Origin of the sequence: Hydrotalea sp. (assembly GCA_030054115.1) — a bacterium.
Classification (GTDB): domain Bacteria; phylum Pseudomonadota; class Alphaproteobacteria; order JASGCL01; family JASGCL01; genus JASGCL01.
Genome location: JASGCL010000001.1, coordinates 1 through 115343, shown reverse-complemented (window position 1 = coordinate 115343; position 115343 = coordinate 1). Strand labels below are relative to the sequence as shown.

Here is a 115343-nt window from a genome sequence, read left to right as displayed (position 1 = left end):
GGCATTGGGCGGCATTTTGTTGGACGATGGGGTGCAGGCCAATATAACCGCCTTGCCCTTTATTGGGCCGGTGGTGGGTTTTTTGATTAACCTGCTTCCCAATAGCCATCAATTTCCAATTTTGGTCGCCGGCATGATAACCGCCAGCGTGGCCATGCTTGGTATTTGGATTTTGCCGCCGAACGCGCGGTTAAGCAAATTAAATGTCGACGATGTTTACATCACCCCGGGGAAAGAAGACATGCCGCCGCGCAAAAAATTTCATCAGAAAATTTTGGCGGTTTTTTTCTCCCCGCTGTGGCGCGATGGCGTGATTGGGCGTTACCTGGCGCTGGCGTTTTTGGGCCAGGTGGCTTTTTCAACCTTGGAATCGGTTTTCACCATTTGGGGGCAAGCGAATTTTAATTACACGGCGAAGGATATTAGCTACATCTTCGCCACCATCGGCGTTGTAACGATAATCGTGCAGGGTGGGCTTATCCGGCCGGTGGTTAAAAAATTTGGCGAGCGGCGGGTGATGCAAATCGGCTTGGTGATGTTGGCCTTTGCCTTCATGTCGTTGAATTTTTTTCCACGGCAAAATTTGGTGCGGGTGATAGTCTCGATTATGGCGGTTGGCATGAGTTTTTATCAACCGGCCTTAACCGGCTCGCTCAGCCAAAACACGCCGGCCGATAAACAGGGGGAGGTGTTGGGCATGGCGCAATCGTTGCAAAGTTTGGCGCGCGGCCTGTCGGCGATTTTTTTGGGCGGGCTGTTTGGCGTGCTTGGCAATAATGTTTTTTTACCGCCGGCGATGTTATTTATTATCGCCTTCTTCCTGCTGACCAGCATTCCAAAACCCACGGCGGTGGCGGGCACCCAAGCTTAAAAACAATTGTCTAATTGATAAGGCCAAGGCTATTGGCCAGGCCGACGCCAAATATCATTTTTGTATTCACCGCGTTGGCGTAATCGATATATTGTTCGATTAGCCTGCTCCGCACGTCGATAACTTGGCTCAGGGTGTTTTGCCCCAAGGCCAGGGAGCGCGAAGCGTTTTGGTAAATTTTTTCATATTGTTGGAGGTTATTGTATCTATCCTTCACAATTTGATTATAGCTTTGGTAATTTTGCCAACGATTTTGCAAATCTTGAATCAAGATATTTTTTGTATCGGCCAGGTTATATTGCGCGCGTTTTAATTCGGCCATGACGCGCGTTTGGTCAAGCAGGCTGGTGCCGCCGCTGGCCAGCACCATGCTCATGTTGAGCGTGGCATATTGTTGTTGGGTCATGTCATTGTTGGCAAGGCTACTGCTGGTGCCGCCTTGAAGCGTCAGCTGGGGAAAAAATCCAGCGCGCGAGCTATCAACGCCGGCCTGGGCGCGGATGATGGCTTGGCCGGATTCTTTAAGCGCCGGCGCATTGGCGAGCAATAGATTTTTTGCATCATCGAGCGTTGCCGGTAATTTTTTTAAAAATTCGTTCCCCGAATCAACCGTCAGGCCGGCGATATCAGTGCGGCCAATCAGGCTGGCCAATTTTTGTTTTTGCGCAATATAATTGGCACTGGCGTTGAGCAATTCGATGTTGGCGTTATTTAATCGGGTGCGCACCGCTCGCAATTCGGTGATGGTCATGGCCTCGCGGTCGAAACGCGTCTTTGCCTCGGCCAATTGTTTTTCGAGCAGGCTTTTGTTTTCTGATTTCAAGCGATAGACCTGCTCGCTGAACAGCAGGCCAAAATAGCTCTGGGCTACGTCGTCAAACAGGATGGTTTTTTTTTGTTCAAAATCTATCTTGGCCGACATCAATTGGCTGGCGGCCAATTTTTCCGATGATTCCTGCCTGCCAAAGGTTGCAATCGGCGCGCTGATGCTCAGGCTATTATTCACCTGTTGCCCGCCGTAAGATTGCGACGCGCCATTAACCTTCGCCTCCAACGGGCCATAACTTGTGCTGAAGGAAACCTGCGGCAGGCGGGCGGCGCGGGTGGTGTTGAGGCTGGCCTCGCTGGCCTTAACGCTTTCAAGGGCGGCCTTGATTCGCGGGTCGTAATTATAGGCGGCGACGAAGGCATCGCGCAGGCCGAAACCTTGGCTGGTTGGCTGGCTGGTGGCTTGATTGCTTGAATCAACCGCCGCATTACCCTGCGCATGGGAATGGCTCGGCAATAAAAATGTCGGCAGGGTAACAAACCAGGATAAGGCCACGGCCGTCAGGCAATGATTGCGCCACCCACGGTGGTTATCGCGTCGGCGATGGGCGAGGGGGATTTTTTTCATCATGACCAATGTCCCAATAAGGCTAGAAGGGTTAGACTGCCAATCAATTGGTTTTCATGCAATTGATGATATTGAATTAAGTTGGCAAAAAATTCTTGGCGTTTTTGTAACAAGGCAGAAAGCGGCGCGATACCGCGGTTGTATAATTTATCGATACCGGCGACCGACAGTTCCAATTCATGTAAAGAGCGCACCATGAAGGGTAGGGATTTTTTGTTGGCTTGGTAATTTTGCCACAGGTTGAGCAATTGATTGACCGTGGTTTGTAATTGTTCGGCGGCGAGGTAAGATTGCGCCGTGGCCTTATGATTGCTGGCCGACAATTGAAAAATACTTTGCATGATGTTTTGTTGGTAATTGAGGGTGATGGTCGCCGATTGGTTGTTGATGGTCGCGCTGGGGGTGACGCCGTTGCGGCTGACCGAGCCGGGCACGGTCAGCTGTTCGACCTTGGCACTCCAACTGGCTATCGGCATTAAATTGGCGACCGCCTGCTCCTTTTGCTTTTGCCGCAGGGTCAGGCTTTCAACCGCCGTCCCCAGGTCGGGGTTATTGGCCAGGGTGGTATTTTTGATATCGTCAAAATTATTTGGAATTAATTTATCATATTGGTCAAGGTCGGCCAGCGACAGGCGGGGTAACAATTGCTTGTAATCCATGTCCTGCGCCGTGAGGCGTAATAATTTTTGGCAGGATGTTGCAACCTGTTGCTGTTGCAATAACAAATCATTTGCGGCGTTGCGGTAATTGATGGCCGCCAGGTTAAGGTCGGTGTTGGTTGCGGCATTGACGTCATATTTTCTTTTCACATTGTTGTATATCGATTGCAAACTGGAGCGGTAAAATTGTTTGGTTTTGGCGATTTCCCCGGCGGTGGCGCAACCAATATAATTGTTGGCGACGTCGGTGGTGATTTGATAGGCGATTTTTTTCTGTTGCCATTGCGCCAGGCGATATTGGCTGTCGCTGATTCCTTCGTTGGCCTGTTGCCGGCCAAAGGTTAATAAATTTTGACTGGCGGTCAGGTTGGCCTCGCTCAGGGTGCCGCTAATGGTTACCGTGCCGGCGGTCGAGCCAACTTGAATCCGTTGGTTGCCAAATGGGCCACTCAGAGTATAATAATTCGGAATCTGTTGGAATTTTTTTTGGGTATAGTTGCCGATATAACCGCTGGTGGTAAGTTGCGGCAGGGCCGACATTTTTGTTATCTGCGCGCTGGCGGCTTGCGCGGTTAATGCTTCGTTGGCGGCAGCCAGCCGTGGGTCGTTGGCCAGGGCATCCCTCAAGGCCGTGACAAAATCATAGGTTGCCGTTGTGGCTGGAGTGGCTGTCTGGGCTTGGCCCGATGAATCCTGCGCCCGCAAATCCTGCGGTGCCAGGGCAATCGCCGTTAAGATAAAAAAATGCCAGATGGCTTTTTGCGAATAGCCGAATGGGCGGTGTGAAGGTTGTCTCATGATTTTATTTTTGATTTTATTTTTCGATGAATGCTTCATCCCACAGGCCGCTAAATGGCTTCAGAAAATAGGCCATCGGTGTTCTTTTTTTACCCTCAATCATCACGGTGACCGGCATGCCTGGGTCAAGTTTGTTATCGTCCAATTTTTTTAATTCCTCGGGGGTGACGCTGATGGTCGCGCTGTAAAAACTACTGGGGTTGACCTTGTTGGCTTGGATGCTGGTGGTTGGGGCGGCGTTGGGGTTTTGAATTACGTCGGCCGAAATCAGATTGAGCGTGCCATAAATTGTTGGCAAGACGCGCGATTTTAACGATGGAAAACTAACCCGCACCTTTTGCCCTTCGACCAACCCGGGTCGGTCGGTCGCATTCACCATGGCGTGGATAACCAATTTGTCATCAATCGGCACAATTTCCATCAGCGCGCCACCCGGGGGGACAACCTGGCCAGCACCAGTGATGGCGAGGCGAAGAATTTTTCCGTCGACCGGCGAGCGAATCTCAATTCGGCTAACAACATCCGCCAAATTATCCCTTTGCGCTTTTAGGTCGTTCATTTCTTTTTGTGCCTCGGCCAATTCGCGAGAGATTTTCTCCAACGAATCAATTTTGATTTGCGACAAGGACAATTGGGTAGAGGCTATGTCTGACCCCAAGCGATTGATGTCGCTGTTGGTTTCTTCGTAATCGCGTTGCCGTGCAATCACCGTGGCATGGTCGACCAAGCGATCCCGCTCCAGCGATTGTAAATTGATGAGTTCTTTTTTGATGCCGCCCAAATAAGATTGCTTGGCGCGTTGTTGGCTGATTAAGCCGGCTAATCGTTCTTGGTAAATTTTTACTTGGTTAGCATATTGTTCGCGATAGGCCTTAAAAATTTCCTGTTGCGCGGTCAAGGTGCTTTGTAATTGCTTGTTGGTTTTGGCGGACTGCAACAATTCATTGGGGAAAACCAATGTCGGTTGATTGCTGTAGGTTGCGGTCAAGCGCGTGACCTGCGCCAGGGCAGATTCATAACGGCCGGTTACAATATCAAAATTGGCGCGGCTTTGCGTGCCTTCCATCTCCACCAACACATCGTTGGTTTTTACCGTGTCGCCTTCCTTGACCAATATATTTTTAACGATGCCGCCCTCCAAATGTTGGATAACTTTTCGTTGCCCCTCAACCACGATAGTGCCCTGCGCCATCACGCCCTCGTGCAATGGTGAAAAAAACGCCCAAATAAAAAATATCAACAGGCCAACGACAATGGTAACCGAACCCAAAACAATATCGCGGTCGCGCCCCGCCGGCTTGGGGCGAACCATATTGGGGTCAAACATTGGTGCTTGCACGGGGGACATTCCTCCATCTTCTCTCATTATTGCGCCGCCATTTCTACCGGTAATTTTTTTATAAAAAATAACAACCAAGGTAAATAATAGTGGCTTCGATTGCCAATTTAATGCAATTTTTACGCCATTTTGGCGCGGGGGTGGCATATTGGCGCGCCGCCATCACCATGCCATCATCATGACAATGCCATTTTAGGCCAGTGGGGTAGACCCCTGAAGCCCACCATTATTTTATGAGAGAATCTCTATTGCTTTTTTAATTGCTCGGCGGTTTGCAAATCATTGTCGCCGTTTTGCCCGACCGATTTTTTTGCCAAGCCACGCAATTGATAGGCCAGGGCAAAATTTTTATTAAGGTTGATGGCCTTGTTAAAATCATCAATCGCCAACAGGGCTTGATTGTTTTTGATAAGCAACTTGCCGCGCTCAATATAGCTGTCAGCATTTTTTTGGTCGAGCGAAATGGCACGATTGAAATCATTCATCGCATCGTCATTTTTGTTGAGCGCGACATTGCTCAGGCCGCGATAAAAATACACCGTGGCGGGACGCAGGCCCTGCAAATTACCAAGGTTCAGGGCGCGGTTGTAATCGGCCATGGCCAAGTCATTTTTGTCGCTGTTGAGGTAAAGGTTGCCACGGTTGGCGTAGGAGTCGGCTTGGTTCGGGTCGATGCTGATGGCCTTGTTATAATCTTGCATCGCATTTTCATAATCGCCCGAGGCCTGGTGGGCGTTGCCGCGATTCAGGTAATAAACCGCATTCGGTTTTTCACCAATCGCCTGGGTGTAATTGCTAATTGCTGGGCCGTAACTTTTTAGATTGAAATAGGCATTGCCGCGATTGTTATAAAACATCGCCATGTCTTTTTTACCTATCCAATTTTTTTGGAGCATAAAATTGTAATCGTCCAACGTGAATTGAAAACGCCCCAAACGATAATTACAACCGGCGCGTCCCCAATAGGCAAGGCGCAGGTCGCTAGCCTTCGCGCTTGATTGAATGATGTCGTTATATTTTTTTATAAGGTCAACACAAGTCGGTTTGACCTGCGCCGCATTAACGTTATTTCCATTATTGATAACGGGTGGCGTTGTGGTGGAATCGGCGGGCAACAGGGGTGTGCCAAGTTGCGCCACGCGCTTGGTGGGTTGGTTGCTGTTGGCCGTGATGTCAAATTGGTTAGCCTGTGCCTGGTGCGTTATGGCGAGCATCGCCAATAATAATGCTATGGGCGCGATGGCTGTTGTATCTATCGCGCGAGATGTTTTTTTTGTGATTCCCCCATCTGTTTCTGTAGATATTGCCAGCTGGTTGTTTTTAAGGTTTGCAATCATTATTTGAATTCTACAGAATTATTATCTTGCCTGCAATCAAATTATTTTGGCCGGCTTACTACGCCGCCGGGTGTCGGGGCGATGACGCCGGTGGTGGTCCGCAGGGTCAGGGGCAGGCCGCGCAATACCCGCGCCGCCAAAAAGCCGAAACCATAGGCCTCCAAATTGTCGGCGATGATTTTATCGGTTACGGCGTCGAGGCTTTTTAGCGCGGTGTTTTTTTTAAGGCCGGCCTGTAAATAATTCATAATAGTTTGGTTGTGCCGCCCGCCGCCGGCCACCAATATTATTTTTGGCGCGGCGGGCAAGTTATCAACCGCATGAATAATGGCGCGCGCCGTAAAAAAACTTAAGGTCGCCAAATCGTTGTTGATTGCATTATTGGCTGGTTTGCTGGGGATATCGCGCCACACCATTTTTGCAAAATAATCGCGGTCGAGCGATTTTGGCATGGCACGGTTAAAAAAACCATCTGCCATCCAGCGCGCCACCAAGGCTTCATCGGCCTTACCCTGCGATGCCATTGCGCCATCTTTATCCCTTTCTTTTTTCATATATTTTTTTGCGTAATCGTCAATCAGCGCGTTGCCTGGGCCGACGTCGGCGGCCCATAAATTATTTTGGAAATTATCATGGCCGAGATCGCCGGCGGAAATATCATCTTGCGCAACCAGCGTGATATTGGCCACCCCGCCGATATTTAAAAAAACCACCGGCCGGGGCAGGTTAAAAAAATCCGCCACCGCCTGGTGCATCAACGGCATCAACGGCGCGCCCTGGCCGCCCATCATCACATCGCGCTGGCGAAATTGCCATACCACCGGGGTGTTAAATGTTTCGGCCAAGGCCTTGCCATCACCCAATTGACATGTCATTTTTTTTTGCGGCGCGTGGTAAATGGTTTGGCCATGAAAACCAATCGCGTCTATAGCCTGCGGTGATAACCGATGGTCGGCCAAGAACTGGTCGATGGCGACGCGATGCAGGTTGGTGATAACCGCCGCCGGTTCAGAAAAAATCGGGTCGATGTCATCGCGCCCGAACCATGATTTTATGTTGTCGCGAACATTTGCATCATAGGCAAAAAAACCTTGCGCGCCGAACTTTATAATTTTTTCACCATCGGTGGTAATAATGCCAAGGTCGATACCATCGGCGGATGTCCCCGTCATTGAACCTAAGATATTATAAATAGCCACGATAGCGATAATTTATCCTTGCTGTGTTTTTTTAGCTTTTTATTTTTTGGTTGCTCGGGTCGTATAGGGCATCGATTTGCGCCGTAATACCATGTTCTTGGTCGCCAATCACGACGGCCAATTTTTGTTGCTTCAACCAGTCATCGCTAACGCCGTCTTTATTGGTAACATAACCCATGCCGATGGATTTATTCAGCCGGTAACCCCACGCGCCCGATGTCACCATCCCCACCATCTGGTCGGGCTTGCCCTGCATCACGATGGCTTCCTCGTGATAACAAAGTGGTGCCTTTGGCGTGGCATCATTAAAATAAAATTGCACCAATCGACGTGACGGCGCGCCAAGTTTTTCGGCTTTCTCCATCGCGGTGGCGGTGGCGGCCTTGCCGATGAAATCTTTTTTGTTCATGCGGGCGGTGAAGGCCAAACCAGATTCCACCAAATTATCATGCCACGCCATGTCGTGACCATAGTGGCGATAGGCTTTTTCTAACCGACAACTATTCAAACAATGATAACCCGCCATGCCAAGCCCGACATCCTTTCCCGCCGCCAAAATTTTTTCTATCACATACTCGCCCATCTCGCTCGAGACATAAATTTCGTAACCCAGCTCACCAACATAGGTCAGGCGCGATACCCGCACCGGCGCGTAGCCAATTTCAAATTCGCGCGACGTGCCAAATGGGAAATGCTGGTTATCAAGGTTTTCTAATTTTTCGCCGGTGACCAGCGATAATAATTTTCGCGATTCCGGCCCCATGATGCCGAGCATCGCCATGCCGGCCGAAATATCAATAACCTCGACCCCCGAAAATTGTGATTGGTATTTTTGCAGGCGCGTCAAATCGCGCACGCCCGATGCCGAACCGGTAACCACCATGAATTGGTTTTCGCCAAGCCGCGTGATGGTCAGGTCGGCCTCCACCCCGCCGTGGTCGTTCAGCCATTGCGTATAAACCACCTTGCCAATTTTTACATCGATGTTGTTGCATGACAAATGGTTTAGCAACGGCAACGCGCCCGTGCCCATTACCATGAATTTGTGGAACGAACATTGGTCATAGAGGGCAACGCGGTCGCGGGTGGTGATACCCTCCATCATGGCGCGGTCGTGCCAATTTTGCAAAAACCAAGAATAGTGGTAGCCATCGACCAGCTTGCCATTGTTGTCGGGGCCTTTAAAAAACCCGGGGCGTTCCCAGCCGCCGGCCTCGCTCATCACCGCGCCCTGCGCCAACATGGCATGGTGGAACGGCGACCGCCGCACGCCGCGACCGGTTTCAAATTGGCGATAAGGGTAATGCAACGCATAAAGCAACCCCAAGGTCTCGGTGGTGCGGTCCTTCAAAAATTCTTTGCTGTTGGTGTAAAATTGCAAACGGCTGGGTTCGTTCCCCGAAAGATCCTCCGACGGGTAACCGTTCTTCACCCACTCGGCGATCATTTTCCCCGCGCCAGGCGCGGTTTGAATACCGGTCGAATTAAAACCAGTCGCGACAAAAAAATTATCGATAGCCGGCGCGCGACCAATGTGAAATTTCACATCGGGTGTAAAACTTTCGGGGCCGTTGAAGAATAAATTGATGCCGGCCTTTTCCAGCATGGGGAAGCGGTTCAGGGCCATGTTAAAAACCTGCTCGAAATGGTCGAAATCCTCGGGCAAGGTATCGAATTCAAAATCCTCGGGGATACCATCCAGCCCCCAGGTTTTCGCCCCGGGCTCAAACGCGCCGAGCAATATCTTGCCAGCATCTTCCTTGTAATAGGCAAATTCGTCTGGCACGCGGATGACCGGCATGTCGCGTGGGCAATCGGCCATTGGTTCGGTGACGATGTAAAAATGCTCGGCGGCCTGCAATGGCAAGGACACCCCGACCGATTTGGCAATGTCGCGCGACCACATGCCGCCGCATAAAATAATATTATCGCAATCGATGGTGCCGGCCTCGGTTTCGACCCCCAGCACTTTCCGCCCGGCGGTGATAATTTTTGTTACCTTGCAATTTTCCTTCACCACCGCGCCCTTTTGCCGTGCCGCCTTGACCATCGCCTGGGTCAGGTCGATGGGGTTGACCTGACCATCGCCATGGGTATAGGTCGCGCCGACCACGCCGTCGATATTTAAATAGGGGTAACGTTCCCTCAACCCCTCGGGCGGCAAGACCTCAATCTTCACGCCATGGTAACGGCTGATGTCCTTCAGCCGCTTAAATTCATGGAAACGCTCGTCATTGAGCGCGACCGATATCGACCCGGGTTGTTTGAAACCAATATCGGTGCCGGCGTTTTTGCTTAAATCTTTCATAAATTCAACCCCGTAGCAGGCAATACGCGCCAGGGCATGGGTCAGGCGCATTTGCCCAACCAAACCGGCGGCGTGCCACGTGGTGCCGGAGGTTAATTTTTTCCGTTCGAGCAAAACCGCCGACAGGCCCATCTGGGCCAAATGCCACAGGGTCGCCGCCCCCACCGCGCCGCCGCCCAACACCACTACGTCATATTTTTCGTTTGCCATGTTTCTTTCCATGCTTTTTATTTTTTTATTTGTCTAGCTTTATTTATCTAGCTTAAAATCGCCACAGGTTGTATCATAATCCGCGGCCATGGTATCACAAATTTTTTTCGCGGTATAGAAGTTATTGCGGACGCCACCCGGTGGGGTTTTAAACATTATCATAAGATTGTCGTTGCTGGGTGCCGCGATGTAATAACGGCGACCTTGATAAGTAAAGCTATCGCTATTATTTTTATTGCTATTACCGACGTCAACCGCCGGCGTGCCGCGCACCAGCACAAAATAATTCATTCCGCTTTGCAGGGTGATGTCGGCCGACCGCAGAAGGGCCAGGTTGCTGGCACGGGCTTGGCTGGTGTAACCATTGCCCAAAAAATAAACATGATACATATTGGCCGAAAGTTTTTGCGAAGCAAACCCGCCAAATAACCCGCTGTTTGGGCGATAACCGCTACAGCCGATTAACAACAAGGTGGCCAACATGGCGGTCAAGACGCCGGCCAACCGGCGGGTCAGCGTTGGTATGGGTTGCGTGGAAATAGGGCGGGGGAACATCTTGGCCATTTGCCGAGAACCTAGAGTTTTTTTCTAATTTTGGCAAGATTGTTTGTTTTTTGCTTATTTTGGCCTGGTTTTTGTAAAGGTTAAGGCTTGGCGTGCTTTATCTTGACTTTTCGCCACGTAGGTTATAGGTAGCATAAGGCGCGTTTTATTTATTTTTATTTTTTTCAGTTTATGTCTATTTTTTCCAATTTATTTTCGAGCGATAACGAACGGGTAATAAAGAAATTTCACCCCTTGATAACGCGCATCAATGGGCTGGAGGGGGCGATGGAAAAATTGTCGGCGCGCGATTGCCGAAATAAAATCGAAACCTGGAAAAAACAAGTCGCCGCCAGCAAAGATATCAAGGCGACATTGGATAAATTATTGCCCGAGGTTTTTGCCCTAACGCGCGAGGCCGCCAAACGCACTCTGGCCCTGCGCCATTTTGACGTGCAATTGATGGGCGGTATCGTCTTGCATCAGGGGGCGATTTGCGAAATGAAAACCGGTGAGGGTAAAACATTGGTCGCAACCCTGGCGGCGGTGCTTAATTCCCTGGCCGGGCGCGGCGTGCATGTGGTAACGGTTAATGATTATTTGGCGAAGCGCGACGCCAATTGGATGGGTAAGGTTTATGAATTTTTGGGGTTATCGGTTGGCGCGATTGTGCCCGGGCTGGAGGATGACGCGCGGAAACTTGCCTACGCCGCCGACATTACCTATGGCACCAACAACGAATTTGGTTTTGATTACCTGCGCGACAATTTAAAATTATCGCTTGATACGCTGGTGCAACGCGGGCATTTTTTTGCCGTGGTTGACGAGGTCGATTCGATTTTAATCGACGAGGCACGCACGCCGCTGATTATTTCTGGCCCGACCAACGAAACATCTGACCTTTATTACGCGATAGACGCGTTGATGCCGCTGTTGAAAAAGGGCGATTTTGAATTGAGCGAAAAAGAACGCACCATTAACCTGACCGACGCTGGCCACCAACGATTGGAAGAATTGATAAAACAAAAAACCAAGCTAATGCCCGAAGGCGGGCTGTTTGATTTTGAAAACCTGCGGCTGTTGCATCACGCCGACCAGGCACTGCGCGCCCATTATTTATTCAAGCGCGACAAGGATTATATTGTCAAGGACGGCCAAGTGATTATCATCGATGAATTTACCGGCCGCATGATGATTGGCCGGCGGTATTCAGACGGCTTGCACCAGGCGTTGGAGGCCAAGGAAAAGGTCGCGGTCGAACCCGAAAACCAAACCATTGCATCGACCACGTTCCAGAATTATTTCCGGCTTTATGAAAAATTATCGGGCATGACCGGCACCGCCATGACCGAATCGGCTGAGTTTGACGAAATTTATAAATTACAAGTCATCGCCATTCCGACCAATCAAAACATGGTGCGGAAAGATTACGACGATGAAATTTATCGCACCGCCGAGGAACGCGACGAGGCCGTGGTGAAGGAAATTCTGGCGGCGCAAAAAAATGGCCAACCGGTGTTGGTCGGCACGGTGTCGATTGAAAAGTCGGAAGAATTTGCCGCCCTGCTGAAGAAAAAAAATATTGATTTCCAAGTTTTGAACGCCCGCCACCATGAGAGCGAGGCAACGATTATCGCCGATGCCGGCCGGATTGGCGCGGTAACAATCGCCACCAACATGGCGGGGCGCGGCACCGACATTCAACTTGGTGGCAATTTTGAACTTCATGCAAAAATGCTCGGGGCCGAAATAAACGACACCAGTGTGTTGAAAAGGGAGCTAGCCAAATTGGAAAAAGAAATAAAAGAAAACAAGGAAAAGGTTTTAAAGGCCGGCGGGTTATATATCATCGGCACCGAACGCCACGAAAGTCGCCGTATCGACAACCAATTGCGCGGTCGCGCCGGGCGGCAGGGCGACCCGGGGGCGTCTAAATTTTTTATATCATTGCAAGATGATTTGATGCGGATTTTTGGTTCGGAAAAAATTGATTCGATGTTGAAAACCTTGGGGTTGCAACGGGGTGAGGCGATTATCCACCCGTGGATTTCCAAGGCGTTGGAAAAGGCGCAGAAAAAGGTCGAGGAGCGCAATTTTGAAATTAGAAAACATTTGTTAAAATACGACGATGTGATGAACGACCAGCGCAAAATTATTTTCAATTTGCGCAAACAGGTGATGCGCGAGCAAAACGCCGCCGAGGTTGCCGCCGGATTTGTCGCGCCGTTGTTAAGCGGTGCGCTGGAGCGATTCATGCCGGCCAAGGCGTTGCCGGAACAATGGCAATTGCCGGCCCTGGCCGAATTTTGTAAAAAAACATTCGACGTCGATTTGCCGGTCGCCAAGTGGCAGGAAGAAAACACATTAAACGAAAAAAACATCACCGCCTTGGTCGAAAAAACCACAAGCGAAAAATGGAAAAGTTTGCAAAAAAAACTGGGCAAGGAAGATTGGCAACAACTCACGGTCGGTTTGTTCCTGCAGGTGTTGGACCATTTGTGGAAAGAGCATTTGCGCCATCTGGATCATTTGCGGAGTGGTATCGGCCTGCGTGCCTATGGCCAGCGCGACCCGCTGAATGAATATAAGCAGGAGGCCTTCGCCATGTTTGAACAATTATTGGCGATGATTCAAGAAACCGTGGTCGGGATGATGAGCCACCTGCAGGTTGAAAAAAAATCGGCCGATGGTGAGGGCAATAGCGAAAACCTAGCGGCAATGGGCGAGGCCGGGCTTGCGGCGCGCAACATTGCCGGCGAGATGGCTGGGGCGAATGGCGGCGGCATTACCCCACCGCCGTCGCGCAACAGCCCATGCCCATGCGGGTCGGGTAAAAAATACAAACATTGCCACGGGGCGATTGTTTAAATTTTGCAAAATTGATGGATGGTTTCGACGATGAGCAACGACAAAATAATCGACAAAAAAACCGTGGAGCATATCGCGCGGTTGAGCAAAATAAAATTGACCGACGCGGAGAAGGAACGACTCATCCCCGAATTAAACAATATTTTATCGCTGGTGAGTAAATTGAAAGACATACCGGATAGCGTAGAACCATTGATGTCGGTGTTGGAGGTGGCCTTAAGCAACTTGCCCGAAGCGCAAGAAGCGATATTGCCCATGATGCCCGATGAGGTTGGCGAAAAAAACAACGCCGTCGATTTGTTAAAAATAGCGCGTAATGCCAAAGAAATGGGCGAGGGCGGTTTTTTTGTCGTGCCAAAGGTTGTCGGCGGCGTCGGCGATAATGGCGAGTAATAGTCGAAAAAATAACAACAGAGATAACATCATGGATAAAAAACAAATTCTATCGTTGGACATGGTTGGGGCAGTAACGGCCTTGCGCAACATGGAAATCAGCGCGGTGGAATTGACGCAAACTTACCTTGATGAAATTGCGGCGCGGAATGATACCCTCAATGCCTACATCACCGTTACCCCCGACCGCGCATTGGCCGATGCAAAGCAGGCCGATAAAGATATTGCTGATAAGAATTTTAAAGACTTAACCGGCATACCGCTGGGGATAAAAGATTTGTTTTGCACCAAGGGGATTTACACCACCGCCGCGTCGAAAATGCTGGCTGATTTTGTGCCGCCGTATGAATCAACCGTGACGCAAAAATTGTGGGACGCCGGCGCGGTGTGTTTGGGCAAAACCAACATGGACGAATTTGCCATGGGGTCAACCACCAGCACCGGTTATCACCGCGAAAAAAAACGCGTCGTGCCGACGATAAACCCGTGGAGTCCGAATTTATGGACTAAGAATTTTAATATGGAACGCGACCCCCTGACCGCTGGTGGGTCGTCGGGCGGGTCGGCGGCGGCGGTGGCGGGGTTGATGGCACTTGGCGCAACCGGCAGTGACACCGGCGGGTCGATTCGCCAACCCTGCGCCTTCACCGGTTTGGTCGGGGTGAAGCCGACCTATGGCCGGTGTTCGCGTTACGGCATGGTGGCATTTGCCAGCTCGCTGGACCAGGCGGGGGTGATGACGCGGTCGGTGCGCGACGCGGCATTGATGCTGGGGGTAATCGCCGGCCATGACCAGCGCGATTCGACCAGCGCGAATTTACCCGTGCCAAAAAAACAATGGCTCGACGCGGTGGAGAAGGGCAAGAATGAGGGGTTGAAGGGGTTGCGGGTAGGTTATTTAGGTGGGGCAAATTCAGAGATATTTAATTTATTAACCAAGAAGTATGAAAAAATAAAATGTTTAGATATTGCTAACGAATATTTGCAGGTTAAAGAAAAATTTAATAATGGCATATCAACCTATTATATCATTGCGCCGGCCGAGGCGGCATCCAACCTCGCCCGTTACGATGGGGTGCGGTATGGTTTGCGCAGTGATGGCAAGAACCTAAATGATATGTATGAAAACACGCGGCGCGATGGGTTTGGCAATGAAGTAAAACGCAGGATTCTTATCGGCAATTATGTGCTCTCGGCTGGCTATTACGACGCCTATTTCAAAAAGGCGCAACAGATAAGACGCATGATGTGCGAAGAATTTTTTAAATTATTTAGAGATTATGATGTTATTCTCTTACCTACAACAAATACTTATGGTGCCTTTGCCTTGAATACAAAATTTAGTGACCCGACCGAAATATACAAACAAGATTTTTTAACTATACCAGCATCCTTGGCGGGAGTGCCCGCAGGTGTATTGCCATTACCACCAAGAAGAGAAGGCGTGTTGCCAGCAGGGTTACAAGTCATCTGCAAACATTACGACGAAGCAACCATGTTCCGCGTCATGGGCGCGCTGGAGCAAGCATTTAATATCCCCACCACCGACAACCTCCTAAAAAGAAACAACATAACATGACGCAACAACAATTTATTTTGAAGGGCAAAACCGGCGATTGGGAATTGGTCGTCGGGTTGGAGGTTCACGCCCAAGTGATTTCAAATTCAAAATTATTTTCGCGCGCCAGCACCGATTTCGGCGGCGCACCAAACAGCCACGTGGCATTGTTCGACGCCGCGCTCCCCGGGCAATTGCCGGTCATCAACCGCGAATGCGTGCGCCAGGCGGTGCGCACCGGCCTGGCATTAGGGGCAAAAATAAACCCAGTTTCGGTCTTTGCCCGCAAAAATTATTTCTACGCCGACCTGCCCCAAGGGTATCAAATTTCGCAATTTGATAAACCGGTGGTGGGGGAGGGGGCCATCACCATCGACCTGGAAAATGGCACGCAAAAAACCATCGGCATCGAACGATTGCATTTGGAACAAGACGCCGGCAAATCGATTCACGATCTATCGCCGACAGAATCCTATATCGACCTTAATCGGTCGGGTGTCGCCCTGATGGAAATTGTTTCAAAACCCGACATGACCTCGCCCGAGGAAGCCGGTTTGTATGTCACCAAATTGCGCGCCCTCCTTCGCCATATTGGCACGTGCGATGGCAATATGCAGGAGGGTAGCCTGCGCGCCGACGTTAATGTCTCGGTAAGAAAAGTCGGCGACAAAAATTTGGGGATTCGCGCCGAATTAAAAAATATCAATTCGATAAAATTCGTGCGCGATGCAATAGTGGTCGAGGCGAAACGGCAAATCGCGCTCCTTGAACGGGGTGAAAAAATGGTGCAGGAAACGCGGCTTTATGATGCCGACAAAAACGAAACCCGCCCGATGCGGGATAAGGAAGATGCCGCCGATTACCGCTACTTCCCCGACCCCGACCTTTTGCCCTTGGTGCTAAGCGATGAATTCATCGCCGAATGCGAGGATTCGATTCCTATCCTGCCCGACGAACAAAAAAAACAATGGGAAGCAGATTACGGCCTCAGCGGTTACGACGCCAGCCAATTGTTGGCCGAACGCGACATCGCCGATTATTTTGAAACCGCGGTGGCGGCGTTGAAAGAAAAATCAGCCGCCAAAATTCTCGCCAATTGGATATTGGGCGATTTGTTCGCCAACCTGAACAAACATAATTTAACCATAGGCGACAGCCCGATTATCGCCAGCAACCTGGCCGGGTTGGTTAATGAATTGCAGGCCGGTAGCATCTCCGGCAAAATGGCGAAGGATGTTTTTGCCGACATGTGGGGGCATGATGGTGGGGGCAAAACCGCCGCCGATATTATCAAGGAAAAAGGCCTGGCGCAGGTTTCAGACAAGGGGGCGATTGAAAAACTCGCCGCCGATGTCATGGCGCAAAACCCGACCCAAGTCGCCGATTACAAATCGGGCAATGAAAAGGTTTTTGGCTTCCTGGTCGGGCAGTTGATGAAATTATCGAAAGGTTCAGCCAACCCGTCCCTTGCCAACCAAGTGCTAAAAGATTTATTAAACAAATAACATGAAAAAAATTCTCACCTTATTTTTATTGCTCGCCATGGTGACGGTGACCAATGGGTGCCGTTCAAAATGCGCGCCGTTGGATAGAACCTACCCCAGCCGGCAAGACAAAAACCAAGCACAAGCCACGCAAGCCGACCAGGTAACCGACCGAGTCAGTTTCGCCCTCAGCAATTGCAACAAACAGCAATTTGCTTTTATTGCAAAACCATTTATAGGTGGCTAATGGCATTTGTATCAGATAAATTTTTGGCGGCGTGGCGGCCGCATTATCGCCCCCTCGCGGCGGCGGCGAAATCTTGGGCGTTTGACGAAGCCAAAAAATTGGTCGCGCGCTACGAAAATAAAAAACCAATCACCGGCGCGGTGGTGTTTGAAACCGGTTACGGCCCATCGGGCCTGCCGCATATCGGCACATTTGGCGAGGTTCTCCGCACCACCATGGTGCGCCAAGCCTTCGCCATTTTGTCCGACATCCCAACCAAATTAATTTGCTTTTCCGACGATATGGACGGCTTCCGCAAAGTCCCAACCAACGTGCCGAACCAGGAAATGCTCCAAAAATACTTGGGCATCCCCTTGACCCGCGTGCCCAATCCATTTACCGACGGTGCCTATGCCAAATACAAAAGCTACGGCGAACAAAATAACGCGCGATTGCGCGACTTCCTCGACCAATTTTGGTTTGATTATGAATTTATGTCATCGACCGAACAATATACGTCGGGTTTTTTTGACGCGCAATTAAAAAAATACTTGAAACACCATGATGATATTTTGGCGGTGATGTTGCCAACCCTGGGGGCGGAACGGCAGTCGACCTATTCGCCATTTTTGCCAATTCACCCCGAAACCGGTGTGGTGTTGCAGGTGCCGGTTATCAAAACCAATGTCGACAAAAATACCATTACCTATCTGCATGACGGCAAGGAAATCGAACAATCGATATTGGGTGGCCAATGCAAATTGCAATGGAAACCCGATTGGTCAATGCGGATGCAGGCACTGAATATCGATTACGAAATGGCGGGCAAGGACTTGATTCCATCGGCCGAGCTCGCGCTCGATATCATCGGCAAAACCGGTGGCACGCCGCCGCTGGTATTTCACTACGAATTGTTTTTGGATGACAAGGGGCAAAAAATTTCAAAAAGCAAAGGCAACGGCCTAACGATGGAGGAATGGTTGCGCTACGCGCCAAAGGAATCCTTGGCTTACTTCATGTATCAAAAACCAAAAACCGCCAAGCGATTATTTTTTGACATTATCCCCAAAAATGTCGACGAATATTACCAGCAATTAAACGCCCTGCATAAACAATCTGGCGAGAAAAAATACGGCGAGATGCTCGACAACACGGTGTTCCATATATCCCCAGAACATTGGCAAGACAGCCTTGCGCCGGCGGTGTCATTTTCGCTCCTGCTTCATTTGGTTTCGGCGTCTGACGCCAGCGATAAAAAAATCCTCTGGGGTTTTATTAATAATTATTATAAAGATGTCGATGCGGCCAAGGACAAAGCCCTCGACGCGTTGGTTGGCTTTGCGATTCGTTATTACGAGGATTTTGTCAAACCCCACAAGAAATTTAAAAAACCAAACGAGACGGAAAAACAATGGCTGGTCGATTTGTCTGCTGATTTGCAAGCCACCGACGCCACCACGCCCGAGGATTTGCAAACCATCATCTACGAACGGGGCAAAAAAACCACTTTAGAATTACGCGCCTGGTTTCAATTGCTTTATGAAACATTGCTGGGCCAGGTCGAGGGGCCACGCCTGGGCAGTTTTATCACCCTATTTGGTCGCGAAAAATTCATCGGGTTGATAGACGCGGCGGTAGAGTAGAAAGACCAACACTCGCTTCATTTTCTCTCTTGACTATAATTATTATTAGTATACTAGTTTAAAGATAATGATAAAAAGAGTATTACTAACTTTCGCTATGGTTTTGGCTGTGTTTGGCATGGTTGGGTTTGTACCCAAAAATGCTAAAGCTGAAATAGGATTAAAACTATCCATTACTCCTCAAGTTGGCGTTGGCGTTGTTGTTGCTGAGGGTGGTTGTTCTGGCCTTTTGTCAAAATGCGATGTGATAATGGGGGGATTCAAAGCTTCTGTCGGCTATAAAGATTATATCTATATTGGCACGGGTTTTAACTATAGTGGCGATGCGTTAACATATCTTGGGAAAAATAGTTTAGAAAATATTGGCCTATATAACAGCACAAGTTATGTGTCTTACGTTCCTTTGGTTATAGGCACAAACGCCCTCAAGATAAGACTAACAGATAAATTATCTCTGTCGAGCGGGGTGTACGCGGGAGTGGCTTTTTATACGGAGGTTATAACGGGGAGGAGGAGTAACTTTGCTGAGTATTATATAAAAGAAAGTAGCACTCATCCGATAGTCGGTGGCACGTTTGACCTTAATTATTCCGTAACGCCGTCGTTTCAGTTGACATTGGCCAATGATTTTGCTGGGTTGATAAGGTCTGCTCCTTATGACGTAGATAGAGTTTCTGGTTTTACCTCAGGAACGACGACAAGTAATAAAACAACCAGCGATAATGATTCTGATATATTTTATTATAGCTTCGGACTGGGGGCAAGCTATAGTTTTTAAAAGGAATAAAAATATATTATTTTTTAAGAAATTATAAATGAAAAAACAAAAATCATTTTTGCAATTTATCGTTTCATTTTTCACTTCGTTGAGAATGGCTAGGGTAGGATATTTTGTATCTTATGTTGTGTTATTTTTCTTCCTTGCATTGCTTAATCAAAATGAAGAAATCAGTTATAATAGTTACTTAATATTATATGTAGTAGCTATTGTATCTATGGCAATGGTCTGGAGTGCTAGAGCAAGAGATATAGGAATAAATGTCACTAGCGTGGTTATTTTTTATGCCGTGGTGATTGCATGGTCTTGGTTTGAAAGAGACGTGGTATTTTTATTGTTATTAATAGGGGTGCCATTGTTAATTATTCGATCCAATCGTTATAGAAAAAATAAATAAATAGTCTCTTATAATTTTTTTGCAGAATCGATTTTAAAACTAATAGGTGGCATTTGCCATTATCCTTTTGCTCTGCTATAGTCGCGTTGGTTGCTTTCTACCCGTTATTATTGATGGGGGCGACCAATAGAAATTAGGTGTAACATGAAAAAGGCGGAAGTGGCGGCATGGCTGGAAGAACGTAAAATTGACGAAGTTGAATGCTCGATGCCAGATTTAAATGGCATCATGCGCGGGAAGATAATTCCCGCTAAAAAATTTTTGGAAGATTACGAACGCGGCATTCGCATGCCGATGGAGGTTTTGAAAGAAACCGTCAATGGCGAATATATCTGGGATGACGAAGTCATCCAAGATACCGACGGCGACCTGCAGATGGTGCCGGATTTTTCGTCCCTCAGCCTGGTGCCGTGGTATAAAAACCCAACGGCGCAGGTGGTGTGCGACGTGGTCTACCCCAGCGACGGCAAACATAATGACAAGGCCGGCCAAGAATTACCCTTCGCGCCGCGCTCGGTTTTAAAACATGTGTTAAAATTATATGACGACATGGGGTTAAAACCGGTGGTCGCGCCCGAATTGGAATTTTATTTGGTGCAAAAAAACCTCGACCCCGATTTGCCATTGCTCACCCCCGAATCCTTAACTGGTCGCCAAGACCAATCGGGGCAAGGTTACGGCATCGAACGATTGAATAATTTTGACCATGTGGTCGACCAACTTTATAATTACTCCGAAAAAATGGATATCGACGTCGATACCATCGCCTTGGAATCTGGGCCGGCGCAGGTCGAATTTAATTTTAACCACGGCGACCCATTGTCGCTGGCCGACCAAGTTTTTATGTTCAAGCGCATGGCGCGCCAGGTCGGGTTAGAAAAAGGTATGTTCGTTACCTTCATGGCGCGGCCCTATGAAAACCACACTGGTTCGGCGATGCATCTTCACCAATCGGTGGTGGATAAGGTCACCGGTCAAAATCTATTCGCCGAGCTCGACGGCCGCAATAGCCGCAAGTTGTTTTATTACATCGGCGGGCTACGTAAATATATTTCCCATTGCTTCCCAATGTTCGCGCCCAATATCAATAGTTATCGGCGCATCACACCATACAGCGACGCACCGATTAACACCCACTGGGGGCTGGATAACCGCACGGTCGGGCTTCGCGTGCCGGCGTCTGAGGTGAAAAATCGCCGCGTCGAAAACCGCATCATCGGTGCCGATTGCAACCCCTATCTTGCCTTCGCCGCCAGCCTTGCCGCCGGCCTCTTGGGCCTGCGCGAGCGGGTTTCGCCCGGCCGCCCGACCGAGGGCGATGCCTACAAATTGGCCTTCAGCCTGCCGCATAATTTGCAGGATGCTATTTATAAAATGAGCCACTCGAAACAAATGAAATCCATCATCGGCGAGGATTTCATCGCGCTTTTCAGCGCGGTCAAATTGCACGAATATAATAAATTTCACCGCGTTATCAGCTCGTGGGAGAGAGAGCACTTGCTTTTGAATATCTAATCAGATATATTTTTATTAGAAAAATAAAATATTTCTTAACCAAATAGGAGAGGTTATCAATGACAAATATTCTACATAATGTGGACGACGCGACATTAAAAAAATACGACATCGCGCATCATATTCACCCCTTCACCGACCATAAGGCACTTGCCGACGCTGGCGGACCACGCATCATCACCTCGGCCTCGGGTTGTTACCTGACCGATAAACTCGGCAATAAAATTTTGGACGGCATGGCTGGCCTGTGGTGCGCCACCATCGGTTATGGCAACACCGACATGGCCAAGGCCGTCAGCGACCAGGTTAAGGAACTTTCCTATTACAATACATTTTTTAAAACCAGCCACCCGCCGGTGATTGCCCTGTCAAAAAAATTGGCGGAGCTTCATAACAAACCGCGCGACAAGCAATTAAATTATTTTTTCTTTGGCTCCTCGGGCTCTGAATCGAACGACACGGTTTTGCGTTTGGTGCGACGTTATTGGCAATTAAAGGGCAAACCCGAAAAAATGCACGTCATTTCGCGCAAAAATGCCTACCATGGTTCGACCATCGCCGGTTTAAGCTTGGGCGGCATGGGTTACATGCACGACCAAACCCCGGGGATGATTCCCGGCATCCACCATGTGCGCCAACCATATTGGTATGGCGAGGGCGGCGAGATGAGCGAGGACGAATTCGGTTTGCTCTGCGCCAAGGCGGTTGAGGATAAAATAAACGAACTGGGGGTTGATAAGGTCGCGGCCTTTATCGGCGAACCGGTGCAGGGGGCGGGCGGCGTTATTATTCCGCCAAAAACCTATTGGCCAGCGGTTGCTGAGATTTGTAAAAAACACGGCATCCTGCTGGTAATGGACGAGGTTATCTGCGGCTTTGGCCGGTTGGGCACGTGGTTCGGTCATCAACATTACGACCTCGACCCCGATTTGGTAACCATGGCCAAGGGCTTGTCATCGGGCTATGTGCCGATGTCGGGCGTGGCGGTGAAAAAACACGTGCTCGACACGCTGGATACCGCCAATGACGATTTTGCCCATGGCTACACCTACAGCGGCCACCCGGTGGGTGCGGCCGCGGCCTTGAAAAATTTGGAAATCATCGAAGACCAAAAATTGATTGAGAAGGTTAAAAACGAAACCGGGCCATATCTTGCCAAAAAATTGGCGGAGATAAGCGACATGCCAATTGTTGGTCAGGTGCGTTCCCTGGGGCTTATCGGTGCCATCGAATTGGTTAAGGATAAAAAAACGCGGGCGCGCTTCCCGAACGAGGGGTCAACCGGCACGGTCTGTCGCGACCATTTCTTCGCCCATAATGTTATTTTGCGTGCGACGCGCGATACCATGTTGATATCGCCGCCGCTGATTATTGACAAGAATCAAATCGACGACATGTTTGCCGTGATTAAAACCTGTCTTGATTTAACATGGAAAGACGTCAATAAATAATATAGAATAGATCGCCCTTTATTTTTTATGAAGGGCGCAAGATAATGGCCACGGGAATGGGATAGGGTCATTATCTGGGACGATTAAATAGCAAAGCGTCAAGAGGGTAAAAAAAACATCATGGAAAATAGCTCCTCCACCAATGGGGAGAAATCCCCAAGCATCCCCCAGCACCAACGGCGAAAAATTTTGTCGCCCGGTCTTGGGATCTACCGGTGGGAGATAACCATGGTGCTGTCGATATTGCATCGCTTCAGCGGCGTGTTTTTATGGTTGGTGGCGGTGGTGGCCTTGTTACTGCTCAGCGACCGCGTGCTATTGCATTTTTTTACCGCGCCCGATAGTTTCGTTGCGCCGCTGGTTGGTTTTATTGCGACCATTGCCAAAGATTTTTCTTATATTATTTTGGCACCAGTGTTTTTTGCCCTGTTTTTTCACGGCCTAAATGGCATACGCCATTTTTTTTGGGACATGGGTTTCGGTTATAATATCAAGGTTGCCCGTGCCAGCGCGTGGCTGGTCATCGGTCTGTCGTTGCTGGCGACCGTGATTATTGCTATGACAATGTGGCGTCTACATTCATAATAAAATAAAAAATATAACATCATGGCCAATTTTTTCAGCAAGCGTAAAAAAACCACGCGCCATTGGCTTGGCCAACGTGTGTCGGCGGTGTTGATGTTGGTGATTGCTGTTTACCTGGCGTCGGTGCTGGCCGATAATAATTTTGCCTTGCCACAACTTGCCGATTTGGCGGGCAATGGATTGGTTGTTGTTATGGCCTTGGGGTTTTTGGTGTTGTTCGACCATGGCAAATTGGGGTTCGAGGTCATTATCGAGGATTACGTGCATGAGACCACCCCGCAACATGTCGCGTTGTTTTTTAACAATGCGGCGGCGTGGGTTTTTAAAATACTCACCCTGGTGGTGGCCTATTATATATTTAGGGGGGAAATCTGATGACAAAATCATACAACATTATCGACCATTATTATGACGTGGTGGTGGTGGGTTCGGGTGGCGCGGGGTTGCGCGCGACATTGGGCCTGGCCGAGGCCGATTTAAAAACCGCCGTCATCAGCAAGGTTTTCCCAACCCGCAGTCACACCGTCGCGGCGCAGGGCGGCATTTCGGCGGCCTTAGGCAACGAAGCCGCCGATGATTGGCAATGGCATTTTTATGACACGGTGAAGGGAAGCGATTGGCTGGGCGACCAAGATGCGATTGAATATATGACGCACGAGGCTATTCCCGCGGTTATCGAATTAGAACGTTATGGTTTGCCGTTTAGCCGCAACGCCGATGGTAAAATTTATCAACGGCCGTTTGGCGGCATGACCACACAATTTGGCGATGGGCCGCCGGCCCTGCGCACCTGCGCCGCGGCCGACCGCACCGGTCATGCCATGCTTCACACCCTTTACCAACAGTCGCTCAAGGCCAAGGCCGAATTTTTTGTTGAATATGTCGCGATTGATTTATTGACCAGCGGCACGGGTAAGGACATTGAAATCTTGGGCGTCTTGGCGTGGAATTTGGCCGACGGCACGTTGCATCGCTTTTACGGGCAAAAAACCGTGCTGGCGACCGGCGGTTATGGGCGGGCATATTTCAGTTCGACCTCGGCCCACACCTGCACTGGTGATGGCGGCGGCATGGTGCTCCGCGCCGGCCTGCAGTTGGAGGATATGGAGTTCGTGCAATTTCACCCGACCGGCCTTTATGGTGTTGGCTGTTTGATAACCGAGGGGGCGCGCGGCGAGGGCGGTTACCTTATCAACAGCGAGGGCGAAAAATTCATGGCGAAATACGCGCCGCATGTTAAGGATTTGGCATCGCGCGATGTTGTCAGCCGCGCCATCGCGATGGAGGTTCGTGCCGGTCGCGGTGTCGGGCCGAAAAAAGACCATGCTTATTTATGCTTGATGCACCTGTCGCCCAAAACGATACATGAAAAATTGCCGGGGATTGCCGATACGGTGAAAACCTTTACCGGCCTGGATGTAACACGCGACCCGATACCGGTTATTCCGACCTGCCATTACAACATGGGCGGCATCCCGACCAATGTGCGGGGCGAGGTTATTTATACCGATAAAAAAGGAAAAACATCGGTCGTCGCCGGTTTGTTGGCGGCGGGGGAGGGGGCATGTGTTTCGGTGCATGGCGCGAATCGTTTGGGGTCGAACAGCCTGCTGGATTTGGTGGTGTTTGGCCGTGCGGTGGCCACCACCTGCCGCGAGACAATTAAAAAATCGGTGCGCCAGGGCGCAATGGTTAATAACAATGACGACAATGGTGAAAAAATTATCGACCGGTTTGACCGCGTCCGCTTTGGCAGTGGCAGTGGCATGACCACCGCAACCGCGCGGTTGGAAATGCAACATACCATGCAACAATATTGCGGCGTGTTTCGCGACAAACAAAATTTACAAATCGGCCTGCAAAAATTACAAACCCTGGCGAGCGACAGCGTCGGGCTGACGCTGAAGGATACCGGCATGCTGTGGAACAGCGATTTGGCCGAGACCTACGAATTTTACAACCTGCTGGGCATGGCAATTGTCAGCATGGCCGGCGCGTTACGGCGCGAGGAATCGCGCGGTGCCCACGCGCGCGAGGATTTTAAAAACCGCGACGACGACCAATGGCTGGTGCATAGCCACATTGCGTTTGAAACCGCCGCCGGCAATAACCCCAGCGATTTTATGGCGGGCGAGATTGATTACGCCTATCGGCCGGTTTCCTTCGCCACCAAGGAAGTCAAATCAATCCCGCCGAAAGCGCGAGTATATTAAAAATGCCAATTGCGTTACAAGCGCGTTGCAAGCAACTTATAAAAGGCTTATAATTGAAAATAAATAACATGACCTTAACCCCAGCCAGCAAAAAAATTCGCGTCTATCGCTACGACCCGGCGACCGACAGCAAACCCTATTGGCAAGAATTTATGTTAGACGCAGAAACCGCCGGTAGCATGGTGCTGGATAGTTTGCTGGCGATTAAAAACACCATCGATTCCAGCCTGAGCTTTCGCCGGTCATGCAGAGAGGGGATTTGCGGCTCCTGCGCCATGAACATGAATGGTAAAAATGGTTTGGCCTGCACCAAGTCGCTGGCCGATAAGGACATGGGTGATACCATCACCATCGCGCCCTTGCCCCATTTGCCGGTGTTGAAGGATTTGGTGCCCGACCTGTCGACGCCCTATCGCCAATTGGCATCTATCGAACCATGGTTAAAAAGAAACGATAGCGAGGCGCAAAAAACCGGTAACGATAAAAACGATGGTTACCACACCGGCCAACGCGAATCGTTGCAAACACCGGCGCAACGCGAAAAGTTGGATGGTTCTATCGAATGTATTTTGTGTTTTGCCTGCGCCACATCTTGCCCCAGCTATTGGTGGAACGGCGATAAGAGCGACCTTAAAAACCAAGACGAAAAGCAAGATGAATATTTGGGCCCGGCGATTTTGTTGCAGGCCTATCGGTTTTTGGCCGACAGCCGCGACGACGCAAAACAAGAACGATTGGATCAATTGCAGGGTGCTTTTAAGGTTTATCGTTGCCACACGATTATGAATTGCACCTCGGCCTGCCCCAAGGGGTTAAACCCGGCGAAGGCGATTGGCGAAATCAAAAAAATGCTGGCAACGGCCTAGCGGTTGATTATAGATTATCAATATTATCAAACGACCAAATTTTTATTGCTTGCTCGGCTAAATTTTCTTGACGAGTATTAATAGAATCTTCATTCCATTCGTCATATTTTAATAACTGCTTCGCTAGAGCATAATTTGATTTCTTATAGCCTGCTTTTTTTTCTGAAAATGTTTTTATATCAGCCATTTCGTTTGAACTATTAATCTCTGCCTCTAAGAGACAATAGTTACCAAACTTTTTATAATACTCCTCATGTTGCTTTGTATCAAAGAAATCAGCCCAATTTTCGTTCCAGCTTTCAGGCAATATATGCTCTATAGTGCCTGCAGTATCAGCCGTGCCCCGATTGTTGCCAGAAATATAATTTTCTAATTCTTTTAAAAAATATATAATGACCTTAGTTTTCGTTATAGACAAGGTCTGAAAGCTTGCCTTAAATTCATTATCATTTGGATATATTCCCCCTTTTATGACTCTGTCCTTTATATCCGAAGATCCTTTTATTTTGCCAGCATGGATGTCTATGGCAATTTTATTATACAGGCTTTCTTGCGCGTTAGGATTTTTATGGCAGACAATATTGTATCTTATTGCTACAATTGAAAGATATTTTATGGTTTGAATAAAATCCCTTGTTTTGAATTTTTGATATGCAGGCATCAGAACAATTAGAGGTTGTTGCACCCCTAAATCAGTTAATACCCTAACTGCGTTTTTAATATCTTGCCCCCCCTCCTTATGCCATTCATCATCAGTATAATTTTTTAAGGCTCTATAAATCTTTGCATATTCTATAAGCTGGTTAATAAATTTATCTATATTGCCGTGATAAGTTTCTTTAATAATGTTTTGTAATTCTAAAAATAATTGCTTTTCTTTAATAACCCCGGCTTCAGTACAATTATGAAAATACCTTATAAAAGAAGCAAGTTTATTCGCTTTAGTAATACCTTCAAGCTCTTGCCATTTTGATGAAATGATGTCAGCATCGTGAGGGGTTCTTATTTGAGAGAAAATATAATTTTTAATTAAATCAGCGGGGGAAAGGTCTAAGCCACGTGCATTTAAACATTCAAAAAGAATGTAGGCGTCATTCTCATTAGCAACGGTGATTTGTATTAAAAATAACTTGTCGATTATTGACTCTAGTATTTTTGATATCTGTTCGCCATCCTTAATGACATTAGGATAGTCTTCATTTAGCCGCTTTTTAAAAAAAATTATGGAGTCATAAAGCGGCTTAGAATTATTATCGGAAGGTCTAACAATATTTATTTGGCTTAAGTAATCTTTATAGTAGTCATTGTTGTTTTTATTAAGTTGTAACTTTGGATAGGAGTAAAGGGTCGTGCCATCGGTGCTTGAAATTAATCTTTCTTTATAATAAGAAACGCGTTTTTGATTCTCGTCCTTGCTGATGCTCTCATTAACAAGTTGCTGTAAGAAATCTATTAAGACAATGGCAACGATGCTTATGCTAGCCAGTCGTTGTTGGCCATCAATAATTTCAAACTCTTTTCTACCGATTTGTTCTGATAAAACAATATTTCCTAAGAAGTGATAATAATTTTCATCTTCATAGCATTTTTTTATATCATCCCATAACTCTTGCCATTGTTCTTGCTCCCATGAGTAATTCCGTTGGTATTTTGGCACAATATATTTTTTGCCATTACCCAACATATCTCCAATAGAAATATTAGTAGGGATAAAAAGATTTTTTCTAATTCTGTCAGTGGATGTAGCTTGAGTCATCTTTTATGCTATCTATGATGATATAATAGTAGCATTTCCTTAAATAGTCAAGAGTAGGGAAGAATTGCTAGTAAAAAATATAAAATACCCCCTGCCTTTCTTGGCAGTTGCAATTATCATAAAAAAGTCTTAATTTGCATAAAAGACAGGTAAATACCCTGCTCTTGTCCCACCTTGCATTTTTACCATGGCCCAGCAACCCCCACGACCAAACCAATTTCGCCCGCGACCATCGCGACCGGGGATGAGGCCGCGCCCGCAAGGTCAATACCGCGGTCGCCCGCAAGCCCGTCCACAAGGTCAGCCGCCAATGCAATCAACCGCCGAACGGCCGGCCATGGCAACCATGCCGGCGCAATCTCCCAGGCCACCCCGCCCCACCATAAGACAACCGATGAGACGCCCGATAAGGCGACCAGTAAGCAATGGTAATGGTGCGCGGCCGCAAACACCACCGATGCAATCTCAACCGCAATCATTCGCACCGCAACCATTGCCCGAACGAACCATGGAGCAAGCCGTTGCCCAGGCCATGACGCAAATGGCGCAGGTCGCCAATCAAGGTATTACGCCAGGCACAACCACCGAACCGCCACCCGCAACCGATGGCGGTGGTCAAACATCTTATCAACAAAATCCACAACAAAATTACCAAGCAAGCGCGCAACAACCGCCGAGGCAAAACACCGCGCGGCCGCGCGGGCAACGGCCAAATGGTAAGGCGTCAGCAGGGGATGGCGCGGGGGCCGATGTGGAATCGCTGTGGAATTTTTTGAAGGATATTTTCCTCAATAAAAGACCGCGACCCGAAATCACCAGCGACGGCAATTTTGTGCTGTCGGCAAAACATATTCGCCAATCGGTGCAATGGAAACGCGACCCGATAAGGCAACTTATCAGCTATTATCGCTCGACCTTGATAACCATCGGGTTTTTTTCGGTGTTTATTAATGTCTTGATGCTGGTGCCGCCGATTTTTATGATGCAAATTTATAACCGCGTCCTCGGGTCGGCCAACACCAGCACGCTGGTGTCGATGACCGCCATCGCCATTTTTTTGATGGGGTTTCAATCGATGCTCGAGGCGATTCGCCTAAAAATCATGGGGCGCATCGGTGCCTATATCAACTTTGCGATGCAGGATAGTGTTTTTGAATCGGCGTTCCTTAATAACCTAATGCGCAACCGGCCGGTCGGGTCGGGCGCGGTGCGCGATATGGAACAGGTGCGAATGTTCATCACCTCGCCCCTGATATTTGTGATTTACGACACGCCATGGGCATTTATGTTTTTGGGCATATTGTTTTATATCAATACTGTCATGGGTATTTTTGCCCTGGTCGGCATGGTGTTGGTTTTTATCTTGGCGGTCATGACCGAGGTTGCCTCCAAAACCCCCTTCCGCAATTCGGCAACCTATTCAAACCAGGCATCGCAATTTATCGAAACATCATTGCGCAACACCGACGTGTTGCAGGCAATGGGCATGATGCGGTCGATGCAAAAAAAATGGCGCGAAAATTATGAACCGACGGTTAATTTAATGACCAAGGCGCAGGACACGGTGGCGACCCTGTCCACCCTGTCGCGGTCGTTGCGGCAATTGTTGCAATCGTTGGTTTTGGGTTTGGCGAGCTACCTTGTCTTGACCGACCAATTAAGCCCCGGGTTGATTGTCGCCTGTTCGATTATTGTTGGCAAGGTTTTGCAACCGGTGGATATGGCGATTGGCGGCTGGCGGTCATTTTCAACCGCGCGGTTTGCTTACCTGCGCCTCAGCACAATGCTCAGCCAATTCCCGCCGAACATCGACAACGAATTGCGCCTGCCCCGGCCGAAAGGAATCGTCGCGGTCGAGGAATTGGTTGGTTCGCCCCCCGGCGCAACCCGCCCCATTATCCAAGGCATCAGCGCGCAATTTATGCCCGGCACGGTGACGGCGGTGGTCGGGCCATCGGGCGCGGGAAAAACCACCTTTGCCCAATTTTTGTGTGGCGTGTGGCGACCGATGCGCGGTTTTGTTCGTATCGATGGTGCCGATATTAATAATTTAAACCCCAACGACCGGCCGAATTTTATTGGTTATGTTCCACAAACGGTCGAATTGTTTGAAGGGTCGGTCGCCGAAAACATCGCCCGTTTTCAAACCCCCGACATGGAACGGGTGGTGGCAATGGCCGAGCTAGCCAATTGCCACGAGATTATCATGCGGTTGGATAAAAATTATGAAACCGATATCGGTATCGATGGTGTAAAATTATCCGCCGGGCAAAGGCAGAAAATCGCCCTGGCGCGCGCGCTTTATACCGACCCGGCGGTTATCGTGATGGATGAACCCAATTCGAACCTTGATACCGCGGGCGAAGTCGCCCTGCTGAACGCCATTACCGCCCTGAAGCAAGCCGGCCGCACCGTGATTTTCATCACCCACAACACCAAATTATTGTCGGTGGCCGACATGATGATGGTGATGCAGGATGGCAAGATGGTGGCAATGGCTGAAACCGAAAAAATATTGCCGATGTATTTGCAACAACAAACCAAACAACAACAGGGCGGCGCGGGCACACCGGGTGGAATGCCCGCCGGCATGATGATGCCCGCTGGCGGTATGCCGGGTGGAATGCCGGCACAGATGATGGGACAGCTGGCACAGATGATGGGCGGTGGCGCGCCCCAAGCAATGGCGCCGCAACAGCCACCGCAAGCCGGCGCGCGCCCGGCACAAGCAACGACGCAACAAACAGCGCAACCATCACCAGCACCTGGCAAGCCAAGCTTCGGCCATATTTCATTGCGTTAAGGGGAGGGCTTTGCGCTAAAAGCGACAGCCGACAAACCGGAACAAAATTTTTAGAATATAAACTTCACCAAACCATCAACTGCGATGCGCGAAAGTTGATAGGCCGGCAAGTCAACAAAGGCACGTGCGTCCAGACCAATCGCTAACCCATCGTCGATAGTCCATTCAACGCCAACCCGTGGTGTCAATAAAAATTCTGGTATAATCGGTATGTTTAGTTTCGATATGGCATCGTTGGCCGCGCCAACGCCGGTATCAACCTTGGGGTAAAAAATGAAAAGGTCAAGCCCAACGCCAGAGCCCACCAATAGTTTGAGGTTGCCACCAAATTTTGCCGTCCAATCATATGTCACCGGTATGTTTAACATGGTAAAGGAGGCGGCGGCGGGCACGTGACCCAACGACGTCAGGCCATAGGCGTCTTTAACGGCGGTAATAAATTGGTTAAGCTTTTCGTTGGTGACCGACAAATAGTGAAAATCGATATTGCCGGCATCGGTTTTGTCACCGGAATCCAGGCCGATAGAAATACCCCCGCCGACGCCAATGCCCAACATGCCAAAGGTCACAGTTGGTTCGATAACGGTAAATGGCACATTTGCACGGGCGTTGTTAACGGCGATGGGTTGCTTTTGGCTGGCGCTGTTATAATCATCAGTATAATCATCACTAATGTCCACCCATCTGAAGTCGATATTTTTGCCCGTTGGCAATGTTATTGCTGTGTCGTTGTCGTCTGCCGCCATTGCCGGCGCGGTGCGGGTCGCCAGGCCGGCCAGCATGCCAAACAGGCCTATGGCCGCAATGGTTGTGAAGGAAGATTTTTTTGTTTTAATGCCCATGATGTTTTTTTTAGAATGTTAATTTTGCCGTTACGTCGATCGTGCCGCGCGACAGGGGAAATGCCGGCAAATCGATAAAGCCACGTATGTTCATGCCAAGGGCTAATAAATCGGTGGCGTTCCATTCAAAACCAATGCGCGGCGTCAATAATAACCCGCCAAGGATTACTTCCTTATCGGTGCCGCTTGATTGTGATTGGGTTTGGGTTTGGGTTTGCCCACCGCCCGACACGGTGGCCGTGGCATTGGCCACGGCGGCGGCGGTTACGTGCAGAATCCAACCCTCAATCCCTGCGCCGGTGCCAATCAAGCCAACAAACTGGTCATATTCCAATTTGGCAACGTAATCATAGGTTATGGCGGCAAATTGGGTTTTCATGGTCGCGCTGGCGTTGGCGTCCACGTTGAGGTTAACCCCGGGAATGCTTTTTAATAAATTGCTGATGTCGCCGCCAGCGTCAAAGGTTTGCGACATGTTTTGGTAATCGACATTAAAGGCGTCGGTACGACGGTCGTTGGTCGTGCCCAGCGATACACCACCACCCCAGCCGATACCAATAAAATTGCTGTATGAAAATTGTGGCGCGGCGCTGATGAAGAATCTGTTACCCGCATTGTTCGCTTGCGCCTGCGCTTGGGTTATATAAAGGCCATTGTCACCCGCTAGTAATACAAACAGACCACCAGCTAAAAATAAAGCTTGCTTAAAATGCTTTTTCATTAATGCCCCCTATAATGTCCTTCTTTATACCAAATAGTGGGCGGCTTGTCAAGAATCTTATCAACCTGTGATTGCGCATATTTTTCCTATCAACGGCTAAATGATATGACTTGCGATGCCAAGTTCGCCGCTGTATGGTGGCCGCGTTGAGAAAAAAAATCGATAGACCATGCCCACAGCAACCACATCATCGCGCGCGCACCATGAATCGCGGCGCATAAAACGCCGTGCGATTATCGATATAAACATCGGCGTCATGGTTTTTTCCCTGCAGGATATGGTGATAAAATTTGTCAGCCACGATTACGCCATCAGCCAATTGATGGTGGTGCGTTGCATTATCGCCATGCCATTATTATTGTGGTTGATGGCGCGTTGGTCGTTGGATGGCAAACCGGTTGGCGTCGGTGCCATTTGGTCGCCGCGCTGGCGGTGGTTGGCAATTCGCGGTTGCACCGCGGTGTTGGCCTACAACACCTATTACCTCGCCTTTCCCGTATTGCCGATAGCCACCATCGCGTCGATGTTTTTAACCGCGCCATTGTTTTTGGTGTTGTTTAGTTTTTTGTTCGTCGGCGATGCCATAACGCCGCGCCAATTATTGGCGATTATCATTGGCTTTGCCGGTTCGTTGATTATTTTACGCCCGTGGAACAGCCCGGGACATGTGTTTGATTTTGCCGGATTATTACCATTGGGGGCGGCGATTTTTTATGCCCTGTCGCAAACCATCAATCGAAAATATTTGCAGGGCGACAGCCCGCTGGTAATGGCGATATACCAAACCGCGTTGTTTTTCATTGCCGCCGGTGTGGCGACAATGGTTTTTCATTTTTTTCAATTTGAACCCCATCATCTAAGCTTAATCTTTTTAACCCGCGATTGGGTGACGTTCACGCTATCCGATTTGTTGTTGTTGATGACGACCGGCGTGGTTGGCACCTTTGGCATGACATTCCTGGCCAAGGCCTATCGCGCCGCGCCGGCCGGCGTGGTCGCGCCGTTTGAATATGGCGCGTTGTTGATAAGCTTTATTGCGGGTTTCATGATATGGGGTGAGGTGCCAACTATCTTGGCGATGGTCGGGGCATTCATGATTTTGGTCGCCGGGTTGTTGATCATTCGCGGCGATGCTTAAAATTATGGGCGGGTAAGGCATAACCTTACGCAGATTGCTTTGCCATTCGCCGCGAACTATTGTAAAAATGGGATAATAAATTTATGTTAAAAAATCATGTCGAATAGTTTTGGCCGTTTGTTTCGTTTCACCACCTTTGGCGAAAGCCACGGGGTGATGATTGGCGCGGTGATTGACGGGTGCCCGCCGCGTATAAAAATTGATGAAGCCATGGTGCAACAATGGCTTGACCGCCGTCGCCCCGGGCAAAGCCGTTTCACGACGCAACGGCAGGAGGAGGATAAGGTAAAAATTGTTTCCGGGCTATTTGACGGCGTTACCACCGGCACGCCGATTGTCATGGTTATTGAAAACCAAGACCAACGGTCGAAAGATTATGGCGAGATTGCGCAAAAATTTCGCCCGGGCCATGCTGATTATACGTATCAACAAAAATACGGCCTGCGCGATTATCGCGGTGGCGGTCGGTCGTCGGCGCGCGAAACGGCGATGCGGGTGGCGGTGGGGGCGGTGGCGCACCAGGTGTTGCAACATATATTGGGCAAAGATTATGGCATTGATGCCGGGCTTATCCAAATGGGCAGGCACCACAGCGACGAAAAAAATTACGATTGGGGCGGCGTGTGGAACAATGATTTTTACACCCCCGATAAAAAAATCGTCGCAACCTTTGCCGATTATTTAGACAGCATAAGGAAAAAAGGTTCGTCGGTTGGCGGCATGGTTCAGGTGGTGGCGCGCGGCGTGCCGGCGGGCATTGGCGCGCCGATTTACGGCAAATTATCGGCCGATTTGGCAAGCGCCATGATGTCGATAAACGCGGTGAAGGCGGTGGCGATTGGCGACGGCATGAATGTCGCGGGGATGGAGGGCACCGACAACAATGATGAGATGCAAGCAAATAAAAAAGGTGAGGTTGAATTTTTATCGAACCACGCCGGCGGCATATTGGGCGGCATCAGCACCGGCCAAGATATTATGGTGCGGGTGGCGATAAAACCGACCAGCAGTATCCTTATCCCGCAAAAAACCGTGACCACCAATGGCGACAACACCGACATTGTGACGAAGGGGCGACACGACCCATGCGTTGCGATTCGCGCCGTGCCGATAACCATGGCGATGATGGCGATAACCATCCTCGACCATTTATTATTGCATCGCGGGCAGTGTGGAGAAGTTATTTGATAAAAAAATCGCTCCGCGATTTGACAATTTAAATTACGAAAACTGCTGACGCAGTGTTCGTCTGACGATATAGCTACGTTATGAGCGTTTAATAATACGCAGAAGTTTCAAGAAAAATAAAAAAGGGCGGTTAGTAATAACCGCCCTTTTTTTTATAAAAAATCTTATCCGCGAACCCACCCGAAAATTCTAACGTGTTTTGGGGGGCTTTACTTCAATGACTCGCCCTTGTGGCGTATGTCCAAAAGGCAAATACCCCTCGCGAGTGGGTATCATTTTTATATTATTTGGTTGGTCGTTGTTACCCGTAGACTTCGGCGGTGTATGTCCATCTTTAGTATATATTAATTTTCCAGTCATTGTTAACGCTCCTTTAAATTATATTACAAAATTTATCACTTTTACTCAAAAAATTCAATAGTCTTAATGTCTGATAAATATATTCCGCCAGTTTGATTAGTTTTTTTCTTAAAGCTGGCATTTTTATTTAACTCCCATTGTTCGGCAAGGTATATGTCTTTTGCTAAATAACCAGAGGCGGCAAAGGATGTTTTTTTCTCTTGTGGTTTGCTAATATATTTCCCAGCATATTTTTTACCATCGTTTAAAGTTACGATGACAAAACATCCATTTTTAGCATTCTTAAAGGCATGGTCCCAGGCATAAGCATCAGGATGCTGAAACAACCATATAGACCAGTTAGCTTTCCTAGATAAATAAAGGATATAAGTTAAACAAATTGGCAAGATGACAAAATATAAGAAATAGAGCAGGTAGCTAACAATATCTGTTTTTGACGCAAGAAAATGATTAATTGTTATATCCAATAGCAAAGCAAAAAAATTATTTATTAAGCTGTAAGCAAAAAAATCCATTCTAAATTGGCTAGCGTCAGTTCGTTTTTGGCCAGTCAAAATTTCATAAAACTTAACGCAAATAAAACCCGGCAGAATAAAAGCCATGATGAAAAACACAGCGTCCTTGTTATCTAACAAGGATTTTAGAAAACTAGCAGGATTTAAATTATCAAATAAAGACACGCCTTTCTATTAAACATCTCTCCCAAGAAAACAAGCTATAAGCGTGTTTTTTGTAACCGCTCGCAGTTAAAAAATGAATCTAAAACACCCCGCTGGATAGCATCAACCTTGCAATTATTGCCGAGGGCAGGGTGGCGACAGGCGTCTTGAATACCACGCGGTTGGTTGTATATCGCGCGTTTTTACGCCGCCGCCAAACCCTGCGCGACCGACAATATCGCGGTCATGGTAAAAAATAACCGGATGATGTTCATGAAATTTTTTTTGCGAAAGATACGTCTTGCTAATAATTTTTTTAAAAAATTCATGCGCGTTCTCCTAGGGTTTTTTTTGTGATATTTTATTGCCGGTTAATTACCTTGGGGGATTCTAAACCAAATCAATTATATTACAACCCCACCGCCGATGTTTATATCGTTGATTATTAAGTTTAATTTTATTTGCAATGGTGGGTTTGCATTTGGTTTTTATTCCTCTTTTTTTATGATGAAAAAAAATGATTACGCTTAAGAAATTTTTTTTCATATTAGCAATTGAAAAATTTTACCAGATTGCCTAGTGTTGTCACATGAAATTGTCCGCATTAAACAACATGGTCGGTGGCTGGGGTGACGACCATGAAACACGCGTCAGCGCGACCCCCGAATCGTTGAAATTGTTGCGCGAAAAAAACAATCTGTCGATTGCGGTGGTGAAAAACGCCGGTGCGGCGGCCGGTTTTTCTGACGATGATTATAAAAAAATTGGCGGCGATATTATCGCCGATAATGATTCCGCCCTGGCCGGTGCGGATATTGTTACCTCGGTCATGGCACCAACCGCGGCGATGGTGAAAAAAATGAAACCCGGGGCGTGGCTCATCGCGCCGCTGAACGCGCGGCAAGATAACGCATTGTTGCAGGTGCTGGCTGGCCAAAAAATTTCGGCCTTCGCCCTGGAAATGATTCCGCGTATTTCGCGTGCGCAAAATATGGATATTTTATCGTCGCAATCGAACCTGGCGGGGTATCGTGCGGTGCTCCTCGCCCTGCAACATTATGGTCAGGCCGCGCCAATGATGATGACCGCCGCCGGCACATTAAAACCCGCGAAGTTTTTAATCATGGGGGTGGGGGTCGCGGGGTTGCAGGCAATTGCCACCGCGAAACGATTGGGCGGCGTGGTCATGGCGACCGACGTGCGCCCCGATACCAAGGAACAGGTCGAAAGCCTCGGCGGGCAATTTTTGGCGGTGATGGATAAAGAATTCAAAAACGCGCAAACCGCCGGCGGCTACGCCAAGCCGATGAGCGCGGCCTATCAAAAAAAACAGCAGGCCTTGATAATGGAAACCCTGCCGCAGGTTGATATTGTCATAACCACCGCCCTTATCCCCGGGCGCGCCGCGCCGCAATTATTGACGGCGGAGATGGTGAAAAAAATAAAAACCGGCGCGGTGGTGGTTGATATGGCGGTTGAATCGGGTGGTAATGTCGCGGGCAATGCGCCCGATAAAATTGTTGAAACCGGCAATGGCGTGAAAATTGTCCCGGGGGCGAATTTGGCGCGGCTTCTGCCGGCCTCGGCCTCCGCCCTGTTTGCAAAAAACATTGTCAATTTTATTGGCAATTTATGGCATAATGATGAAAAAAAATTGGTGATTAACCTGACCGATGATATTATCAAGGGTTCATTGGTCGCGCACGATGGAAAAATTTTATTGGCCTAAATAATAAAAAGGAAAAAACATGACTCATTATTCTTATATGTTGGCGGGGGCGGCGTTGAGTGGCGGCGGTGGCTTCAGCCATTTTTTTGTCTTGCTGATGGCCTTCGTCCTGGCGTGCTTCATTGGTTATTTTGTTGTCTGGTCGGTGACGCCGGCCCTGCATTCACCGCTGATGGGCGTTACCAACGCCATTTCATCGGTGATTATTGTCGGGGCGATATTGGCCTTGGTCGGCGGCGACGATGGCGCGTTTGAATTATCGCCGAATAAGCTGTTCGGTTCGGCGGCGGTGGTGTTGGCGGCGGTGAATATCGTCGGCGGGTTTTTGGTTACGCAACGTATGCTCGCCATGTTTCAAAAGAAAAAAATCGTCGCGAAAAAAACCAGCGCGAAAAAACGGGGTAAGAAAAAATAAATGACAAACATCGCACCTTATCTTTACCTGTTGGCCGGCGTATTATTTATTTTGGCGTTGAAGGGTTTGTCGCACCCCGATACATCGCGGCGCGGCAATTTGCTGGGCATCATCGGCATGGTGGTGGCCATTGGCACGACGCTTTTGCTGTTGCCGATGCAAACTATTTTATGGTTTTTGCCGTTGTTTTTATTGGGCGGCGCGATTGGCGGCGTGGTGGCGCGGCGCATCAGCATGACCGCCCTGCCGCAATTGGTGGCGGCATTTCACAGTTTGGTCGGCCTGTCGGCGGTGTTTGTCGCCGCCGCGGCATTTTATCGGCCGGATAATTTGGGCGTCGAATTAATCGACGGCAATATTCCAGTTGGTAATTTGGTGGAGATGTCGCTGGGCGGTATCATCGGCGCGATAACTTTTTCTGGCTCGGTCATAGCCTTTGGCAAGTTGCAGGGGATAATTTCCGGCAACCCGGTGCGGTTTTTTGGCCAGCAACTATTGAATTTGTTATTGGCGGTGGGGTTGGTCGCGGGGCTGGTGATGTTTTGCCAAACCGCCTCGCCGATGTATTTTTGGGGGCTGATGGCGGTTGCGTTTTTGCTGGGCTTCCTGCTGATTATTCCCATTGGCGGGGCCGACATGCCGGTGGTGGTGTCGATGCTGAATAGCTACTCCGGCTGGGCGGCGTCGGGCATTGGTTTTACCCTGGGCAATGTGGCGTTGATTATCACCGGCGCGTTGGTTGGGTCGTCGGGGGCTATTCTTTCCTACATCATGTGCAAGGGGATGAACCGGTCGATATTTAATGTAATTTTTGGCGGGTTGCAAGATTCCGGCCCCGCCACCAAAAAATCAACCGGCCCGCAAAAACCGGTGAAGCAGGGGTCGGGCGATGACGCGGCGTTTTTAATGCGCAATGCCGCGTCGGTGATTATTGTGCCGGGTTACGGCATGGCGGTCAGCCAGGCGCAACATGCGTTGAAGGAAATGGCCGACATGTTAAAAAAACGCGGCATCACGGTGCGTTACGCCATTCACCCGGTGGCTGGGCGCATGCCCGGGCATATGAATGTTTTGCTGGCCGAGGCGTCGGTGCCATATGACGACGTGTTTGAATTAGACCATATCAATCGCGATTTTGCCACCACCGACGTGGCGTTTGTTATTGGCGCGAACGATGTTACCAACCCGTCGGCCAAAACCGATAGTTCCAGCCCGATTTATGGCATGCCGATATTGGAGGTTGAAAAATCCGGCACGGTGTTATTTATTAAACGTTCGATGGCGTCGGGTTACGCCGGCGTGGAAAACCCATTATTTTTTAAAGACAACACCATGATGTTATTCGGCGATGCCAAGGCCGTGGTCGAAAAAATTATTAAGGCGTTAGAAAGCAATTAATTTAATGAAGCAATGGGGCATTGCGGCATGGCTATCCCCCACCGTTTTTTTCAAAAAAAAACTACTTTTCCGCTTGCAATTTTTTACAGAAAAGTTAAAATTATCGCATGAAAAGATTTTATTTGTCCTCAATCTTGGTGGCCGCGATGGCAGTTATGGGCGTGTTTGGCGGTGGCCGGGTCGCCCATGCCGAAACGACGAAATTGACCCTGTTGCAATTTAATATATTAAATGCTGGCGGCAACGAGGCCGGATTTAAACAAACCATAAAAATTATGAAAGAAAGCAAGGCCGATATTATCGCCCTGTCGGAGGTTCGATTGGACAACCCCGATGAAAAAAACCCGGGGCCGACCGGCCCATCGATAACGCCGAAATTGGCCAAGGCCATGGGTTATTATTATTATGACCAATCAAATTTTTATGACGCTGACAAAAAACGCACCGGCGACCACCCCGCCATTTGGGCAAATGCAATTTTAAGCAAATACCCAATTGAAAAGGGCACACCGCTGGGGTTGGGGGCGGAAATCAATCTCAACAATGGTCGAAAGATTTATGTTTTTTCGCTGAACCTTGATTATAAACCATACCCGCCCTATCAAATTAACAATATCGAATATGAAGGTTACCCCTTTATCAAAACGGAAAAGGAAGCCATTCATTATGCCGAGATTGCCCATGGTGCCGCTTTTAAAGAATTAAGCGCGGAGATTAAAAATGAAACAAAAAAATCGGACGCGGTGATTGTCATGGGTGATTTTAACGAACCATCGCACCGCGATTGGACAAAGGCGGCGGTGGCGGCGAAATTACACCCGGTCAAGGTTGCTTGGCCCACCACGCAGAAATTGGAAAAAATGGGTTTTGTTGATACCTATCGCGCCATCAACCAAGATGAAGTGGCAAAACCCGGCTTAACCTGGACACCGACCACGGCCCAAACCGACCCCGAAGACCACCACGACCGAATCGATTTTATTTTTGCCAAGGCAAAAAATTTAAAAGTAAACAGCAGTATGGTAATTGGCGAAGACAAGCAACATGCCGATATCGCCATTGCGCCCTGGCCGTCTGACCATCGGGCGGTGGTCTCGCAAATCGAATTTTAATTTATTACTAACAGCATGGCCGGCACCAGCGTTAGTAAACAGGCCAGTGTGGTCAAGTATATTTGTTCGGGGTCTTGCAAGTAGGGAGCTATTTTAGCCAGCGTCTAAAACCATTCATTATTCTTTAAAGAATAATACTATAATTCTATTCGGCGATGCCAAATCGGGGGCAAAAAATATTAGGATGCGGCATCGATAAGATTATCCTTTTTCCCAAATTCTTCTACAATGCATAGCGCTATTAACTTATTAATAATTTTATTTTTTTCTATAGCAATGCAAGAATGAGAATTATCATGCTTATTCGGTTGGTGTTCTATAATAATAGTTTTTTTTATTTTTTCTTTTATTATATTTTTGGTTTTACCAACATTCAATTTTAGAAAACGATGGCTTTTTTTTAATTCTAGATTGATAGAACCTCTGATAAAATTAATCTGAGATTTTGTATTCGGATATTTGATTATATCATGCTCTAGCCAGTTTACAGATATACCTTGTTCGTGCTCTCTTAGCATAAACGCCTCAGACGTAACAGTATTTTTCTCAGCATCTAGCCAAGAGCCTTTAATATGACGAAGCACATTATCATTATCAGGTATGTTTTTTTTCATTGATGATTCTGTCTAATCTATCATTTTTAATTTGTCTAATAACGTTTTCTTTCTCTTGATATACAAAATATCTAGGAACATTTTTATTTCCTTCTTTAATAATCGCCGCTAGCTCTATGAAGCCATCTTCTAGAAATTGAACTTCTATTCTTTCTCCCGCCCCTTTAGACCAAACTATTTGGAATACACCATTTTCAAGTAAAAAAACTGATGGCAAATCAAAATTACCAGTAGAAAGAAATGCCAACAGGTTCGTTTGGGATGTTGCATTTGGTCTGATTTTTTCATCCTCTTCTCGTGTCCTCTGAATAGCTTGTGCAATCTTTTTTTCTATTTCAAATTTAATATTAGCGTTATAATATGAGTTGTTATCATCTATATTTAAAATAGATTTGATAATACTCATTTGACGGCCAGATTGGCGTGAAATGTAATTAAATCTCTCCGATTGTTTTAGACCATTAAATAAATTTAATGGCGTAGCAGACTTCTCCAAATTATTGAAAGAAGACAGGGGCAGGGGCAAAGCGTATGTCATTTTTAAAACTTACTCGGGATCATGATTCTTTATTACTTTTGCGTCCAATATATTAAAGAATAAATTTTTAACCTTTATATGCATTTCATCTAGAACTGAGTCCTGATTTTTTATTGTTGTTAATAGAGAGCGTATGGTTAGGTCTTCTTCAACATTTTTTATAACATCTATGTCAATTCTAATACCATTGGTTGCTTCATATGTTGCTTCGCCATTAATTTTAACCTCAGCTGGTGCTGATAAATTAAGTATAGTACTTATAGCATGATTTTTTTCATCTTTTGTGGTAATTATAAAATGGAAAATATCTTTTTGGTAGTTTTGCTCTAATATATTTAATTGTATTTTTAAAGAGTCCAAGTGATTGCTAGGGTTAATTAATCTGCTATTATCTATAACATCAATGTATTTTAAACTGAAGCGATTTATAGAGGTGTCGTCTGTGCCCTCTTGTAGAATATCTAACACTTTAAAAATTTTCTGCTTAAAAACGTCCCAACCTGGATAAGGATATTTAGCAACCAGGTTAAGTGCTTTCTCTCCCACTCCAATAAAAATTCCATCTAGGGAGATTATATTTAACATTGCGTATTCGAATTGGGGCTGAGAATCCCTCACGGGCTTTGGCAACACAGATTCGTTGGTGTTAATAATTTCTTTGTTTTTATATTCTGAATCAACATTGTTATAAATAGTCCCAACGATTGCCTGATAAGCTTTAAAGGGATGCCTGAACCTTATTTCAAATACGGCATCAACCAGCGGCAAAATTTTAAGTCTTTTAGGATGTTGCGCCATTTTAATTTCTTTCATATATTAGACACAGCATATTTAACACTATACCAACCTTAGCTTGATTCAAGCAATATAGCAAGGAAAAATAACCTTAGTGATATGGTTTTCCTAATTCGTCCCTACCGCCGTGCCTCAACGAACGATTTGACAATGGGGTTTTGGCTGGCGAACATTTCGGCGGGGGTGCCCTGCCAGGCAATAACCCCCTCGTGCAACAATGCAACCCGGCTGGCGGTGTGGCGCACCGTGTCCAAATCGTGGGTGATGGTTACCGCGGTCGCGTTATAGGCGCGAATATTTTCCAACACCAAATTGTCAATCACGCGGCACATTAATGGGTCAAGGCCGGCCGTCGGTTCGTCGATAAATAATAATTCGGGCTTCATGAACAATGCCCGCGCCAAGCCAACCCGTTTTTTCATGCCGCCCGAAATTTCCGCCGGAAACAAATCTGCGTTGTCGCGCGTCACACCGACCCGTTCCATCAATTCAATCGCTTGGGCGCGGGCTTCATCCTTTGACAATTGTTTTGTTTGGTATGCTTGGAAAGCAACATTTTGCCACAAGGGCAGGGAATCAAATAACGCCGAATATTGAAACAACATGCCAATTTTTTTAAAGGCCTCAGTCAATTTGCCGCGCGACGCCGTGGTGGGTTCGATGCCCAGCAACGACACGCGGCCGCTGTAACGCACATCCAACAGGCCAAGGATTGATTTAAACAACACCGATTTCCCCGAACCAGACGCGCCAATAACCGCCAAGGATTCGCCACGCGCCAAATCAATCGACAGGTTGCGCAGAACCTTTTTCTTGCCGAACGCCACCGACAGGTTGTTGACGGTGATAAGTTTTTCTTGGCTATTCATTTGGTTATTCATGGGTGCGATGGTCATGTTTTTTATTTTTTATTTTTTATTGATACCACCAGATGGTGATGAGGAAGTTGGCGATAAGGATAAGGATAGAGGAGCTGACCACGGCGCGGGTGGTGGCAATGCCGACCCCCTCGGCCCCGCCGCCGCAATGATACCCGTGGTAACAACCCATCAGGGCAACGATAAGGCCGAAGGCAAAGGCCTTAATCAAACCGCCGAACACGCCGCTGAATGTTATCGCCGCCCAGGCATTGTTAAGGAAAACGTCGCTGGGCAGGCCGGCCTGTTGCACCGCCATGATGTAACCGCCGAAGATGCCGAGCAAATCGCCGACCAACACCAACAATGGCATCATCAACATGGCCGCCAATAATCGCGGAAAAACCAAATAGGAAAATACGTTGGTGTTAAGGGTGTGCAAGGCGTCGATTTGTTCGCTGACCCGCATAGTGCCCAATTCGGCCGAAATGGCCGAACCAATACGGCCGGCGACCATCAACCCAACCAACACCGGCGATAATTCCTTAATCATGGCGAACACCACCAAGTTGGGCACGGCAACCGGGGCCAGGCTGGCGTTTAAACTGCCGATGGCTTGAATCGCCAGTACCATGCCGCTGAATATCGTTGTTAAGCCCACCACCGGCAAGGAATAAAAACCAATCTCGGCCATTTGCGCCAACCACAGGCGTGGGTAATAGGGTGGCACAATACCCGCCAACAGGCCGCGCATAAAAAACAATAATATCGCGCCCGCCGAATCAACGACGGCCAAAACCGTTTGGCCAATCGTGCCGAGCAAGGAGACAAAAGCGGTGGCGATTTTTTTTATAAAATTCATTACCCTTGTTTGTAGCACAGCTCGCCGCCGTGAGCAACAATGAGCAACAAATGGGTAATTAATCGGCAACCCAAGTGCCAACCATGCGCCGGTGGTATTTTTATAAATATGAAATGGCCTAGAAATACGGTGGTTAATATCGCCCATTTGTGTTTAAATTTTGCCAATGACGACAATCGGTGGTGTGGTGGTTTTGTTTTATTAATTTATTCTTTATAGTGCTATGGTGATAAATCGCAAGATAGATAGGCGACACCCCCAAAAAGAAACAAAGGGGGAATTAAGGACAGCGTGACAGGGTAGAGAATACCCGAGGTAGCAAACGACCGGCGGTATAAATTAGGTATCTGGTCAATATAAAAATGTAACTTAAATAGGAAACAATAAGAAAGACATGATAAAACAATCAAGCAAAAAAATAATATCAACCAAAACAAAAAAAACTTCACTAACTATACTAATCGCAATAATAACCGCTGGCTTATTATTGCCCGCAACCATATCACATGCGGCCGACGAAACGCGTCGCCCGTCAGGCGATAAAGAGGTTTGCAAATCGGTGCGCTTCGCCAACCCGGGCTGGTCCGATTTAACCATCAGCATCGGCTGGTCGAGCACCATATTACGCGCCATGGGTTATGTGCCGAAACAGGTATCGGTCGGGTCAACACTGGTTTACGAGGGATTCAAAAGCAACAACATCGATGTTACATTGGGCGATTGGTTGCCAGCGGGCGAGGATTTGCAAAAAAAATACCAGGGCGATTTTGTCATGTTGGGCACCAACATGCCGAGGGTACGTTACAGCCTGGCGACGACGCCAACCGCTTACAAGGCTGGCCTGCGCACGTGGCAAGACATCACCAAATTTAAAAAACAATTAAATGGAAAAATTTATGTTATCGAGCCTGGATCGGCCGGCAACAAACATGTGCAGGAGTTTTTAAAAGACATCGATGCCGACAAAGATTTCCAAGTTGTGGAAACATCGACCAACGCCATGCTGAGCGCGGTTGAAAAAAATATCAATGGCTATGTTGTTTATTTGGCGTGGGAACCCCATTGGATGAGCAAATATAACCCGCAATACCTGGCGGGTGGCGAAAAATGGTTGGGGGTCGAGGGCAAGGTGATGACCCAAGCGCGAAAAGGTTACGACAGCGATTGCCCCAACCTTGCCAAATTTTTTGGCAATTTAGCGTTCGACGTGGGCGAGCTGAACAAAATGATTATCGAGGTCGACATTAACAAAAAACCCGTCGAGCAAGTGGCGCGCCATTGGTTGCAACAGCACCCGGCTCAGCTGGAACGGTGGTTAAAGGGCGTTAAAACATTCGACGGCAAACCGGCATTACCCATCGTAAAAACCGCCCTCGGCATGTATATCGGGATGTAGTGGGGTGGGGACTTATGAAATAGGTGTCTAGCGTTTTGTGGAAAAATTGGCTATGGGTGCGGGCATGAAGGAAACATTGCGGGTCATAACCGCGGGCAGTGTCGATGATGGAAAATCCACCCTTATCGGGCGGTTGTTGTTCGACGCCAAGGTTTTAACCCGCGACCAATTGGAAATTTTGCATGAGGATGGCACGACCGGTTCAGCTGGCGGCGCACCCGATTTCGCCGCCCTGACCGATGGTTTAATCGCCGAAAAAGAACAGGGCATAACCATCGACGTGGCCTATCGCTACTTCACCACCGAAACCCGCCGTTACATTTTGGCCGATTGCCCGGGGCACGAGGCCTATACCAGAAACATGGTTACCGGTGCCTCAACCGCCGATGTGGCGATTATCTTGCTCGACCCGACCAAGTTGGATTTTACAAAAGACGGCGATGAATTGTTGCTTATCCAAACCAAACGCCACAGCGCGGTGTTGGTGATGTTGGGGGTGCAACATATTATTGTCGCGGTGAATAAAATGGACGCGATAGCTTTCGACGAACAAAAATATCAAAAAATCGCCGAGGCTTACCTCGGGTTTTATAAAAAACTTTGGCGGGTGTTGCGCCAGCCAAAAAATGGCAATGGTGCAGAAGTGGGCGTAGGGGCGGTAAGCAACCCCATGATTATTCCCATATCGGCCAAGCAGGGGGATAACATCGTTGATAAATCAAAAAACCTCGGCTGGTATGATGGCGAGCCCTTGCTGGCTTACCTTGATAAATTATCGGTGCTTGGCGGTGAAAAATTGGCCAACCAGATTGGCGGTATTTTGCCGGTGCAATATGTGCTGAAGGAAGGCCAGGGGGTTGGGGTGAAATTTCGCGGTTACCAGGGGCGGATTGAAGCCGGCCATTTTAAAACCGGTGACCAGGTGCGGGTTATGCCGGCGGGGGCGACAATTGCCATCAAAACCATTTATAACGAAAATGGTGAGGCAACCGATATGGCGACGGCGGGACAAACCATCACCATGCAATTCGATGGCGAGGTCGAGGCCGGCCGTGGTAATTATATTGTCAAGCTGGCGGTGCCGCATGGCAAAGAAGATTCATCAGCCCCATTGCCCGCGCAAGCCACCACCAATTTACAACACAGCATGTTATGTTGGTTTGATAACGACGCGTTGAACCCCAATACAAAATATATTTTGAAACACACGACGCGCGAAACATTTGTTAAATTATCCGACATGGAATTGATGGACCTGAACAATATTGCAACCGACAGGGCCGCCGTAAGCGGAGCGGTAGGGGATAAGGTCGTGGCGATGAACAGCATTTTTTCCGCCAATATAAAATCGCAACAACCGATTGTGGCCGCGTCCTACTACGGCAATCGCAATTTGGGGTCGTTTATCCTTATCGACCCGGTTACCCACCACACCGTTGCCGCCGGCGTGTTGGCCGAATGATTTAAAAAAACCTGGCTGGCCCCGCCGAATCGGCTAAAGAAGCGAGAAAATAACGGCGCGCCACCGCTTTTTTTGTATTTTGTGACTATTATTGTTTATTTTATTCTTGTGTTTTTTATAACTTGTTCTATAGTGAGTAGTCTTTCTTTTTTAGGATTACTGAGGTTGGGGCGGCCTTCCCTAAAGATGAGGCAACAACCATTATGATGATTGGAGGAAATACATCATGATAAAATTATCAAATAAAGCAAAATTATTTGCTTTGAGCGTTTTTGCGACGGCGGTTTTGGCCACTGGCCCTGCCTCGGCAAAAGACAAAGACGTTTGCAAAACCGTGCGTTTTGCCAATCCGGGCTGGTCAGATTTGACCATCAGCATCGGCTGGGCGAGCGCGATGTTGCAAGCGTTGGGTTATCAAACGTCACAAACCCAAGTTAGCACCGCTGTCACCTTTGCTTCTTTAAAGAACAAAGACCTTGACATCATGCTTGCCAACTGGTTGCCGTCTGATGCAGACCTGGAAAAACAATATAAGGGCAATTTTGACACCCTTGGCACCAACATGGCCAAGGTTCGTTATACCCTTGCCACCACCCCAGCCGCTTACAAGGCGGGTCTGACCAAATGGCAAGATATTCCAAAATTCAAGGCGCAATTGAATGGGAAAATCTATGGCATCGAACCCGGTTCGGCTGGCAATAAACACGTCACTGATTTCTTGAAAGAAATCAAAGCCGATAAGGATTTCCAAGTTATCGAATCCTCGACCAACGCCATGTTGTCCGAGGTTGGTAAAAAAATGGATGGTTATATCGTTTACCTGGCGTGGGAACCACACTGGATGAGCAAATATAACCCACAATACCTCGCCGGTGGCGAAAAATGGTTGGGTGCCGCGGGTAAAGTTACTACCCTTGGCCGTAAGGATTATAAATCCGACTGCCCCAACGTGGCCAAATTCTTTTCTAATTATTTGATGAACGTCGATGAAATTAGCAAATTGATTGGCATGGTCGATATTGAGAAAAAACCCGCCGCTGGCGTGGTGAAGGCCTGGTTGAAAGCCAACCCGGCGCAAGTCGAAAAATGGATGAAGGGCGTCACTACGTTTGACGGCCAACCCGGCATGCCAGCGGTGAAAACCGCCCTCGGCATGTAATCAAGCATTTGATTGCTTGATTGATATTGTGGTTTTCACGATATAAAATCCCCGCCGGCAATTTGACAACGATGTTGTTATCTTGTCGGTGGGGATTATTTTATTAAATTTTTTATATTTTATTTTTAAGCGGAGAGTATCATGGAATATGGTTTTGTTGGCCTGGGGCATTTGGGCGAAAAAATGGCGGGTTGTTTGGTGCGCGGCGGTTTGCAGGTTAAGGTTTTCGACCTGAGCAAAGACGCCGTGGCGCGTTTGGTGAAAAAGGGCGCGACCGCCGCAACCTCGGCCAGTTCTGCCGCCACCGGCGTCGATGCGGTTATTACTTGCTTGCCGTCGCCCGCGGTGTCGGAACGGGTGTTGCGCGAGATGCTGCCGGCATTTAAAAAAGACGCGGTGTGGATAGAAATGAGCACGCTTGACCGCGATAACATCATGCGCCTGAGCAACGTGGCGGACGAGCATGGCGTGAAAACATTGGAATGCCCTGTCACTGGCGGTGTGCATTTGGCCGATGTGGGCAAGGTCACGGTGTTGGTTGGCGGTGATAAATCGCTGTTTGAAAAGCACGAGCAGGCCCTGCGCCTTATCGGCTCGCGGGTTTTTTTCATGGGGCCGGTTGGTGCGGCGGCAATTATCAAGGTCATCACCAACATGTTGGCCTTCATCAATTTGGTCGGCTGTAGCGAGGCCCTGATGCTGGCAAAACGCGGCGGGCTTGACCTGGGCACGGCCTACGAAGCCATCAAGGCGAGCTCGGGCAATAGTTTCGTGCATGAGACCGAGGGCGCGCTGATTTTAAATGGTAGCTACGACATCGATTTCACGATGGACTTGACGTTAAAGGATTTGGGTTTTGCCTTGGGCTTTGGCCGCGAATTTGGCGTGCCCCTGACCTTGGCCTCCGCCCTGATGCCAACTTTTTTAAGCGGCAAGGCGGCCTATGGCGGCGACGCACAATCGACGCAAATTGCCAAATTGCTGGAGGATTTATTAAAAACCGACCTGCGCGCGCCTGGCTACCCCGCCAAATTGGTGGCGGATGAATAAATTAAAAAGCTACTTGGCTTTCGTCGTATGTAGAAACGTTTTCAATTATCACAATATTTTTACTATTATCTACATGAAATAATATACTTATCTTACAAATTTTTGGGTTAGTTTTGTATAAGAAATATGGAATTCCATTCGCTCGGAGAGGCGTTGCGCCGTCAGTTGGCATCACCAATAATTTTTCTATCAAGAGATTGAAAAATTTTAGAAGGTCAGTATCTTGCTGCATCTCATTATATTGAGATTTTGCATTTTCTGACAATTCTACTTTATATCTAGGCATTAGATTTTATAGAAAGTTGTTCAATAGTTCTTTTTGCTTCTGTTATATCTTTTTCATCTATAGGCGCAGGTTCAGCAAATAGATAAGCTCCCAACGGCATTTCTTCACCATCGGGAGTAAGCTCATAGACATTATCATGAGTATCGTCACTTGCTTCTTGAGCAGTTTGATTGCATATTTTATTTATAAAATTATCTATAATTTGTTTCTCATTACTCGATAAGCTTACTGTAAAATTATTTTTGACAGAGTACAGAGTCATTTTATATTCATTTTCTCCATAATTGCTAATTTTATTAGCAAAGTCTATATATCCGTTTAGTGTCAACTCTCGAATATAAGAAGGCATAGAGAACACCACTGGGCCATATTGGCGCTTGGCATATTTTTCTTCCGTGATTGTGCGCCCATTTTCTTTAAGATAAGAAATATCGGAATTCCAAATAATTTTATTGAGTCGAACTGCGCCAAGCTTATAGTTTTTATCTTGGCACGTTTTTATTATGTAAAAAATTACGCTATAAATTTTTTTATTTTGCATATTACTACCACTCGTTGCTTGTTGCACAAATTATGCCATATCTTAACATAGATATTTATAGAAATCTATATCGCTAGTTGTCCTTACGGGTAATATTCTTTGTAATTTTTGTCGACAGATATTACCCTAAGCATCATAAAAAAAGGCAGTCGAATGACTGCCTTTTTCATATTCAAACGCCCATACGGGATTCGTCGTGAATGGTGGCATTATAACCCTTGGCCTGATGCCTGTCAAGTTAATTTAGAGAGGGTGCATCGGTAAGCATCTGTCCATCTATAGCTTTGTAATTTTTATTGCCAATTGTTATAATGGGACATGGCACAGGAAAATCCAGTTTTGGTTGAGGTATGTCGCGGTGGCCGTGTCGAATCGGTGCATCGTGGCGCGGTGGTGGTTGCCGATGGCGATGGCAAGGTGGTGTGGTCGGCGGGTGATGAGACGCAGGTTTCTTACCCGCGGTCGTCGTTAAAAATGTTTCAGGCCTTGCCGGTGGTGTTATCGGGCGTTACCGAATCCTTGCGGCTATCGGGCGAGGATTACGCTTTGCTGTTGGCATCGCACAGCGGCGAATTGCCGCACACGCGGCGGGTGGCGGCGTTGTTGCAAAAAATCGACCTGACGATGGATGCGTTGGAATGCGGGTCGCATAACCCATATGACCATGCGACCAGTTTTAATTTGGAAAAACGCGGCGAGGCACCATGCCCCCTGCATAATAATTGTTCCGGCAAACACAGCGGCATGTTGATGCTGGCCCATGCAAAAAAAACCGACCATAAAAATTATATCGACCCGGCGCACGCGGTGCAGATCGAGATTGCCAAGACGATAGAAAAATTTTGCGACGTAAAATTATCACTGCCGGCTATCGATGGTTGCTCTGCCCCGACCTTTGCCCTGCCGATGGTGGCGATGGCGCGCGGCCTGGCGCGGTTTGGCGCGCACGCCGGCGATGACCAGGCCGGTGCCGATTTGTTGTTGCAGGCCGCGATGGCGCACCCCTATTTCGTGGCCGGCACCGGTCGCCATTGCACGATGGTGATGGAAACATTGCCCGGCAAGGTTTTTGTTAAAACCGGTGCCGAGGCATTTTACGCCGCGGTTATTCCGCATCTTGGGCTTGGCGTGGCAATAAAAATTGATGATGGGGCGGAGCGGGCTTCTCAATTGGCGTTAAACGGCGTGTTGCATAAATTGGGGTTGGTGGATGATAAGGCCAAAGAACGCATAACCTTAAGCAAGGAATTGAAAAGTTTTCGCGGTCTGGCGGCGGGCGAGATGCGGGTTGCGCAAAACATTTTTTCTTGATAGAGTAATCCCATGCCCAAAATAAAAGTCAACAACCCGGTGGTCGAATTGGACGGCGACGAAATGACGCGCGTCATGTGGGCGATGATAAAGGAAAAATTGATTCTACCCTATATCGATATTGACCTTAAATATTTTGATTTGGGGATTGAAAGCCGCGATAAAACCGATGATGCCATCACCGTTGATGCGGCGAAGGCGATTAAGCAATATGGTGTTGGTATCAAATGTGCCACCATCACGCCGGACGAGGCGCGGGTCAAGGAATTTAATCTTAAAAAAATGTATCCGTCGCCCAACGCGACCATCAGAAATTTTTTGGACGGCACGATTTTTCGTGAACCAATTATTTGCCACAATGTGAAACCATTGGTGGTTGGTTGGGATAAACCGATAGTCGTCGGGCGGCATGCCTTTGGCGACCAATATCGCTCGACCGAAATTATTGCCGATGGCCCGGGCGATTTGACGTTAGAATTTGTGCCGGCGGGCGGCGGTGCGCCGATAAAAAAATTGGTGCGGCATTTTGATTCGGCCGGCATCGGCCTGGCAATGTTTAACAGCGACGCCTCGATTATGTCTTTCGCCCGCGCCTGTTTTCACTATGGTTTGCAAAAAAATATTCCGGTTTATTTTTCGACCAAAAACACCGTGTTGAAATTATACGACGGCCGATTCAAAAATATCTTCCAAGAAATTTACGACAAAGAATTTAAGGCTGAATTCGAGAAGGCCAAGCTTTTTTACGAACATCGCCTCATCGACGACATGGTGGCGCAGACCATTTGGGGGCACGGCGGGTATTTGTGGGCATTAAAAAATTACGACGGCGATGTGCAATCCGACATGGTGGCGGCGGGTTTTGGGTCGCTGGGGTTGATGACATCGGTGTTGTTATCGCCCGATGGCAAAACGGTCGAGACCGAGGCCGCCCACGGCACGGTGACGCGCCATTATCGCGATTACCAGGCGGGCAAGGAGACCTCGACCAATCCGGTGGCGTCGATTTTTGCCTGGACCGGCGGGTTGCGTTATCGTGGCAAGATGGATGGCAACGCGCCGTTGCAATCATTCGCCGACAAATTGGAAAAAATTATTGTTGGCACCATCGAGGCCGGCCAGGTGACAAAAGATTTGGCGGCGATTATCGGCGACGCAAATCGCTATTTGACGACTACACAATTTTTGGATATGGTGGAAAAACAATTAAAGGAAAGTTTTTAAAACCATGGTATCGTTGATTGCATTTATTTTTATGTTGCTGGGCATGGCAATGGCGTTGGTGATATTGGTGCTGGGCGTTGTCAATATGGCGATGGGCGGCGAATTAAATTATCGTTGGAATAACATGCTGATGCGTTATCGCATCGGCGCGCAATTGTTTGCTATCGTTATGTTTTTGGCTGGGTTTTTGCTGGCGCGGCTGTATTAGCAATTGATAGATGGTTAAATTAAATAAAATTTATACAAAAACTGGCGACGATGGCACCACGGGGTTGGCCGATGGGTCGCGCCGTTTAAAAAATGATTTGCGGGTGGCGGCCTACGGCGATGTGGACGAAGCCAATAGTTTCATCGGCCTGTTGTTGAATGGGTTGACGAATGCTGAGGTGGTCGAGCAATCGACCGGCGGGCAATCTGCTGGCGCGGTAACCCGCGACAACATGGTTACGGTGCTGACCGCGGCGCAACATGACATGTTTGATTTGGGGGCCGATTTGGCCAAACCATTGACGCTTGTCCCCATTGCCCCCAGCCACGATTTGCGAATTGTGGAAAAACAAGTTCAATCGTTGGAATTGGTTATCGACACATGGAACGATGCCTTGCCCGCGCTGGAATCTTTTATTTTGCCGGGCGGTGGTTATTTGGCGGCCGTGGCGCATTTGGCGCGCACCGTGACGCGCCGCGCCGAGCGCAGTGCGGTTGCGTTGCAGGACATGGAGGAGGTCAACCCGCTGGCCATTCAATATCTCAATCGTTTGTCTGATTTGTTATTTGTGCTGTCGCGCATCTTGGCGCGCGATCCGCGGTTCGGCGGCAAGGGCGAAGTCATGTGGAAGCCCGGCAAGAACAGATAAAAAATTTATCAGCCACCCTTACCACCCCAGCATGACCGAGGCGGCGGCGAGGCCGGCTTCATCGGTCAGGGAAACATGCACCACCGGCGTCGCATTTTTTGGCATCAGGCTCCTCGCCCGTTTCAACGCCCCACCATGAAGCACCATGGTTGGCTGGCCCGACATTAAATGCACGACCTCCATATTTTGCCACAGCACGCCCTGGCGCATGCCAGTGCCGAGGGCTTTGGAGCAGGCTTCCTTCGCCGAGAATAACATGGCGTAACGGGCGGTGCGGCGAATTGGTTTGCTGTCGCAATAACGCCGTTCGCGTTCGGTAAAAACATATTCGGGAAAACGTTTGGGGAAGCGTTGCAAGGTTTTTTCAAATCGCGAAATTTGCGCAAGGTCGATTCCCGTGCCGACAATATGGCTGATGGGCTTTATGCCTTGCCCGGTATTTTTGGCAAGCGCGACAAGAAATTTATTCGACATAAAATGGGGCAAGGTATAAGAGGTGTTTTAAATTTTCTTTAAGCGCGTTTTATCTCAAGCACCATTTCTTTACCAGCTGATTTTATTTTTTCAATAATTTCTTTGACTTGGCGCAGGCCGAATACCTCGATGTCTAAAATAATTTCAACATGGTCCTTGGTGCGCAGTTTAAAAAGAACGTTGGCGATGTTGCTACCGGTTTTGGTCAAGACATCGGTCACCAGGTTCAGCGCGCCCGGGCGATTTTTTAAACTTAATAATAAACGCGAGGTGAAGATTTCCTGATGCGCCGATTTTTTTTGCCAGTGCACCGCTATCATCCGGTCGGGGTGATGTTGAAAAGGTAAAAGTTTTTTACAACCCAAGCGATGCAGGGTCAGCCCTTCCCCTAAGTTAATAACGCCGGCAATTTGGTCGCCGGGCAGGGGGTAGCAACATTCGGCAAATTTTAGCGAGACATCTTTGGTGAAATGGCGAATATCGACAATCTCGGCGGCTGATTGTTTTGCTTTCTTTTGCCGGGCGCGGTAAATCGTGACGCGTTTCATTTCGGGGTAAAGGACGAATAAAACCTCACGCGCGCTGATTTGCGACAGGGCGATAAGGCGATATAATTGCTCGTCGCTGGCCACGCCAAATTTTTTATATACTTTTTTTAGGTTGAGCGTCACGTTGTTGGTTTCATCGGGCGTCATCAACCCCAAGCGCAACAATTCGGTTTTCAGCAAATCTTGGCCTTGGACGAGGTAGGTTTGCTCCTTCCGCTCCTTCAATTTTTTTGTCACAAAGGTTTTGGCGCGCGCCGTTTTCAACCAATGGAGCCAGTTTTGTTCTGGCATAATTTTTTTATCGCTGGTGATAATTTCGACCGTGTCGCCATTTTTTAAATTGGTGTAGAACGAAACCTGCCGCCCATTGACCAGGGCGTGAGAAAATTGCTCGCCGACTCGGCTATGCACCGCGAAGGCAAAATCGAGCGGCAGGGAATTAATCGGCAGTTCGTAAAAATCACCCTTGGGCGAGGAGACATAAATCCGGTCGGTGTAGAGGAAGGTGCGACTGCTGTCTAAAAAACTTAGCTGGTCAGATTTTTCCTCCTCGATGGCGGTAAAAAAATCCTTGAGCCAGGTCAAGGCGGAATCGTGATAACGTTGGTATTTGTTTTTAACATCGGCGTTGTGGCCGCCGTTACCATTGGCTTCATGTTTGTATAACCAATGAGACGCCAAACCATTTTCGGCAAAATCATCCATCGCGTGGGTGCGAATCTGCACCTCTATCCTTTTGTCGCCCGGGCCGATGATAACGGTGTGCAGGCTTTGGTAGCCGTTGCTTTTCGGCGAGGAAATATAATCTTTCAGTTTGGTCGGAATGGTTTTGTAACGTTCGTGCAACAACCACAAACACAAATAACAATCGCGCGTGTTGTTGACAACGATGCGAAAAGCCATGATGTCGGACAGGTCCTCCATCTGACGTTGCTTCTTTTGCATTTTTTGATAAATCGACCAATGGTCTTTGAGGCGAAATTTTATCGCCCCCTCCATCTTTTCGATCTTTAACAATTCCTCCAGCGTGCGCGTGATGTCGTTTACATCTTGCTCGCGGTATAGAAAATTTAACCGCTTGTCGATTAATTCGTAGCTCACCGGGTGGAGCTCTTTAAAGGCCAAGGACGCCAATTCCTCGCTCCAACGTTTTAGGCCGATGCGCTCGGCCAATGGCACGTAGATTTCTAATGTTTGCTCGGCGATGCGCGCGCGGCTGTCGGGGTTTTGTTTGCCGGCCAGGGTGCGCATGTTGTGCAATCGGTCGGCCAATTTGACAATCAAAACGCGGATGTCGCCGATGCTGGCGAGCAAAAGTTTTCGTAAATTTTCGGAATCTTTTATCTCGCGTTCGCTTTCCTCCAAATGGGCAATTTTGGTCAGGCCATCGACCAAAAACGAAACCTCCTCGCCAAATTGTTTTTTGATTTGCGATAGTTTGATGGTTGTGTCCTCGACCGTGTCGTGCAACAAGGCGGTGATGATGGTTGCATCGTCCATTTTTTTTTCGGTGAGGAGTTGCGCCACCGCCAAGGGATGTTCAAAATAATCGCGCCCCGAATGGCGTTTTTGGTTTTTATGGGCGGCGACGGAAAAATCATAGGCCGCGGCCAACAATTTTTCGTTGATGTTCGGGTTATAATTTTTAACCGAAGAAATGAGCTGGTCGGCTTGCATGGTGCTGTATTTGCTAATCCCCTTATGTCTTATTTTACCACAAAATTATGGTTTAGCAAAGCAAACTTAATGTTTGATTTTTTGCCAATATTCTTCCAATTGCTGTGGCGACATTGCGGTCATCGATTTTTTATCGCGGGCGATAAGCCGCGTCATTTTTGCAAAGCGGCGGTTAAATTTTTGATTGGCCTGTGCCAGGATTTTTTCCGCCGACAGGTTCATCTGTTCGCTCAAGCAAACCACGGTGAAGATAATATCGCCCAGCTCTTCCTGTTGGTTTTTTTTATCGCCATTTTTGAGCGCGGCCTGCAATTCCTTTATTTCCTCCTGCAATTTTTCCAACACCGCCGCTTCGTTCGGCCATTTGAAATTTTTTTTCATGGCGCGGCGGATGATGCCCTGGCTGGTGGCAAGTGGGTTGCTGAGGATTCCACGAAAGATTGACATGGTGTTTTTTATAGCATAAAGTCTGCAAAAAAATATGACAATAGAGAGTTTTTGGCGCGAGACGCTGAAGGATAGCAAAAAACTTACGGCCTTGGCCATACCGATTATTTTATCATCGGTGACCACGGCGGCACTGGCCATAACCGATAGTTATTTTTTATCACGACTAGATTCGCCGGTGCCATTGGCCGGTTATGGCTTGACAGCAACTTTCTTGGTGGTTTTTTATGCCACGGTTTATGGTTTTTTAAATCCCCTGGTTATTATGGTGGCCCAGGCGGCGGGCAGTAAACAATATAAAAAAGTGGGGGAGGTGGTTCGCGTCGGCTGTTTCATGGCCATAACCGCCGGGTCATTGTTTGGGCTGTTGATGTTTGCTTGTTATTTTTTGTTGCGGTTATTTGGTCAACCGATTGAGGTTGTGGCGGGTGTTTTTGGTTATTGGATTACGGTGTCGCTGTCTATTGGTTTTTGGGCGACTGGTTACGTGATAAAGCAAACGTTGGATGCGTTGCAAAAACCATGGACGGCAACGTTGATTTACTCTTCGATGATAGTTGTCAACTTGCCCTTAGCCTATGGGTTTATTTTTGGGGTGGCGGATTGGTTGCCCGCCCTTGGGTTGGCTGGCGCGGGGATAGCGTGGTTGATGGCTGACATGATATCTAACGCATTATTTTTTTTGTATTTCTTCTTAAACCCCAGCATGAAAAAATATCATGGCACAAAAAATGGTGGTGGGGCGAAATGGTTTTTGCGAACGCCGCTTGATAAAAAAATTATTAAGAACTTTATAAAAAATTCTATCCCCGTTGCGATAGAAAGTTTTTTTGAAGTCGTTAGCTACGCCATGCTCGGCGTTATGGTTGGGTGGTTTGGGGTTCAGGCCTTGGCGGCAAGACAAATCAGCAATGGCTTTTTGGAAATGCTTTACATGATACCACTCAGCATGACCTACGCCACCACCATTGTGATAGCCGACATTGTTGGCAAAAAACAATTCTCAAGGTTGCGCATCGCGGGTGGGGCGAGCTTGATGATAGTCAGTTGTTTAACCCTGTTGTCGGTGGTGTTTTTGTTGTTGGTTGGTAACAGCGTGGCCACGTTTTTTGGCGCGGGCTTGCCGTTGGCAGATGTTATCATTCCGCTGGCGGCCGGATTTTTGGTGATTGGCGCGGTCAGCCAGATGGTTGACGGGTTGCAATCGACCATGCTGGGGGCGTTGCGCGGGCTTGGTGATTTTAACTTTTCAAGCATCGTTAGCATCATTGGTTATATGTTGGTTAGCCTGCCGCTGGCCTATATCTTTGGCTTTCATATTTTTCATCACCCGATGGGTATTATTGCGGGCTTTATTGTTGGTGTGTTTTTGGTCGGCATGATTTTGGCAGTGCGGTTTTGGCAGAAAACGAATTTTAAACGCGCCTAATGTCTTCGCTGGTTTTTAAAAATCTGATGGCTTTTTTTGCGGCCAGGTTTTATAGCTAAAACATGACCGATATTCGCAAAATATTTCTTGATTATTTTAAAAACACCGGCCACCGTGTGGTGCCGTCGTCGTCGTTGGTGCCGCACGACGACCCGACATTGATGTTCGTCAATTCGGGCATGGTGCAATTTAAAAATATATTTTTGGGTTTGGAAAAACGTGATTATCAAACCGCCACCACCGCGCAAAAATGCGTGCGTGCCGGCGGCAAGCATAACGATTTGGACAATGTTGGCTACACCGCGCGCCACCATAGTTTTTTTGAAATGCTCGGCAATTTTTCGTTCGGCGATTATTTTAAAGAACAGGCGATTCACCATGCGTGGCAAGTTGTCAGCCAAGAGCTGAAATTGCCGCGCGATAAACTTTGCGTCACGGTCTATCACGATGACGAGTCTGCCTATAACCTGTGGAAAAAAATTGCCGGCCTCCCCGATGATAAAATTATCCGCATCGCCACCAACGACAATTTTTGGCAAATGGGCGACACCGGACCCTGCGGGCCATGCTCCGAAATTTTTTATGACCATGGCGATAAAATTTTTGGCGGCCCACCGGGGAGCAAAGACCAAGACGGCGACCGCTTTGTCGAAATTTGGAATTTGGTTTTCATGCAATATGAAATGCAGGCCGCCGGCAAGCGGATAGATTTACCCCGCCCGTCTATCGATACCGGCATGGGGCTGGAGCGTATCACCGCCGTGCTGGAGGGCGTTGCGAACAATTACGACACCAGTTTGTTTACGCCGTTGATTGCCGCGGTTGAGGCCGCGCTTCGCCAAAAACCAACCGAGAAAACCATCGCCTCGTTCCGCGTTATCGCCGACCATTTGCGCGCCATGGCGTTTTTGGTTGCCGACGGGGTTGCGCCATCGAACGAGGGACGGGGTTACGTCCTGCGCCGCATCATGCGCCGCGCCATGCGCCACGCCCACATGTTGGGCAACGACCGGCCATTGTTTGGGCGGCTGTTGCCGAGCTTAATCGATGTGATGGGTGGGCATTACAACGAATTGAGCAAGGAGCAAAAAAATATCAACCAAGTTTTTTTGCGCGAGGAAGAACAGTTCGAAGAATTGTTGGCGCGTGGCATGGGGTTGTTGAATAAGGAAATTGAAAAAATTCCGGCGGGAAAGGATTTGCCTGGGGCGGTGGCCTTTCAACTTTATGACACCTTTGGTTTCCCGCTCGATTTAACCATCGACATCATGCGTGGCGATGGGCGCGGGGTCGAGGTCGCGGGTTTTGATAAGGCGATGGCCGAACAAAAAAAACGCGGCAAAGAATCCTGGGCCGGGTCGGGCGATAACAAGCAAGCACCAATTTGGTTTGCGTTGAAGGAAAAACATGGCGAGACAAAATTTTTGGGCTATGACGGATTATCGGGCGACGGCGCGGTGATTGCCCTGCTTGATAACGAATTGCAATCGATGGCGCAGTTGCCGGCGGGTGATGATTGTTGGCTAGTGCTTGACCAAACGCCGTTTTATGGCGAGGCCGGCGGGCAAAAGGGCGACCGCGGCACGCTCGATATTAACGGCGTGCAATATCAGGTGAAGGACACAAAAAAATACCAGGGCATTATCGTCCACCATATTACCGCAACCGAAAATCGCGGCGCGGTAAAAATTGGCGATAAGGTTTCAGCGCGAGTCGATGAAGCCTGGCGCAACGGCGTGCGCGCCAACCATTCGGCAACCCATCTGTTGCACGAGGCATTGCGCCAGGAACTGGGCTCGCATGTTGCGCAAAAGGGTTCGTTGGTCGCCAACGACCATTTGCGTTTTGATTTTTCGCATCACGAGGCGATTGACGCGGCGCGCCTGGCCCAGATTGAATCGGCGGTGAATGACCGCGTGGCTAGGGGCGGGCGGGTGATAACAAAAACCATGGACAAACCGACGGCAGAACAGTTGGGGGCGATTGCCCTGTTCGGTGAAAAATATGGCGACGCGGTGCGGGTGGTTTTCATGGGGGCGGCGACCGATAAATCGGCGAACAACGAACGGCAACATTTTTATTCGATAGAATTATGCGGCGGCACCCACGTGGCCGATGTCGCCGAGATTGAACATCTGATGATAGAGCGCGAAGAATCGGTGGCGTCGGGCGTGCGGCGCGTTACGGCCATAACCGGCAAGGCGATGGTGCATAAAAAATTGGAGATAGAAATAAACGCGTGGCAGGCAAAAATAAAAGCGGCAAATAAGGCGAGTGTATTTCCACCGGTGCCGACTGAGATTATCGAAAAGCAAGCTATGATAAAAACCCTGCAACAGCAATATGACGCGGTGATGGCGAATAACAAAAAACTGGCCAAGGAGTTAGCCGATAAAAAAATTGCGGCGGCATCAAATCTATCGCTGGCTGATGGTGAAAAACACCCGAGTCATGATTTTATCTATGTGGGTAAAAAAATCGATGGCGTTACCGGCCGCGACCTGAAACCCATCATCGATAATATCAAAAAAAATCCTGACCTTGCCAACAGCGTGATTGCCCTGTTGGCGGTTGACGATGGCAAGGTCGCGGTCGCCATTGCGGTCAATGGCACGGCGCGGCAAGCTATCTCGGCCGGCGACATTGCCACCATGGCCGGCAAAATGCTGGGCGGCAGTGGCGGCGGTCGCCCCGATTTTGCCATGGCGGGCGGAAGCCTGCCATCCACAGAGAGGGCAGGCGGAAGCCTGCCAGCCACAGAGATGGCGGGCGGAAGCAACATCACGGTGGCCGATGATACAATGGCGGCGATTAAAAAATTGGTGCTGGCATAATTTTACGCCAAGCAAAAAACCAATCGTTGGCGATTACCCCAACAAGGTGGCGATGGTGTTTTGTAGCGCGCCCTTGCCCAGGTTGCTGTGCGCGCTGGTGGTGATGATGCTGGGCAAGCAATGGGCAAATTTTTTTATCGCATTTTCGGTTTTTTTTATTTCGGCGGTTAATAATTTTTCTGGCACCTTATCACATTTTGTAAAAATCAATTGGGTCGTCACCCCGCAATCGAACAACAATTGTATCGCCGCCAGATCGATGGTTTTCAACCCATGCCGCGCGTCGATTAGCAAACACATCAGCCGCAGGTTGGGGCGGGTCGATAGGTAAGCCAAGATGGTGTCTTGCCACATTTCGGTTTTACTGCGGGCGGCGCGGGCAAAACCATAACCCGGCAAATCGACCAATAAAAACGGCATCCGGTCGCGCTCGCCACTGCCAAATATTTTTTCAAAGAAAAATAATTCCTGGGTTCGGCCCGGGCTTTTCGATTGCCGTGCCAAATTTTTTTGCATCACCAGGTTGTTAATCAACGATGATTTGCCAACATTCGACCGCCCCCAAAAGGCAACCTCCGCCAAATGCCCCATCGGCAATTGTTCGGGTGCGGCCGCCACCGCCAATAATTGCCAGCCGCCGTGCCAATAACTTTCCCATTTTTTTGTCATGCTTCAATAATGGGGCAATGAATGATGCGCTGTAAATTTTACGATTTGCTCGTTTTTTTCACGGTGCGAAACGGCGTGTAGGTTGGGATGCCCAAACGGCGGTTGATAACATATTGTTGCAATATCGACAGGGCGTTGTTCCACGCCCAATAAATAACCAGGCCAGCCGGCGACGAACCCAGCATGAAGGTAAAGATGTAGGGGAAATAGCTGAAGATTTTTTGTTGCAATGGGTCGGAAGCGGGTGGGTTAAATTTTTGTTGCAACCACAGGGTAAAGCCCATGATGATGGGCCAGATGCCGATATTCACAATATGCAACACTGCCGGCACTTGCCATGGAAACAAACCAAAACCGGTCAATAAACCATAGGGATCCGGCACCGACAGGTCGCTTATCCAGCCAAAAAATGGCGCGTGGCGAAATTCGATAGAGATGTTGAAGACGTGATAGAGGGCAAAAAATACTGGAATTTGAATCAACATCGGCAAGCAACCGGCCAGCGGGTTGACGCCTTCTTTTTTATACAACGCCATCATCGCCTGCGACTGCTCGGCCGATGTTTTGTGGCGTTTTTTTAATTCCTCGACCTTTGGCGCGAGTTTCCGCATCATCGCCATCGATTTAAATGAATGCTGGGCAAAGGGGAACAGCAACAACCGCACCACCACCGTCAGGGCAAGAATCGCCAACCCAACCGAATGCAATTGATCGCTTAGGAAATGAAGCAACCAGGCCATCGGTTTGGTCAGTATGTAAAGCCAACCATAATCGATAGTCAGGTTAAATTTGTCGATATTTTTGCTGGTCGCATAATCGTTAATAATGCCGGTGTCTTTCGGCCCGACAAAAAGATAAAGTGTTTTTTCAATCGTATGGCGGCGCGGCAAAATATCGTAATCCATGGTGTAATCAACTTGGTAACGGCCACGGCCCAGCGACGCCCCCTTGTCATAGGTAATGCGGCTGGCGAGTTTGCTGTCGGGGTTGGCGGGTATCGCGGTGGCGTCGTCGGCGGTGGTTGCTGGTTTATTGCTGTTCTGCGCCGTGCCACTGATATCGGGGACCAGGGCGGTCAGCCAATATTTATCAGAAAAGGCAAACCAGCCGGTTTTGCCCGAGCCCTGGAATGGGGTTTTTATCATCTTGGCATAGGTTTCTTGGGTAAGTTTCTTATCCAGCATGACCATCGGCCCCTCCCGCACATTACCGACCGTAACCGGCGGCGCGCCAAATCGCGCTGTCAAACCATAAAATGCAATATCTTGGTTGGTGACGCCGATGTTTTGCACCGATTGTTTGATGGTGAAAAGGTAATTGTCGTCGAGGCTGACCAGCAGTTTATAAATCAAGCCGTCCGAACTATAGGTCAGGGTGACATTGTCGCCATTTTTTAAAACTTTTTTATTCGCCGTCCATAAACTATCACTATTCGGCAGGGTGATGCGGTCGTTGCGGCTCAACCAACCCAAATCAACGACGTAACCATTAGCGCTGTTGCTGGGTGACAGCAAGGTCACCGGCGATTGGTCGTCAACCGCGTTGGTGTATTGTTTCAGAACAATATCGTCAAAGCGCAAACCGCGCAGGTTGATACTGCCCTTTATCGTTGGGCTGTCGATAAGCACCCGCGGGTTATCGGCCAGGGCCTGGTCGCGGGGTTTAATAACCGCATCCTTTTGCGCGGCGGTTTTTTTACCGGCCGTGGTATCGGCGGTTGTGGTGGTGACCGGCGTTGCGGCCGGGGTGGCGGGTGGTTTCGGTGCGGGGAAAAAATAACTCCAGGCACCGATAATAACGGTGGAAAGGATAATGGCCAACAGCAGGTTGCTTTTGTTATTCATAGCTCTTTCCCCAAAATGTTAGAAAGTTATTTAAGAAATTTTATTGTCCCGATATTGATTGATGACGGCATCTATAGCTTCTTTCACTTGATTCTGCAAGGGCAAGAAGCCCGCCCGCGCCGTTTTTGGCGTGGCGATGAAAACAAAATCGAAAGGTAAAGTTTCGGCCGGCGATTGGTCGAGGTAAGCGCGGCTGATGACTTTTAACCGGCGTCTAATTTTGTTGCGGGTGACGGCCTTGCCAATTTTTTTGCTAACCGTGAAGCCGACCCGCGGGCCAATAGTGGGCGCGTTGTTGCGATTGGCGGTTGCCGCCACCAAGATGAGCGGTTTTTTAACAACCAGGCCATGTTTTTGCGTGTGCAAAAACGCGCTTCGTTTTTTGATAGTGGTTAGCTTCAATGAAGTTTAGAATTTTGATGAATGTTAGCGGGGGGTAAAAGCCCTTGTCTAGGGTTGGTCTAGGTTTTGGTCTGGTTTCATGCACCATTGGCGACGATGCAAACGATGGCTTAGCTTATGGCAAGCCCATCAAATTGATGACGGCGTTTAGGCCGATAATTTTTTGCGACCCTGGCGGCGGCGGCGCGCCAGGATTTTTTGCCCGTCGCGGGTTGCCATGCGGGTTCTGAACCCGTGGCGGCGTTTGCGCACCAATTTGCTTGGTTGATATGTTCTTTTAACCATGATGATTTTTGCTTAGGGTATTTTTTGCACCTTGTCAATGGTAAAAGGCAAATGATAAAAAAAATGCATGGAAGATAGCGATGCCGCATTGCCCGTCGGCGTGCTTTAGCCAGGGGGGGGGTCGTGTAACGTTTTTTATATTAAAAAATATATGAGGATAAAAAGATGAGTTGGCGAACCCACCCAAAAAATATCTCCACCGCTGTCGCGGTGTTCGTATTTTTATCCCTCGTCGGCGGCTGAAGCACGCCGACAGGCAATGTGGCATTTTTCGAATTGAAGTAGTAGCGTAAAAAAATTGCTCCAAAGCCCCTCTCCCGTCATTCCCTGACAATTCCTTGATAATTAAACTTGCTTACTTATCGCCGATTTTTTTAGGACGATGTAGTGCGCGCCGTCGCCGCCGCGCCGTGGGTCGGCCAATTGGTGGCTGGCGATGATGCCGTGGTGCCGTTCCAAAAATTGTTGCAGGGTGTGTTTCATGACGCCGGTGCCCTTGCCCGTGATGATAAGCAAATGCCGCCGCCCGCCCGCCCGCATGTTATAAAAAAAATTATCCAGCGCGGTGAAGCCCTGGGCCGCCGTCATGCCATGCAGGTCAAGCCGACCATCGATGGGCAGGTTTTTTTGCGATTTTTTTATCGTGCCATTTGGCACGGTGTTGGGCACGGCGGGCGGCGGCGCGATGGTTACCGGCGCGTAATTGGTTGTTAGCCGCCGTGGCGCAGGTGGCAATGTTTTTTTTGTAAGGGCGGGTGGCCGCGCGGCAAGCGGCGCGGGCGAAATCGAGTTACGCGCGTTGTTTTTTTTCAGCGGCGGATTCGGCAAAGCGATGGGTTTTATTTTTAATACCTTCGTTTTTGCCTTATAACTTTCTCATAAATTCATGGCGCAATTATAATCGAAGCCGGTTGGTTTTGCTACTTTTTTTGCGGGCGCGGGCGTGGCAACTTGATTTGTCAATGGCAATCATCTAGAGGTGGGTGAGATGTCTCTGCTTAGCAAAATTACTGGTGGCAATAAATATATTGGGTTGATAGCATTATTGATTATGATGGGGCTTCTCAGCACCGACATTTTTTTACCCAGCCTGCCGAAAATTACCGAATATTTTCACACCGACAAAACCCAAACCGTTAAGGGGTTGAGTTATTATTTTATCGCCCTGGCCGGGTCGTTTTTGTTTGTCGGCAATTTGGTCGACCGGTTCGGTCGGCGCATCATGCTGTTGATTGGCCTGGTTATGTATATTGCCGTGTCATTGCTGATTGGTTTTAGCTGGTCGGTGGAGGTTTTTGTTATCGGCCGCGCGGCCCAGGGGGTGGCCTCCGCCATTATCAACACCACCGCCCGCACCATCGCGCGCGACACCACCGAACGCAGTCAAATGGGCAAGGTTTTTTCATTCGTCGGCATGGTGGTTTCGATATCGCCGATGGTCGCGCCCTTGATTGGTGGCTTCATTGAAAAATACCTGGTGTGGCAGGTTAGTTTTTATTTCTTGAGCGTTTTTGCCGGCTTGATATTGCTGTATGTTGCCTTTCGCCTGCCCGAAACCGCGCCGAAAAAAAACCGCGCTGAACAGCAATTGGAAAAAAGCCTGCTGGGCGAATTTAAAGCCTATTGGCTGATTTTATCGCATTTTGGTTTTTTGGCCTATGGCGCGGTGTTGTTTGGCTTCTTCGCTTTTTTTGGTTCCTACATCGGTGCGTCGTCTTTTATCTACACGCAATTGGGGTTGCAACCCGACCAATTTGGATTGATATTCACCATGACCGCGGTGATGTTTTTGGTTGGCTCGACCATCAATAACCTTATACAGGACAGGGTCGGGGGGTATCTGCTGATGTTGGTTGGGGTATCGCTTACGACCTTGGGGGTTTTTATTCTCTGGGCGTTGGCGACATTGCAAATTCACCAGGTGTGGGCGGTGGCCGTGCCGATGATGGTGGCGACGCTTGGCAATGGCATGGGCATTGGCAATGCCTTCGCCGGTTCGACAAAATATTTTCGCGTAAGGGCGGGCACCGCCACGGCGATGCAGGGCTTCGCCCAATATGGCACCATGGCAGTGGCGGTGAATGGCATGGGGCATTTTTTAACCGGCGATGGCGGTGACGTCGTGATGGCCTTGAGCCTTGCCATGATACGCGCCATGGTGTTGGCCTGGGCGGGGGTTGCCGCCGTGTCGGTGATTGAGCATTACAAGCTCCGATTGCGTTATTTTTAATAGCATTTCTGCTTTTTTATTTTCGTTGCCATGTTATTTAATATCATGTAGTATAACCACCATAGATAAGAGATACGAAGCAAAATGTCCGCAATTCCCAACATTCTACCGGTGTTTCCTTTAAGCGGGGTCATCATTCCCCCTGGCGCGGTGTTTCCCTTAACCGTATTTGAATCGCGTTACGTGGCAATGCTTGAGGATGTGTTAAAAAACGGCCGTTACCTTATCATGGTGCAACCAAAAGGCGATAGTTTGGGGCACGAGAAGGGGGAGGAGGTCGTCAGTGGCGGCAAGGGGAAATTCCCGTCGCTTTACAATGTTGCCACCCTGTGTAAGGTCGTGTTGTTTGACGAGAATTCGCCCAGCCGTTACCGCATCACGGCGATGGGGTTGCAACGGCTGGTGCCGGGCAAGGAAAAGGCGATGAAGCGTGGCTATCGCCGTTTTACCTTTCAACGCAAGCAATATATACGTGATTTGTTGAACGACAATTTCCGCATCACCGACCGCAAGAATTTTTTCACCCTCCTGTCGCGCTATTTGGAGCGTTTTGAAAAGGATGTCAATTACGATGATTTTGAAAAATTGGATGATGAAAAAATTCTGTTTGTGGTGATGACAACCTTCCCATTTTCGCCGGCCGAGAAGCAAGCTTTGTTGGAGGCAAAAAATACCCACGAGCGGTTTGAGCTGTTGGTTGCATTGCTCGAGATGGACATCAAAGACCAGAGCAACCGTGTTGACAGCAAAAAAGTCGGTTTCTGGGGCGGTGTCAAAAAAAGAATATTGCAATAACACCATCAACGATTATCCAACGGAGGGCGCGCCCATCAGCACGCCTATAAAAAAATCCTCACAAAAAAATTTCGCATAAATTACGTAAAAATATTGCCTTAAAAATATCATGGCGCGGGATAATAATGCAACCAGCAACCCCGCGACCTTTATCCTCAATGTGCCAAATATTGGCGGTGGGGGGCAATCGGGTACGGGCAACAACGCCGGCAACCCCATGCCGAATCCGGGGACGAATCCCATGACAAACGCAGGGGGCAATAACGCAAACAATCCCATGCTGATGAAGTTGCAGGAATTGGTCAATCAGGGCATGAACGCCATCCAGCAAAAGCAGTGGCAGGTTGGGCTTGACGCCCTGTCCCAGGCGGCATTGCTTTCCGACCAAACGCCATTTTTGTGGGAACACCTCGGCCTGTGTGCGGTGCAGTTGGAAAAATACGAGGCGGCTTACCTCCACACGACGCGCCTCCTGTGGTTGCAACCCGACCATGTTTCGGCGCACTTGAACCGTGGGCGCATCGCCAATAAATTGGAAATGCTGACCGAGGCGGTGGCTGATTTTGAATGGGTGATTGCCGCGAAGCAATCATCGCCGACGCAAATTGCCGAGGCCGGCGTCGAATTAATTGCCCTTTACCGCGACATGGCGACCAGCAAGGCCGAGGTGAAAAAAGCCCTCGATATCATCGCCATCATGGAAAAACTACCGCCCGAGGCAATGGCCCCGGTGCAGGGAAAATTTTATCGCCACCGAATTTTTACCTACCTCAAGGCGGGGGATTATAAAAAAGGTTTCGAATATTACGAGGTGCGTAACGACCCAACCATAAAATTATTCAGCCAGCCGATTTGGGCGATGCTGGCGCACCACCAAGATAGTAATTTGTGGCGCGGCAAGGAATCGCTGAAAGATAAAGTTATTTTAATATCGGCCGAGCAGGGGTTTGGCGATGTGATTCAATTTTCGCGTCTCCTGCCCGATTTTTTGGCGATGGCAAAAAAACAGGGGGCAAAAAAATTGCTGTTGGAGGTTTACCCGACCCTGGTCGAATTGATGCAATCATCGCCCATTACAAAAGATATCGAGGTGATTGCGCGCGGTGTTACGACGCCGGTATTTGATTATTGGGTGCGGTTGGGTAGCCTGCCGCATCATTTGCAATTGACCATCGATACCATCCCCTATGCCCAGAAAAAACCATTTGCCTATCTTGGGGTTGCGCCGCCCGCGAGCCTAACTGGCGAGCCGGCCAAAACAGCATTGTCAAAACCATTGTTGCAGGTGGTGCCCGGGCGGCGAAAAATCGGCATTGCATGGTCGTCGAATGTCAGCAGTAACGATAATTCCCTGCGCTCCCTGCCGGGGTTAAAAACCCTGCTCCCCCTGTGGGATGCCGAGGATTGCGATTTTTATTCCCTGCAAGTTGGCGAGAAGGCCAAAGAAATTGTCGAGCTGGGGATGGAGGCCGCCTTGCTCGACCTATCGCCTTACCTTAAAAACTTCGCCGACACCGCAAGGCTTGTGCAGGAAATGGATTTGGTGATTACCATCGATTCGGCGGTCATGCATGTCGCCGGTGCGCTGGGGAAGCCTGCGTGGGTGATGGCGCCCTACGCCGCCGATTGGCGGCTGGGGCTGGGCAAGGCGGAGGACACCCACCCCTGCCCATGGTATCCGACCGCGACGGTGGTGCGGTGCGACGCGCCCGGCGCGTGGGATAAGGTTATCGAGCGGTTGTTGGAAAAACTGCTAAACGATAAAAAATAACCAGCCCCCAATTTTTTTTGATTTTTTCAAAGATGGTTTATCAATTACAAACCCCATCCTTGGTGCAACCAAGGCCAGCCACCAACAAACCGCTGGTCAATTTGTTTTTCGCCACCGACCAAAAATACGTGGCCTTCACCGGTTTGGCGGTGGCGACGTTTTTAAAACACCTCAACCCCAATTTTTTTTTGAACGTGGTGATAGTCCATGATGGGTCGGTGACGCGCCAACAGATGGAACAATTTGGCAAATTGCGCAACACAAATAACGTCGAAAACAATATTGCCTTTTTGGATTGCCGCAATGAATTGCTGGTCTTGAATGAAAAAAACCTGGGTGGCACGCGCGGCACGATGTTTCGGTTGCTGTTGCCGCTGATTATGAAAAATCTTGACCGCGTGCTTTACGTCGATTCTGACCTTATCGCCGCCGGCGACATATCGGAACTTTTTACGATGGATATGAAAGGGTGCGCCATTGCCGCGTCGCGCGATTTGCCGGTTTACGCCAATTGTGTTGCGACCGAGGTCAAGGTGCCGGTCAGGCCGTTTATGAACATGCTGGTCGATGGCGGCGAGCAAGACAATGCCATGACATGGCGCGAGTATCTTAAAAAATACCTGGGCATCGACAACAATTGGGGCGATTATGTCAATGCCGGCGTGATGTTGTTTGATGTAAAAAAAATGTGGGAATTGAATCTGGTGGATGGTATTTTGGGCGAAATCGGCAGGGGCTATGTTTACCTTGACCAGGATATTTTGAACAAACATCTGCTAACCCATTGCTTGCAACTATCGCCGATTTGGAACCTGCATGCTTTTTTAACCACGCCGCTGTTTGCCGGCCATGTTGAAAAACATGTCGACAAGCAATTGGTGGCGGAATATGTGTCGGCCTGCAACAGCCCAAAAATTATCCATTTCGCCGGCCCGTGGAAACCATGGAAGCGTAATGATATCATCCACACCGATAAATTTTTTAACAGCCTGGTCGAAACCCCGTGGTTTGATGAGGTGATGAATCAATTTGAGCTGAACAAAATGTATAATTTGCAGGTGAAAAAAATATGAGCAACGAAAAAACGCCGGCCGTGTCGGTGGTGATGAGCGTTTACAACGGCGGCAAATTTTTGCGGCCCAATGGGATTGGTTCGATATTGAATCAAACATTTCAGGATTTTGAATTTATCATCGTTGACGATGGTTCGACCGATGGTTCGACCGAGGTTATAAAACAGGCGGCGCAGGAGGACGCAAGAATCCGCGCGGTGTTTTTAAACCAAAACGCCGGCATTGCGCGGGCGCGCAACGCCGGCCTCAGCATTGCCCGCGGTAAATACATGATGGTGCAGGACGCCGAGGATATTTCCTATCCCAACCGCATGCAACAGCAATTTGATTTTATGGAGGCCAACCCCAGCTTCACCATGGTCGGCGCGGCGATGAAGGTCGTGAATTTAATGGTGCCGGAAAATGCCACGATGGCGCGCCAGGCGGCATCGGATTATTTAAGTGGCGCGCGCGAAACCACGCTTCATTACCCCAACGCCCCCGAACGAATAAAGGAAATCGTGATGAGGGGGTCGATGCCATCGACGCATCTGGTGTTTTTTGTTCGCATGGCGGCGTTGCGAAAAATTGGTGGTTATCATCCGGCCCTGCCGGTGGCGGAGGATATGGATCTTTTTTTTCGCCTTTACGCCCTTGGTGATGGTATTGGTGGCGGCATGACGCACCTGCCCGATGTGTTGGTCGACCATATTGTGCATGGTGATAATTCGGCCAACCGCGTGCCGCTGTGGAAGGCAACCTGCGCCATCGCCGCGTCAAAATCGCATCTGGCGCGTATTGCGGGCCAGCCCGATTTTTTGGCCGGCCGCGAAACCCCGCCGGGGCTCGATATTTTGGATATTGCCCAGAATCCAAACGAGCGATTAACCTTCGCGCGTTATATCATCGGCTCGTTGCTGTGGGGGATAGAGCGGGCGGAAAATCATAAATTATTTTGGCAATTGTTGCAGGATGAGGTTTTAACAAAAGAAATGCCCCTGCAAATAAAAACCGAGATTGTCAGCGGCTTGCTCAATGATATTTTAAATTACAGCCGGCAATATTACCCAGCGCATTTTACGTTGTTGCAGGAATTACTGCGCGCCATTATCCAATTGGTGGGGAAGGTGGAAAACTTGGATGATATTAAAAACACCATCCAACAATTTCTTGCCAGCAAGCAACAGGACGCCACGTGGCTAGAAAATTTGGTGTAAAAGCGCAACAAACGTTTATCCACAAAAAAACATTTTCACCACCACAAGTTATTGACATTTTTTATGTTTCGTAGCATGATGGCGGATAATTTTTTTTAATTACTTTTTCACCGAGGGGGAAAAAAACATGACAACCGCCACCGCATTAAAACCAAATGACCTAGAGGCATTTTGGATGCCATTTACCGCCAACCGTCAGTTCAAACAAAAACCACGTTTGTTTGTTTCGGCATCTGGCATGTATTACAAAACCGACGACGGCCGCACGGTGCTTGACGCAACCGCTGGCCTGTGGTGCGTGAACGCTGGTCACTGCCGGCCAAAAATTACCGAAGCGGTGCAAAAACAAGTCGCCGAGTTGGATTACGCCCCGGCCTTTCAAATGGGCCACCCGAAAATTTTTGAATTGTCATCGCAATTGGTGTCGATGTTCCCAAAAGGTTACGATTATGCTTTCTACACCAATTCGGGTTCTGAATCGGTGGAAAGCGCGCTGAAAATTGCCTTGGCCTATCACAAAATGCGCGGCGAGGGCGGGCGCACAAGGTTGATTGGTCGCGAACGCGGTTACCACGGCGTTAATTTTGGCGGTATTTCGGTCGGCGGCATCGTCAACAACCGCAAATTTTTTGGCACGTTATTAACCGGCGTTGACCATTTGCCCCACACCCATAATTTGGCGAAGAACGCCTTTAGCAAGGGCGTGCCGCAACATGGTGCCGAATTGGCCGATGATTTAGAACGGATTGTTACCTTGCATGGAGCCGATACCATCGCCGCGGTGATTGTCGAACCCATGGCCGGTTCGACCGGCGTGTTGATTCCGCCAAAGGGTTACCTGCAAAAACTGCGCGACATCTGCACCAAACATGGCATCTTGTTGATTTTTGATGAGGTCATCACCGGCTTTGGCCGCTTGGGGTCGCCCTTCGCGGTCGATTATTTCGGCGTCGAACCCGACATGGTGACAACCGCCAAGGGTTTGACCAACGGCGTTATCCCGATGGGGGCAGTGATATGCAAAAAACATATTTACGATGCTTTCATGAAAGGTCCCGAACATATGATTGAGCTGTTCCATGGTTATACCTATTCCGGCAACCCGGTGGCCACGGCGGCCGGGCTGGCGACGTTGGAAACCTACCGCGAGGAAAAATTGTTTGAACGGGCGCGCGACCTTGCCCCCTATTGGGAAAATGCCCTGCATAGCTTGAAGGGCATGCCCCATGTTATCGACATTCGCAACCTCGGGTTGGTTGGTGCGGTCGAGTTGGAACCGATGAAGGACCAGCCGACCAAACGCGCCTTCTCCGCCTTCTTGAAGGCGTTTGACAAGGGTTTATTGATTCGCACTACCGGCGATATCATTGCCCTGTCGCCGCCGTTGATTATCGAAAAGAAAGAAATCGACCAGATAGTTACAATGCTGGGCGATATTCTGAAAACATTGGAATAATAAACATGGCGTTACGGGTTTCCGTCTCTGCATATAAAAAAAGGGTGGATAGGTTGGTGGGCTGGCTGGCCTGCGGCGCATTTACGCTGTTTTCTAGCTTGCCGACCGAATCGCTTGCTAAGGCGGGGCAGGTCAATATCATTGCCTGGCCTGGCTATATGGAGCGTGGCCAGAACAACAAAGATTTTGATTGGCTAACCCAATTTGAAAAAGATACCAATTGCAAGGTTAATGTAAAAATCTCCAGCTCGTCGGACGAAATGGTAACCTTGATGAATCAGGGTGGTTTCGATTTGGTGACTGCGTCGGGCGATGCGTCGGTGCGCATGATACGCGCCGGCGTGGTGCAACCGATAGACATCAGCAAAATCACCGCTTGGAAAACCATCGACAAAAGATTGGAAAACCAACCATGGGACACGGTGAAGCAAAATGGCACGATGGTGCATTACGGCGTGCCATTCATGTGGGGGCCGATAGTTTTGCTTTATAATAAAAAGGTTTTTAAAACCCCGCCCACCAGTTGGTCGGTGGTGTTTGACGAACAAACCTTGCCCGACGGCAAATCGAACAAGGGGCGGGTCTCGGCCTACATCAGCCCGATTTACCTGGCGGATGTTGCGCTCTATGTGAAAAAACGTCATCCCGAATTAAAAATCGACAACCCCTATTACCTGACCGAAAAACAATATCAGGCAACCCTGGCCCAGGCGCGGGCGCAACGCAAAATTATCGGCCATTATTGGGGCAACCCAATGACGCAGATAGACGATTTCGCGAACGAGGGCACGGTGGCCTCATCCTCCTGGCAATTCCAAGTCAACCTGTTGCAACGGGGCAAAAAATCGGCCGAATTTGATTATACTATCCCGCGCGAGGGATCGACCGGTTGGGTTGACACCACGATGTTGCATAGCAAATCAAAAAATGTCGATTGCGCCTACGCATGGTTAAACCATTCGATAAGCCCGAAGTTGCAGGGCGATTTGGCGGCGTGGTTTGGCGCGGTGCCGGCCGTGCCGGCCGCTTGCCGTGGCAATAAATTGCTGGGTGAGGATGGTTGCCGCCGCAATGGGTTTTACCAATTTAAAAACATTGTCTTGACCACCACGCCGGTGCAAGATTGCGGTAAACCTGAACCTTGCGTGCCATACAGCCGCTGGGTGCATGATTACCAAGATATCTTGGGGCGGTGATTTTTTTCAGGAAACTTAGTTTTTAAAATAACCGCTATCGCCGCACGGAAAGCCCAAACCGGTCAGGCGAATGATTATCGCGCCCTCAAGTTTTGTAAATTATAATGCAAAAAATTCTTGCCATTTTGATTTTTGTTTGTTAGGGTTGCGATGGTTATTAAAAATTAACCCTAGCGTTGTAAAAATACTAAAATAAAATAGGAATAAAAAAATGGCCGTCCCCAAAAGAAAAACCAGCCCATCGCGCCGCCAAATGCGCCGGTCGCACCTTGCTATCTCCGGCAAAAACGCGGGGGTATGTAAAAATTGTGGCGAAAGCAAATTACCGCACCATGTTTGCACCCAATGTGGTCATTACGGCGACCGAGAGGTTGTTGCGCCAAACACAGCAGAGTAGCCATGGTGTGGGAGGTTGCTGTTATAATTTTTAATAACGGCTAAACTAACCCAGCATTATTATTACTTAAAAAAACTTGCTCGTTTTTCCATCCACAAGATATTATGATAAGAAAATCAGGCGAGGTTATCTTGGCGATCGATGTCATGGGTGGCGATAACGCCCCCGATGCGTCGTTGGTGGCTTGCGAAAAATTTCTAAAAAAAAATAACAATGTTTTTTTTCTGCTGGTGGGCAATGAAGCAAAAATAAAACCCTACCTGACAAAATACAAATTGTTGCGCCAAAAATCGCATGTCGTTCACACCAAGGATATTATCAAAAATGACGAACGCCCATCGGCCGCGGTAAGGATAGGCAAAAATAGTTCGATGGCGATAGCGGTGCAGGAAACCGCCATGGGCCACGCCGATGCGGTTATTTCGGCCGGCAACACCGGCGCGCTGATGGCCTTTTCGATGTTTGGTTTTAAACGTATCAAGGGTATTGACCGACCGGCGATTTGCGGGTCATTCCCGACAATGCGCGGTTGGACATGTGTCCTTGACCTTGGGGCGAATTTAGAAAACAGCGCGGCAGAATTATGCCAATTTGCCTTGCTTGGCAGTGAATTTGCCAAGATTCATTTTAACATTAAAAACCCCAGCGTTGGCATTCTGAATGTTGGTAGCGAGGAAAGCAAGGGATTTGATTTTTTACAAAAAGCCGCCGAGGCCTTGCAACAAAAGGCAAAACCATTTGATAAAATTAATTACTATGGATTTATCGAGGGCGATGATATCGCCAAGGGCACGGTTGATGTCTGCGTGACCAATGGTTTTGTCGGCAATGTAGTGTTGAAAACCGCCGAGGGGATTGGCCGCCTGGTGAACAATAAATTAAAGCAGAGTTTTTCCGCCGACATGCGGACGCGGGTTAGTTATTTGTTGGCGCGCCACGAATTAAAAAAACTTCGCGATTTTTTGGACCCACGGCTTTACAACGGCGCGCCATTGCTCGGGCTTAATAATATCGCGGTGAAAAGCCATGGTTCGTCTGACCATGTGGCGTTTCGTTCGGCGATTCAATTGGCATACGAATTGGTTAGCAAACATATTGTGAATAATGTAAAACGGAATCTAGAAAGAATTGATAGTTAAAAAAATGAGCATAATGGTGGCGCGATGGAATTAAAAAAAACACGCCTTGTCGGGGTTGGGCACTACCTGCCGGCGCGCGTCATTACCAACCATGATTTGCCGGCCAGTTTGGATACGTCGGACGAATGGATATTTCAACGCACCGGCATTAAGAAGCGGCATTTTGTCGCCGATGGCGAAAAATGTTCCGACATGGCGATTGCCGCCGCCACCGCGGCTATCAAAACCGCCGGCGTGGCGGCAGGCGATATTGACATGGTGGTGGTGGCGACATCGACCCCCGACGATACCTATCCCGCGACCGCCGGTTTGGTCCAGGCGGCGTTGGGCATTTCGCCCGGGCCATTTTTTGACGTCCAGGCGGTGTGCGCCGGTTTTACCTATGCGCTGTTTTTGGCCAACCAATCGATTATGCTTGGGGCGGCAAAAAATATTTTGGTGGTTGGTGCCGATGTTAACAGCAAAATTATTGACGCCACCGACCGCGCCACCTATGTCTTGTTTGGCGATGGTGCCGGCGCGGTTATCCTTCATGGTGAAAAAGATAGTAGTGATAAGAATCAGCCAGGCATAATCAATTGCAAGATCGATGGCGACGGGCGACAACGCGATAAATTATTTGTCGATGGCGGGGTATCGTCAACCGGCACGGTGGGCAAGGTCAAAATGAAGGGGCAAGATGTTTTTCGTTACGCGGTCGATAAAATGGGCAAAATTGTCGAACAATGCTTGGCCGACGCCGATTTAACCGTCGCCGATATCGATTGGTATATTCCGCACCAGGCCAATTCGCGCATTATGGACGCGGTGTGCGAACGATTAAAAATGGACCGCGCCAAGGTAATTTCCACGGTGCACGAACATGCCAATATATCGGCGGCGACCATTCCGGTGGCGATGAGCATGGCAAACGACGACAAAAAATTTAAACCTGGCCAATTATTGGCGATGAGCGCGCTGGGCGGCGGCTTCGCCTGGGGCGGCGCGTTGTTGCGTTGGGGCTAAAAAGCGCGCAAAAAAAAGCGGTTATTGCTAACCGCTTTTTTTGTTTGAAATGATAGGTTTCAACGACCGCCACGAATGATTGTAGAAGGTCGCGGGTATTCCGTCATCGCTTCCTTATTATTATCCTTTATGTTCGATTGATTAGATGGTTTTATACGCACGTAAACAACGTCATTGTTGGGTTCGCTGGTGCGCGCGCTGGCATTACCGGCAACATCGTCCATCAAACTGCCAAGCAGGATAATGACCACCATCGCTGGTGGCATGGCGATGGCGCGTAACAATATTTTTAGCATTTTTTGATATCCCCTCACAGAATAGAGGTTATTGCAACGCCTTATTTTGATGTCTTGTGAATATGTGCAATCAGTTTAGCCACCGCGGCCGGCGACGGGCGGGCGTTGCTGATATTGGCGGTGATGATGGTGGCCGTTAGAACCGCAACGGCGAGCAGGAATGATTTTTTCATTGTTTGATGTCCCTTCAAAAACAAAATGAATTAATAATGATATTTATTATTCTATACTACTATTTATTATAACAAAAGTCAATGGAAATTATTATTTTAATGTAAATATAAGTAAAAATATATAAAACATGGTTGATAATCGCCACTTGCCGTTTGCCGCGATTCGCTTTAGGATTTTTTCATGTTTGCTTTTTTAACCGGCCGCGTCCTGTCGATGGCCGATAACAATTTGGTGTTGGATGTAAACGGCGTTGGTTATTTGGTGTTTGTGCCCAAACGCAGTTTGGCCAATTGCACCATCGGCCAGGTGGCGAGTTTTTTTATCGAAACCATCGTGCGCGAGGATGCCATTCAATTATATGGGTTCGAGCAGGCGGCGCAAAAAAAATGTTTTAACACCCTGACCACGGTGCAGGGGGTGGGCAACAAAACCGCCCTGGCGTTTTTGGATACATTATCGCCGCGCGATATCACGATGGCGATTTTATCGGGCGACGCCGACCGCTTAACCGAAACGCCCGGCGTTGGCCAAAAATTGGCGGGGCGGATTGTTCAGGAATTAAAAGATAAAATAACCAAACAAATGGGCGATGGCGAGGCAGGCGATGGTTCTGCGCCGGTTGGTGCGCCATTATCGGCGCAGGGTGACAGCGTGATGGCCGAGGTGATGGCGGCGTTGCAAAAACTCGGCTTCCAAAAAAGCGAAGCCTACCCGCTGGTGATAAAATTATTGCAGGCCGAGGAGCATAAAAACAAAAAGGTCGAAGATCTATTGCCACTGGCCCTCGGGCTACTCAGCAGTCGGTAAGGGGCTAGCGCGTGATAAGCGTGCCATTGCCGCTGGCGGCGAAAAGCTCGCGCCACACCGCGTGGGGTGCGCGGCCGTCGATAATCGCCACCGCCTTGGCGCCTGTATTTGTCACTATATTTGTCCCGGCCTGGTCGGCCTGGCGCACCGTGGCGATGGCGGTTTCGATTTTTGGTATCATGCCACCGCTGATGGTGCCATCGGTGATAAGGGCACGCGCCTGGGCGGCGGTGATTTGACTAATCAGCTTATTGTTTTTATCCAACAGGCCGGCAATATTGGTCATTAATAAAAAACGTTCGGCCTGCAGGGCGGTGGCAATGAAGCCGGCAAAATTATCGCCGTTGATATTATATTTATTGCCGGCGCGGTCGTAACCAATCGGCGATAAAATTGGAATGGTGGCGGTTGACAATAATTCATCGGCCGCATTGCCGGCGATGGTGACCGGTCTTCCGACCCAGCCCAAATCGCCGCGGTCGGGGGTTGTCAATTTTTCGGCCAGCACCAAATTATCGGGGTGCGGCAATGGCGCGCCGCCCGCCGATTCCACGGCGCGGCATAATTCATAATTGATATCGGCCATGGCCGAGGCGACGATGTTCATGGTGGCGGTGTCGGTGTAACGCAGTCCCTTAACAAATTGCACCGCGATATTGGCCTGTTGCAATTTTTTGTCGATGGCTGGCCCGCCGCCGTGGACGATGATGGGGTTGATGCCGATTTTTTTTAATAAGACAATGTCGCGCGCAAATGTTTTTATAAAATCATTTTCTTTTTTTTTATCGCCGCCGGTAAAAATATTGCCGCCCAATTTTATAACGATGGTTTGATTGTGGTGTTGTTCAAAAAATGGTTCGGCCTCGGCCGGCGGAATCCCCAAATCCCCCAGCAGGGCAAGCGCCGCATCCATCGCCATTGCAATCGTGTCGGCGTTGCTACCCACGGCGGTGTTTAAATTTTGTCCTTTAAGCGGTAATAGGCCATGGCCAACACCAACAATGGTGTGCGCAACATGCCGCCCGGGAATGGGCGATGGTTAAATTTTCTTATCATTTCAAATTGCCGTTGCTTCTCGCCACGCTTCGCCGCCAAAATGGTTTCGGCCAAAATTTTACCGCAGATAGGTGCCATGTTGACGCCCTGGCCCGAAAACCCCTGAACATAAATTGTTTTATCGGTTAAGAAACCCATGTCGGGCATGCGATTCATGGTTATATCAATCAAGCCGCCCCAGGCGTAATCGATTTTCACATCCTTCAATTGGGGGAAGACCTTGACCATGCGCGGCTTCATCCACGATTTTACATCTTGCGGTTCCAGCGTGCTGTATGTCGCGCGGCCGCCGAACAACATGCGGTTATCCGCGCTCATGCGGAAATAATCCAACGCCCAATTTAAATCGCAATAGGCTTGGTCATCGAGCACCGGGTTTAATTTATCGGGCAATGGTTCGGTGGCGACGACGTAACTGCCAACCGGCATGACGGTGCGGTAAAGTTTTTTTACCAATCGCCGTTTCCAATTGAGGTAAGCCCCGCCCGCCAGCAATATGGTATCGGCGGTGATGGTGCCGAACGGCGTGGTGACGATACCGCGGTCCATGTCTAAATCAACCGCTGGCGTGAATTCAAAAATCTGCGCCCCCAATTTTTTCGCCGCCAGGGCGTAACCGATGGTCAGCTTTAACGGGTGGAGGTGGCCAGAGTTTTTATCCTCGCCAAAACTAATATAGCGGCTTGTCGCCAATTTTTTATGCACCGTCTCCTTGGCGTGGTATTTAATGGTGTAGTTGCGCTTGGCAAGTGCCTCGATAACCTCCTGCAGGTAGCGGTCTTGCTTTTGCGTGATAGGCGCGTAATTCCAACCGGCCTTGTAATCGGCGTCGATATTAAATTCTTTGATTCTATCCTTCACCAATTTGGCCGAATCAACCCCGATGGCCCATGCCATGTCGCCGACGGTTTTGCCGTAATGTTTTTCGATATCTTTTTGTTCCCAGTGCCAACCGCGAATAAGTTGCCCGCCGTTGCGGCCAGAACAACCATAGCCAACCTTGCTTTGCTCGACCACCATAACATTAACACCGGCGCGCGCCAGTTCGATAGCCGCCGACAAGCCAGCGTAACCCGCGCCCACCACCACCACGTCGCATTTTTTATCGCCGCGCAACATGGGGAAGGCCGGATATTTCGTCGCCGATGCCTGGTAATAGGTTTCGCGGTCGGTAAGTTGGTAGGCACCAGATAAAAAGCCAGGCTTCTTACCACGGAATTCGTTGGGTAGCGGATTTGCATTATCAGGGATGAACATAGTTGAATTTATAAGCAAAGCGGTCAATCAAGTCAAATAGAAAATCCTAGTTGTAAATTTATGAATCGCGATTAATATTTTTTGCGGCACGATGCTTAGCTTTTCTATCGCCGAAAAATATGTATATAGTGGGCCAGAACAACATGACGCGTATCAATATCATTCCGCCGCGTTACCTGACCAATCGGCATTTGGTGGCGGAATTTACCGAACTGCCACGGCTGGCGCCCTATTTACAAAAAACCTTGCGGCAAAAAACGCCGGCGGTGATTAAACAAAATATTGTCGGCAGTTATATTTTGGGCAAGGGGCATGTTTATTTTTGGTATGATAAAATTCCGTTTTTGCAACGGCGGTTTGCGGTGCTGGCGAAAGAAATGACCAGGCGCGGCATGACGGTGGATAAAGAATCATACGACAAAAACCAACGACGTTTTGCATTGTTGTTGCGCGACAAAAAACTTGGCAAGAATTTTTTTGTTGCCTATCGCCCCAAGCCGCAAGAAATAAAAATCAATGCCGAGCGGATAGCTACGCGGATAAAGGAAAAACCATTATCTTATAAAGACCAAGCAATATTCTTTGCTTGGTATGAAAAAAATGGTAAATAAACGGCAAAGGAATCGATGGCAAAAAACATGGCAAAAAAATCTATCCCCGCCGAGGTGCTGGCGCAATATAAAAAATACAATCAAGAATTGGCGCGGCACAATCAATTATATTATCAGGACGCCGCGCCTGAAATTAACGATGATGAATACGACCAATTAAAAAAACGCCGCGATGATTTAGAAGCGCAATATCCTTTGTTAAAAAACATCAAGGATGCGCCGTTATTTTCATCGGTGGTCGGCGCACCGCCGAAGGAGGGATTCCAAAAAAGCCGGCATTTGCAACCGATGTTGTCGTTGGATAATATATTTGAAGAAAGCGAGATAGCAGATTTTTTTGCCTCTATCCGCCGGTTTTTAAAATTGCCCGATGGCGCGCCGTTGGAATTTATCGCCGAGCCAAAAATCGACGGATTGTCGATGAGCTTGCTTTACGACAATGGCGCATTGTCGGTGGCGACAACGCGCGGCGATGGGTCGGTGGGGGAAAATGTTACGGCCAATTTTTTGACCCTTAAGAATATCCCCAAAAACTTGCCCGCGCCGTTCCCCGAAAAAATTGAAATAAGGGGGGAGGTTTACCTGACCCGCGCCGAATTTATGCGCATCAACCGCGTGCAGGAATCGGCCGACAAAAACCCATTTTCAAACCCGCGCAACGCGGCGGCCGGTAGTTTGCGGCAATTGGATACAACCATTACCGCCAGCCGGCAATTGCAATTCTTTGCTTATGAAATTGGTTTTATGACCGGAAAAGATTTCACCAGCCAAGAAAAATTGCGGCAACAATTGGCGGATTGGGGTTTCACCATCAGCGCGCCGGCCAAATTATGCAGAGACGAAAATGATTTGATAAATTATTACCGGCAGATAGAGGAGCATCGCCCCGAATTGCCATTTGATATCGACGGCGTGGTTTATAAATTAAACGATAGGGGATTGCAGGGGCGATTGGGTTTTTCGGCGCGCGCGCCGCGCTTTGCCATTGCGCACAAATTCCCGGGCGAAATTGCCGAAACCATATTGCGCGATATCACGGTGCAAGTTGGCCGCACCGGCGTGTTGACACCGGTCGCCGAATTGGACTCCATCAACATCGGCGGCGTGATGGTGGCGCGGGCGACGTTGCATAACGAAGATTACATTGTCGACAAAGATATTCGCCCGGGCGACCGCGTGCGGGTAAAACGCGCCGGCGATGTTATTCCGCAAGTTATCGAGGTCGACATGAAATACCGCACCGCCGCGCAGAAAAAATTTTCATTCCCGCACCAATGCCCGGTGTGTGGTGGCGAGACAAAAAGAATTGCGGGCGAGGCGGCGCGGAAATGCGTTAATCGAGCAAATTGTCGCGCGCAAATTGTTGGCGGGCTTATCCACGCGACGACGCGCGACGCGTTGGATATTGAGGGGTTTGGCGAAAAGCAAATCGAAAAATTTTACGCCATGGGTTTTTTAAAAACCCTGGCCGATATTTATCGGCTTGACCGTTATGCCGACGAGATAAAAAACCTTGACGGGTTTGGAGAATTATCGTGGAACAATATTTGGGCGGCGATAACGGCGCGAAAAACATTGCCGTTGTATCGTGTGATTTACGCATTTGGCGTTCCGCAGATTGGCCGCGAAACGGCAAAATTATTAGCGCGGCATGTTGGTGATTATGAAAACCTTGCGGCGAAAATTTCGGCGGCAAAAAAAGATTCTGCATCGGCCGAACAATGGGTGATGGAGCTGGACGATATAGAAGGCGTTGGGGATGATTTGGCGCGTGCCGTGGTGCGCGAATTAACCACCAATGGCGAACGTTTGGGCGAATTGGCCAGCGTGGTGACGATTGAAAAACACGCGGTGGTGGCGGGTGGGAAATTGTCGGGCAAGGTGATTGTGTTCACCGGTAGTTTGGAAAAATTCAGTCGGCAGGAGGCCAAGGCGATGGCCGAACGTTTGGGGGCAAAAATTGGCAGTGCGGTTTCAAAAAACACCGACTATGTTGTGCTGGGGGCAGATGCTGGCAAAAAAGCCGACGAAGCAAAAAAACTTAACATCAAAATTTTGAGTGAGCAGGAATGGTTGGATTTGATTGCGTAAGGGCGCGCGTGGGGAGGGTAAACGAGGGTGAATTTTTTTATTGCCTCCCTTACAAGAATATTATAGCATAAAAAAAACAGGAGAAAAAAAATGACCAAACACACATCATCTTGCCATTGCGGCGGTTTAAAAATTGAATTTGACATGGCGGCGGGGGAGCAGGCGATAACGTGCAATTGTTCGATTTGCCGGCGAAAGGGTTCGATGTTGGTTTTTCGCACCAGCGATAAGGTTGCGGTGCAAAAAACTACCGAGACGAAAGATTACCAATTTGGCAAAAAAACCATCCACCATTTTTTTTGCAAAGAATGCGGTGTGTCGCCATGGTCGGAGGCGGAACATAACGGCGCGAAAACCTATGCCATCAACCTGCATTGCGTTGACGGACTTGACGAAAAATCGGTCACGGTAAACCAATACGACGGCGCGGCGTTGTAGGTGGTGCGGTTGTGGGCTAGTTAGAGGCCAACTGCTTTTCTGAACTCATCTATTTGCTTTTTTAGAGTATCCCGAGGGCATTCATAACGAGGACTTGAGTTGGTTTCAAATATTTTTTCCCAAATTGCTTCTTCTAATTCATGAATCATTACATTTTCTTTTTTTGCTTTTTTTAAACACCATTGATGAAAAAATTTATATCCGTTTAAAGTTTCTCCCTTATCTCCAATTTTCTGACTAATGTAGCTATCATAAACAATAAAATTGTTATCAATAAATTTTAAATGTTTAGAATGATAAGATATAGCCAAACCATTTATTTTTATTTCAGGTGGTAATATAGATGCATAGTTATAATAGCCATTGTGATTTAGAACATTTGCAATAGCATTTATTAATTGCTTATAAGTCGCTAGAGTTTTTGTGTTCATCCATTTACCTTTGTGTCGCCAAGCGTCTTTACCTCCCCAAGCTTGGATTTCACAAAAGGCTTCAATTAAATTTTCATCGCTGAGATTACTTTTCGCTTTTTCTATAGCCTGTTCTGCGTGGTTAAAATTATATTTATGCCGCATTCTTGCCGAAAGCATCTCAATGTCGGACGCTTTCAAATTTAGATTATCTAAATAAGTGCTACTAAGCATATGCCCTACCGCGGTGTTATAATAACATATTCCTTCAGCAAGTCCGCGGTGGTGTGCCATGTGCCCTTGAAATTGGGGGGCACGATAAAACCATCGCCCGCCTTGAAAGACCATGATTTGCCGGCGTCGTTGGTTAATGTCGCCGCGCCGCGCAGGAGATGGCAAAATTCCCAATACCCCTCGTGAAATGTATTTTTTTTACCAACCTCGCAACCCCACAGGCCGCAATCGATGGTGACCACATTGTCGTCGTGGTAAAAATCCCATGTTTTGGTGCCCATGGTGCCGGTGCCGGGAATTAATTTATCGGCCGGTGTTGCTTCGACATCGGGGGTTGGCAAATCGGGCGATTGTTCGCCGACGATAATAATTTTATTTGGGTCGTAATTTTCGGCCAGCGATTTGTCGGGCGCAATGATAACGAATTTTTTTAAAATTTCCTTGGTGGTTTGCCAACGGCCACGGAATCCCTTCGGCACAATCACCGCCGATTTTTCATTCACCGTCCATGATTGGCCGGCTTGGTTGGTGATTATCGCTTCACCCTTTAAAAAATGGAAATACTCCCATTCCTTATAATTAATATTATTATCCGATTCGGTGCAGGCCCAAAAACCCGCCAAGATTCCCATTTCTTTATGTTCGTGTGGCACCCAAGTGTCGGTTTCGCCGGGTTTGCCCGACCGCACCGAAAATAATTTTTCGCCGTCATTGTCCAACACATCATGGCTGGGCGCGGCCATGTCTGAAAAATTGAGGGGGATAATATCAACCATTTGCTTAGCATATCATGGTTTTATAAAATTGCAATCAGAAAATTTTTTGGCTGTGGTAAGCTCTCGCTAACCATGGCCGCGACCCGCGTGGCGTAACTATTTTTTGCTTTTTTATGGTGGGTTGGTTGACGAAAAATCCCGCTTGTCTTTGTTGGTTTTATCGTATAAGGGAAATTAACCCACTATATTTTTTACAACCAAAGGATACCCCCAAAAATCATGACCAATACCATCATCAGCTCCGACCGGAAAAAAATCACCATTGGTTTTGACGTGCCATTCGTCGTTATCGGCGAGCGCATTAACCCCACCGGGCGCAAAAAATTGGCCGCCGAGATGAAGGAAGGCAATTTCGAAACCGTGATAAGGGACGTCGAAGCCCAGGTTGCGGCCGGCGCGCATATGCTCGACATCAATGCCGGTATTCCGTTGGCCGATGAACCGGCGATTTTGGCAAAAACGATTCAATTGGTCCAAGAAATGACCGACCTGCCGCTTGCTATCGATTCCTCCATTGTGGCGGCGTTGGAACGTGGCCTATCGGTTTATAAGGGTAAGGCGTTGTTAAATTCGGTAACGGGCGAGGAAGAACGATTGGAGGTCGTCTTGCCATTGGTGAAAAAATACAATTGCGCGGTGATTGGTATTTCGAACGACGAAACCGGCATTTCCGAAAACCCCGACGTGCGGTTCGAGGTTGCAAAAAAAATCGTCCACCGCGCCATGGATTTTGGCATTCCGGCGTCTGACGTGCTTATCGACCCGCTGGTCATGCCGATTGGTGCATTGGGCCAGGCGGGGCAAGCGGCGATGAAGCTCATCCGTCGCCTGCGCGAGGAATTAAAGGTCAATACATCTTGCGGCGCGTCGAACATCAGCTTTGGCCTGCCGAACCGCCATGCGCTGAACGCGACATTTTTGTCGATGGCGATTGGCGCGGGCATGACGTCGGCCATTATGAATCCATTGCACCCCGAGGAAATGCTCGGCATTGCGTCGGCCGATGTTATCGCCGGCACCGATTTAAATTGCGCGGCGTGGATTACCAAATTCCGCGAACCACCCGTGGCCGGTAGCGAGGGTGGCCGCAGTGACCGCAGTCGCAGACGGCGGGGGTAGTAGAGGGGGATTTGTTAAAAAATGAAATTCGGTATTAGAAAACCATCGCCGCGCAAAATGTTGGCGGCGCGGATGTCGATAAAAAGACAAATTGTTAATCGCGCGGGTTTAAAAATGCCCCGCGGTTATGGTTGGGTTACCAATCCTAAGAGGTATATTTATAACAAGATTTACAAACGCACCACCGTTAGTTTTTGGTCGCTGTTTAAATAATGTTTCTGCGCTTCGTTGCATGACTTATAAAAATTCCTTTTATATAATGGCGAAAGTTGCTAGGAATCCAAATTATGTTGAATGTAAAAAATCGCACTGTTTTTTGTCATGATAATATCGATATATTGCGTGGCATTAATTCAAATTGCATAGATTTAGTTTATCTTGACCCGCCTTTTAATAAAAAGAAAATTTTTACCGCGCCGATAGGAAGTAGTGCTGAAGGTGCTGAGTTCCGAGATATTTTTAGCGAGGAAGATGTTAAGGATGAGTGGGTTAAAGAAATCGAGGCCGAGAATTATCAGCTTTATTCTTTATTGCTGGGTATAAAAGAATTCAGCAATAAATATAATTATTGCTATTGTGTTTATATGGCCATTCGATTGATAGAAATTCATCGCGTGTTAAAAGAAACGGGCAGTGTTTATTTACATTGCGATCCAACGATGAGCCATTATTTAAAATTGGTGCTGGATTGTATTTTCGGTGAAAAGAATTTTAGAAATGAGGTTATTTGGGCTTATAAACGCTGGACGGCGGTAGCAAACAAATTCCAAAAGCTACATGATATTATTTTATATTATGCTAAGTCAGATGCTCCTGTTTTTAATACACAATACGATCCCTACGGCGAGTGGATAAAAAAAGATTATGGTTATACAGACGAAGAAACCGGCAAGAGATGGCGATGGCATACTGTCAAGGGAAATAGGTATAAAGTTTTTCTTGAAGATGAAAGCCGAGGTGTTAAAACAGGCGATTGGTGGGAGATTCCACCCATTGGCTCAACGGCGAAAGAGCGCACGGGTTATCCAACGCAAAAGCCTCTTATTTTGTTGGAAAGGATTATTAAGGCTAGTAGCAATGAAGGTGATATGGTGCTTGACCCGTTTTGTGGTTGCGCTACCGCTTGTGTGGCGGCTGAACGGTTGGGTCGCCGCTGGGTTGGCATTGATGTTAGTTATAAAGCCTATGAGTTGGTAAAGGAACGGTTAAACAAAGAAAAACATACAATTATGGATTGGAATAAAGAAATCCACGATAGCACCGCGCCGCCAAAAAGAACCGATGGTGGTGCAGGTGGTGCGATTGCAGGTTATATTTACATTATTTCTAATAAAGCTTATAAAGGCCAATTAAAGGTTGGCGTTGCAAAAGATCCTAAAGCGCGCTTAAACAATTATCAAACCAGCGATCCGAAGCGAGGTTTTACATTAGAGAAAGCTTATCAAACACCATTTAATATCGAAATCGAAACAATGATTCATAACCATTATCAATCTCTTTATGAATGGGTTGCGACCGATGATATTGAAGAAGTTTTTAATCAGATAAAAGAATTTGAAAAACAAATAAAAAAGGAAAAAGGAGCGTTATAATAAATGTCCGACAGCAAAGCCAAAATTGTTTTTACGCCATCGGGGAAGCGTGGCGAATTCCCGGTCGGCACGTCGATTCTGGCGGCGGCGCGCGGTTTGGGCGTCGATTTGGATTCGGTGTGCGGCGGGCGCGGCATTTGTGGCCGATGCCAAGTCGAACCCGGTTTTGGCAGTTTCCCAAAATTCGCGATAGAGGCCGGCGAAAATAACCTGTCTCCATTTAACGATGTCGAGGCACGTTACAAAAATAAAAAAGGCCTAAAACCCGAACGCCGCCTGGGGTGCAATTGCACGCTCCAGGGCGACATGGTGATTGACATCCCCGAGGACAGCCAAATCCACCGCCAAGTAATTCGTAAGGCGGTCGACAAACGCGCCATTGCCACCGACCCCAATGTAAAATTATACGCCATCAATGTAACCGAACCCGACATGCACAAACCATCGGGCGACAGCGAACGGGTGATAACGGCATTGTGCGAACAACATGGTTTCACCGAAGAAAAATTACACATCAACCCGCATATCTTGCCCAGCATTCAGGAAGAATTGCGCAAGGGCAAATGGTCGGTAACCGCCATGGTGCGCAATGGGGTGGAGGTCGCCGGTTTGTGGGCGGGCGACGTCGCCACGATTTACGGCCTGGCGATAGATTTGGGGTCAACCACCATGTCGTTGCACTTGACCAATTTGTTAACGGCCGATGTCGTGTCGTCGGTCGGGGCCATGAACCCGCAAATCCGTTTCGGCGAAGATTTAATGAGCCGCGTTTCGTATGTCATGATGAACAAGGGTGGCGAAAAAGAAATGACCGAGGCGGTGCGATTCGCCCTGAACGACCTGGCGGTGCGTGCGTGCAAAGAAATTAACCTTGACCCGCAAATGGTGGTTGCGGTGACGGTGGTGGGCAACCCGGTGATGCACCATTTATTTTTGGGCATCAACCCGACCGAATTGGGTTGGGCACCATTTGCATTGGCCACAAACCACGCCATCACCATGCCGGCGCGCGATGTTGGTTTTGCCCTGCACCCGTCTGCGGAATTATATGTTCTGCCATGTATTGCCGGCCACGTGGGGGCGGATTCGGCGGCGGTGATATTGGCGGAGGAGCCATATAACCGAGACGAAATTTCGTTATTGGTTGATGTTGGCACCAACGCCGAAATTGTTTTGGGTAACCGCGAGCGGTTGTTGGCATGTTCCAGCCCGACCGGCCCGGCGTTGGAGGGGGCACAGATTTCGTCTGGCCAACGGGCGGCGTCGGGCGCGATTGAACGGGTGCGAATTGACCGCGAAACACTGGAACCAAAATTCAGAATTATCGGTTGCGAAAAATGGTCGGACGAGCCAGGCTTCCCCAAGGACGATAACAACGCCAAAGACGACATTGCCCCGACCGGCATTTGCGGCAGTGGCATTATCGAGGTCATTGCCGAAATGATGCTGGCCGGTATTGTCGGCACCGACGGCGTGATTGATGGTGCCATGGCGGCGCGCAACCCGCGCATCATCGCCGACGGCCGGACATTCAGTTATATTTTGCACCATGGCAACCCAGAAAACAACGAACCGGAAATTAAGGTAACCCAGGGCGACATTCGCGCCATTCAATTGGCCAAGGCCGCGCTTTACGCCGGTTGCAAATTGTTGATGGATAAATTGGGAAAAAACCCCGACCGCATTGCATTGGCCGGCGCGTTTGGCACGCATATCGAACCGAAATACGCCTTGATATTGGGCATGATTCCCAATTGTGCGTTGGACAAAATAAACGGCGTCGGCAATGCCGCCGGCACCGGCGCGCGCATTGCCTTGGTCAACCAAGCCAAACGGCATGAAATTGAACAGGTGGTGCGCCGCGTGGAAAAAATCGAAACCGCCATCGAACCGAAATTCCAAGAATATTTTGTCAACGCAATGGGCATACCCAATTCGGTGGATGATTTCCCCGCCCTGGCCGGTGCGGTGCAATTACCGCCGCGCAAAATGACCACCGGCACCGGCGGCGACGCATCGCCCAGCGGCGGTGGCCGCACACGGCGGCGGCGGGGGTAGTTTTTTTTTACACGGCTAGGGTTCTTAGGGTTAATCCAATTTTTTTCGCGCTTTTAAGGCGGCGAATAAAGTTCCCTCGTCCATGTAATCAAGTTCGCCACCCGCCGGCACGCCCGCGATGTGCGTTAGCACATCGTCAAATAAAGTTGCGCGGCGTGCCTCAATCCAACTTTTTTCGCGCTTTGAAGGCGGCGAATAAAGTTCCCTCGTCCATGTAATCAAGTTCGCCACCCGCCGGCACGCCGTGGGCGACGCGGGTGATGGTCAGGCCGTTTTTATTACCATCGGTGTTTTCGTCGCCATCGCCATTAACATTGGGGGCGAGGGCGAGCTGTTCCAAATTTTCGGCAATATAGTGCGCGGTGGTTTGGCCGTCGAGCGTGATGTTGGTGGCGAGGATGACCTCGGCAATTTTTTTGTCGCGACAGCGCGGCAATAATGACGCCAGGTTCAGGTTGTCGGGCATCACGCCGTCGAGCGGTGATAAGACGCCACCCAGCACGTGGTAAAGGCCTTTGTAAATCCCGCTCCGTTCGATAGCCCACAGGTCGCTCATTTGTTCGACGACGCAAATTTTTGTTTGGTCGCGCGCCGGGTCGGTGCAGGTCATGCAGGGGTTGACAAAATCCAACGCGCCGCATTCTTGGCATTTAATAACCTGGTCATAGGCCATTTGTAAATTGATGATGAGCGGGCTTAATTCTTCCTCGCGGTTATTTAACAAATGGAGGAGGGCGCGCCGCGCCGACCGCGGGCCAAGGCCGGGCAGGCGCGATAATTGTTTTGCCAACAATTCAAATAATCTATGTTCCTTGGTTGCCATTGGTGGTTGCCATAATTCAAGCCGCGTTAAAAATTTTAGAAAAAATTAAAACGGCAATTTAAAACCCGGCGGCATGGGAATGTTGCCGAATAATTCGCTACGTTCGGCATCGACCCGTTTTTTTATTTTTTCTGATGCCTGGTTGGTGGCGGTTTTTATTAAATCGGTCAGCACAATTTTTTGCGCCGGCGACAATAGCGCGTCGTCAATCTCCACCGTCACAACCATGCCCTTGCCGTCAAGGGTGACGCGAACCGCCTCGCCCCCCGCGCCGGCGGTGCCGGTTTCTTGCCATGTCGCCATGTTTTTTTCCATGGTCGCCATTTTTTCTTGCAACTCCTTGGCCTGTTGCATTAATTTTTCTATACCGAGCATTATTTTATTTTTTATTTATGTTAAGTTTTGGGTCGATAATTTTGGCCGCTGGGAACAGCTCCCGCGCCAATTTTATGGTTTGGTTGTTGGCAATTTTTTCATATAATCGTTCGTCCAACGTGGGCATACCGGGTTGCGCCACCGCCGCGATTTGCCAAATGCTGTCGGTGGTTTTGCTCAGGTATTTTTTTAATTCCTCGGCCAGCGCAACCGACGCATCATTTATTTTTTCGAATGTAACCACCCCGCCGCTATTGCTGGCGGCGACCGGAAATTGATAATCGATAAGGCGGATGTTCGACCGCATGTTGGTCGCCAGCATCATGTTTTTTTGCGCCACCATCGCCACCAAATCCTCAAACGATAAATTATCTTGTGTTTGGTTATTCTCTATCGGCGATTGCGTTATCGCCGGTTCAGCTGTTTTTTTTTCCGTCGCCATATTGGCCATGCTGTTGCTGGGGGCGGGCTCGGGTGATGCCGTTACCGACGGGGCATTATTAACCGCCGCATTGGGGTTGGCCTTGATGGTTTTTATCAATTCGTCGGGGGTGGGGGCGTCGCCGACCAACATCAACCTTATCAACAGCATTTCGGTCGCGGTAATGGCGTCGGGTGCGACGCGAACCTCGCCCAAGCCACGCAATAACATTTGCCACACCCGCGCCATAATTGGCAGTGATAATTTTTTTAACAAATCATAGCTTAAGTTTTTTTCGGTCTCGCTTATGGCGTTGGTGTTTTTATAATCTTCGTCCAACGCCATTTTGGTCATGACATGCACCGCCGCCATCAATTGTTCGATAATCATTTCCGGCGCGCCGCCCAATGTTATCAAGTCGTGGTATTGCGCCATGGCCGACGGGGCATCGCCCGCCATCAGGTGGTGGAGCAGGTGATAAATTTTTGTAATATCCGAAAGCCCGAGCATCGCCAACACATCGTCCTCGCCCACGCCGCTCGGGTTCAGGGCAATCGCCTGGTCGAGCATCGACAACCCATCGCGCACCGACCCCTCGGCCGCGCGGGCGATAAGGGTGATGGCCGAATCGCTCATCGTGATATTTTCCTTTTGCAAAATCGATTTGAAATGCGCGGTTAATTGTTCGACCGACACGCGGCGCAAATCAAACCGCACGCACCGCGATAATATGGTGGCGGGGATTTTTTGCACCTCGGTCGTGGCAAGAATAAATATCAAATGCGGCGGTGGCTCCTCCAATGTTTTTAACAGGGCGTTAAAGGCCTGGGTGGTTATCATGTGGGCCTCGTCCAAAATATAAACGCGGTATTGCCCCAGCACCGGCCGGTAACCAACGCTGTCGATAATCGCCCGCACGTCGTCAACGCGGTTGTTCGACGCGGCGTCCATCTCCTGCACATCGACATGACGATATTCGGCGATGGCGACACATTGGTCGCACGTGCCGCACGGGTCTTCAATCGGTGCGCCGGCGGCCTTGTTTTTATTTTTTTCGCAATTTAAGGTTTTGGCAATAATCCGCGCCGTCGTGGTTTTGCCAACGCCGCGCACGCCGGTTAAAATATAACCATGGGCGACCTTATTCATTTTAAAACTATTGCGCAGGACGCGCACCAATTGCTCTTGACCAATTAATTCGTCAAAAACCTTGGGGCGGTATTTACGCGCCAGCACCAGATGCGATGTATCAGACATTATTCTTTTTTAGAAATTTTTTTGGAATAAAAATTCTCTCCCCTTTTTTTGTTAAGCCATTTATTTACCCAGCATTAAGATGAGGGGGGCTTGGCTTTGCTGGTTAAGTGAAGGATCATTTATGACCCGACAATAATTGTTACGACTGCTTCTTTTCAGACCTGATCGGGTTATGCAATACCATCGCCCATAAACGACCCTTCCCCTGTTATTTAAAACTGCTTGGCGGTTATGTCAAGTAATTGATAACGCTGTTTAGGCGTAATAAACCACCCTCGGTCAGGCGGTAATGGTGATTGGCGGCGGGAACGGCCAAATTATCATCGACCAAATCTTGCCATTTTTGGTCGAAGTTTTCGGGTAAGGTTTCTGGCGGGTCAGACGGCAAAGAAATGCCATCGGTCAGCCGCAGGCCCATCATTATTTTTTCCACCACCGCGTCGGCCGGCTCTATCGCGGTGAAGGATTCGATGCCGATGTTGTCGGTTACAACTTGCGTCGCCCATTTATCGGGCAGGCGAAAATTTTTGGTCGCAAATTTTTGCTGGTGGGTATTATTGCCGCCGTTATTTTGCTCATCTGGTTGGGGCAGGGTTAACCTGCCCTCTCCGCCGGGCCCCACCGCCAACCAATCGCCATAATGCCAATAGGTAAGGTTGTGGCGCGATGCTTGATTTACGCGTGCGAAGTTTGAAATTTCGTAACTGGGCAAACCATTGGCGGCCATGACATCGCGGGTTGTAACAAACATCTCGGCCGATAAATCATCGGGCGGCATGATGAGTTTTTTTTCCTTGGCTTGGCGAAAAAAATCGGTGCCGGGTTCGATGGTCAATTGATAAAGCGATAGATGCGATGGCGCAAAGGATAGGGCCAATTCCAACTCCCCCAACCACGCCGCCATGGTTTGGCCCGGGCGGCTGTAAATTAAATCGAACGACCAACGGTCAAATATCGACGGCAGGGTTTCGATAATTTTTATTGCCTCCGCCGCATTGTGAATCCGCCCCAATCGTTGCAAGGCATCATCGTAAAGCGATTGCACCCCCATCGACAGGCGATTGACGCCGGCCGATTTGAAATCTTTTAAGATGCTTGCCCCCTCCAGCGTGCCGGGGTTGGCCTCCAACGTGATTTCGATATCGTCGGTAAAGCCATATAGATTTTTGGCGGTGGTTAGTAATTCCTCGACCAGATGGGGTGGCATCAGCGATGGCGTGCCGCCGCCGAAAAATACACTGCTGATTTTTTTGCCCGCGAAGTAACCTCCAAGTTTTTCATGGCGGCGGTAAGATTGCAATTGACGCAACAAGCCATTGGCCATAACCTGGTTACGGCCGCTATCCGCCGCCACATGGGCGTTAAAATCGCAATAGGGGCAACGCCGCAGGCAATAGGGCCAGTGGATGTAAAGGGCAAAAAATTTCTTTTTCATATGGCCGTAATTTAGAAGATTATGCTATATTATTGATTTTTGTAGTTAATAGTTTCTTGCCATTTGTAGTTGTTTTTTTTATTATAAACACCTATTATAATATATAGGATAGGGTGCTGGGTTGTGGGGCGGACTTATCACCAAGGGATTGGGGAAGTATAAACTTTTTTAATAAGGAAACACAACAATGAAAAACCATGACGTGGCATTTACGGGCCGGGATGAAGCGCGGGACGCATCTTGGGACCAAACACGGGACAATTTAGGGGATAACTTATATGATAGCACCAATCGCGATGAGTCGCCTATACCACATCGCGCGTTATTTATCGAACCCGCGGTGGTGTCCTTCACTCTGTCGCAAATTTTTGGCCAGGTGGTAACGCAAAGGCTTTTGCAGAAATCGCCCCCGGGTCAAAACGGCAAAGCTATCAGGCAAAAATTCCAATTGGTATTGCGCACGGTTGGCGTCAGCCAACCAACCTGGAGTCGCACCATGGCGGGTAAAAGCTCCCTGACTCTCGATACAATGAGCGACCTGTGTGATAAATTGTCTTTTGATTTTCTTGCTATTTTGGTCGAGGTCATGACCCTGGCAAAAAAATTAGAAGACAGTACTAATCTTAATGGCGATGGCATAGTAAATTATCCAAAGTTGGAGCGCGAACCCCAGATGACGGATAATGAAAATGGTTTAAAAACCAAAATGATAGAAAAGGCGCAACGAGTAACCATCACCCCAGGTCAAACCCCACGGCAAACTATCGCCAGCAAGGATATTTTGCGCTACTTTATCAACCAGGTTAGGAACACCGAGGAAGAAAAAGACGCCAGAGGATAATCTGGAATAATTGCGAATAATGCCATTGGTTGACTAAACAACGCGGCGATGATTTTTGACTTGCCAATAATCGCGAATAGGCTTAGCTAATTCTGTCATGGCGGAGCTATTGCGATTAGAAAAAATTAATAAATTTTTTGGCTATCGGCGGGTATTGTCGGCGGTCAGCATGACGGTTCACGCCGGCGAATGCCATGTGTTGCTTGGCGATACTGGCTTCAGCCGCACCGCCTTGCTTCATATTTTGGCGGGCAAAATCCCATTCGATGGCGGGGCAATTTATTGGCAGAATAAAGATACCAGCCTCGACGGCGCAACGCCCCGCCTGGTCGAAGGCCTATCCCGCGCCAAGGATTCGGCCAAACATATGGTGCAAAACACCATGCAAACCATATCGGGCAAGTTGATGGAAATGGGCGGTAAAGCACCACCCCAGACTGCTAATATAAAATCGGCGGGGAAATCCGCCAAATCACCAATTGACGCTAAGACGACGGCTGGGGCAACGGCCAGCGCACCAACCCATAGGGTTCTTGACCACGTTGCCCTGCTGGATAACGGGCCAGGGTTATTGCCCAACGCAACCTTTATCGAAAATATCGCGATAATTTATCACCTGCCGCTGAATCGCAAACGGCACGATATTTTGCTTCGCGTCAACAGCATCATGGCGATTTATGGTTTTCATTTTTTCACCAATATTCCGGTCAGCGAATTGACAAGCAACGAGCGTTTCGAAGCCAACATCGTGCGTTGTTTGTTTAACAACCCTAGCCTTATGTTGATTGGCAATGTTGATAACCAAATTATATCATACGGCAAGGGCAAGTTTTATCGCCTGCTGAAGCAATGGCAAAAACAATCGATCGCTATTTTATACAGCACCGATTTTATCGACGAGGGCTTAAAAATTGCCGATGAGGTCACGCTGATAAAGCAAGGCCGTTGGGTGATGGATTTTGACCCGAAGAAAAAAAACAAAAAACAAATCGTCGATATTTTGAACGATGGAAAAAAAGAACTGCGCGGCATCAGCTACATCGACTCACAAAAAAAATTGCTGGTGGTCGACGGGTTAAATTACCACGGGGCGCATGGCACCGACCTTTCGAATATTAATTTCACCCTGCACGCCGGGGAGGTGATGGGCATCGTCGGCCTGCCGCACAATGGCGGCGATGAATTATTTTCTACCCTGCGCGGCGATGTTGCGGTCGCGCCGGCGATGATAAAATGGCACGGCGTCGAACCAATTGGCGATAAAGACGTGGTGGCGCGGCGTAAAAAACACATCGGCTTTGTTGCCAAAAATTGGCGGCAACAGGCGGTTATTAAGGATTTGGATGTGTTTGACAATGTGTTGAACCTTATGGCGGCGCGGTCGCAGGGGCAGCAATTCGGCATTATCAATAAAACCTATATTCGTGGCATCGCCGACAATATCATTAAAAAATACGACCTGCCGATTCACCCGCAACATCAATTGCTTCGTGAATTATCACAAAGCGACCTGCACAAATTCGTCCTCGGGCGCGAACTGAGTCTCATTCCCGAAACATTTATTCTTTACGAACCCTACGTCGGTGGCGATCGCGGCACGGTGCTTTTTACCCATCGCCTGGTCAATGATTTGGTGGAAAAAGGCGGCGGGGTAATTATCATGTCGCAAGATGTCGAGGAGATTTTTTCGGTTTGCGATACGGTGTATGTCTTGGCCAACGGTTTATTATCGCCACCATACCAAGTGAAGGAGCAAAGCAAGGATTTTATCGAATCCCTGATGGTGGGTTACGCGGCGCAGGTGGATAACACCGGCGCGGCGAACAGGTCAAAAAAATCGGCGAAGGGGGGCGCCTTGGTGTAAGCCATGATAAGCGTTATTGAAAAACATCACCTGTCGAAGGATCGCCAATGGTTGCCGGTTGTGGTTGCCTGCGGCCTTGCCCTGTTGTTGTTTTTTGCCTTGCTGGACTTGTGGCAAATCGGCTTTGGCCAGGCGGCTGTCGCCCTGGCCCAGGTTTTTACCGATAAAGAAAATTTGCTGTTGTTGCTGACCGCCGCCACACCATTTATATTTTGCGGCTTGGCGATTGTCATGGCTTTTCGCGCCGGTATTTATCATTTGGGGGCCGAGGCGCAATTTGTCGGCGGCATGATTATGGCGATTGGCGTGATTGAAAACACTATCGACTATCCGCATGCTTGGTTGTTGCCGGCGATAATATTGGCGTCAGCGGTGGGTGGTTCGGCGATAGCGTTGGTGATTGGCCTGTTGCGGCGTCAAACCGGCCTGCATGAGATTTTGAGCTCGGCGATTATGGTGATTGCGGCGCGGTGGTTGTTCGCGCCGGCGGCAAAATTGATTGACCCTAACCAACCACTGGACGATTCCTTGACGGCCATTAATATGTTATTGCCAGATGTATTTTTTGGTATTTTTCATTATGGTTTTTTCTACGCGTTGATGGTGGGGGTTATGGCGATGTTGTTGCATCGTTACCATATTATTTTTTTCCAATTAAAATTGATGGGTTATGGCCGCCACGCGATGGTCGAAACCGGTCAACAGGAAAAAAAGATCTATTGGTTTATTATGTTGGTTGGTGGCGGATTGGTCGGTATCGGCGGCGCGGTTGCCTTGCTCGACAATTGGGATGGGTTGCAGGCCGGCGGCGATAACCTCCTGCCGCCGCTGTGGGTCTTAACCATGGGGGCGGTGATTGTGGTTTACCTTGGCCGCATGACGCCGCTGGGGGTGGTGGCGATTAGCCTGTTGCTTGGGCTGGTGGTGGCGACGCTGAAAAACCTTGGTATAGCGATATTCGACCAAGGTTTTTTTGAGATATTCTGTTGCTTGGCATTTTTGTTATTGCTGTTGATTGATTTTTTATATCATTACGAAATCGACATGGCCGATATGTTGCAACGCGCGCGGCAAGAAAGCCTGTCGCCCGATGCGACCAAGGCGATGGCAAAGAAAAGGAAATTAAAATGATAGAGCAAGCATTTTTGCTTTGGTCGAACATTATCGCGATGGCGATGCCGCTGTGGCTGATGGGTCTAGGCCTGTTGTTGTGCCAGCGCGTCGGGTTATTGCAATGGGGGGTCGAGGGGGTGATATTATCGACCAACGCGGTGGTTTATTATTTTTTATTGCATGGCGACAATATAATTTTTGGTTTGGTGGTGGCGATGTTGTTGGCGATGTTGTTGGGCGGTTTGTATTTTTTATTGTCGCTTATTATAAAAATCAATTGGGTGTTATCTGGCCTAGCGGTTTTTTTTATCGGTCTGGCGATACAACGGGTTATTAACAATGCCGGTAACCAGCCATCGGCCAGTGGTAGCGACGATTTGCCCTTTGCCTTGCATTACGCCGCCCCCTACATGGTGATGATATTATTATTGGCTTCCGGGTTTTTCCTGCAACGGATGAAATGGGGCATGATTATTCGCGGCCTGGGCGATGAACCGCAGGCCTTGCAATCGCTTTACCCGATAAAAAAAATACAATTGCTGGTCAACATGCTTGGCATGGCATTGATAGGCCTGGGCATGGGCATGTCGGTGATGGTTCACCACAGCCCCAGCGTCATGGGCCAGGCGGGGGGCAGCGGTGATGTGGTCAGCAACAGCGGCCTTGGTTGGTTGTTGCTGGTGGTGGTGGCTTTGTCGGCTTGGTCGCCCTATCGATTATTGGCGGTGGTGGGCCTGCTGGCGGCGGCGGCGGTTTGCGGCAATGTCGCCATCGGCGTGTTATATGGCGTGGTGTTGTTGGTGTTCGTTTTTGTGTTGTCGCGCAAGGATTATTTCCGCGCCCACGCGCCAAAATCTTGGCGGCGTTTTTTCTACCCGATTATTGATTGATAAAATCCTGTAGCGGCCGATAATAATTTTCGGGGCCAACGGCGAAGGCATGTTGCACCAGCCTGCCGATTTCTTCGTAATAGCTATTGATGCCGGCCAAAAACCATTGCCCGGATTGTTGATAAAAAATTGGCCCGCCGCTGTCGCCAAATGTAATCAGGCAATTATGTTGCACGATGGAATTGCTGAGGGCGATAACCGCGCAAACATCGCCATAAAGTTTTTCGCGGTTCACGCCATAACCGGCCTGCGATAATGCTTGGCCGGCGGACGGGCTGGCCGCGGCAAGTGCCGGCAGGGTGATGCGCATTTTGTTTACGTCGACCGGCGTGGTCAGGGTGGCGAAGGCGTAATCGGTTTTTTGCATGCCTTGTCCTTTTAGGCTGGCAAGGAATTCAGCATCGGGGTAAGAAATTTTCGCCAGGGTAGACACGGTTTCCAGCTTGCCGCCCCGTTCCAATTGAAAGGCAACATCACCCGCCGCCACCGGTTTATTGCCGAAGAAGCTTTTGTTGATAAAGCAATGGCGCGCCGTAATAATCTTATTCGGCGCAATCAACACCGCGGTGCATATAGCATCGCCCTTGCCCTTGCTATTGCGCACCAACAATCGGCCGACCGCGTTCCATGGGGCTTGGGCGGGGTCGACCGCCAGGCGGGTTGCGCCGGTTGAGCGGCGATAATCGAGGTTGGAAAATTTTAAGCCGGTGGTTTTTGGAAAAAGCCAAACGATGGCGGCGATAATCACCAGCCAAAAAACAAGTGTTTTGGGAAATGATTTAAAAAAAGACATGAAGGTATAATATCTTTTGCTGTTATGGTTGCTTTTTTTGTAATTTCGCTTTATGCTTTATTACCATATTTGCACTGGCAAAATCCATGAAAAACTTTTATTATTAATAATGGGCAACAACATAACAACATAATAATTTTACGAAAGGATAAAACAAATGACAAAATTCTTAACCGAACAATTCTCGCTCTTCGGCTTTATCTATGGGCTGGTTGCCTGGGCGGTGGCCTTTCTTGCCGGCGGCATTTACATGCGGGTCATGGGAATTGCTGACAAAGAAACCGCCCTTGCCGATAATATGCTTCACATCATTGCTATTATTGTGTTGGTGATTGCGACGACCATTTTTTACCTGCGCTTGCGGGCGGGTGGCGATTTTTCCGCGTCGGTTGCCAATAGTTTCTTTGTCATTAACCTGGCGATGGATTTTGTTGTTTTGATATTGTTGATGGGGTTTGATTTTTCAAAATGGGCGATGGTCGGCATACCCGCTTATTTGATTATCTTTTACGGCCTTTACGCGCTGTTAAAGAATTAACATGGCAAAAGAAATTATTTTTCATTACGCGCCGCAATCGCGCGCCGAAACCACCCTTTGGGCATTGGAGGAGCTTGGCGCGCCCTATCAAATGAAATCCTATTCCCTGCCGAAAAAGGAACATAAAAAACCGGATTTTTTAAAAATAAACCCATTTGGCAAGGTGCCGGCCCTGGTGGTTGATGGCGTGGTGATAACCGAAAGCGCGGCGATATTGGCTTATTTGGGCGATGAATTTGCGGCCAAAAACCTTGCGCCAAAAGTTGGCGATAAAGAACGCGGCAGTTATTTTCGTTGGTTGTTTTTGTTGCCATCGGTGATGGAACCCTCGATGATGGATGCGCACCGCAAAATCGACACCGCCGAATCGGCGTCGCAATCTGGCTGGCCGCCCTTGGCCGATTTTGTCGCCCTGTTAACCGCAACCTTAGAAAACAACGATTACATCGCCGGCAAAAATTTTACCCTGGCCGATGTCGCGGTGGCCAGCACCCTCAACTGGGTCATGATGTGGGGCATGGTGCAAAAAACCGAGCTGTTTGAAAAATACATTGCCAAATGTTTTGCGCGCGATGCCAAACATCGGGCGTTAAAAATCAGCCAAGAGATTTTGGAAAAACAAAAGTAGATGGATAAGAAAGTTTTTTTGGCGGTTGATACCGACCAAGTTGATAAGGCGATGGCAATGATAACCCCATTGCAGGCGGGTTTAGCGGGGATAAAATTGGGATTAGAATTTTTCATGACCAATGGCGCGGGCGGCGTTGTGGCGGTGATGAAACAATTTCCGTCCTTGGCATTGTTCCTCGACCTAAAATTTCACGATATTCCAAACACGGTCGAACAGGCGGTGGCGGCGGTGTTACCCCTGTCGCCCAAATTTATGACTATCCATGCCAGCGGCGGGCCGGCGATGATAACCGCCGCCAAGCGGGCAATCACAAACGCTGGCCAAAAAACAAAATTGCTGGCGGTGACAATGCTGACCAGTTTGGACGATGGCGACCTGGCGCAATTATCGGTCGATAAAAAATCGGACGATTATATTTTATCGCTCGCCGCATTGGCCAAACAATCGGGTGCCGACGGCGTGGTGTGTGGCGGGGGAGAGGCCGCCATGTTGCGAAAAACCCTCGGCCAAGATTTTATTCTGATGTGCCCAGGCATAAGAATCGAGGTTGCAAATGCGGCCGACCAAAAACGCATCATGACGCCGCATGATGCCATCGCCGCCGGCGCGGATTATTTGGTGATGGGGCGCGGGCTTCGCGCCAGCGATAACCCGATGGCAACCTTGCAACAGATTAATAACCGGGCATTATGACAAAAATAAAAATTTGCGGATTAAAGGATGAGGCTGGGCTTAGTGCCGCCATCGATGCCGGTGCCGATTTTTTTGGCATGGTGATGGCCGAGGAATCACCGCGCCATATTGATATCGACGTCGCCAACCATTTGCTGGCGGTGGCCGGCAAAAAAATAAAATCGGTGTTGTTGTTGGTTAACCCGGCACTGGATGAGGCGACATACCTCGCCCGTGAATTAAACCCCTATGCCCTGCAATTGCATGGTGATGAGCCGGCCGATTTGTGCGCCGCGATTAAAAATCAGACGGGAAAAAAAATTATCAAGGCCATGCCGATAGCAACCGCCGATGATTTCGCGCGCCTTGAGGATTATACCCCGGCGGTGGATTATTTTTTATTCGACGCCAAACCAAATAAAAATCTATTGGATAATAATACCGCCGGCGATAAAAAAACGCCCGCCGATGCAAACCACGATTCACGCCATGGCGGGTTGGGGCGGGTGTTTGATTGGTCGTTGCTTGCCCATTATAATGCCTCATTGCCGTTTTTTTTGGCGGGCGGTTTAACACCCGATAATGTTGGGTTGGCGGTGGCCCAGGTGCAACAATTCGCGCCGCAATTTTTCGCGGTCGATGTTTCCACCGGCGTCGAGGAATCTTTGGGGAAAAAATCGCCGGCCAAAATAAAAAAATTCTGCCTGGCGGTCAACCGCGCCAGCAATCTGGCTGGCAACGCAGTCGGCAAGGCGGCAGGCAAGGCCAATCAAGCCTGAAGTTCTTAAAAAAATGTAAATAAGAATTGCTAAAAAGAAAAAAAATTGTTAAGCCAATAACATGACTGATTATAAAGTAAAAGACATCTCCCTTGCCGAATGGGGCATGAAGGAAATCGACATTGCCCATGGCGAAATGCCCGGGCTGATGGCACTGCGTGCCGAATATAGCAAATCAAAACCTTTGAAGGGTGCGAAAATCGCCGGTTGCTTGCATATGACGATTCAAACCGCGGTGCTAATCGAAACCCTTATCGATTTGGGCGCGTCGGTGCGCTGGTCGTCTTGCAATATTTTTTCCACCCAAGACCACGCCGCGGCCGCCATGGCAAAAATGGGCGTGCCGGTATTCGCGTGGAAGGGGATGAGTGAAGAAGAATTCTGGTGGGCTATTAAACAAACCATCACCGGCCCCGACGGCTGGCAATGCAATATGATATTGGACGACGGCGGTGATTTAACGCAAATCATGCACGAGGATGCAACATACCACCCAATTTTGAAAGAGGTGAAGGGCATCACCGAGGAAACCACCACCGGCGTTCTGCGGTTATACGACATGGCCAAGGCCGGCAAATTGATGACGCCGGCGATTAACGTGAACGATTCGGTTACCAAATCGAAATTCGATAACCTTTATGGTTGCCGCGAAAGCTTGGTTGACGCCATTCGCCGTGCGACCGACGTCATGATGGCGGGTAAGGTCGCGATGGTTTGTGGCTATGGCGATGTGGGTAAGGGCTCGGCCGCGTCGTTGCGCCAGGCCGGTTGCCGCGTGCTGGTGGCCGAAGTTGACCCGATATGCGCCCTGCAGGCATCGATGGAGGGTTACGAGGTTGTTACCATGGATAACGCCGCGCCGCGCGCCGATATTTTTGTCACCGCCACCGGTAACATCGACGTCATCACGCTCGACCATATGCGCCAAATGAAACACCGCGCGATTGTTTGCAACATCGGGCATTTTGATAGCGAGATTCAAATCAACCAACTGCGCAATTTTAAATGGCATAATATCAAGCCGCAGGTCGACGAAGTCGAAATGTCGGACGGCAAAAAAATTATTGTCCTGGCCGAGGGGCGTTTGGTCAATTTGGGTTGCGCCATGGGCCACCCGAGTTTTGTTATGTCGGCCAGTTTCAGCAACCAAGTGCTGGGGCAAATCGAACTGTGGAACAACAACAAAAATTATGAAAAGAAAGTTTATGTTCTGCCCAAGGAATTGGACGAAAAGGTTGCGATGTTGCACCTGGGGAAACTTGGCGCGCAATTAACCACCCTGAGCAAGGCACAGGCCGATTATATCGGGGTTAAGGAACGCGGGCCGTTTAAAAAAGACCATTATCGTTATTAAATTGTTGCATAGCATTTGGCGCGCGTTTTTTCTTTTACCGACTATAATGATACCATGGGGTTTGCCAAGCAATTGGCGGCAGATTTGTGGCGCGCAAAAAACGCGGCGCATGATTCGGCGCCACTCGCGCTATTGTTTGCCGGTGATTTGGGGGCGGGGAAAACCCATTTTATCAAGCAGGTGGTGGCGACGTGGCTTGGCGCAGAAAATAACATTCGCGTGACCAGCCCGACCTTTTCGCTTATCAATATCTATGAAAAAAATGGCGTGAAGATTCTGCATGGCGATTTTTATCGCTTGAAAAACGAAACCGAGGCCGAAGAATTAAACCTGTTTGATTATTATCGCGACCATCAGGCGGTTATCGAATGGCCAGAAAAAATTGCCGGTTGGTGGCCGCGCGATTATTTGCGGGTAACCATCGAACAGGCCGCCGGTAATCGGGGCGAATCGCCAATCAATATGCTTGAGCGACGCACCATTACCCTTGCGCCGCAGGGTGTGTTTTATGAAAATTTTTTGCAGGATGGTTTGCGCGATAAGATTTATCAGGCGCATGAAGCGAAAATCTAAAACAAAAATATCCGATTTTATCACCGCACCAGCCGCGCCAGGCCGATGAAACGCGCAAGGGCGGTTAGGGCACAAACCCCCGCCGCCAGCAAAGCCATGATGGAATAATATTGCGGCAGGGCGCAGGCGAGAAGGAAAAACCCGATGGTTTCGGTGCCCTCCATAATGCCGAAACTATAAAAAAAACCTTTGCTGGCTTGGAACGAATTTTTTTTGCTTGCCAATTTTTCGTGCACCGTGGCGGCGGCCAAAAATGAAACGGCCGTCATTAAAAAACCAAATAATAATATCGTGCTCGCCATGGCGTTTTGGTCGGGGGCGAATAACGCAAACCCAACCGGCACCAGCCCGTAAAAAACATAATCGTTGCTGATGTCGATAAAACCGCCGAGGGCATTTTTCTTTCCCGATAACCGCGCCAGTAGACCATCGAGCCCGTCGGTCAAGCGGTTGAGCAAGATAAAAACCATCGCCCAATAAAAATCGCCACGCGATAAGGCGATAAGCAACGGCAGGTTCAGCAAAAACCCAAGCAACGAGAGTTGGTTGGCGTTGAGGTGGATTTTTTTTAAAACCTTGGCGAGGCGTAACAACACCGGATCCAACAGGTTTCTGGCCAACCGATCAAGCATAATGATTTGGAAGATTTATTTTTTGCGGCTAAGTATAAAAAAATGCACCGGCGACACAAACAACGACAGGATATAAAGGGCGAGAATACCGAGCAACGCCATCCATTGGTAATGATAGAACGCGGCCGCGACAACCAGCAACAACCCAACGCCAAGCAAACGTTGGCCGTTGGTTTTTAAGGCTATCCCCTTGGTCGAGTAGGAGGGAAGCGAGCTGACCATCAGCAAGGCAACCACCACCAACCAGACGGCGATGATATTTGCCGGCAGTTCAAAATTGTCAGAATCAACCAGATACAGCACCAACGGCGTCAGGCACAGGCCGGCCGCGGCGGGGGTTGGCACGCCCTGGAAAAAATTTTTCCATTTGGCCGAACCGGTTTCGCCCATGGTGTTGAACCGCGCCAAGCGAAAGGCACCGGCCACGATAAACAACAGGGTGGTCGCCCAACCCCATAGTTTCAATTCATAAAGGCTAAATTGATACATGATGAAGGCCGGCGAGACGGCGAAATTTAAAAAATCGGCCAGCGAATCAAGTTGCGCGCCAATCGGCGACACGGCGTTTAATTTGCGCGCCACCCAACCATCCAAATTATCCAACAACGCCGCGCCAGCAATAAACAAAATGGCAACCGCGTAATCGCTGTCGACCGACACGGCGCGAATCGCCGACAGGCCCAAACAAATTGCCGACAGGGTAAGCAGGCTGGGGATGATAATCGGCCAATAAAAATGTTGAAAAAATGTTTGATAATTCTTTTTGGTTTGTTGGCCAAGCCTTTGCTTGCCAGCTGATTTTTTTGTTGTTGATTTTGTTGATTTTTTCATCGCCATTTTTTTCGTTACTTTTTTCATTGGGAATCCCCTCCAAGCTGTTATATTTGCTATAGACTATTTTTTTAGTTCTGCCAAGCGGGTTTCGCCGGCCACGGCGGTTTGCCCAACCGCGACCAACACCCGATAATTGGCGGGCAAAAACACATCGACCCGCGAGCCAAACCTTATCATGCCGAAACGTTGCGCCGCCGGCCATTTACTGCCCGCCGCCGCGTTGCACAAAATACGCCGCGCCACCAACCCTGCTATCTGCACCAACCCGATGTTGGTGTTGTGGCTGGTTTTTAACCACAGCGATTGCCGTTCGTTTAAATCGCTGGCTTTATCAAATGATGCATTTAAAAACTGCCCCTTGTGGTAATGGTTCAACACCACCGTCGCGGCGCATGGCATGCGGTTAACATGGACATTAAACACATTCATAAAAATACTGACGCGGGTGTAGGATTTCGCACCGGCGATGGCGCGCAATTCGCGGGGCAGGGGTTTTATCGCCACGGTTTGCACCACGCCGTCGGCCGGGCTGATGATGCAATTTTTATCGGCTGGCGGCACGCGGTCGGGATCGCGAAAAAAATAAATACACCATAATGTCAGGGGGATGGTGATAATAAGCAACCACGGCGTTAAGAATGCCGAACCCAACGCCACCGCCGCAAACAAAATAATAAACGGCCAACCCGCCGGGTGGATGGGAACAATGATATCGGTGATGCCGCCAGATTTTTTTCGCATGATAATAACAACTTGATTGAGACAAATCGTTAGGTTTTTTTCAAAAAATAGTCAAGCATTTGTGGTGTTTTTTGTTAATTATCTTTTATCTGACAAAACAATCAGCGCGCTCATGCCCTTAGCCGCTCCCAGATTTTTTTATAGAGGCGATGGCGCGTAATTATTTAGTGTTTTTTCAAAATTGCTATAAAGAACCATCTTACAAGAAACTTTATTGCCGTTACTGCTATCAATATCAAGCTTTCCTATTGATGATACTCTCTCAAAAGAAAAATTGGTGCTAACCATTTCCATAAGTTTTGTCTTATACTCCGTATCTTCATTTCCTGCCAAATGATTACCCTTGCCTTCCCACACACAAATTTCATTTCTTGCGCTATTAAGAAAAAATATAAAATCAGGATAGACTCGTTCCTTTCGCCACCCTTGCAAATGATAATGCCCATCTTCAACGCAATTTCTAAACCACCAGTTAACTTGCTCATCTAACATAACGGCAACGGCTTCTTCAGCATCATTAAACCCATCATCAAAAATTGGATTGTCGAACAAACTATTTTGCACCGGCTTAGAATCATTTCTTAAAATTAACTTTCCATCTTTTTTAGATTTTATTGCATAGGGCATGCTCCAACCAAGCAAATCATCACTTCGCAAATGAAAAGTTATTTTTCCATTTTTTAGATTTTCTTTGAAATATATTTCTGCTTGTTCATCAGATTTTTTAATCAGTGATGTTCTAAATTGTTTGATGATATTAAAATATTGCGTGTCAATTTGTTCCCTTGTCCATTTTTTTAATAAGGCGATTTGTAAATTCTTGACCAATTCATAACCTACCCATGGATTCAAAATAATGTCATTGATGGCGCGCACCGCATCAGAAATTATAAAATCCTTTTTTAATTCTTCTGCTTTCAACCTGCCCTCTATCGTATCATTCTTAAGTAAATCATTACCAAAAGAAATCGTATAATTTTGAGCTTGCGAATTGTAAGGCGAAATAAAATTAGCAATTTCCTGCATGTCAATTTTTAGCCAATCGATATATGCTAAAATGTCAGATTCATATTGCAATGCACGCGGTTCTTTATCGCCCGTCCAAACAACATTTGGTAAAACAATTTTTGTATTTTTAAATTTATCGCGTCTTTTGATTGTAATATATTCCAGCAACGAATTATCATCATCATTCGCTACATTTATTTGATAGGCAACATCACCCAGCCCCTCATTTTCCAGCGATGATTTTATTTTTTTGATAAGGTCGTTGGTTTCTTTATGTAAGCAAAAAACATAACTTTGATTTAATTCTTCAACTTTTGATTTTGTCGCATGGGGTTGGCGCAACACCCGCCCCAATAATTGCGTAATGGCGGTCAGGCTTTTGCTCGATGATAAACTAACCAAAATATAGGCAAATGGGCAATCCCACCCTTCCTGCAATGCCGATTTTGTAATGATGGCACGCACCGCGCAATTCGCCGCCAACAGGTCGATGTTTTCCAATTCATTATTATTGGCAGATTTTATTTTAATTTCGTTCTCTTTTAATCCCAATTTCAATAGCTGTTCTTTCGCATCCTCGGCATGAATCACTTTGCCATCGCGTTGGTCTGCACCGGTGCGCTCGACCTGCACCAACATTATTGGTCGGATAATCCGACTGGTATCGGCAAAATGTTGTTTCGATTTTTCTGCCAAATCATTTAATTTATCAAGCGATTGCCGTAAAATATCTTGCCATTTCTCATCGTTGCTCACTTTAACATTGATAGGAATTTTAATCATGCCCTCGCGCAATAATTGGCTACCGGTGATTTTAACCAATTCATTTGGCGATTGCGTCGCGCCGTTTTCAAATTTATAATCTTGGGGCGTGGCGGATAATTCCAAAATAAATTTTGGGTTAAATGTTTCCAATGTTTTTGTCGCCTTGATAGATGTTGCCTTATGCTGTTCGTCCATCACGATAACCGGCCTTATCATGCGCAACATATTACCCAATGAATTTTTGATTATCGGTATAAAATTGCTACCATGAATATCTAAGTTTGGTATTTTTTCTAACAACGATTTGTTGGCCTGATAATCGCTTTCAAGCGGGAAGAATCCATGATAATCACCCCGCGCCTTGAAAACTTTTAAAGTTTCTTTCGTTTCGCGATTGCTTGATTGCAACATCATCACCATGATGCACAAATTTTCATCTACCATTTGTCTGGTTATTCTATCTTCCTTGGTTAAAATTCTAACCTTGCCACGGAACGCTGGGTTTAAAAATTTGCGATAGGGGTGTTCGTTATCTTTTAATGTTTTTAATGTTTGGCTGTAGATTGCTTCGTTCGGCACTATCCACAAAACAAAACCATTTTGTTGATTGATATAATGGTAAAAAATTTTAATCACCGACAGGGTCGCCAGCAATGTCTTGCCGCCACCGGTCGGCACTTTATAACAAACCGCGGGTATGGATAAACCAAACGCGTCCTTGCGCGCGGTGAATTTTTCATTGCAAACCTCTCTAAATGCTTTTTCGGTCCAATCATGGTCCAGCGTCGCCTTGACACCAGCCTTTGCCAATTTCTCCTGCTGTTCCAAATAATCAACGCGGGTAGTTGCCAATTTTTCCAAATAATGTTCAAACAAATTAAGGGCATTTGTTTGATATTCTTTTAATTCAAAATGTTCAAACATGGCGGTTACCCCAATTTAAACAATGCAAATGGTAATGGGGCGAATCTTATATTATGTTTTTTTAACATGTCGTTCGGCACAAAACATGCTGGGGCATAAATCATGATATTGGTTGATGGATGCTGTGCGCTTAATTCTTCCATGCGATTGGTGTTAAGGCAGGATTCATGCGACAACAAAAAATTTTTATTGGGTTTATAAAAACAAAAAACCAATTCGCCGTCTTTTTCACCGATAATAAATTCTTTTTCATTGCATTGTTTTTCGTCAAAGGCAGTCGCCGCAAACAAATTCCAAACCAGCCCGGCAAATTCTTTATATGACGGCAAATCTTTGCCGGCCAGCAAGCTATCAAAATCTATCGGATTGCTTAATTCGCAAAATGTAAATTCGCCGCCCAAGCCATTTTTTATTTCTTCATTTTTGGCGGTGGGCACGCCCTTTATCACGCGGCGCACCCGTTCGGCGGTTATGTTGTCGGCGTAATCTTCGCATTCGATTAAAATAAATTTGCGGTCGCCGCCATTTTCCTTATTCAATGCCAACACAGCATGGGCGGTGGTGCCCGACCCAGCAAAGGAGTCGAGGATGATGGAATTTTTATTGGTTGCAATTTGAATTATATTTTTTATCATCTGTGCGGGTTTAGGAAAGTCAAAGATTTTTTTATTAAAAATATCTTTTAATAAAAGTGTTCCCTTTTCATTATTAACTTCCTTATCACTCCAAATTGAACGAGCCATCTTACTTTTTTCTCTATACTTTTCTACAATTTGCCATTGACCTTCTTCTTTCATTTTTTTACCAACAATTTCTTTATTTATAAACCTACTAGATTTTTCTATTCCCCATCTCCAAACCGTTTTAATTCCCTGCGATTCTTTAGGAAAAATTTCAACCCATCCTTTTTTGGCCTCAAGGCTTATTTTGTATAAATTGTTTTTATCATGCGAATTAGGATTGATATAAAATGGATAATATAAATTCGGACGATTATTTATATTAAAAGCTATATTTCTATTCCTTAATTCTCTAGTTTCAAAATCTCCATCTTCATCTTTAAAAGGAAAAGTTTTATCAGGTTCGGGTAAATTATTTAATATAGCATTTTGTGTTTTTTTATAAACAAGAACATAATCGTGCATTTTTGCTATACCGCCATAATCTCTGCCTCTAGGATTGCTAGCAATGGCAATCAACTCTACAAAATTCCCCTCACCAAAAATTTCATCCATCATCATGCGTAAATGATGCACTTCGTTATCGTCGATGGAAATAAATATTGCGCCATCATCGGCCAATAATTGGTGAAGCAGGGTAAGGCGCGGCCACATCATGCAACACCATTTTTCGTGCCGTTCCATGTCTTCGTTATTAACCGGGTTATTGCTTAGCCAATCTTTCAGATATGGCATGTTCACATTATCGTTGTAACTCCAGCCCTCGTTCCCCGTGTTATAGGGCGGGTCGATGTAAATGCAATTCACGCGGCCTTCATACCTTGGCAACAACGCCTTTAGCGCGCGTAAATTATCGCCGTGAATTATTAAATTGTCGTCAAGCCGTGGTTGCCCACCCTTTGTGATGACAGATTTTTTTGCATCAGGTTTCAATTCCGAATAAGGAACAGACAAATGATGGTTATAAACAAACTCTTTGCCCCTAAAATGCAACTGAGTCATGGATAACAACTCCCTCCTTAATTATTATCTGCAATACGCCTTAGGTTGATTTATTACTTTTTGCAACGTCTTTCCCTTATCTTTTTAGCAATCACCGCCGAATGTTTTTGCTTTGCCGGGCTTGATTTGCTAAAAAAAAACCGGGGCAATGCCGTGCGCAATAGCGATTGTGCGCTATCATATATAATAGCAGGAGAATGCAATGAGCAATGCCACCAACAAGCCAAATATCGTTTTTATTTTGGTTGACCAATTAACCGCCATGGCCTTGCGTGCTTATAATAAGGACGCGGTTACCATCGCCCCAACCTTGGATAAGATGTTGGCCGGCGGTATAGTTTTTCAAAATGCCTATTGCTCGTCGCCACTGTGCACGCCATCGCGTTACGGCGTGATGACCGGCCAATATGTTAAAAACCACCATGGTTATGATAATTCGGCCTTGATTCATTCCTTGAAGCCAACCTTTGCTCATTATGCACGCCTCGCCGGTTATGAAACAATTTTGGCGGGCAAGATGCATTTTGTCGGCCCCGACCAATTGCACGGTTTCGAGCGTCGCCTGACCACCGATTGTTACCCGGCCGATTTCGGTTGGGTGCCCGATTGGCAACACCCGCGCGAACGTATCGACCTGTGGTATCACAATATGTCGTCGGTGAAACAATCGGGCGTCGCCGCCATTACCAACCAACTTGAATATGATGACGAGGTTTTGGCCAACACCAAACGCACGTTGTATCAATTGGCGCGGCGCGATGAAAAAACCGCCCGGCCGTTTTTGCTGACCATCGGGTTTATTCACCCCCATGACCCCTATGTCGCGCGGCAACAATATTGGGACCAATATAACGACGTGAAGATTCCCCTGCCCACCAGCAAGCGACCCAAAACGTTGGACAACGACCCCCATTCCTTGCGGTTGGAACGGGCGATTGACCTTGACCGCGTTGACATTACCGACGATGATATTATTCGGTCGCGTCGCGCCTACTTCGCCAATGTCACGATGATAGATGATTACGTGGCGCAGATTATGGCGGTGTTGGAAGAAAATGGCCAGTTGGATAACACGATGATTGTTTTTTCGTCCGACCATGGTGATTTTTTGGGCGAGCGCGGCCTGTGGTATAAAATGAGCTTCCTTGATTACCCGTCGAAAGTGCCGTTGGTTTTTTATCAACCGACAAAATTTGGCCATCGGGTGGTGGAACAGCCGGTGTCGTTGATTGATTTACTGCCGACCTTTAACGATATTACCGGTTACAGGGGCGACCTGGCCGATGTGGTCGACGGGGTTAGCCTGGCCGCGATGCTGACCGATAAGAGAGACAATAAAATCGCCCGCGATTATGTCATCACCGAATATTGCGCCGAGGGGGCGATAGAACCGATGGTGATGGTGCGCGGCCGGCATTTGAAATATATCTATGCCCCCAGCGACCCCGAGTTATTATATTTATGCAGTGATAAGGACGGCGGCGAGGAGGCCATCGCCCTAACCGATAAAAAATATGAAAAGGAATTAACCACCATGCGCGCCCTGGCCCAAAAACATTGGGATGACGCCGGCGGGGTCGAGGCGGTGCGGCAAAAGATATTGGCCAATCAACATGCGCGGCGGATTATTCACGCGTCGTTGCGGTTGGGCGATTATTACGCGTGGGATTTCCAACCGCACCGCGACGCCACCGTGGAATACACGCGGTCGCACCTTGACCTGACCAGTTTTGACACCCTGTCGCGCTTTCCCCGCCCGCCAAAATTTCCATAACGATTTTTTTATCAAATAAAATATGTTTGACAACAATATCCTTTTTAACTAAAATTTGGTTATGAAAAATATTTTACACAATAGGTTTGTAGCAATCTTTATTGGGTTGCTGGTGGCCTTTGTCGTTATGACATTGTTTGAATTTGTCAATTACGTGCTTTATCCTTTTCCCCAAGACATGGATAAAATGGACATGGTGGCGTTAAAATCCTTTACCGATGGGTTGCCACTGACGGCGTTCCTGATGGTGCTGGCGGGTTGGTTTTTTGGTGGCATGGCGGGTGGTTACGTGGCTTGCAAATTATCCGGGCGGGGGCAGTCATTGTCTATTGCGATAGGGTTTTTATTATTTATCTTTGGCTTGATAAATTGTTTTGTGTTGTTGCCCGGCATTCACCCAACATGGTTTTTGTGGGTGGGGTTGCCATTATTGTTGGTGTCGCCCTGTGCGGGTCATGCCTTAAGCAAAAAACATTAAAAGCTATTTTATTGCTTGACAAGATAGTATTTTTGTCATAGGGGAATATAGTTATATCTTGGGTAAAAACTCGATAGGCAGATAATGTGTGCTCGCCCAGATATACAAACTCACAAGTGCAGATAAGTTTAACCGGTTAACGCTGGCGGAGCTTGGGTGCACTATCATTATCTGTTAAAAATTAATTTTACTTAGGGAGAAAAAAATGACCAAAGCAAAATTTGAAAGAAATAAGCCGCATTGTAATATCGGCACCATCGGACACGTGGACCACGGCAAGACAACCTTGACCGCGGCCATCACCAAGGTTCTTGCGGATATGGGTCAAGCCGAATTTAAAGGCTACGCCGATATCGACAAAGCACCAGAAGAAAAAGAACGTGGTATTACCATTAACACGGCCCACGTTGAATACGAAACCAGCAAACGCCATTACGCGCACGTTGATTGCCCGGGCCACGCCGATTATGTGAAAAACATGATCACTGGTGCCGCGCAAATGGACGGTGCGATTTTGGTGGTCAGCGCGGCCGACGGCCCGATGCCACAAACCCGCGAACATATCTTGCTTGCCCGCCAAGTCGGCGTGCCGGCGTTGGTGGTGTTCATGAACAAAATCGACCAAGTCGATGACGCCGAATTGGCCGAATTGGTTGAGGTCGAAATTCGTGATTTGCTCACCAAATATAACTTTCCTGGCGATAAAACGCCAATTATTAAGGGTTCGGCTTTGGCCGCGCTCGAAGGTCGCGATGACGAAATTGGCAAAAACGCCATTTTGAAATTGATGGACGCGGTTGATGAATTCATTCCGCAACCAGCTCGCCCGATTGATAAACCATTCTTGATGCCGATTGAAGACGTGTTTTCTATCGAAGGTCGCGGCACCGTCGTGACCGGCCGTGTTGAACGTGGCCAAGTCAAGGTGGGCGAGGAAGTCGAAATTGTCGGCTTGCGCGACACCAGCAAAACCGTGGTTACCGGCGTTGAAATGTTCCGCAAACTGCTTGACAGCGGTCAAGCGGGCGACAACATTGGCGCGTTGTTGCGCGGCGTTGACCGGACCGGCGTTGAACGCGGTCAGGTTTTGGCCGCCACGGGTTCGATTAAACCGCACAACAAGTTTGAATGTGAAGTTTACATTCTGACCAAGGATGAAGGCGGTCGTCACACCCCATTTATGAACAATTATCGTCCACAATTTTATTTCCGCACAACCGATGTGACCGGCACGGTCGAATTGGCCAAGGGCACGGAAATGGTTATGCCTGGCGATAACACAAAAATGACGGTCGAATTGATTGCGCCAATCGCGATGGATGAAGGTTTACGCTTCGCCATTCGTGAAGGTGGCCGCACCGTTGGTTCGGGCGTGGTTAGCAAGGTTCTTGCCTAACGCCAAAGAAATTGTTTTAATTTCACAGACTGCCCTCAAGCAGCGTAAGCGATAGGGCAGATAAATTGCCCTCAAGCAGCGTCAGCGATAGGGCAAAAAAAATTAAGCCACCTTGTTTTTTTAACAAGGTGGCTTTTTTTTTGGGGGCAGTTCTGCTACAGCAACAGCGTGTTTGGTGATAGTTGCTTTGCGATTATCAACCGACATGGTGTAACCTTAAGGAAAGCGAGGACGCCTTGGGTTTTGTTGCACGAATTTATTTCGGGGCAACATGTTGAAATAGCGTTTGGTAATCATCGCCGGAGGCGGTTATTACCCGACAAATTGTAGGGGTGTAGCTCAATTGGTAGAGCGTCGGTCTCCAAAACCGAAGGTTCCGGGTTCGATTCCCTGCGCCCCTGCCACAACATATGTGCGCAATGCGCGCACAAACTGCCGTAGTTGAGAAGAGGGCGGTTGGGGTTACCTCGGTTTGCGGTCGTAGGTTCTGACGCTGTGAGTTATTATCGGTGTTTGCGCATTACCACCATTGTTGCTTTGGCTACCCTGGCTAGGCGTGCCTTGACTTCTTGCACCACTGTTGCCACTGTTGTTATTGCCACTATTATTATTTTGATTATTGGTCATGTATGATGCTCCATAGGGTTATTATAAGTTGCAATATAGCAAATTTTATTATTAAATCAAATAAGTAATTTGCTGTTTTTGATTTTTTAGATAATAATTTTTCTAATTCATCTCTAAAAGAAATATATGTTGTGAATAATAAATTTACATATTCAAGATGATTAATTTCTGTAACGCTGGAGATATTAGCAACATTTGGGTATCCTTTTTCAATTTTTGAGTTTTTGATATTATCAATAGAAAGAAAGAATAGTTTTCCACCTAAATAAATAAGCGAAGATAGGCAAAAGAAATATAGAACACTAAAACAAGTTATATTGTTCAAATAAAATAAAAATAATTTAGCAATGGATTCAAGTTTCAAGAATGATATTGCACCCAAGGTAAAAACAAATGCCCAATATGATTTGGTTGTTTCGGTAGCTATCCTGCTTTTTAATTCATTGATGTCATCTTTAAGAACTTCTAAAGCATGACTCTTTATTGTGATAAGGGTATTAATATTTTTTTTATTTACTGGCATAAGAACATATTCTGAATAGTATTGATTTTAGCGCGCCAAAAGCGTCACATCGTCGGCGGTGATGGTGGCGGCGGTGGACATGATGACGGCGCGGTGCATGGCGT

108 protein-coding genes, 1 tRNA gene and 1 other RNA gene (1 of these 110 running past the window's edge) are annotated in these 115343 nt (G+C 48.3%); 64 read left to right on the top strand and 46 right to left on the bottom strand.

All coding sequences use genetic code 11. The features are described 5' to 3' along the window. Window positions 1–871 carry the 3' portion of an MFS transporter gene (locus tag QM529_00550; GenBank protein MDI9313159.1) on the top strand. It extends 425 nt beyond the left edge of the window, so 871 of the gene's 1296 nt are visible here — the last part of the coding sequence; its start codon lies off the left edge, out of view; its stop codon occupies window positions 869–871. Between the two features lie 10 nt (window positions 872–881). Here the strand turns inward: QM529_00550 and QM529_00545 are convergent, their stop codons facing one another. The 7 genes from QM529_00545 to QM529_00515 form a co-directional block, all read right to left on the bottom strand. Further along, entirely contained in the window at window positions 882–2270 is a 1389-nt protein-coding gene (locus tag QM529_00545) for a TolC family protein (GenBank protein ID MDI9313158.1), read from the bottom strand. Then, a complete protein-coding gene (locus QM529_00540) occupies window positions 2267–3724 on the bottom strand; it encodes a TolC family protein (GenBank protein MDI9313157.1) in 1458 nt (485 codons plus the stop codon). The genes QM529_00545 and QM529_00540 overlap by 4 nt, the downstream gene beginning before the upstream one ends. A 16-nt stretch (window positions 3725–3740) precedes the next feature. Next, window positions 3741–5051 carry an HlyD family type I secretion periplasmic adaptor subunit gene (locus QM529_00535; GenBank protein MDI9313156.1) on the bottom strand — a complete coding sequence of 437 codons (1311 nt, stop codon included), beginning with the start codon at window positions 5049–5051 and terminating at the stop codon, window positions 3741–3743. Between the two features lie 257 nt (window positions 5052–5308). Next, window positions 5309–6277: a tetratricopeptide repeat protein gene (locus tag QM529_00530; protein MDI9313155.1), complete on the bottom strand. Its 969-nt coding sequence runs from the start codon at window positions 6275–6277 to the stop codon at window positions 5309–5311. Window positions 6278–6441: 164 nt separating this feature from the next. Then, window positions 6442–7599, bottom strand: coding sequence for an anhydro-N-acetylmuramic acid kinase (locus QM529_00525; protein MDI9313154.1), 1158 nt, complete (start codon window positions 7597–7599; stop codon window positions 6442–6444). A gap of 31 nt (window positions 7600–7630) precedes the next feature. After that, complete coding sequence (locus tag QM529_00520) at window positions 7631–10117, bottom strand: FAD-dependent oxidoreductase (protein MDI9313153.1); 2487 nt, start codon at window positions 10115–10117, stop codon at window positions 7631–7633. Between the two features lie 39 nt (window positions 10118–10156). Beyond that, on the bottom strand, window positions 10157–10672 hold the full coding sequence (locus QM529_00515) for a hypothetical protein (protein ID MDI9313152.1): 516 nt from the start codon (window positions 10670–10672) through the stop codon (window positions 10157–10159). A gap of 180 nt (window positions 10673–10852) precedes the next feature. On the opposite strand from QM529_00515, the gene secA reads away from it, so the two are divergent. The 14 genes from secA (at window position 10853) to QM529_00445 (ending at window position 26637) form a co-directional block, all read left to right on the top strand. Beyond that, window positions 10853–13528: a preprotein translocase subunit SecA gene (gene secA / locus QM529_00510; protein ID MDI9313151.1), complete on the top strand. Its 2676-nt coding sequence runs from the start codon at window positions 10853–10855 to the stop codon at window positions 13526–13528. A gap of 30 nt (window positions 13529–13558) precedes the next feature. Further along, window positions 13559–13921: an Asp-tRNA(Asn)/Glu-tRNA(Gln) amidotransferase subunit GatC gene (gene gatC / locus QM529_00505; protein MDI9313150.1), complete on the top strand. Its 363-nt coding sequence runs from the start codon at window positions 13559–13561 to the stop codon at window positions 13919–13921. A 31-nt stretch (window positions 13922–13952) separates the two neighbouring features. Next, the gene (gene gatA / locus QM529_00500; protein MDI9313149.1) at window positions 13953–15500 is read left to right on the top strand and encodes an Asp-tRNA(Asn)/Glu-tRNA(Gln) amidotransferase subunit GatA; all 1548 of its coding nucleotides are present in this window, start codon (window positions 13953–13955) and stop codon (window positions 15498–15500) included. After that, a complete protein-coding gene (gene gatB / locus QM529_00495; GenBank protein ID MDI9313148.1) occupies window positions 15497–16984 on the top strand; it encodes an Asp-tRNA(Asn)/Glu-tRNA(Gln) amidotransferase subunit GatB in 1488 nt (495 codons plus the stop codon). Before gatA ends, gatB begins: the two co-directional genes overlap by 4 nt. Window position 16985: 1 nt before the next feature. After that, complete coding sequence (locus tag QM529_00490) at window positions 16986–17210, top strand: hypothetical protein (GenBank protein MDI9313147.1); 225 nt, start codon at window positions 16986–16988, stop codon at window positions 17208–17210. Next, window positions 17210–18832: a lysine--tRNA ligase gene (locus tag QM529_00485; protein MDI9313146.1), complete on the top strand. Its 1623-nt coding sequence runs from the start codon at window positions 17210–17212 to the stop codon at window positions 18830–18832. Before QM529_00490 ends, QM529_00485 begins: the two co-directional genes overlap by 1 nt. 67 nt (window positions 18833–18899) lie before the next feature. Next, window positions 18900–19610 (top strand): hypothetical protein, encoded by a 711-nt coding sequence (locus QM529_00480; protein ID MDI9313145.1) that lies wholly within the window; start codon window positions 18900–18902, stop codon window positions 19608–19610. A 37-nt stretch (window positions 19611–19647) separates the two neighbouring features. Continuing rightward, window positions 19648–20007, top strand: a complete 360-nt coding sequence (locus QM529_00475) for a hypothetical protein (GenBank protein MDI9313144.1) — start codon at window positions 19648–19650, stop codon at window positions 20005–20007. A 144-nt stretch (window positions 20008–20151) separates the two neighbouring features. Then, window positions 20152–21522: a glutamine synthetase family protein gene (locus tag QM529_00470; GenBank protein ID MDI9313143.1), complete on the top strand. Its 1371-nt coding sequence runs from the start codon at window positions 20152–20154 to the stop codon at window positions 21520–21522. A 59-nt stretch (window positions 21523–21581) separates the two neighbouring features. After that, complete coding sequence (locus QM529_00465; GenBank protein MDI9313142.1) at window positions 21582–22973, top strand: aspartate aminotransferase family protein; 1392 nt, start codon at window positions 21582–21584, stop codon at window positions 22971–22973. A 120-nt stretch (window positions 22974–23093) separates the two neighbouring features. After that, window positions 23094–23558 (top strand): succinate dehydrogenase, cytochrome b556 subunit, encoded by a 465-nt coding sequence (sdhC, locus tag QM529_00460; protein MDI9313141.1) that lies wholly within the window; start codon window positions 23094–23096, stop codon window positions 23556–23558. Window positions 23559–23579: 21 nt separating this feature from the next. Next, window positions 23580–23933: a succinate dehydrogenase, hydrophobic membrane anchor protein gene (gene sdhD / locus QM529_00455; GenBank protein MDI9313140.1), complete on the top strand. Its 354-nt coding sequence runs from the start codon at window positions 23580–23582 to the stop codon at window positions 23931–23933. Next, a complete protein-coding gene (gene sdhA, locus QM529_00450; protein MDI9313139.1) occupies window positions 23933–25771 on the top strand; it encodes a succinate dehydrogenase flavoprotein subunit in 1839 nt (612 codons plus the stop codon). Before sdhD ends, sdhA begins: the two co-directional genes overlap by 1 nt. A gap of 68 nt (window positions 25772–25839) precedes the next feature. Continuing rightward, a complete protein-coding gene (locus QM529_00445; GenBank protein ID MDI9313138.1) occupies window positions 25840–26637 on the top strand; it encodes a succinate dehydrogenase iron-sulfur subunit in 798 nt (265 codons plus the stop codon). Window positions 26638–26644: 7 nt separating this feature from the next. On the opposite strand, the gene QM529_00440 is transcribed toward QM529_00445, so the two are convergent. Both QM529_00440 and QM529_00435 read right to left on the bottom strand, forming a co-directional pair. Then, window positions 26645–28393, bottom strand: coding sequence for a DUF262 domain-containing HNH endonuclease family protein (locus QM529_00440; protein MDI9313137.1), 1749 nt, complete (start codon window positions 28391–28393; stop codon window positions 26645–26647). Between the two features lie 182 nt (window positions 28394–28575). After that, entirely contained in the window at window positions 28576–28872 is a 297-nt protein-coding gene (locus QM529_00435; GenBank protein MDI9313136.1) for a hypothetical protein, read from the bottom strand. On the opposite strand from QM529_00435, the gene QM529_00430 reads away from it, so the two are divergent. Continuing rightward, window positions 28851–31196, top strand: a complete 2346-nt coding sequence (locus QM529_00430; protein MDI9313135.1) for a type I secretion system permease/ATPase — start codon at window positions 28851–28853, stop codon at window positions 31194–31196. The two genes, QM529_00435 and QM529_00430, sit on opposite strands and share 22 nt — an antisense overlap. Window positions 31197–31246: 50 nt before the next feature. Here the strand turns inward: QM529_00430 and QM529_00425 are convergent, their stop codons facing one another. Further along, a complete protein-coding gene (locus tag QM529_00425; protein MDI9313134.1) occupies window positions 31247–32038 on the bottom strand; it encodes a hypothetical protein in 792 nt (263 codons plus the stop codon). Window positions 32039–32048: 10 nt separating this feature from the next. Beyond that, window positions 32049–32759 carry a hypothetical protein gene (locus QM529_00420; GenBank protein ID MDI9313133.1) on the bottom strand — a complete coding sequence of 237 codons (711 nt, stop codon included), beginning with the start codon at window positions 32757–32759 and terminating at the stop codon, window positions 32049–32051. A gap of 169 nt (window positions 32760–32928) precedes the next feature. On the opposite strand from QM529_00420, the gene QM529_00415 reads away from it, so the two are divergent. Together QM529_00415 and aroC are read left to right on the top strand one after the other, a co-directional pair. Next, a complete protein-coding gene (locus QM529_00415; GenBank protein ID MDI9313132.1) occupies window positions 32929–33897 on the top strand; it encodes a DMT family transporter in 969 nt (322 codons plus the stop codon). A 96-nt stretch (window positions 33898–33993) separates the two neighbouring features. Beyond that, complete coding sequence (aroC, locus tag QM529_00410) at window positions 33994–35085, top strand: chorismate synthase (GenBank protein MDI9313131.1); 1092 nt, start codon at window positions 33994–33996, stop codon at window positions 35083–35085. A gap of 401 nt (window positions 35086–35486) precedes the next feature. Here the strand turns inward: aroC and QM529_00405 are convergent, their stop codons facing one another. Together QM529_00405 and QM529_00400 are read right to left on the bottom strand one after the other, a co-directional pair. After that, window positions 35487–36059 carry a DUF6338 family protein gene (locus tag QM529_00405; GenBank protein ID MDI9313130.1) on the bottom strand — a complete coding sequence of 191 codons (573 nt, stop codon included), beginning with the start codon at window positions 36057–36059 and terminating at the stop codon, window positions 35487–35489. Window positions 36060–36307: 248 nt separating this feature from the next. Beyond that, window positions 36308–36433, bottom strand: coding sequence for a hypothetical protein (locus QM529_00400; GenBank protein ID MDI9313129.1), 126 nt, complete (start codon window positions 36431–36433; stop codon window positions 36308–36310). 260 nt (window positions 36434–36693) lie between these two features. On the opposite strand from QM529_00400, the gene QM529_00395 reads away from it, so the two are divergent. The 4 genes from QM529_00395 to QM529_00380 all read left to right on the top strand — a co-directional run bounded on the left by QM529_00395 (window position 36694) and on the right by QM529_00380 (window position 40758). Then, window positions 36694–37833, top strand: a complete 1140-nt coding sequence (locus QM529_00395) for an NAD(P) transhydrogenase subunit alpha (GenBank protein MDI9313128.1) — start codon at window positions 36694–36696, stop codon at window positions 37831–37833. 19 nt (window positions 37834–37852) lie between these two features. Continuing rightward, a complete protein-coding gene (locus QM529_00390) occupies window positions 37853–38248 on the top strand; it encodes a proton-translocating transhydrogenase family protein (protein MDI9313127.1) in 396 nt (131 codons plus the stop codon). Continuing rightward, the gene (locus tag QM529_00385) at window positions 38249–39646 is read left to right on the top strand and encodes an NAD(P)(+) transhydrogenase (Re/Si-specific) subunit beta (protein MDI9313126.1); all 1398 of its coding nucleotides are present in this window, start codon (window positions 38249–38251) and stop codon (window positions 39644–39646) included. 107 nt (window positions 39647–39753) lie between these two features. Further along, complete coding sequence (locus QM529_00380; GenBank protein MDI9313125.1) at window positions 39754–40758, top strand: endonuclease/exonuclease/phosphatase family protein; 1005 nt, start codon at window positions 39754–39756, stop codon at window positions 40756–40758. Between the two features lie 179 nt (window positions 40759–40937). Here the strand turns inward: QM529_00380 and QM529_00375 are convergent, their stop codons facing one another. The 5 genes from QM529_00375 to QM529_00355 all read right to left on the bottom strand — a co-directional run bounded on the left by QM529_00375 (window position 40938) and on the right by QM529_00355 (window position 44424). Beyond that, window positions 40938–41372 carry a hypothetical protein gene (locus QM529_00375; GenBank protein MDI9313124.1) on the bottom strand — a complete coding sequence of 145 codons (435 nt, stop codon included), beginning with the start codon at window positions 41370–41372 and terminating at the stop codon, window positions 40938–40940. Further along, on the bottom strand, window positions 41353–41910 hold the full coding sequence (locus tag QM529_00370) for a hypothetical protein (protein MDI9313123.1): 558 nt from the start codon (window positions 41908–41910) through the stop codon (window positions 41353–41355). Before QM529_00370 ends, QM529_00375 begins: the two co-directional genes overlap by 20 nt. Window positions 41911–41919: 9 nt before the next feature. Beyond that, window positions 41920–42723 (bottom strand): TIGR04255 family protein, encoded by an 804-nt coding sequence (locus QM529_00365; GenBank protein ID MDI9313122.1) that lies wholly within the window; start codon window positions 42721–42723, stop codon window positions 41920–41922. A 101-nt stretch (window positions 42724–42824) separates the two neighbouring features. Next, window positions 42825–43601: an ATP-binding cassette domain-containing protein gene (locus QM529_00360; protein MDI9313121.1), complete on the bottom strand. Its 777-nt coding sequence runs from the start codon at window positions 43599–43601 to the stop codon at window positions 42825–42827. Between the two features lie 19 nt (window positions 43602–43620). Continuing rightward, window positions 43621–44424, bottom strand: coding sequence for an ABC transporter permease (locus tag QM529_00355; GenBank protein MDI9313120.1), 804 nt, complete (start codon window positions 44422–44424; stop codon window positions 43621–43623). Window positions 44425–44818: 394 nt separating this feature from the next. Between QM529_00355 and QM529_00350 the strand changes: the two genes are divergently transcribed. From QM529_00350 to QM529_00335, 4 genes are all read left to right on the top strand, one after another. Next, window positions 44819–45820 (top strand): glycine betaine ABC transporter substrate-binding protein, encoded by a 1002-nt coding sequence (locus QM529_00350; protein ID MDI9313119.1) that lies wholly within the window; start codon window positions 44819–44821, stop codon window positions 45818–45820. A 64-nt stretch (window positions 45821–45884) separates the two neighbouring features. After that, window positions 45885–47282, top strand: a complete 1398-nt coding sequence (locus QM529_00345) for a GTP-binding protein (protein ID MDI9313118.1) — start codon at window positions 45885–45887, stop codon at window positions 47280–47282. Between the two features lie 226 nt (window positions 47283–47508). Continuing rightward, window positions 47509–48441, top strand: coding sequence for a glycine betaine ABC transporter substrate-binding protein (locus QM529_00340; protein MDI9313117.1), 933 nt, complete (start codon window positions 47509–47511; stop codon window positions 48439–48441). Window positions 48442–48582: 141 nt separating this feature from the next. After that, the gene (locus tag QM529_00335; protein ID MDI9313116.1) at window positions 48583–49491 is read left to right on the top strand and encodes an NAD(P)-dependent oxidoreductase; all 909 of its coding nucleotides are present in this window, start codon (window positions 48583–48585) and stop codon (window positions 49489–49491) included. 278 nt (window positions 49492–49769) lie between these two features. On the opposite strand, the gene QM529_00330 is transcribed toward QM529_00335, so the two are convergent. Beyond that, the gene (locus QM529_00330) at window positions 49770–50345 is read right to left on the bottom strand and encodes a Panacea domain-containing protein (GenBank protein MDI9313115.1); all 576 of its coding nucleotides are present in this window, start codon (window positions 50343–50345) and stop codon (window positions 49770–49772) included. A 291-nt stretch (window positions 50346–50636) separates the two neighbouring features. Between QM529_00330 and QM529_00325 the strand changes: the two genes are divergently transcribed. The 4 genes from QM529_00325 to QM529_00310 are packed head-to-tail and all read left to right on the top strand — an operon-like array spanning window position 50637 to window position 53710. Then, window positions 50637–51629 (top strand): asparaginase, encoded by a 993-nt coding sequence (locus QM529_00325; GenBank protein ID MDI9313114.1) that lies wholly within the window; start codon window positions 50637–50639, stop codon window positions 51627–51629. A gap of 12 nt (window positions 51630–51641) precedes the next feature. Beyond that, window positions 51642–52853 carry an NADP-dependent isocitrate dehydrogenase gene (locus tag QM529_00320; protein ID MDI9313113.1) on the top strand — a complete coding sequence of 404 codons (1212 nt, stop codon included), beginning with the start codon at window positions 51642–51644 and terminating at the stop codon, window positions 52851–52853. 4 nt (window positions 52854–52857) lie between these two features. Beyond that, window positions 52858–53061 (top strand): HIG1 domain-containing protein, encoded by a 204-nt coding sequence (locus QM529_00315; GenBank protein MDI9313112.1) that lies wholly within the window; start codon window positions 52858–52860, stop codon window positions 53059–53061. Between the two features lie 10 nt (window positions 53062–53071). Continuing rightward, window positions 53072–53710: a cob(I)yrinic acid a,c-diamide adenosyltransferase gene (locus QM529_00310; GenBank protein ID MDI9313111.1), complete on the top strand. Its 639-nt coding sequence runs from the start codon at window positions 53072–53074 to the stop codon at window positions 53708–53710. An 18-nt stretch (window positions 53711–53728) separates the two neighbouring features. Here the strand turns inward: QM529_00310 and acpS are convergent, their stop codons facing one another. From acpS to QM529_00295, 3 genes are all read right to left on the bottom strand, one after another. Next, window positions 53729–54184: a holo-ACP synthase gene (gene acpS, locus QM529_00305; GenBank protein MDI9313110.1), complete on the bottom strand. Its 456-nt coding sequence runs from the start codon at window positions 54182–54184 to the stop codon at window positions 53729–53731. Window positions 54185–54222: 38 nt separating this feature from the next. Further along, window positions 54223–56409: a RelA/SpoT family protein gene (locus tag QM529_00300; protein ID MDI9313109.1), complete on the bottom strand. Its 2187-nt coding sequence runs from the start codon at window positions 56407–56409 to the stop codon at window positions 54223–54225. A 66-nt stretch (window positions 56410–56475) separates the two neighbouring features. Further along, window positions 56476–56856, bottom strand: coding sequence for a MazG nucleotide pyrophosphohydrolase domain-containing protein (locus QM529_00295; protein MDI9313108.1), 381 nt, complete (start codon window positions 56854–56856; stop codon window positions 56476–56478). 34 nt (window positions 56857–56890) lie between these two features. Between QM529_00295 and QM529_00290 the strand changes: the two genes are divergently transcribed. Together QM529_00290 and alaS are read left to right on the top strand one after the other, a co-directional pair. Continuing rightward, complete coding sequence (locus tag QM529_00290) at window positions 56891–58285, top strand: MATE family efflux transporter (GenBank protein MDI9313107.1); 1395 nt, start codon at window positions 56891–56893, stop codon at window positions 58283–58285. 62 nt (window positions 58286–58347) lie between these two features. Continuing rightward, on the top strand, window positions 58348–61119 hold the full coding sequence (alaS, locus tag QM529_00285; protein MDI9313106.1) for an alanine--tRNA ligase: 2772 nt from the start codon (window positions 58348–58350) through the stop codon (window positions 61117–61119). A 33-nt stretch (window positions 61120–61152) separates the two neighbouring features. Here alaS and yihA read toward each other — a convergent pair whose 3' ends face one another. From yihA to QM529_00260, 5 genes are all read right to left on the bottom strand, one after another. Further along, the gene (gene yihA, locus QM529_00280) at window positions 61153–61788 is read right to left on the bottom strand and encodes a ribosome biogenesis GTP-binding protein YihA/YsxC (protein ID MDI9313105.1); all 636 of its coding nucleotides are present in this window, start codon (window positions 61786–61788) and stop codon (window positions 61153–61155) included. 38 nt (window positions 61789–61826) lie between these two features. After that, complete coding sequence (yidC, locus tag QM529_00275; protein ID MDI9313104.1) at window positions 61827–63632, bottom strand: membrane protein insertase YidC; 1806 nt, start codon at window positions 63630–63632, stop codon at window positions 61827–61829. A gap of 30 nt (window positions 63633–63662) precedes the next feature. Further along, window positions 63663–64034 (bottom strand): ribonuclease P protein component, encoded by a 372-nt coding sequence (gene rnpA / locus QM529_00270; GenBank protein MDI9313103.1) that lies wholly within the window; start codon window positions 64032–64034, stop codon window positions 63663–63665. A 147-nt stretch (window positions 64035–64181) separates the two neighbouring features. Continuing rightward, window positions 64182–64319, bottom strand: coding sequence for a 50S ribosomal protein L34 (gene rpmH / locus QM529_00265; GenBank protein ID MDI9313102.1), 138 nt, complete (start codon window positions 64317–64319; stop codon window positions 64182–64184). Between the two features lie 345 nt (window positions 64320–64664). After that, on the bottom strand, window positions 64665–65147 hold the full coding sequence (locus QM529_00260) for a Smr/MutS family protein (GenBank protein MDI9313101.1): 483 nt from the start codon (window positions 65145–65147) through the stop codon (window positions 64665–64667). A gap of 160 nt (window positions 65148–65307) precedes the next feature. Here QM529_00260 and QM529_00255 point away from each other — a divergent pair, with 160 nt between their 5' ends. The 10 genes from QM529_00255 (at window position 65308) to QM529_00210 (ending at window position 76577) form a co-directional block, all read left to right on the top strand. After that, complete coding sequence (locus QM529_00255) at window positions 65308–66549, top strand: multidrug effflux MFS transporter (GenBank protein ID MDI9313100.1); 1242 nt, start codon at window positions 65308–65310, stop codon at window positions 66547–66549. 84 nt (window positions 66550–66633) lie between these two features. After that, complete coding sequence (locus tag QM529_00250; protein MDI9313099.1) at window positions 66634–67344, top strand: LON peptidase substrate-binding domain-containing protein; 711 nt, start codon at window positions 66634–66636, stop codon at window positions 67342–67344. Window positions 67345–67453: 109 nt separating this feature from the next. Next, complete coding sequence (locus tag QM529_00245) at window positions 67454–69115, top strand: glycosyltransferase family 9 protein (GenBank protein ID MDI9313098.1); 1662 nt, start codon at window positions 67454–67456, stop codon at window positions 69113–69115. Window positions 69116–69147: 32 nt separating this feature from the next. Continuing rightward, a complete protein-coding gene (locus QM529_00240; GenBank protein ID MDI9313097.1) occupies window positions 69148–70188 on the top strand; it encodes a glycosyltransferase family 8 protein in 1041 nt (346 codons plus the stop codon). Continuing rightward, on the top strand, window positions 70185–71384 hold the full coding sequence (locus QM529_00235; GenBank protein ID MDI9313096.1) for a glycosyltransferase family A protein: 1200 nt from the start codon (window positions 70185–70187) through the stop codon (window positions 71382–71384). Before QM529_00240 ends, QM529_00235 begins: the two co-directional genes overlap by 4 nt. A gap of 127 nt (window positions 71385–71511) precedes the next feature. Continuing rightward, on the top strand, window positions 71512–72840 hold the full coding sequence (locus QM529_00230; protein ID MDI9313095.1) for an aspartate aminotransferase family protein: 1329 nt from the start codon (window positions 71512–71514) through the stop codon (window positions 72838–72840). Between the two features lie 5 nt (window positions 72841–72845). After that, on the top strand, window positions 72846–74036 hold the full coding sequence (locus tag QM529_00225) for an ABC transporter substrate-binding protein (GenBank protein ID MDI9313094.1): 1191 nt from the start codon (window positions 72846–72848) through the stop codon (window positions 74034–74036). A gap of 211 nt (window positions 74037–74247) precedes the next feature. Beyond that, on the top strand, window positions 74248–74433 hold the full coding sequence (gene rpmF / locus QM529_00220) for a 50S ribosomal protein L32 (protein MDI9313093.1): 186 nt from the start codon (window positions 74248–74250) through the stop codon (window positions 74431–74433). 104 nt (window positions 74434–74537) lie between these two features. Further along, window positions 74538–75572, top strand: coding sequence for a phosphate acyltransferase PlsX (plsX, locus tag QM529_00215; protein MDI9313092.1), 1035 nt, complete (start codon window positions 74538–74540; stop codon window positions 75570–75572). Between the two features lie 24 nt (window positions 75573–75596). Continuing rightward, complete coding sequence (locus QM529_00210) at window positions 75597–76577, top strand: beta-ketoacyl-ACP synthase III (GenBank protein MDI9313091.1); 981 nt, start codon at window positions 75597–75599, stop codon at window positions 76575–76577. 59 nt (window positions 76578–76636) lie between these two features. Here the strand turns inward: QM529_00210 and QM529_00205 are convergent, their stop codons facing one another. Then, window positions 76637–76873 carry a hypothetical protein gene (locus QM529_00205; protein ID MDI9313090.1) on the bottom strand — a complete coding sequence of 79 codons (237 nt, stop codon included), beginning with the start codon at window positions 76871–76873 and terminating at the stop codon, window positions 76637–76639. A 41-nt stretch (window positions 76874–76914) separates the two neighbouring features. Beyond that, window positions 76915–77046, bottom strand: coding sequence for a hypothetical protein (locus QM529_00200; protein MDI9313089.1), 132 nt, complete (start codon window positions 77044–77046; stop codon window positions 76915–76917). Between the two features lie 181 nt (window positions 77047–77227). On the opposite strand from QM529_00200, the gene ruvA reads away from it, so the two are divergent. Further along, window positions 77228–77854 carry a Holliday junction branch migration protein RuvA gene (gene ruvA / locus QM529_00195; GenBank protein MDI9313088.1) on the top strand — a complete coding sequence of 209 codons (627 nt, stop codon included), beginning with the start codon at window positions 77228–77230 and terminating at the stop codon, window positions 77852–77854. A gap of 4 nt (window positions 77855–77858) precedes the next feature. Here ruvA and argB read toward each other — a convergent pair whose 3' ends face one another. Both argB and QM529_00185 read right to left on the bottom strand, forming a co-directional pair. Next, on the bottom strand, window positions 77859–78800 hold the full coding sequence (gene argB / locus QM529_00190; protein ID MDI9313087.1) for an acetylglutamate kinase: 942 nt from the start codon (window positions 78798–78800) through the stop codon (window positions 77859–77861). A gap of 8 nt (window positions 78801–78808) precedes the next feature. After that, window positions 78809–80167, bottom strand: a complete 1359-nt coding sequence (locus QM529_00185; protein MDI9313086.1) for an FAD-binding oxidoreductase — start codon at window positions 80165–80167, stop codon at window positions 78809–78811. 143 nt (window positions 80168–80310) lie between these two features. On the opposite strand from QM529_00185, the gene QM529_00180 reads away from it, so the two are divergent. The 3 genes from QM529_00180 (at window position 80311) to QM529_00170 (ending at window position 83307) form a co-directional block, all read left to right on the top strand. Next, window positions 80311–80778, top strand: coding sequence for a pyrimidine dimer DNA glycosylase/endonuclease V (locus QM529_00180; GenBank protein MDI9313085.1), 468 nt, complete (start codon window positions 80311–80313; stop codon window positions 80776–80778). Between the two features lie 27 nt (window positions 80779–80805). Continuing rightward, window positions 80806–82869: an NAD-dependent DNA ligase LigA gene (ligA, locus tag QM529_00175; GenBank protein ID MDI9313084.1), complete on the top strand. Its 2064-nt coding sequence runs from the start codon at window positions 80806–80808 to the stop codon at window positions 82867–82869. 90 nt (window positions 82870–82959) lie between these two features. Beyond that, window positions 82960–83307: a GFA family protein gene (locus QM529_00170; GenBank protein MDI9313083.1), complete on the top strand. Its 348-nt coding sequence runs from the start codon at window positions 82960–82962 to the stop codon at window positions 83305–83307. Window positions 83308–83327: 20 nt separating this feature from the next. Here QM529_00170 and QM529_00165 read toward each other — a convergent pair whose 3' ends face one another. Together QM529_00165 and QM529_00160 are read right to left on the bottom strand one after the other, a co-directional pair. Continuing rightward, complete coding sequence (locus QM529_00165) at window positions 83328–83897, bottom strand: hypothetical protein (protein ID MDI9313082.1); 570 nt, start codon at window positions 83895–83897, stop codon at window positions 83328–83330. Window positions 83898–83956: 59 nt separating this feature from the next. Continuing rightward, window positions 83957–84727, bottom strand: a complete 771-nt coding sequence (locus QM529_00160) for a cupin domain-containing protein (protein ID MDI9313081.1) — start codon at window positions 84725–84727, stop codon at window positions 83957–83959. A gap of 219 nt (window positions 84728–84946) precedes the next feature. Here QM529_00160 and QM529_00155 point away from each other — a divergent pair, with 219 nt between their 5' ends. From QM529_00155 to QM529_00140, 4 genes are all read left to right on the top strand, one after another. Continuing rightward, the gene (locus QM529_00155) at window positions 84947–85846 is read left to right on the top strand and encodes a dihydropteroate synthase (protein ID MDI9313080.1); all 900 of its coding nucleotides are present in this window, start codon (window positions 84947–84949) and stop codon (window positions 85844–85846) included. Between the two features lie 21 nt (window positions 85847–85867). Beyond that, window positions 85868–86059, top strand: coding sequence for a hypothetical protein (locus QM529_00150; GenBank protein ID MDI9313079.1), 192 nt, complete (start codon window positions 85868–85870; stop codon window positions 86057–86059). Window positions 86060–86133: 74 nt separating this feature from the next. Next, on the top strand, window positions 86134–87438 hold the full coding sequence (locus tag QM529_00145) for a DNA methyltransferase (GenBank protein ID MDI9313078.1): 1305 nt from the start codon (window positions 86134–86136) through the stop codon (window positions 87436–87438). Between the two features lie 3 nt (window positions 87439–87441). Further along, window positions 87442–89496, top strand: a complete 2055-nt coding sequence (locus tag QM529_00140) for an ASKHA domain-containing protein (protein MDI9313077.1) — start codon at window positions 87442–87444, stop codon at window positions 89494–89496. A gap of 160 nt (window positions 89497–89656) precedes the next feature. On the opposite strand, the gene QM529_00135 is transcribed toward QM529_00140, so the two are convergent. The 5 genes from QM529_00135 to hemW form a co-directional block, all read right to left on the bottom strand. After that, window positions 89657–90319: a recombination mediator RecR gene (locus QM529_00135; protein MDI9313076.1), complete on the bottom strand. Its 663-nt coding sequence runs from the start codon at window positions 90317–90319 to the stop codon at window positions 89657–89659. A gap of 45 nt (window positions 90320–90364) precedes the next feature. Next, entirely contained in the window at window positions 90365–90694 is a 330-nt protein-coding gene (locus QM529_00130) for a YbaB/EbfC family nucleoid-associated protein (protein MDI9313075.1), read from the bottom strand. A 4-nt stretch (window positions 90695–90698) separates the two neighbouring features. Then, window positions 90699–92372: a DNA polymerase III subunit gamma/tau gene (gene dnaX / locus QM529_00125; protein MDI9313074.1), complete on the bottom strand. Its 1674-nt coding sequence runs from the start codon at window positions 92370–92372 to the stop codon at window positions 90699–90701. A gap of 106 nt (window positions 92373–92478) precedes the next feature. Then, window positions 92479–92575: signal recognition particle sRNA small type (gene ffs, locus QM529_00120), an RNA gene on the bottom strand. Between the two features lie 26 nt (window positions 92576–92601). Then, window positions 92602–93807 (bottom strand): radical SAM family heme chaperone HemW, encoded by a 1206-nt coding sequence (gene hemW / locus QM529_00115; GenBank protein ID MDI9313073.1) that lies wholly within the window; start codon window positions 93805–93807, stop codon window positions 92602–92604. Window positions 93808–93994: 187 nt separating this feature from the next. Between hemW and QM529_00110 the strand changes: the two genes are divergently transcribed. The 4 genes from QM529_00110 to QM529_00095 all read left to right on the top strand — a co-directional run bounded on the left by QM529_00110 (window position 93995) and on the right by QM529_00095 (window position 98515). Then, a complete protein-coding gene (locus tag QM529_00110; GenBank protein MDI9313072.1) occupies window positions 93995–94648 on the top strand; it encodes a hypothetical protein in 654 nt (217 codons plus the stop codon). A 97-nt stretch (window positions 94649–94745) separates the two neighbouring features. Beyond that, on the top strand, window positions 94746–96512 hold the full coding sequence (locus QM529_00105) for an ATP-binding cassette domain-containing protein (protein ID MDI9313071.1): 1767 nt from the start codon (window positions 94746–94748) through the stop codon (window positions 96510–96512). Window positions 96513–96515: 3 nt separating this feature from the next. Next, on the top strand, window positions 96516–97643 hold the full coding sequence (locus tag QM529_00100; GenBank protein ID MDI9313070.1) for a hypothetical protein: 1128 nt from the start codon (window positions 96516–96518) through the stop codon (window positions 97641–97643). Next, complete coding sequence (locus QM529_00095) at window positions 97640–98515, top strand: hypothetical protein (GenBank protein MDI9313069.1); 876 nt, start codon at window positions 97640–97642, stop codon at window positions 98513–98515. Before QM529_00100 ends, QM529_00095 begins: the two co-directional genes overlap by 4 nt. Here QM529_00095 and QM529_00090 read toward each other — a convergent pair. After that, window positions 98505–99308, bottom strand: a complete 804-nt coding sequence (locus QM529_00090; protein ID MDI9313068.1) for a trypsin-like serine protease — start codon at window positions 99306–99308, stop codon at window positions 98505–98507. The genes QM529_00095 and QM529_00090 overlap by 11 nt on opposite strands. A gap of 157 nt (window positions 99309–99465) precedes the next feature. Between QM529_00090 and QM529_00085 the strand changes: the two genes are divergently transcribed. The 6 genes from QM529_00085 to tsaE all read left to right on the top strand — a co-directional run bounded on the left by QM529_00085 (window position 99466) and on the right by tsaE (window position 103855). Further along, entirely contained in the window at window positions 99466–99846 is a 381-nt protein-coding gene (locus QM529_00085) for a hypothetical protein (protein ID MDI9313067.1), read from the top strand. Between the two features lies 1 nt (window position 99847). Beyond that, window positions 99848–100474: a glutathione S-transferase gene (locus QM529_00080; GenBank protein ID MDI9313066.1), complete on the top strand. Its 627-nt coding sequence runs from the start codon at window positions 99848–99850 to the stop codon at window positions 100472–100474. Next, window positions 100475–101170, top strand: a complete 696-nt coding sequence (gene pyrF, locus QM529_00075) for an orotidine-5'-phosphate decarboxylase (GenBank protein ID MDI9313065.1) — start codon at window positions 100475–100477, stop codon at window positions 101168–101170. Continuing rightward, the gene (locus QM529_00070) at window positions 101167–101928 is read left to right on the top strand and encodes a phosphoribosylanthranilate isomerase (GenBank protein MDI9313064.1); all 762 of its coding nucleotides are present in this window, start codon (window positions 101167–101169) and stop codon (window positions 101926–101928) included. The genes pyrF and QM529_00070 overlap by 4 nt, the downstream gene beginning before the upstream one ends. Window positions 101929–101989: 61 nt before the next feature. Continuing rightward, complete coding sequence (gene ahcY, locus QM529_00065; GenBank protein MDI9313063.1) at window positions 101990–103282, top strand: adenosylhomocysteinase; 1293 nt, start codon at window positions 101990–101992, stop codon at window positions 103280–103282. Between the two features lie 15 nt (window positions 103283–103297). Beyond that, a complete protein-coding gene (gene tsaE, locus QM529_00060) occupies window positions 103298–103855 on the top strand; it encodes a tRNA (adenosine(37)-N6)-threonylcarbamoyltransferase complex ATPase subunit type 1 TsaE (protein MDI9313062.1) in 558 nt (185 codons plus the stop codon). Between the two features lie 20 nt (window positions 103856–103875). Here tsaE and QM529_00055 read toward each other — a convergent pair whose 3' ends face one another. From QM529_00055 to QM529_00035, 5 genes are all read right to left on the bottom strand, one after another. After that, entirely contained in the window at window positions 103876–104487 is a 612-nt protein-coding gene (locus tag QM529_00055) for a CDP-alcohol phosphatidyltransferase family protein (protein MDI9313061.1), read from the bottom strand. 15 nt (window positions 104488–104502) lie between these two features. After that, entirely contained in the window at window positions 104503–105345 is an 843-nt protein-coding gene (locus QM529_00050) for a phosphatidylcholine/phosphatidylserine synthase (protein MDI9313060.1), read from the bottom strand. Window positions 105346–105381: 36 nt separating this feature from the next. Then, window positions 105382–106062, bottom strand: a complete 681-nt coding sequence (locus QM529_00045) for a phosphatidylserine decarboxylase (protein ID MDI9313059.1) — start codon at window positions 106060–106062, stop codon at window positions 105382–105384. Between the two features lie 138 nt (window positions 106063–106200). After that, window positions 106201–108759 (bottom strand): DEAD/DEAH box helicase family protein, encoded by a 2559-nt coding sequence (locus QM529_00040; GenBank protein MDI9313058.1) that lies wholly within the window; start codon window positions 108757–108759, stop codon window positions 106201–106203. Between the two features lie 5 nt (window positions 108760–108764). Then, window positions 108765–110441 carry a site-specific DNA-methyltransferase gene (locus tag QM529_00035; GenBank protein MDI9313057.1) on the bottom strand — a complete coding sequence of 559 codons (1677 nt, stop codon included), beginning with the start codon at window positions 110439–110441 and terminating at the stop codon, window positions 108765–108767. A 202-nt stretch (window positions 110442–110643) separates the two neighbouring features. Between QM529_00035 and betC the strand changes: the two genes are divergently transcribed. The 4 genes from betC (at window position 110644) to QM529_00015 (ending at window position 114493) form a co-directional block, all read left to right on the top strand. Then, on the top strand, window positions 110644–112215 hold the full coding sequence (gene betC / locus QM529_00030; protein ID MDI9313056.1) for a choline-sulfatase: 1572 nt from the start codon (window positions 110644–110646) through the stop codon (window positions 112213–112215). A gap of 61 nt (window positions 112216–112276) precedes the next feature. Beyond that, a complete protein-coding gene (locus QM529_00025) occupies window positions 112277–112693 on the top strand; it encodes a hypothetical protein (protein MDI9313055.1) in 417 nt (138 codons plus the stop codon). A gap of 205 nt (window positions 112694–112898) precedes the next feature. Then, window positions 112899–114089, top strand: a complete 1191-nt coding sequence (gene tuf, locus QM529_00020) for an elongation factor Tu (GenBank protein MDI9313054.1) — start codon at window positions 112899–112901, stop codon at window positions 114087–114089. 328 nt (window positions 114090–114417) lie between these two features. Next, window positions 114418–114493: transfer RNA gene (locus QM529_00015), tRNA-Trp, on the top strand. 58 nt (window positions 114494–114551) lie between these two features. Here QM529_00015 and QM529_00010 read toward each other — a convergent pair. Continuing rightward, the gene (locus tag QM529_00010; GenBank protein ID MDI9313053.1) at window positions 114552–114716 is read right to left on the bottom strand and encodes a hypothetical protein; all 165 of its coding nucleotides are present in this window, start codon (window positions 114714–114716) and stop codon (window positions 114552–114554) included. After that, entirely contained in the window at window positions 114706–115239 is a 534-nt protein-coding gene (locus QM529_00005; protein ID MDI9313052.1) for a hypothetical protein, read from the bottom strand. The genes QM529_00010 and QM529_00005 overlap by 11 nt, the downstream gene beginning before the upstream one ends. Window positions 115240–115343 lie beyond the last annotated feature (104 nt).

Coding starts and splice junctions, on each gene's coding strand:
- ligA (MDI9313084.1), top strand. CDS start 80,806: ATGGCAAAAAAATCTATCCCCGCCGAGGTGCTGGCGCAATATAAAAAA.
- QM529_00255 (MDI9313100.1), top strand. CDS start 65,308: ATGTCTCTGCTTAGCAAAATTACTGGTGGCAATAAATATATTGGGTTG.
- QM529_00325 (MDI9313114.1), top strand. CDS start 50,637: ATGGCACAGGAAAATCCAGTTTTGGTTGAGGTATGTCGCGGTGGCCGT.
- QM529_00420 (MDI9313133.1), bottom strand. CDS start 32,759: ATGAAAAAGCATTTTAAGCAAGCTTTATTTTTAGCTGGTGGTCTGTTT.
- QM529_00520 (MDI9313153.1), bottom strand. CDS start 10,117: ATGGCAAACGAAAAATATGACGTAGTGGTGTTGGGCGGCGGCGCGGTG.
- QM529_00005 (MDI9313052.1), bottom strand. CDS start 115,239: ATGCCAGTAAATAAAAAAAATATTAATACCCTTATCACAATAAAGAGT.
- QM529_00365 (MDI9313122.1), bottom strand. CDS start 42,723: ATGAAAGAAATTAAAATGGCGCAACATCCTAAAAGACTTAAAATTTTG.
- yidC (MDI9313104.1), bottom strand. CDS start 63,632: ATGAATAACAAAAGCAACCTGCTGTTGGCCATTATCCTTTCCACCGTT.
- QM529_00100 (MDI9313070.1), top strand. CDS start 96,516: ATGATAAGCGTTATTGAAAAACATCACCTGTCGAAGGATCGCCAATGG.
- QM529_00110 (MDI9313072.1), top strand. CDS start 93,995: ATGAAAAACCATGACGTGGCATTTACGGGCCGGGATGAAGCGCGGGAC.
- QM529_00050 (MDI9313060.1), bottom strand. CDS start 105,345: ATGAAAAAAGTAACGAAAAAAATGGCGATGAAAAAATCAACAAAATCA.
- QM529_00355 (MDI9313120.1), bottom strand. CDS start 44,424: ATGAATTTTATAAAAAAAATCGCCACCGCTTTTGTCTCCTTGCTCGGC.
- QM529_00155 (MDI9313080.1), top strand. CDS start 84,947: ATGACCAATACCATCATCAGCTCCGACCGGAAAAAAATCACCATTGGT.
- QM529_00310 (MDI9313111.1), top strand. CDS start 53,072: ATGGTTAAATTAAATAAAATTTATACAAAAACTGGCGACGATGGCACC.
- rpmH (MDI9313102.1), bottom strand. CDS start 64,319: ATGGTTAAAAGAACATATCAACCAAGCAAATTGGTGCGCAAACGCCGC.
- QM529_00345 (MDI9313118.1), top strand. CDS start 45,885: ATGAAGGAAACATTGCGGGTCATAACCGCGGGCAGTGTCGATGATGGA.
- QM529_00490 (MDI9313147.1), top strand. CDS start 16,986: ATGAAAAAAATTCTCACCTTATTTTTATTGCTCGCCATGGTGACGGTG.
- QM529_00515 (MDI9313152.1), bottom strand. CDS start 10,672: ATGTTCCCCCGCCCTATTTCCACGCAACCCATACCAACGCTGACCCGC.
- QM529_00320 (MDI9313113.1), top strand. CDS start 51,642: ATGCCCAAAATAAAAGTCAACAACCCGGTGGTCGAATTGGACGGCGAC.
- aroC (MDI9313131.1), top strand. CDS start 33,994: ATGTCGAATAGTTTTGGCCGTTTGTTTCGTTTCACCACCTTTGGCGAA.
- QM529_00230 (MDI9313095.1), top strand. CDS start 71,512: ATGACAACCGCCACCGCATTAAAACCAAATGACCTAGAGGCATTTTGG.
- pyrF (MDI9313065.1), top strand. CDS start 100,475: ATGGATAAGAAAGTTTTTTTGGCGGTTGATACCGACCAAGTTGATAAG.
- QM529_00070 (MDI9313064.1), top strand. CDS start 101,167: ATGACAAAAATAAAAATTTGCGGATTAAAGGATGAGGCTGGGCTTAGT.
- QM529_00530 (MDI9313155.1), bottom strand. CDS start 6,277: ATGCTCGCCATAACGCACCAGGCACAGGCTAACCAATTTGACATCACG.
- QM529_00415 (MDI9313132.1), top strand. CDS start 32,929: ATGCCCACAGCAACCACATCATCGCGCGCGCACCATGAATCGCGGCGC.
- QM529_00225 (MDI9313094.1), top strand. CDS start 72,846: ATGGCGTTACGGGTTTCCGTCTCTGCATATAAAAAAAGGGTGGATAGG.
- QM529_00435 (MDI9313136.1), bottom strand. CDS start 28,872: ATGATTGCGGTTGAGATTGCATCGGTGGTGTTTGCGGCCGCGCACCAT.
- QM529_00315 (MDI9313112.1), top strand. CDS start 52,858: ATGGTATCGTTGATTGCATTTATTTTTATGTTGCTGGGCATGGCAATG.
- QM529_00425 (MDI9313134.1), bottom strand. CDS start 32,038: ATGGGCATTAAAACAAAAAAATCTTCCTTCACAACCATTGCGGCCATA.
- QM529_00010 (MDI9313053.1), bottom strand. CDS start 114,716: ATGACCAATAATCAAAATAATAATAGTGGCAATAACAACAGTGGCAAC.
- QM529_00095 (MDI9313069.1), top strand. CDS start 97,640: ATGATAGAGCAAGCATTTTTGCTTTGGTCGAACATTATCGCGATGGCG.
- QM529_00375 (MDI9313124.1), bottom strand. CDS start 41,372: ATGAAAAAAAACATACCTGATAATGATAATGTGCTTCGTCATATTAAA.
- QM529_00545 (MDI9313158.1), bottom strand. CDS start 2,270: ATGATGAAAAAAATCCCCCTCGCCCATCGCCGACGCGATAACCACCGT.
- QM529_00025 (MDI9313055.1), top strand. CDS start 112,277: ATGAAAAATATTTTACACAATAGGTTTGTAGCAATCTTTATTGGGTTG.
- QM529_00080 (MDI9313066.1), top strand. CDS start 99,848: ATGGCAAAAGAAATTATTTTTCATTACGCGCCGCAATCGCGCGCCGAA.
- QM529_00165 (MDI9313082.1), bottom strand. CDS start 83,897: ATGCTTTCGGCAAGAATGCGGCATAAATATAATTTTAACCACGCAGAA.
- QM529_00250 (MDI9313099.1), top strand. CDS start 66,634: ATGTCCGCAATTCCCAACATTCTACCGGTGTTTCCTTTAAGCGGGGTC.
- ahcY (MDI9313063.1), top strand. CDS start 101,990: ATGACTGATTATAAAGTAAAAGACATCTCCCTTGCCGAATGGGGCATG.
- QM529_00485 (MDI9313146.1), top strand. CDS start 17,210: ATGGCATTTGTATCAGATAAATTTTTGGCGGCGTGGCGGCCGCATTAT.
- QM529_00205 (MDI9313090.1), bottom strand. CDS start 76,873: ATGCTAAAAATATTGTTACGCGCCATCGCCATGCCACCAGCGATGGTG.
- QM529_00480 (MDI9313145.1), top strand. CDS start 18,900: ATGATAAAAAGAGTATTACTAACTTTCGCTATGGTTTTGGCTGTGTTT.
- QM529_00140 (MDI9313077.1), top strand. CDS start 87,442: ATGTCCGACAGCAAAGCCAAAATTGTTTTTACGCCATCGGGGAAGCGT.
- QM529_00540 (MDI9313157.1), bottom strand. CDS start 3,724: ATGAGACAACCTTCACACCGCCCATTCGGCTATTCGCAAAAAGCCATC.
- QM529_00130 (MDI9313075.1), bottom strand. CDS start 90,694: ATGCTCGGTATAGAAAAATTAATGCAACAGGCCAAGGAGTTGCAAGAA.
- QM529_00085 (MDI9313067.1), top strand. CDS start 99,466: ATGACAAAATTCTTAACCGAACAATTCTCGCTCTTCGGCTTTATCTAT.
- QM529_00380 (MDI9313125.1), top strand. CDS start 39,754: ATGAAAAGATTTTATTTGTCCTCAATCTTGGTGGCCGCGATGGCAGTT.
- QM529_00370 (MDI9313123.1), bottom strand. CDS start 41,910: ATGACATACGCTTTGCCCCTGCCCCTGTCTTCTTTCAATAATTTGGAG.
- QM529_00105 (MDI9313071.1), top strand. CDS start 94,746: ATGGCGGAGCTATTGCGATTAGAAAAAATTAATAAATTTTTTGGCTAT.
- QM529_00335 (MDI9313116.1), top strand. CDS start 48,583: ATGGAATATGGTTTTGTTGGCCTGGGGCATTTGGGCGAAAAAATGGCG.
- sdhC (MDI9313141.1), top strand. CDS start 23,094: ATGGAAAATAGCTCCTCCACCAATGGGGAGAAATCCCCAAGCATCCCC.
- QM529_00245 (MDI9313098.1), top strand. CDS start 67,454: ATGGCGCGGGATAATAATGCAACCAGCAACCCCGCGACCTTTATCCTC.
- QM529_00200 (MDI9313089.1), bottom strand. CDS start 77,046: ATGAAAAAATCATTCCTGCTCGCCGTTGCGGTTCTAACGGCCACCATC.
- secA (MDI9313151.1), top strand. CDS start 10,853: ATGTCTATTTTTTCCAATTTATTTTCGAGCGATAACGAACGGGTAATA.
- QM529_00040 (MDI9313058.1), bottom strand. CDS start 108,759: ATGTTTGAACATTTTGAATTAAAAGAATATCAAACAAATGCCCTTAAT.
- QM529_00090 (MDI9313068.1), bottom strand. CDS start 99,308: ATGTCTTTTTTTAAATCATTTCCCAAAACACTTGTTTTTTGGCTGGTG.
- QM529_00055 (MDI9313061.1), bottom strand. CDS start 104,487: ATGCTTGATCGGTTGGCCAGAAACCTGTTGGATCCGGTGTTGTTACGC.
- QM529_00440 (MDI9313137.1), bottom strand. CDS start 28,393: ATGACTCAAGCTACATCCACTGACAGAATTAGAAAAAATCTTTTTATC.
- yihA (MDI9313105.1), bottom strand. CDS start 61,788: ATGACAAAAAAATGGGAAAGTTATTGGCACGGCGGCTGGCAATTATTG.
- gatA (MDI9313149.1), top strand. CDS start 13,953: ATGGATAAAAAACAAATTCTATCGTTGGACATGGTTGGGGCAGTAACG.
- gatB (MDI9313148.1), top strand. CDS start 15,497: ATGACGCAACAACAATTTATTTTGAAGGGCAAAACCGGCGATTGGGAA.
- QM529_00470 (MDI9313143.1), top strand. CDS start 20,152: ATGAAAAAGGCGGAAGTGGCGGCATGGCTGGAAGAACGTAAAATTGAC.
- QM529_00290 (MDI9313107.1), top strand. CDS start 56,891: ATGACAATAGAGAGTTTTTGGCGCGAGACGCTGAAGGATAGCAAAAAA.
- QM529_00235 (MDI9313096.1), top strand. CDS start 70,185: ATGAGCAACGAAAAAACGCCGGCCGTGTCGGTGGTGATGAGCGTTTAC.
- QM529_00385 (MDI9313126.1), top strand. CDS start 38,249: ATGACAAACATCGCACCTTATCTTTACCTGTTGGCCGGCGTATTATTT.
- rpmF (MDI9313093.1), top strand. CDS start 74,248: ATGGCCGTCCCCAAAAGAAAAACCAGCCCATCGCGCCGCCAAATGCGC.
- alaS (MDI9313106.1), top strand. CDS start 58,348: ATGACCGATATTCGCAAAATATTTCTTGATTATTTTAAAAACACCGGC.
- QM529_00210 (MDI9313091.1), top strand. CDS start 75,597: ATGGAATTAAAAAAAACACGCCTTGTCGGGGTTGGGCACTACCTGCCG.
- dnaX (MDI9313074.1), bottom strand. CDS start 92,372: ATGTCTGATACATCGCATCTGGTGCTGGCGCGTAAATACCGCCCCAAG.
- QM529_00430 (MDI9313135.1), top strand. CDS start 28,851: ATGCAATCTCAACCGCAATCATTCGCACCGCAACCATTGCCCGAACGA.
- QM529_00360 (MDI9313121.1), bottom strand. CDS start 43,601: ATGACCATCGCACCCATGAATAACCAAATGAATAGCCAAGAAAAACTT.
- ruvA (MDI9313088.1), top strand. CDS start 77,228: ATGTTTGCTTTTTTAACCGGCCGCGTCCTGTCGATGGCCGATAACAAT.
- QM529_00170 (MDI9313083.1), top strand. CDS start 82,960: ATGACCAAACACACATCATCTTGCCATTGCGGCGGTTTAAAAATTGAA.
- gatC (MDI9313150.1), top strand. CDS start 13,559: ATGAGCAACGACAAAATAATCGACAAAAAAACCGTGGAGCATATCGCG.
- QM529_00145 (MDI9313078.1), top strand. CDS start 86,134: ATGTTGAATGTAAAAAATCGCACTGTTTTTTGTCATGATAATATCGAT.
- QM529_00465 (MDI9313142.1), top strand. CDS start 21,582: ATGACAAATATTCTACATAATGTGGACGACGCGACATTAAAAAAATAC.
- hemW (MDI9313073.1), bottom strand. CDS start 93,807: ATGAAAAAGAAATTTTTTGCCCTTTACATCCACTGGCCCTATTGCCTG.
- QM529_00035 (MDI9313057.1), bottom strand. CDS start 110,441: ATGACTCAGTTGCATTTTAGGGGCAAAGAGTTTGTTTATAACCATCAT.
- QM529_00475 (MDI9313144.1), top strand. CDS start 19,648: ATGAAAAAACAAAAATCATTTTTGCAATTTATCGTTTCATTTTTCACT.
- QM529_00340 (MDI9313117.1), top strand. CDS start 47,509: ATGATAAAATTATCAAATAAAGCAAAATTATTTGCTTTGAGCGTTTTT.
- acpS (MDI9313110.1), bottom strand. CDS start 54,184: ATGTCGAATAAATTTCTTGTCGCGCTTGCCAAAAATACCGGGCAAGGC.
- sdhD (MDI9313140.1), top strand. CDS start 23,580: ATGGCCAATTTTTTCAGCAAGCGTAAAAAAACCACGCGCCATTGGCTT.
- tuf (MDI9313054.1), top strand. CDS start 112,899: ATGACCAAAGCAAAATTTGAAAGAAATAAGCCGCATTGTAATATCGGC.
- QM529_00395 (MDI9313128.1), top strand. CDS start 36,694: ATGAAATTGTCCGCATTAAACAACATGGTCGGTGGCTGGGGTGACGAC.
- QM529_00445 (MDI9313138.1), top strand. CDS start 25,840: ATGACCTTAACCCCAGCCAGCAAAAAAATTCGCGTCTATCGCTACGAC.
- QM529_00185 (MDI9313086.1), bottom strand. CDS start 80,167: ATGTTCATCCCTGATAATGCAAATCCGCTACCCAACGAATTCCGTGGT.
- QM529_00295 (MDI9313108.1), bottom strand. CDS start 56,856: ATGTCAATCTTTCGTGGAATCCTCAGCAACCCACTTGCCACCAGCCAG.
- QM529_00300 (MDI9313109.1), bottom strand. CDS start 56,409: ATGCAAGCCGACCAGCTCATTTCTTCGGTTAAAAATTATAACCCGAAC.
- QM529_00045 (MDI9313059.1), bottom strand. CDS start 106,062: ATGCGAAAAAAATCTGGCGGCATCACCGATATCATTGTTCCCATCCAC.
- betC (MDI9313056.1), top strand. CDS start 110,644: ATGAGCAATGCCACCAACAAGCCAAATATCGTTTTTATTTTGGTTGAC.
- QM529_00535 (MDI9313156.1), bottom strand. CDS start 5,051: ATGTTTGACCCCAATATGGTTCGCCCCAAGCCGGCGGGGCGCGACCGC.
- QM529_00180 (MDI9313085.1), top strand. CDS start 80,311: ATGACGCGTATCAATATCATTCCGCCGCGTTACCTGACCAATCGGCAT.
- QM529_00160 (MDI9313081.1), bottom strand. CDS start 84,727: ATGGTTGATATTATCCCCCTCAATTTTTCAGACATGGCCGCGCCCAGC.
- QM529_00135 (MDI9313076.1), bottom strand. CDS start 90,319: ATGGCAACCAAGGAACATAGATTATTTGAATTGTTGGCAAAACAATTA.
- sdhA (MDI9313139.1), top strand. CDS start 23,933: ATGACAAAATCATACAACATTATCGACCATTATTATGACGTGGTGGTG.
- QM529_00400 (MDI9313129.1), bottom strand. CDS start 36,433: ATGAATTTTTTAAAAAAATTATTAGCAAGACGTATCTTTCGCAAAAAA.
- QM529_00150 (MDI9313079.1), top strand. CDS start 85,868: ATGAAATTCGGTATTAGAAAACCATCGCCGCGCAAAATGTTGGCGGCG.
- QM529_00240 (MDI9313097.1), top strand. CDS start 69,148: ATGGTTTATCAATTACAAACCCCATCCTTGGTGCAACCAAGGCCAGCC.
- QM529_00350 (MDI9313119.1), top strand. CDS start 44,819: ATGATAAAACAATCAAGCAAAAAAATAATATCAACCAAAACAAAAAAA.
- QM529_00390 (MDI9313127.1), top strand. CDS start 37,853: ATGACTCATTATTCTTATATGTTGGCGGGGGCGGCGTTGAGTGGCGGC.
- plsX (MDI9313092.1), top strand. CDS start 74,538: ATGATAAGAAAATCAGGCGAGGTTATCTTGGCGATCGATGTCATGGGT.